The 115,343-nt window shown below is 36.8% G+C and carries 110 protein-coding genes, 1 tRNA gene, 1 other RNA gene and 1 pseudogene (1 of these 113 running past the window's edge); 32 read left to right on the forward strand and 81 right to left on the reverse strand.

Annotated elements, in window-relative coordinates; all coding sequences use genetic code 11:
- Positions 1–60 precede the first annotated feature (60 nt).
- The 6 genes from AC3G7N_RS08970 to AC3G7N_RS08995 all read right to left on the reverse strand — a co-directional run bounded on the left by AC3G7N_RS08970 (position 61) and on the right by AC3G7N_RS08995 (position 4,259).
- Positions 61–540 (reverse strand): thioredoxin family protein, encoded by a 480-nt coding sequence (locus tag AC3G7N_RS08970; protein ID WP_489421816.1) that lies wholly within the window; start codon positions 538–540, stop codon positions 61–63.
- 3 nt (positions 541–543) lie between these two features.
- The gene (locus AC3G7N_RS08975; protein ID WP_489421817.1) at positions 544–972 is read right to left on the reverse strand and encodes a disulfide oxidoreductase; all 429 of its coding nucleotides are present in this window, start codon (positions 970–972) and stop codon (positions 544–546) included.
- A 76-nt stretch (positions 973–1,048) separates the two neighbouring features.
- Positions 1,049–1,693, reverse strand: a complete 645-nt coding sequence (locus tag AC3G7N_RS08980; RefSeq protein ID WP_489421818.1) for a response regulator — start codon at positions 1,691–1,693, stop codon at positions 1,049–1,051.
- 15 nt (positions 1,694–1,708) lie between these two features.
- Complete coding sequence (locus tag AC3G7N_RS08985) at positions 1,709–2,527, reverse strand: sensor histidine kinase (protein WP_489421819.1); 819 nt, start codon at positions 2,525–2,527, stop codon at positions 1,709–1,711.
- A 234-nt stretch (positions 2,528–2,761) separates the two neighbouring features.
- A complete protein-coding gene (gene liaF, locus AC3G7N_RS08990) occupies positions 2,762–3,532 on the reverse strand; it encodes a cell wall-active antibiotics response protein LiaF (protein ID WP_489421820.1) in 771 nt (256 codons plus the stop codon).
- An 85-nt stretch (positions 3,533–3,617) separates the two neighbouring features.
- On the reverse strand, positions 3,618–4,259 hold the full coding sequence (locus AC3G7N_RS08995; RefSeq protein ID WP_489421821.1) for a phosphatase PAP2 family protein: 642 nt from the start codon (positions 4,257–4,259) through the stop codon (positions 3,618–3,620).
- A gap of 105 nt (positions 4,260–4,364) precedes the next feature.
- Between AC3G7N_RS08995 and AC3G7N_RS09000 the strand changes: the two genes are divergently transcribed.
- Together AC3G7N_RS09000 and AC3G7N_RS09005 are read left to right on the forward strand one after the other, a co-directional pair.
- The gene (locus tag AC3G7N_RS09000) at positions 4,365–4,799 is read left to right on the forward strand and encodes a ferritin-like domain-containing protein (protein ID WP_489421822.1); all 435 of its coding nucleotides are present in this window, start codon (positions 4,365–4,367) and stop codon (positions 4,797–4,799) included.
- A gap of 145 nt (positions 4,800–4,944) precedes the next feature.
- Positions 4,945–6,114 (forward strand): M20 family metallopeptidase, encoded by a 1,170-nt coding sequence (locus AC3G7N_RS09005; protein WP_489421823.1) that lies wholly within the window; start codon positions 4,945–4,947, stop codon positions 6,112–6,114.
- A 206-nt stretch (positions 6,115–6,320) separates the two neighbouring features.
- Here AC3G7N_RS09005 and AC3G7N_RS09010 read toward each other — a convergent pair whose 3' ends face one another.
- Together AC3G7N_RS09010 and AC3G7N_RS09015 are read right to left on the reverse strand one after the other, a co-directional pair.
- Complete coding sequence (locus AC3G7N_RS09010) at positions 6,321–7,526, reverse strand: ABC transporter permease (RefSeq protein ID WP_489421824.1); 1,206 nt, start codon at positions 7,524–7,526, stop codon at positions 6,321–6,323.
- Positions 7,519–8,265, reverse strand: a complete 747-nt coding sequence (locus AC3G7N_RS09015) for an ABC transporter ATP-binding protein (RefSeq protein WP_489421825.1) — start codon at positions 8,263–8,265, stop codon at positions 7,519–7,521. Before AC3G7N_RS09015 ends, AC3G7N_RS09010 begins: the two co-directional genes overlap by 8 nt.
- Before the next feature lie 1,040 nt (positions 8,266–9,305).
- On the opposite strand from AC3G7N_RS09015, the gene AC3G7N_RS09020 reads away from it, so the two are divergent.
- The 3 genes from AC3G7N_RS09020 to AC3G7N_RS09030 all read left to right on the forward strand — a co-directional run bounded on the left by AC3G7N_RS09020 (position 9,306) and on the right by AC3G7N_RS09030 (position 10,878).
- Positions 9,306–9,731 (forward strand): HIT family protein, encoded by a 426-nt coding sequence (locus AC3G7N_RS09020; RefSeq protein WP_489421826.1) that lies wholly within the window; start codon positions 9,306–9,308, stop codon positions 9,729–9,731.
- A 130-nt stretch (positions 9,732–9,861) separates the two neighbouring features.
- The gene (locus tag AC3G7N_RS09025; protein ID WP_489421827.1) at positions 9,862–10,389 is read left to right on the forward strand and encodes a tryptophan transporter; all 528 of its coding nucleotides are present in this window, start codon (positions 9,862–9,864) and stop codon (positions 10,387–10,389) included.
- A 129-nt stretch (positions 10,390–10,518) separates the two neighbouring features.
- Positions 10,519–10,878, forward strand: coding sequence for a YtxH domain-containing protein (locus AC3G7N_RS09030; protein ID WP_489421828.1), 360 nt, complete (start codon positions 10,519–10,521; stop codon positions 10,876–10,878).
- A gap of 335 nt (positions 10,879–11,213) precedes the next feature.
- On the opposite strand, the gene AC3G7N_RS09035 is transcribed toward AC3G7N_RS09030, so the two are convergent.
- From AC3G7N_RS09035 to AC3G7N_RS09055, 5 genes are all read right to left on the reverse strand, one after another.
- Positions 11,214–12,137, reverse strand: a complete 924-nt coding sequence (locus tag AC3G7N_RS09035) for a glycine betaine ABC transporter substrate-binding protein (protein ID WP_489421829.1) — start codon at positions 12,135–12,137, stop codon at positions 11,214–11,216.
- A gap of 40 nt (positions 12,138–12,177) precedes the next feature.
- A complete protein-coding gene (locus tag AC3G7N_RS09040; RefSeq protein ID WP_489421830.1) occupies positions 12,178–13,083 on the reverse strand; it encodes a glycine betaine ABC transporter substrate-binding protein in 906 nt (301 codons plus the stop codon).
- A 176-nt stretch (positions 13,084–13,259) separates the two neighbouring features.
- The gene (locus AC3G7N_RS09045) at positions 13,260–14,159 is read right to left on the reverse strand and encodes a glycine betaine ABC transporter substrate-binding protein (protein ID WP_489421831.1); all 900 of its coding nucleotides are present in this window, start codon (positions 14,157–14,159) and stop codon (positions 13,260–13,262) included.
- A gap of 75 nt (positions 14,160–14,234) precedes the next feature.
- Positions 14,235–15,095: an ABC transporter permease gene (locus AC3G7N_RS09050; protein WP_489421832.1), complete on the reverse strand. Its 861-nt coding sequence runs from the start codon at positions 15,093–15,095 to the stop codon at positions 14,235–14,237.
- Complete coding sequence (locus AC3G7N_RS09055) at positions 15,088–16,287, reverse strand: quaternary amine ABC transporter ATP-binding protein (protein WP_489421833.1); 1,200 nt, start codon at positions 16,285–16,287, stop codon at positions 15,088–15,090. The genes AC3G7N_RS09050 and AC3G7N_RS09055 overlap by 8 nt, the downstream gene beginning before the upstream one ends.
- 336 nt (positions 16,288–16,623) lie before the next feature.
- On the opposite strand from AC3G7N_RS09055, the gene AC3G7N_RS09060 reads away from it, so the two are divergent.
- Positions 16,624–17,094 carry a GbsR/MarR family transcriptional regulator gene (locus AC3G7N_RS09060; protein WP_489421834.1) on the forward strand — a complete coding sequence of 157 codons (471 nt, stop codon included), beginning with the start codon at positions 16,624–16,626 and terminating at the stop codon, positions 17,092–17,094.
- Between the two features lie 154 nt (positions 17,095–17,248).
- Here the strand turns inward: AC3G7N_RS09060 and AC3G7N_RS09065 are convergent, their stop codons facing one another.
- Positions 17,249–17,605 (reverse strand): DUF1878 family protein, encoded by a 357-nt coding sequence (locus tag AC3G7N_RS09065; protein ID WP_489421835.1) that lies wholly within the window; start codon positions 17,603–17,605, stop codon positions 17,249–17,251.
- Positions 17,606–17,806: 201 nt separating this feature from the next.
- On the opposite strand from AC3G7N_RS09065, the gene AC3G7N_RS09070 reads away from it, so the two are divergent.
- The 3 genes from AC3G7N_RS09070 to AC3G7N_RS09080 all read left to right on the forward strand — a co-directional run bounded on the left by AC3G7N_RS09070 (position 17,807) and on the right by AC3G7N_RS09080 (position 19,750).
- On the forward strand, positions 17,807–18,352 hold the full coding sequence (locus AC3G7N_RS09070) for a DUF3267 domain-containing protein (RefSeq protein ID WP_489421836.1): 546 nt from the start codon (positions 17,807–17,809) through the stop codon (positions 18,350–18,352).
- A 187-nt stretch (positions 18,353–18,539) separates the two neighbouring features.
- Positions 18,540–18,725, forward strand: a complete 186-nt coding sequence (locus tag AC3G7N_RS09075) for a hypothetical protein (RefSeq protein WP_489421837.1) — start codon at positions 18,540–18,542, stop codon at positions 18,723–18,725.
- Between the two features lie 113 nt (positions 18,726–18,838).
- Complete coding sequence (locus AC3G7N_RS09080; protein ID WP_489421838.1) at positions 18,839–19,750, forward strand: peptidylprolyl isomerase; 912 nt, start codon at positions 18,839–18,841, stop codon at positions 19,748–19,750.
- A gap of 96 nt (positions 19,751–19,846) precedes the next feature.
- On the opposite strand, the gene AC3G7N_RS09085 is transcribed toward AC3G7N_RS09080, so the two are convergent.
- From AC3G7N_RS09085 to AC3G7N_RS09115, 7 genes are all read right to left on the reverse strand, one after another.
- On the reverse strand, positions 19,847–20,041 hold the full coding sequence (locus AC3G7N_RS09085) for a sporulation YhaL family protein (protein WP_489421839.1): 195 nt from the start codon (positions 20,039–20,041) through the stop codon (positions 19,847–19,849).
- Between the two features lie 69 nt (positions 20,042–20,110).
- The gene (gene yhaM, locus AC3G7N_RS09090) at positions 20,111–21,058 is read right to left on the reverse strand and encodes a 3'-5' exoribonuclease YhaM (protein ID WP_489421840.1); all 948 of its coding nucleotides are present in this window, start codon (positions 21,056–21,058) and stop codon (positions 20,111–20,113) included.
- Positions 21,059–21,085: 27 nt separating this feature from the next.
- Positions 21,086–21,640 (reverse strand): GbsR/MarR family transcriptional regulator, encoded by a 555-nt coding sequence (locus AC3G7N_RS09095; RefSeq protein WP_489421841.1) that lies wholly within the window; start codon positions 21,638–21,640, stop codon positions 21,086–21,088.
- A 64-nt stretch (positions 21,641–21,704) separates the two neighbouring features.
- Positions 21,705–24,665 carry an ATP-binding protein gene (locus tag AC3G7N_RS09100; protein WP_489421842.1) on the reverse strand — a complete coding sequence of 987 codons (2,961 nt, stop codon included), beginning with the start codon at positions 24,663–24,665 and terminating at the stop codon, positions 21,705–21,707.
- A gap of 1 nt (position 24,666) precedes the next feature.
- The gene (locus AC3G7N_RS09105; protein ID WP_489421843.1) at positions 24,667–25,893 is read right to left on the reverse strand and encodes a metallophosphoesterase family protein; all 1,227 of its coding nucleotides are present in this window, start codon (positions 25,891–25,893) and stop codon (positions 24,667–24,669) included.
- Between the two features lie 144 nt (positions 25,894–26,037).
- Complete coding sequence (locus tag AC3G7N_RS09110; protein ID WP_489421844.1) at positions 26,038–27,288, reverse strand: ABC transporter permease; 1,251 nt, start codon at positions 27,286–27,288, stop codon at positions 26,038–26,040.
- Positions 27,281–28,180 carry an ABC transporter ATP-binding protein gene (locus AC3G7N_RS09115; protein WP_489421845.1) on the reverse strand — a complete coding sequence of 300 codons (900 nt, stop codon included), beginning with the start codon at positions 28,178–28,180 and terminating at the stop codon, positions 27,281–27,283. Before AC3G7N_RS09115 ends, AC3G7N_RS09110 begins: the two co-directional genes overlap by 8 nt.
- A gap of 165 nt (positions 28,181–28,345) precedes the next feature.
- Here AC3G7N_RS09115 and AC3G7N_RS09120 point away from each other — a divergent pair, with 165 nt between their 5' ends.
- Positions 28,346–28,531 carry a YhzD family protein gene (locus AC3G7N_RS09120; RefSeq protein WP_089533597.1) on the forward strand — a complete coding sequence of 62 codons (186 nt, stop codon included), beginning with the start codon at positions 28,346–28,348 and terminating at the stop codon, positions 28,529–28,531.
- Between the two features lie 223 nt (positions 28,532–28,754).
- Here AC3G7N_RS09120 and AC3G7N_RS09125 read toward each other — a convergent pair whose 3' ends face one another.
- Positions 28,755–29,525, reverse strand: a complete 771-nt coding sequence (locus AC3G7N_RS09125) for an enoyl-CoA hydratase (RefSeq protein ID WP_489421846.1) — start codon at positions 29,523–29,525, stop codon at positions 28,755–28,757.
- 121 nt (positions 29,526–29,646) lie between these two features.
- On the reverse strand, positions 29,647–30,015 hold the full coding sequence (locus AC3G7N_RS09130; RefSeq protein ID WP_489421847.1) for a YlbF/YmcA family competence regulator: 369 nt from the start codon (positions 30,013–30,015) through the stop codon (positions 29,647–29,649).
- 215 nt (positions 30,016–30,230) lie between these two features.
- Between AC3G7N_RS09130 and AC3G7N_RS09135 the strand changes: the two genes are divergently transcribed.
- Positions 30,231–31,118, forward strand: a complete 888-nt coding sequence (locus AC3G7N_RS09135) for a PucR family transcriptional regulator (RefSeq protein WP_489421848.1) — start codon at positions 30,231–30,233, stop codon at positions 31,116–31,118.
- A 157-nt stretch (positions 31,119–31,275) separates the two neighbouring features.
- On the forward strand, positions 31,276–32,373 hold the full coding sequence (locus AC3G7N_RS09140; RefSeq protein ID WP_489421849.1) for an ABC transporter ATP-binding protein: 1,098 nt from the start codon (positions 31,276–31,278) through the stop codon (positions 32,371–32,373).
- Between the two features lie 94 nt (positions 32,374–32,467).
- On the opposite strand, the gene AC3G7N_RS09145 is transcribed toward AC3G7N_RS09140, so the two are convergent.
- Together AC3G7N_RS09145 and fumC are read right to left on the reverse strand one after the other, a co-directional pair.
- On the reverse strand, positions 32,468–32,671 hold the full coding sequence (locus AC3G7N_RS09145; protein ID WP_089533602.1) for an alpha/beta-type small acid-soluble spore protein: 204 nt from the start codon (positions 32,669–32,671) through the stop codon (positions 32,468–32,470).
- Between the two features lie 146 nt (positions 32,672–32,817).
- Entirely contained in the window at positions 32,818–34,203 is a 1,386-nt protein-coding gene (gene fumC / locus AC3G7N_RS09150; RefSeq protein ID WP_489421850.1) for a class II fumarate hydratase, read from the reverse strand.
- 328 nt (positions 34,204–34,531) lie between these two features.
- On the opposite strand from fumC, the gene AC3G7N_RS09155 reads away from it, so the two are divergent.
- The gene (locus tag AC3G7N_RS09155; RefSeq protein WP_489421851.1) at positions 34,532–35,446 is read left to right on the forward strand and encodes a zinc dependent phospholipase C family protein; all 915 of its coding nucleotides are present in this window, start codon (positions 34,532–34,534) and stop codon (positions 35,444–35,446) included.
- 48 nt (positions 35,447–35,494) lie between these two features.
- On the opposite strand, the gene AC3G7N_RS09160 is transcribed toward AC3G7N_RS09155, so the two are convergent.
- The 3 genes from AC3G7N_RS09160 to AC3G7N_RS09170 form a co-directional block, all read right to left on the reverse strand.
- The gene (locus AC3G7N_RS09160; protein ID WP_489421852.1) at positions 35,495–36,793 is read right to left on the reverse strand and encodes an MFS transporter; all 1,299 of its coding nucleotides are present in this window, start codon (positions 36,791–36,793) and stop codon (positions 35,495–35,497) included.
- A 65-nt stretch (positions 36,794–36,858) separates the two neighbouring features.
- Positions 36,859–38,322, reverse strand: a complete 1,464-nt coding sequence (locus tag AC3G7N_RS09165; protein ID WP_489421853.1) for a methyl-accepting chemotaxis protein — start codon at positions 38,320–38,322, stop codon at positions 36,859–36,861.
- Between the two features lie 97 nt (positions 38,323–38,419).
- Positions 38,420–38,653, reverse strand: coding sequence for an IDEAL domain-containing protein (locus AC3G7N_RS09170; RefSeq protein WP_489421854.1), 234 nt, complete (start codon positions 38,651–38,653; stop codon positions 38,420–38,422).
- A 246-nt stretch (positions 38,654–38,899) separates the two neighbouring features.
- Between AC3G7N_RS09170 and AC3G7N_RS09175 the strand changes: the two genes are divergently transcribed.
- Positions 38,900–39,766: a cation diffusion facilitator family transporter gene (locus AC3G7N_RS09175; RefSeq protein WP_489421855.1), complete on the forward strand. Its 867-nt coding sequence runs from the start codon at positions 38,900–38,902 to the stop codon at positions 39,764–39,766.
- 24 nt (positions 39,767–39,790) lie between these two features.
- Here AC3G7N_RS09175 and AC3G7N_RS09180 read toward each other — a convergent pair whose 3' ends face one another.
- From AC3G7N_RS09180 to AC3G7N_RS09245, 14 genes are all read right to left on the reverse strand, one after another.
- A complete protein-coding gene (locus AC3G7N_RS09180) occupies positions 39,791–40,174 on the reverse strand; it encodes a GNAT family N-acetyltransferase (protein WP_489421856.1) in 384 nt (127 codons plus the stop codon).
- 15 nt (positions 40,175–40,189) lie between these two features.
- Positions 40,190–40,333 (reverse strand): hypothetical protein, encoded by a 144-nt coding sequence (locus AC3G7N_RS09185; RefSeq protein ID WP_489421857.1) that lies wholly within the window; start codon positions 40,331–40,333, stop codon positions 40,190–40,192.
- Positions 40,334–40,384: 51 nt separating this feature from the next.
- On the reverse strand, positions 40,385–40,678 hold the full coding sequence (locus AC3G7N_RS09190) for an AzlD domain-containing protein (RefSeq protein ID WP_489421858.1): 294 nt from the start codon (positions 40,676–40,678) through the stop codon (positions 40,385–40,387).
- Complete coding sequence (locus tag AC3G7N_RS09195; protein WP_489421859.1) at positions 40,675–41,403, reverse strand: AzlC family ABC transporter permease; 729 nt, start codon at positions 41,401–41,403, stop codon at positions 40,675–40,677. Before AC3G7N_RS09195 ends, AC3G7N_RS09190 begins: the two co-directional genes overlap by 4 nt.
- A 121-nt stretch (positions 41,404–41,524) precedes the next feature.
- Positions 41,525–42,289: a cobalamin-binding protein gene (locus AC3G7N_RS09200; RefSeq protein ID WP_489421860.1), complete on the reverse strand. Its 765-nt coding sequence runs from the start codon at positions 42,287–42,289 to the stop codon at positions 41,525–41,527.
- 36 nt (positions 42,290–42,325) lie between these two features.
- Positions 42,326–43,084 carry a type I methionyl aminopeptidase gene (map, locus tag AC3G7N_RS09205; protein WP_489421861.1) on the reverse strand — a complete coding sequence of 253 codons (759 nt, stop codon included), beginning with the start codon at positions 43,082–43,084 and terminating at the stop codon, positions 42,326–42,328.
- 337 nt (positions 43,085–43,421) lie between these two features.
- Positions 43,422–43,550, reverse strand: coding sequence for a YjcZ family sporulation protein (locus AC3G7N_RS09210; protein ID WP_489421862.1), 129 nt, complete (start codon positions 43,548–43,550; stop codon positions 43,422–43,424).
- A gap of 89 nt (positions 43,551–43,639) precedes the next feature.
- The gene (locus AC3G7N_RS09215) at positions 43,640–44,398 is read right to left on the reverse strand and encodes a (S)-benzoin forming benzil reductase (protein ID WP_489421863.1); all 759 of its coding nucleotides are present in this window, start codon (positions 44,396–44,398) and stop codon (positions 43,640–43,642) included.
- A gap of 106 nt (positions 44,399–44,504) precedes the next feature.
- A complete protein-coding gene (locus tag AC3G7N_RS09220; protein WP_489421864.1) occupies positions 44,505–45,872 on the reverse strand; it encodes a dipeptidase in 1,368 nt (455 codons plus the stop codon).
- A 240-nt stretch (positions 45,873–46,112) separates the two neighbouring features.
- Positions 46,113–47,249 carry a bifunctional cystathionine gamma-lyase/homocysteine desulfhydrase gene (locus AC3G7N_RS09225; RefSeq protein WP_489421865.1) on the reverse strand — a complete coding sequence of 379 codons (1,137 nt, stop codon included), beginning with the start codon at positions 47,247–47,249 and terminating at the stop codon, positions 46,113–46,115.
- A 21-nt stretch (positions 47,250–47,270) separates the two neighbouring features.
- Positions 47,271–48,194, reverse strand: a complete 924-nt coding sequence (locus AC3G7N_RS09230; protein ID WP_489421866.1) for a PLP-dependent cysteine synthase family protein — start codon at positions 48,192–48,194, stop codon at positions 47,271–47,273.
- Positions 48,195–48,206: 12 nt separating this feature from the next.
- Positions 48,207–48,674 (reverse strand): S-ribosylhomocysteine lyase, encoded by a 468-nt coding sequence (locus tag AC3G7N_RS09235; RefSeq protein ID WP_489421867.1) that lies wholly within the window; start codon positions 48,672–48,674, stop codon positions 48,207–48,209.
- A 16-nt stretch (positions 48,675–48,690) separates the two neighbouring features.
- Positions 48,691–49,329, reverse strand: coding sequence for a class I SAM-dependent DNA methyltransferase (locus AC3G7N_RS09240; RefSeq protein ID WP_489421868.1), 639 nt, complete (start codon positions 49,327–49,329; stop codon positions 48,691–48,693).
- 172 nt (positions 49,330–49,501) lie between these two features.
- Positions 49,502–50,140, reverse strand: coding sequence for a YhcN/YlaJ family sporulation lipoprotein (locus AC3G7N_RS09245; protein ID WP_489421869.1), 639 nt, complete (start codon positions 50,138–50,140; stop codon positions 49,502–49,504).
- A 170-nt stretch (positions 50,141–50,310) separates the two neighbouring features.
- Here AC3G7N_RS09245 and AC3G7N_RS09250 point away from each other — a divergent pair, with 170 nt between their 5' ends.
- A complete protein-coding gene (locus tag AC3G7N_RS09250; protein WP_489421870.1) occupies positions 50,311–50,547 on the forward strand; it encodes a YhdB family protein in 237 nt (78 codons plus the stop codon).
- A gap of 28 nt (positions 50,548–50,575) precedes the next feature.
- Here AC3G7N_RS09250 and AC3G7N_RS09255 read toward each other — a convergent pair whose 3' ends face one another.
- The 6 genes from AC3G7N_RS09255 to AC3G7N_RS09280 form a co-directional block, all read right to left on the reverse strand.
- Positions 50,576–51,739: an anti-sigma-I factor RsgI family protein gene (locus tag AC3G7N_RS09255; RefSeq protein ID WP_489421871.1), complete on the reverse strand. Its 1,164-nt coding sequence runs from the start codon at positions 51,737–51,739 to the stop codon at positions 50,576–50,578.
- Positions 51,736–52,467, reverse strand: coding sequence for an RNA polymerase sigma-I factor (gene sigI / locus AC3G7N_RS09260; protein WP_489421872.1), 732 nt, complete (start codon positions 52,465–52,467; stop codon positions 51,736–51,738). The genes AC3G7N_RS09255 and sigI overlap by 4 nt, the downstream gene beginning before the upstream one ends.
- Positions 52,468–52,772: 305 nt before the next feature.
- Positions 52,773–53,492, reverse strand: coding sequence for a PRC-barrel domain-containing protein (locus AC3G7N_RS09265; protein WP_489421873.1), 720 nt, complete (start codon positions 53,490–53,492; stop codon positions 52,773–52,775).
- A 97-nt stretch (positions 53,493–53,589) separates the two neighbouring features.
- Positions 53,590–54,408 carry a S1C family serine protease gene (locus AC3G7N_RS09270; protein ID WP_489421874.1) on the reverse strand — a complete coding sequence of 273 codons (819 nt, stop codon included), beginning with the start codon at positions 54,406–54,408 and terminating at the stop codon, positions 53,590–53,592.
- Positions 54,409–54,489: 81 nt separating this feature from the next.
- On the reverse strand, positions 54,490–56,520 hold the full coding sequence (locus AC3G7N_RS09275; protein WP_489421875.1) for an ABC transporter ATP-binding protein: 2,031 nt from the start codon (positions 56,518–56,520) through the stop codon (positions 54,490–54,492).
- Positions 56,521–56,526: 6 nt separating this feature from the next.
- Positions 56,527–58,269, reverse strand: coding sequence for an ABC transporter ATP-binding protein (locus AC3G7N_RS09280; RefSeq protein WP_489421876.1), 1,743 nt, complete (start codon positions 58,267–58,269; stop codon positions 56,527–56,529).
- A 460-nt stretch (positions 58,270–58,729) separates the two neighbouring features.
- Between AC3G7N_RS09280 and AC3G7N_RS09285 the strand changes: the two genes are divergently transcribed.
- Positions 58,730–59,698: a methyl-accepting chemotaxis protein gene (locus AC3G7N_RS09285; RefSeq protein WP_489421877.1), complete on the forward strand. Its 969-nt coding sequence runs from the start codon at positions 58,730–58,732 to the stop codon at positions 59,696–59,698.
- An 80-nt stretch (positions 59,699–59,778) separates the two neighbouring features.
- Here AC3G7N_RS09285 and AC3G7N_RS09290 read toward each other — a convergent pair whose 3' ends face one another.
- Positions 59,779–60,015, reverse strand: coding sequence for a hypothetical protein (locus AC3G7N_RS09290; RefSeq protein ID WP_489421878.1), 237 nt, complete (start codon positions 60,013–60,015; stop codon positions 59,779–59,781).
- Between the two features lie 215 nt (positions 60,016–60,230).
- Here AC3G7N_RS09290 and AC3G7N_RS09295 point away from each other — a divergent pair, with 215 nt between their 5' ends.
- The 4 genes from AC3G7N_RS09295 to AC3G7N_RS09310 all read left to right on the forward strand — a co-directional run bounded on the left by AC3G7N_RS09295 (position 60,231) and on the right by AC3G7N_RS09310 (position 65,170).
- Positions 60,231–61,289, forward strand: coding sequence for a TDT family transporter (locus AC3G7N_RS09295; RefSeq protein WP_489421879.1), 1,059 nt, complete (start codon positions 60,231–60,233; stop codon positions 61,287–61,289).
- Positions 61,290–61,397: 108 nt separating this feature from the next.
- The gene (locus AC3G7N_RS09300) at positions 61,398–62,906 is read left to right on the forward strand and encodes a spore germination protein (RefSeq protein WP_489421880.1); all 1,509 of its coding nucleotides are present in this window, start codon (positions 61,398–61,400) and stop codon (positions 62,904–62,906) included.
- 30 nt (positions 62,907–62,936) lie between these two features.
- Positions 62,937–64,028 carry a GerAB/ArcD/ProY family transporter gene (locus AC3G7N_RS09305; protein ID WP_489421881.1) on the forward strand — a complete coding sequence of 364 codons (1,092 nt, stop codon included), beginning with the start codon at positions 62,937–62,939 and terminating at the stop codon, positions 64,026–64,028.
- Positions 64,028–65,170 (forward strand): Ger(x)C family spore germination protein, encoded by a 1,143-nt coding sequence (locus AC3G7N_RS09310; protein ID WP_489421882.1) that lies wholly within the window; start codon positions 64,028–64,030, stop codon positions 65,168–65,170. Before AC3G7N_RS09305 ends, AC3G7N_RS09310 begins: the two co-directional genes overlap by 1 nt.
- A gap of 35 nt (positions 65,171–65,205) precedes the next feature.
- Here AC3G7N_RS09310 and AC3G7N_RS09315 read toward each other — a convergent pair whose 3' ends face one another.
- The 4 genes from AC3G7N_RS09315 to AC3G7N_RS09330 all read right to left on the reverse strand — a co-directional run bounded on the left by AC3G7N_RS09315 (position 65,206) and on the right by AC3G7N_RS09330 (position 69,323).
- Entirely contained in the window at positions 65,206–66,030 is an 825-nt protein-coding gene (locus AC3G7N_RS09315; RefSeq protein WP_489421883.1) for an aldo/keto reductase, read from the reverse strand.
- Between the two features lie 95 nt (positions 66,031–66,125).
- Complete coding sequence (locus tag AC3G7N_RS09320; RefSeq protein ID WP_489421884.1) at positions 66,126–67,334, reverse strand: quaternary amine ABC transporter ATP-binding protein; 1,209 nt, start codon at positions 67,332–67,334, stop codon at positions 66,126–66,128.
- Positions 67,331–68,191, reverse strand: a complete 861-nt coding sequence (locus AC3G7N_RS09325) for an ABC transporter permease (protein ID WP_489421885.1) — start codon at positions 68,189–68,191, stop codon at positions 67,331–67,333. The genes AC3G7N_RS09320 and AC3G7N_RS09325 overlap by 4 nt, the downstream gene beginning before the upstream one ends.
- Before the next feature lie 133 nt (positions 68,192–68,324).
- The gene (locus AC3G7N_RS09330; RefSeq protein ID WP_489421886.1) at positions 68,325–69,323 is read right to left on the reverse strand and encodes an ABC transporter substrate-binding protein; all 999 of its coding nucleotides are present in this window, start codon (positions 69,321–69,323) and stop codon (positions 68,325–68,327) included.
- A 523-nt stretch (positions 69,324–69,846) separates the two neighbouring features.
- Here AC3G7N_RS09330 and AC3G7N_RS09335 point away from each other — a divergent pair.
- Together AC3G7N_RS09335 and AC3G7N_RS09340 are read left to right on the forward strand one after the other, a co-directional pair.
- Positions 69,847–70,296, forward strand: coding sequence for a MarR family winged helix-turn-helix transcriptional regulator (locus tag AC3G7N_RS09335; protein ID WP_489421887.1), 450 nt, complete (start codon positions 69,847–69,849; stop codon positions 70,294–70,296).
- The gene (locus AC3G7N_RS09340) at positions 70,293–73,445 is read left to right on the forward strand and encodes an MMPL family transporter (RefSeq protein WP_489421888.1); all 3,153 of its coding nucleotides are present in this window, start codon (positions 70,293–70,295) and stop codon (positions 73,443–73,445) included. The genes AC3G7N_RS09335 and AC3G7N_RS09340 overlap by 4 nt, the downstream gene beginning before the upstream one ends.
- Positions 73,446–73,720: 275 nt before the next feature.
- Here AC3G7N_RS09340 and murG read toward each other — a convergent pair whose 3' ends face one another.
- Positions 73,721–74,791, reverse strand: coding sequence for an undecaprenyldiphospho-muramoylpentapeptide beta-N-acetylglucosaminyltransferase (gene murG, locus AC3G7N_RS09345; RefSeq protein WP_489421889.1), 1,071 nt, complete (start codon positions 74,789–74,791; stop codon positions 73,721–73,723).
- Positions 74,792–74,904: 113 nt separating this feature from the next.
- Between murG and AC3G7N_RS09350 the strand changes: the two genes are divergently transcribed.
- Positions 74,905–76,260, forward strand: coding sequence for an MATE family efflux transporter (locus AC3G7N_RS09350; RefSeq protein ID WP_489421890.1), 1,356 nt, complete (start codon positions 74,905–74,907; stop codon positions 76,258–76,260).
- Between the two features lie 30 nt (positions 76,261–76,290).
- Here the strand turns inward: AC3G7N_RS09350 and AC3G7N_RS09355 are convergent, their stop codons facing one another.
- The 14 genes from AC3G7N_RS09355 to AC3G7N_RS09420 form a co-directional block, all read right to left on the reverse strand.
- Entirely contained in the window at positions 76,291–77,715 is a 1,425-nt protein-coding gene (locus AC3G7N_RS09355; protein ID WP_489421891.1) for an aldehyde dehydrogenase family protein, read from the reverse strand.
- A 126-nt stretch (positions 77,716–77,841) separates the two neighbouring features.
- A complete protein-coding gene (locus AC3G7N_RS09360; RefSeq protein ID WP_489421892.1) occupies positions 77,842–78,333 on the reverse strand; it encodes a hypothetical protein in 492 nt (163 codons plus the stop codon).
- 319 nt (positions 78,334–78,652) lie between these two features.
- Complete coding sequence (locus tag AC3G7N_RS09365; protein WP_489421893.1) at positions 78,653–80,077, reverse strand: aldehyde dehydrogenase family protein; 1,425 nt, start codon at positions 80,075–80,077, stop codon at positions 78,653–78,655.
- Between the two features lie 134 nt (positions 80,078–80,211).
- Positions 80,212–81,396 carry a NupC/NupG family nucleoside CNT transporter gene (locus AC3G7N_RS09370; protein ID WP_489421894.1) on the reverse strand — a complete coding sequence of 395 codons (1,185 nt, stop codon included), beginning with the start codon at positions 81,394–81,396 and terminating at the stop codon, positions 80,212–80,214.
- Between the two features lie 223 nt (positions 81,397–81,619).
- Positions 81,620–82,909, reverse strand: a complete 1,290-nt coding sequence (locus AC3G7N_RS09375; RefSeq protein ID WP_489421895.1) for an NCS2 family permease — start codon at positions 82,907–82,909, stop codon at positions 81,620–81,622.
- Positions 82,910–83,099: 190 nt separating this feature from the next.
- The gene (gene odhB / locus AC3G7N_RS09380) at positions 83,100–84,362 is read right to left on the reverse strand and encodes a 2-oxoglutarate dehydrogenase complex dihydrolipoyllysine-residue succinyltransferase (protein ID WP_489421896.1); all 1,263 of its coding nucleotides are present in this window, start codon (positions 84,360–84,362) and stop codon (positions 83,100–83,102) included.
- Positions 84,349–87,213 carry a 2-oxoglutarate dehydrogenase E1 component gene (locus tag AC3G7N_RS09385; RefSeq protein WP_489421897.1) on the reverse strand — a complete coding sequence of 955 codons (2,865 nt, stop codon included), beginning with the start codon at positions 87,211–87,213 and terminating at the stop codon, positions 84,349–84,351. Before AC3G7N_RS09385 ends, odhB begins: the two co-directional genes overlap by 14 nt.
- Positions 87,214–88,080: 867 nt before the next feature.
- A complete protein-coding gene (gene trmL / locus AC3G7N_RS09390) occupies positions 88,081–88,554 on the reverse strand; it encodes a tRNA (uridine(34)/cytosine(34)/5-carboxymethylaminomethyluridine(34)-2'-O)-methyltransferase TrmL (RefSeq protein ID WP_489421898.1) in 474 nt (157 codons plus the stop codon).
- Positions 88,555–88,879: 325 nt separating this feature from the next.
- Complete coding sequence (locus AC3G7N_RS09395) at positions 88,880–89,725, reverse strand: amidase domain-containing protein (protein WP_489421899.1); 846 nt, start codon at positions 89,723–89,725, stop codon at positions 88,880–88,882.
- A gap of 41 nt (positions 89,726–89,766) precedes the next feature.
- Positions 89,767–90,054: a DUF5316 family protein gene (locus AC3G7N_RS09400; RefSeq protein ID WP_489421900.1), complete on the reverse strand. Its 288-nt coding sequence runs from the start codon at positions 90,052–90,054 to the stop codon at positions 89,767–89,769.
- A 50-nt stretch (positions 90,055–90,104) separates the two neighbouring features.
- Positions 90,105–90,635: a methylated-DNA--[protein]-cysteine S-methyltransferase gene (locus AC3G7N_RS09405; protein ID WP_489421901.1), complete on the reverse strand. Its 531-nt coding sequence runs from the start codon at positions 90,633–90,635 to the stop codon at positions 90,105–90,107.
- Positions 90,636–90,651: 16 nt separating this feature from the next.
- On the reverse strand, positions 90,652–91,797 hold the full coding sequence (queG, locus tag AC3G7N_RS09410; RefSeq protein ID WP_489421902.1) for a tRNA epoxyqueuosine(34) reductase QueG: 1,146 nt from the start codon (positions 91,795–91,797) through the stop codon (positions 90,652–90,654).
- 22 nt (positions 91,798–91,819) lie between these two features.
- A complete protein-coding gene (locus AC3G7N_RS09415) occupies positions 91,820–93,532 on the reverse strand; it encodes an ABC-ATPase domain-containing protein (RefSeq protein ID WP_489421903.1) in 1,713 nt (570 codons plus the stop codon).
- Positions 93,533–93,680: 148 nt separating this feature from the next.
- Positions 93,681–93,754 (reverse strand) — tRNA-Gly (locus AC3G7N_RS09420).
- Between the two features lie 153 nt (positions 93,755–93,907).
- Between AC3G7N_RS09420 and dat the strand changes: the two genes are divergently transcribed.
- Entirely contained in the window at positions 93,908–94,783 is an 876-nt protein-coding gene (gene dat / locus AC3G7N_RS09425) for a D-amino-acid transaminase (RefSeq protein ID WP_489421904.1), read from the forward strand.
- A gap of 159 nt (positions 94,784–94,942) precedes the next feature.
- A complete protein-coding gene (locus AC3G7N_RS09430) occupies positions 94,943–96,943 on the forward strand; it encodes a S9 family peptidase (protein ID WP_489421905.1) in 2,001 nt (666 codons plus the stop codon).
- Positions 96,944–97,321: 378 nt separating this feature from the next.
- Here AC3G7N_RS09430 and AC3G7N_RS09435 read toward each other — a convergent pair whose 3' ends face one another.
- Entirely contained in the window at positions 97,322–98,278 is a 957-nt protein-coding gene (locus tag AC3G7N_RS09435; protein WP_489421906.1) for an alpha/beta hydrolase, read from the reverse strand.
- Positions 98,279–98,407: 129 nt separating this feature from the next.
- Complete coding sequence (locus tag AC3G7N_RS09440; protein ID WP_489421907.1) at positions 98,408–98,896, reverse strand: DinB family protein; 489 nt, start codon at positions 98,894–98,896, stop codon at positions 98,408–98,410.
- Positions 98,897–99,052: 156 nt separating this feature from the next.
- Between AC3G7N_RS09440 and AC3G7N_RS09445 the strand changes: the two genes are divergently transcribed.
- Positions 99,053–99,727 carry a pentapeptide repeat-containing protein gene (locus AC3G7N_RS09445; protein ID WP_489421908.1) on the forward strand — a complete coding sequence of 225 codons (675 nt, stop codon included), beginning with the start codon at positions 99,053–99,055 and terminating at the stop codon, positions 99,725–99,727.
- A gap of 47 nt (positions 99,728–99,774) precedes the next feature.
- Here the strand turns inward: AC3G7N_RS09445 and AC3G7N_RS09450 are convergent, their stop codons facing one another.
- Positions 99,775–100,425, reverse strand: a complete 651-nt coding sequence (locus AC3G7N_RS09450) for an SIMPL domain-containing protein (RefSeq protein ID WP_489421909.1) — start codon at positions 100,423–100,425, stop codon at positions 99,775–99,777.
- Between the two features lie 171 nt (positions 100,426–100,596).
- On the opposite strand from AC3G7N_RS09450, the gene AC3G7N_RS09455 reads away from it, so the two are divergent.
- Positions 100,597–101,697 (forward strand): SDR family oxidoreductase, encoded by a 1,101-nt coding sequence (locus tag AC3G7N_RS09455; RefSeq protein ID WP_489421910.1) that lies wholly within the window; start codon positions 100,597–100,599, stop codon positions 101,695–101,697.
- 755 nt (positions 101,698–102,452) lie between these two features.
- The gene (locus AC3G7N_RS09460; protein WP_489421911.1) at positions 102,453–103,388 is read left to right on the forward strand and encodes an NADP-dependent oxidoreductase; all 936 of its coding nucleotides are present in this window, start codon (positions 102,453–102,455) and stop codon (positions 103,386–103,388) included.
- A gap of 86 nt (positions 103,389–103,474) precedes the next feature.
- On the opposite strand, the gene AC3G7N_RS09465 is transcribed toward AC3G7N_RS09460, so the two are convergent.
- Positions 103,475–103,981 carry a DNA-deoxyinosine glycosylase gene (locus AC3G7N_RS09465; RefSeq protein ID WP_489421912.1) on the reverse strand — a complete coding sequence of 169 codons (507 nt, stop codon included), beginning with the start codon at positions 103,979–103,981 and terminating at the stop codon, positions 103,475–103,477.
- Positions 103,982–104,097: 116 nt separating this feature from the next.
- Positions 104,098–104,250 (reverse strand): small acid-soluble spore protein P, encoded by a 153-nt coding sequence (locus AC3G7N_RS09470; protein WP_489421913.1) that lies wholly within the window; start codon positions 104,248–104,250, stop codon positions 104,098–104,100.
- A gap of 137 nt (positions 104,251–104,387) precedes the next feature.
- Between AC3G7N_RS09470 and AC3G7N_RS09475 the strand changes: the two genes are divergently transcribed.
- Complete coding sequence (locus AC3G7N_RS09475) at positions 104,388–105,335, forward strand: DMT family transporter (protein WP_489421914.1); 948 nt, start codon at positions 104,388–104,390, stop codon at positions 105,333–105,335.
- A gap of 157 nt (positions 105,336–105,492) precedes the next feature.
- Here AC3G7N_RS09475 and AC3G7N_RS09480 read toward each other — a convergent pair whose 3' ends face one another.
- Complete coding sequence (locus AC3G7N_RS09480) at positions 105,493–106,926, reverse strand: MDR family MFS transporter (RefSeq protein ID WP_489421915.1); 1,434 nt, start codon at positions 106,924–106,926, stop codon at positions 105,493–105,495.
- A gap of 120 nt (positions 106,927–107,046) precedes the next feature.
- Here AC3G7N_RS09480 and AC3G7N_RS09485 point away from each other — a divergent pair, with 120 nt between their 5' ends.
- The 3 genes and pseudogenes from AC3G7N_RS09485 (at position 107,047) to AC3G7N_RS09495 (ending at position 108,189) form a co-directional block, all read left to right on the forward strand.
- Positions 107,047–107,175, forward strand: a complete 129-nt coding sequence (locus AC3G7N_RS09485) for a hypothetical protein (RefSeq protein ID WP_489421916.1) — start codon at positions 107,047–107,049, stop codon at positions 107,173–107,175.
- A 63-nt stretch (positions 107,176–107,238) separates the two neighbouring features.
- Positions 107,239–107,493, forward strand: a pseudogene (locus tag AC3G7N_RS09490) (nucleotidyltransferase family protein).
- 81 nt (positions 107,494–107,574) lie between these two features.
- Positions 107,575–108,189 (forward strand): PH domain-containing protein, encoded by a 615-nt coding sequence (locus tag AC3G7N_RS09495; protein ID WP_489421917.1) that lies wholly within the window; start codon positions 107,575–107,577, stop codon positions 108,187–108,189.
- 72 nt (positions 108,190–108,261) lie between these two features.
- On the opposite strand, the gene AC3G7N_RS09500 is transcribed toward AC3G7N_RS09495, so the two are convergent.
- The 7 genes from AC3G7N_RS09500 to AC3G7N_RS09530 all read right to left on the reverse strand — a co-directional run.
- On the reverse strand, positions 108,262–108,633 hold the full coding sequence (locus tag AC3G7N_RS09500; RefSeq protein WP_489421918.1) for a VOC family protein: 372 nt from the start codon (positions 108,631–108,633) through the stop codon (positions 108,262–108,264).
- Positions 108,634–108,793: 160 nt separating this feature from the next.
- Positions 108,794–110,239 carry a S8 family serine peptidase gene (locus AC3G7N_RS09505; protein WP_489421919.1) on the reverse strand — a complete coding sequence of 482 codons (1,446 nt, stop codon included), beginning with the start codon at positions 110,237–110,239 and terminating at the stop codon, positions 108,794–108,796.
- Positions 110,240–110,455: 216 nt separating this feature from the next.
- Positions 110,456–111,124 (reverse strand): response regulator, encoded by a 669-nt coding sequence (locus tag AC3G7N_RS09510; protein WP_489421920.1) that lies wholly within the window; start codon positions 111,122–111,124, stop codon positions 110,456–110,458.
- A complete protein-coding gene (locus tag AC3G7N_RS09515; RefSeq protein ID WP_489421921.1) occupies positions 111,102–112,955 on the reverse strand; it encodes a GAF domain-containing sensor histidine kinase in 1,854 nt (617 codons plus the stop codon). The genes AC3G7N_RS09510 and AC3G7N_RS09515 overlap by 23 nt, the downstream gene beginning before the upstream one ends.
- Before the next feature lie 443 nt (positions 112,956–113,398).
- Positions 113,399–113,582, reverse strand: a non-coding RNA gene (gene ssrS, locus AC3G7N_RS09520) — 6S RNA.
- 69 nt (positions 113,583–113,651) lie between these two features.
- Entirely contained in the window at positions 113,652–113,792 is a 141-nt protein-coding gene (sspL, locus tag AC3G7N_RS09525) for a small, acid-soluble spore protein L (protein ID WP_489421922.1), read from the reverse strand.
- A 53-nt stretch (positions 113,793–113,845) separates the two neighbouring features.
- On the reverse strand, positions 113,846–115,343 hold the 3' portion of the coding sequence (locus AC3G7N_RS09530; RefSeq protein ID WP_489421923.1) for a fatty acyl-CoA synthetase. It continues 107 nt past the right edge of the window; 1,498 of the gene's 1,605 nt are visible here — the last part of the coding sequence; its start codon lies beyond the right edge, outside the window; it ends in the stop codon at positions 113,846–113,848.

Raw genomic sequence — 115,343 nt, forward strand, 5'->3', positions numbered from 1 at the left:
CGATGATCGGAACCATTTTTAAGTTATTTTTGGCTAGTTATGTCCCAGCCTCTTTCACTTTTATTCTACAGCATACTTTTCAAGAAATGTGCTCCATGCTTCTTCTGAACGTTCCCCGCTTAAACGCGCAACTTCTTTTCCATCTTCATAATGAATTAACGTTGGTGTTCCTTCAATCCCAAACGTATTCCAGCCATCTTCAAACTCCAATAAATTCAGTTTTTTCATATCAACGCCAAGTTCTTCTGTTAATGGAACCAGGACTGGTGTTGTTCGTTGACAATGCACACATGTTGGACTATAAAAATATACCGTTACCGGATCACCACTTTCAATTTGTGATTCCAGTTCATCAGGTAAAATTTGATTTTGATAGTTTGGGTCGTCTAACTGCTCAATTGTTGCTTGATTTAAATTGCTTTTTCCATATGGATTATTACTATCGTCAATTGCTTGATTATTTTTATATTGAATAACAAAATATAGTGCAGCAAACAGTACGACAAGAACTACTATAAAAATAAGCATCTTTTTTTTCATCGGTTACTTCCTCCTACGTTGTTTTAATAAAATAATATGAAGTACAAAAATAACTATAAAAGCTACCCCCGCTAAAAATGGAATTGTGATAAACCCAAAATAATTTATGTACGCGGTGTTACACGGAATTATTCCGCAAGATCCAGTTGCTTCATGAAAAACTGGTAGCTTCTGAATTAAATAATGATACATGGAAACAAACATTCCTATTCCACTTAAAAATAGACCAGGAAAAGCCATTGACATATCCTTTTTAATCATCGCCACACCATAAATAATTACGAGTGGATACATTAATATACGTTGATACCAGCATAATTCACAAGGAACATATCCCATTACCTCAGAAAAAAACAGACTTCCTAGTAATGCAATTAAGCTTAAAGCCCATATAAGAAATACAAGTGATTCCTCTTTTTTAGAATAGTTCATCCAGTTATTCTCCTTAGTTAAAGATTCATAAACATTATACAAGTCCTTTTTGAAAAAAACAAAAAAGAGGACTGTTTTACTCCTCTTTTTCAAATGTAATTAAGTTATTTCTGTGAACATAAACTGCTGCTTGGGTCCGATCATGCACGCCCAATTTCCCAAGAACATTACTTACATGCGTTTTTACCGTTTTAATGCCAATATATAATTGTTCGCTTATTTCCTGATTTGTCATCCCGTTGCCTATGCAAATCAGCACCTCTAATTCTCTTTCAGTTAATGCGTCATGTGCCTTATGGGAATTAGACCGAAATGTGGACATCATCTTCCCTGCCACCTTAGGCTCAATTACATTTTCACCTTCTGCAGCTTTTTTAATTGCGGATACAATTTCACTGGCGGACGAAGTTTTTAAAATATAACTGAATGCACCAGCTTCTATTGCAGGAAAAACCTGTTTATCATCATAAAAACTTGTAAGTATGATGACTTTTGTGTCGATTTTTTTAGTGGTAATAGTACGTGTAGCATCAATCCCACTGCCATCTTCCATCATTAAGTCCATTAGCACAACATCGGGGTTTTCTTTTATCACCAATGCTGCCCCGTCACTTCCGTTTGCAGCTTGCCCGATAACCTCAATCGTATCATCAGTTTGCAAATAGGAAACAATACCTTTTCGAACGACATCATGATCATCCACTACGACAACTCGTATCATTGCATTCCCTCCTTTTTAACACGGGATCCGTATATCAATATAAGTACCTTCCCCTGGAATCGAACGAATTGTAAATGTTCCACCTAATTCTTCGCTTCGTTCCTTCATGGTTTTCAGACCATAAGATGTTTTCCGGTTTGAATCTTCTCCAACATCAAATCCTCGCCCATTATCCGCTATATGTATAAATAATTCGTTTGATCGCATCAAAAGCTTAAGCTTCACTTCATTTGCTTCGGCATGTCGCAAGATATTCGATAATGATTCCTGGATTATCCGAAAAACATGTTCTTCTGTTGTTTCCGGTAGTTTAATAGCTTCGTCAATTTCCAATTTGAAAGTTAGTGCACTCTTCTGTTTAAGTTCTTCTATTAATTTTTTGAGACCAATTGGTAACGGGTCTCCAGATAAATGGACTGGACGTAGATGCAATAATAAAGCGCGCATTTCTGTTTGTGCTTGTAATGCACTAACTGCAACATCTTCAAGCTGCTCCTTGGCCATTGCAGGGTTTTTATCGATTTGCTTAAGTGAGGCTTCTGCCATCATAGTAACTCCAAACAATTGTTGACTGACAGAATCATGCAAATCCCTTGCTAGACGTTGCCTTTCTTCTATTACCGCTGCTTTATGTGCGGATTTTGCAAGGTCTGCTTTCGCGTCAGCCATACGTTGCAATGATTTTACTTGATCTTGCATTTTTTTTCCTAGTTCATTGAGTTCATTGCCAATCCTAGAAATTTCATCATCTTCATTAAAATATAAACGCGATTGATAGTTTCCGTTTGAAAACTGCGTGATTAATACAGAAAAGTAATCTAATCTTTCTTTCATATCTCCACTCGATTTGAATCCCACATATAAAGAGAGCACTAAAGCTAGCACCACATAGGTTATAATAAACAAAAAAATACTTTCAGCTGTTAGCCATAATGGTTTAAACAAAACGTATACAGATAATAGAAATGATAATAGAATAACTGTAGTCAGAAACAATCCATATAGATGAGAACGAATATAACTAAATCGTATACTATTCAGTCGCTTATATATGATTCATCACCTCCATTATACTTTATCTACGCGCACGGATCCTGCTTTTAATTTCAATGTAATCATTAACTTCCGTGTTGCTTCTTGATAATCATCTGTTTCATAATATACTTTTCTGTTTATGCCTTCTGACGTTTGTCCCATGACATTAATTTCACCAGCCTTAACAGAGGCGTCGATGCGACATGCAACGTTTTCTGGCATGAGAATTTGAATATCACCAGCCCAGCTGTTAATCATAATTGGGATTTCTTTTTCTGGAATAAATGCCTTGGAAAAATCAATGAAATAATCACCAGCTGCGTTGTATAAATCCATTGGCTCAACCTTCCAATTTGGATCTTTAAATTGATGATCACCCACTGAAAAGCGATTACCCTTCTTCTTTGTTTCGAATGAAAGATCTTTTTGGTCATCTGTATCGATTACAAATTTAAAATTTTTCTTGCGCTTTGGCTTTCCAATGATACTAAACCCAATGTAAATGATTAATAATGGCCATAATTTAAAGATGTCATCAAAGTTGAAATAAATGATTTGCAGCTCCCCTAAAACTAACAGGATACCAAAAACGAATAAAAATGAGCCGAATATCCAGCTACCACCAGAATTTCGCAAGTCATCCATAAACCACTTAAATCCAAAGATGATAAATAAAATAGAGTATGTGTATGGCCAAATTCCATTTATATCCATATCGATTACATCAAGGTTCTGTAAAACTAGTAATAAACCTATCACTATTATACTAATAGCGATTAATGAACGTATAAATCGATTATTCATTTTCATCGCCCCTTTTCTCAATATATCTAGCTTATCGCATGGAGTAATCTTTCATAACGACCTACAGAACGTTTCTGTCTCCGCCTTAAGACGGAGTTCGATGCTTTTGTACGTATTCAAAAACATATGACCATAATAAAATAAATAAAAAGCCAAATACAAACCCTGCCAATACATCAGTAAGGTAGTGTACGCTTATGATATAACGACTAAATCCAATTAAAAAGATTAAAATCGCTACACCTATTTGGGTAGTAAGTACAGCCTTTTTTGATTTAATTTTTTTACTTAAAAAATAGACGAGTAATCCATAACAAACCATCGAAATCATGGCATGGCCAGATGGGAAGCTAAATCCCTCTGCTTCTGCAGCAGCAAATATACGCGGTCGATCTCGTTCAACTAATATTTTAATTAAAACATTTATGCCATAACTAAATAATGTACCACCTGCAAACATGAGCCCAACAAACCAATCACGAAAAATGCACCATAAAACAAAACCCATGATGATAGTAAAGGGAGTTAAAAAGGTTCCGGATCCGAGTTCAGTTATCAAGCGGAATAGGAAGTATACATTCGAATCTGCCATTGCTTCTACAAACTCTCTTGTCCATTGATCCACTAAAGGAATAGTACCTTGCATGATCTTTATCGCCCATAATACAGAAGTGAATAAAACAAAGGCTAGTAGAAAAATATATAAATAAGAGCTTTTTTTTCTCACAGAATTTACCTCCCTGTAACAATAATACCCTAAAAAAAAGTTTAAAAAAACTTGTTTTGGGAAATAGTTATGTAGGCGTATACAAATGAAAGGCTGGGATATAACATGGAGAAAGAACTACAAGAATTAATTGATGGATTAAATGAAGATTTAGCAGGTGAATATGGTGCTGCAATTCAATACACGTACAGTGCGTCAGTAGTTTCTGGATTATACAGTTCCGCACTTAAACCCTTTTTTGAAGGTGAAATAACTGACGAATTGGGACATGCATTATACCTATCAGAAAAAATCAAAACATTGGGTGGAACACCTACTACAAAATCCGCAGACATACCGCAGCCCACTGAAGTTAAGGATTTATTAGCAGCATCATTACAATCAGAAAAAGATACGATTGATCGCTATGAAATACGTAAGAAGCAAGCAGAGAAATTGAACCTTACTGAGCTTGTCGTGAAAATTGAAGACATGATTGCAGATGAAACCCATCATAAGGAAGAAATAGAACGATTACTACAAGACCCTCGATTAACATAAACATATGTTTTAAAAGAGCATCCATCCCGATGCTCTTTTTTAGTTTAAATTTATTAGCATCAATTTCGAATTTTTAAACTTAATAGTAAAAACATGATAGACTTAAACAAATCAATTATCAAATTACTTTTTAGGAGGTTATTACATGCGTAAAGAGGTTCATCAGCAAATTGACCAGCTCTACCAAGAAATGGTTGATATACGAAGGTACTTACACCAACATCCAGAGCTTTCGTTTAAAGAAGAAAAAACAGCAAAATACATTGCTGATTTCTACGAGAACTTAGGTATTTCCTATCAGACAAAGGTAGGCGGAAATGGGGTGATTGCCACACTTAAAGGGGGTAAGCCAGGTAAAACTGTTGCATTACGTGCTGACTTTGATGCACTTCCGATCCAAGATGAAAAAGATGTTCCTTATAAATCAAAAGTTGATGGTGTGATGCATGCTTGTGGGCACGACGGCCACACAGCAACATTATTGTCACTCGCAAAAGCATTACTAGCTTTTCAAGATAAATTACCGGGAACAGTCATTTTCTTACATCAGCACGCAGAAGAATACGCCCCAGGTGGCGCAAAGCCTATTATTGAATCTGGCGCACTAGATCATGTTGATGCTGTTTTTGGAACACATTTATGGGCTACAACTCCGCTCGGTGTCATGCAGACGTCCAAAGACGTTTTTATGGCTGGAGCAGATCGATTTGACATAACCATTCAAGGCAAGGGTGGTCATGGTGGATACCCACACGAAACAAAAGATGCAATTGTTATCGGCGCCGAAGTAATCACACAACTGCAACAAATAATTAGCAGACGCATTGACCCGCTCCAAACAGCCGTATTGACCATTGGAATATTTGAAGCTGGTAATGCCTTTAACATTATTGCTGACAAAGCAAAATTAGTAGGAACAATGCGTTATCTCGATCCACGCATACAAGATCAAGTTATCGAAGAAATGGAACGAATTATCAAGGGTATTTGTGTAGCAAACGGCGCAACGTATACACTAAATTATATAAAAGGCTATCCACCGTTGGTAAATCACGCAGAAGAAGCTGAACTTGTATTGCTTGCAAGTAAACAAGTACCAGAAATAACAATACGAGAGGAAGTTGTTCCTGTAATGGGTGGCGAGGACTTTGGCTATTATTTACTAGAGAAACCCGGAACTTACTTTTTTACCGGCGCACAAAAGGAAGGGAACGACTATCCGCATCATCATCCAAAATTCGATATTGATGAACGCGCACTTCCTATCGCTGCCAAAACATTATTCGAAGCATATTTAGCCTATCAGGAAAAATAACAAAACGAAAACATCCCCACAGATTAATTCTGCAGGGATGTTTTCGTTTATAGAGGATGTTCAAAAAGTCACCAAATGATAAACGACGAATTTCTTCGTTGGCTTGTTTTTCCGGTTCTCATGTAGGAATAGCCTACATTCCGATCCTCAAAACTACGCCGCCTCGAACTTCTTGTTTCTAATTTGCCGACTTTTTGAACACACACTTATACTAATTTTTTCTTCACATAACCATTAATGAACAAGTAATTAAAAATAAATCCTCCAACTAATGTAATTCCTGCCCCTACGAATTCCTGCAATGGCAAAAATACGATAGCAAATAGTATGGTCTGAATCAAACCCAGTTGAAATAACCACTTGAGTACCGCATGTTTCCGCCATTTAGGGTCAACAGGATACAGATCTAGCCAAATAATAGTTCGGTGTTGATGATATAATGTCATCATCTGAAAACTGCTCATGTAAAGAAATAATAATCCAAATAGCACCTTCATCCAAACTTGAGGAACAAAATATATGAAAAGTCCACCAATAACGATTAAACGCACATACATACCTAGATAATCACCACTACGCACGAACGTAATTCGATATAAATAGTTAAACGTGTGTTTATTCTGAAATGGAACCCTGCTTACAATTGAAGTCAGCCATTCCCGTTTTTTCACTTTGCTTTTTAAATGTGGAACATCTGTCGCCATATTTGCAATCCGATAAAACGTCTGCATCCGATTACGGTCTTTTTGTACAAGTAAATCCCATACAACACCAGCTTCTTTCCGTGAAATAGTATAATCATACAAAAACACGGCAATGTATAAAGCTGTTGTAACTGCCGTTAAAATCAAGTCACCAAGAACTAGAAAATAGAATACGGCTATGGTTAAAAGTGTACGTGTTATCAGATCGGTTTGTCGAATACCTGGAGCCCTAAATTTTAACATCCACCAATTCGCTAATAAATTCCACACTTTAAAAACAAGCATTACAAGAACTGTCAATAAATAACTATCACGATCAGGATAAGCTGCCGAATACAACGGTGCTAATGCAGCTGCGACGATTAACAGCAAATATAATTGTATGACAAAGCTGTAAAGTAATGCATTGCGGAAATAAGCGTTCATTTTACTTTCTGCAGCTAATAAGAAAACCAAATCAGGTTCTTTCAATAGTGTTCGAACAGGACTATAGCTTGCTGCTAATCCAAAGGCTATCCCAACAACCCAATCTGTAGGAAAATCAGCAGGAAGATCAGCTATCCATTGTTGGTAATATACCGCTATAGCAGATATGAAAAAAAGCATCGCCACGGCTGTATGCCCATTAAAAATATAACGCAGGTAGCGGCTTGTCTCCTTTAAATGTTCAGAAAAACGATTTTTAAAAAATGCATGCGAATCAAACATGGCTATCTTCTTCCTTAGTCAGTTGTACATATAAGTCATCTAATGTAGCATTCGGCATACCAAAGTCTGCACGAAGCGCTTCAAGTGTCCCAATTGCTCTTACTTTTCCATCATGTAAAATCACAAAACGATCACAATAACGCTCAGCTGTAGCAAGAATATGTGTGGACATCAATACCCCTGAGCCATTTGACTTCATTTCGTTCATTAATTGCAGGTACGACTGAATTCCTAATGGGTCCAATCCCACAAATGGTTCATCCACTATATATAATGGTGGTTCAATTAAAAAGGCACACATAATCATTACCTTTTGGCGCATCCCTTTTGAAAAATGCACTGGAAACCACTTTAACTTTTTCTCCATGCGAAATTCCTTCAGCAAAGGTGGTAACCGTTTTTCAAAAACGTCTTCTTCAATATCATAGGCCATCGCTGTCAGCTTTAAGTGTTCATATAATGTAAGTTCATCGTATAAAATAGGCATTTCGGGTATGTAAGCCATCTGTTTCCGGTATGTTTCTGGATTTTCATTAAATGTCTTACCATTAATTGATACAGACCCTTTTTTAGCATGCATCAATCCGATAATATGCTTAATTGTTGTACTCTTACCAGCACCGTTCAAGCCAATTAAACCGACAATTTCTTTTGGCTTAACATCGAGCGAAATACCATGAAGTACATTTTTATGTGTGTATCCCCCGTGTAAATCTTTAATATGCAACAATGGATTCATCGAATTTCCTCCTATATTTCCTCACCTAAGAAAAACTTGGTTGTTACCAAGTCCTTCTCAAGAATAATAAGTATTTGCCGCAGAGGAAACAATACTCCATACTCGCTTTCCGCGGGCAATCCGCGAGGAGTCTCGCATCGTTTCCTCTGCTGGATAGTTTTTTCATCTTGTTTCAAAACCAAGTCATCCAATTCTTGTTTGATCAACAGTAGACAATAAACGACAGGTCGATCAATTTAAATTTCGTTAAGGGGGGAGGAGAAACTGCGAGACTCCTGCGGAAAAACGAGCGAACCGAGACCCCGCAGCGTGGGTTTGAAGTGACCCCCTTTTTCTGTTATAAGCGACTGGCGAAGTTTCTTATACTGGCGTTTCCTTATAACTTTATACTTTCCCTCGTCTAAATAAATTTTACCATTGATCACCTTTAAAACCAAAACAAACTATACTTTAAATTTCTACAAAATAATATGTATAGAATTATCGATTTTGTTCAAAATAACTCTTGTAGTCATGAGGATGGTCACTACAAAAAATTTCGTATCAAATACTAAATGAGGTGTATGTGATCGAACATTTAATGTAAACCCATTTTTATTCGATTAAATACTAAATGAGGTGTATGTGATCGCACATTCAATGTAATCCCATTTTGTTATTCGATTAAATAGTAAATGAGGTGTATGTGAAAGGACATCTAATGAAAACCCATTTTGTTATATGTAATTCGTGGTCAGAAATACAAACAAAACGGTTTTTGTAAGTTAGTTAACCTGAACGACCATCATGCTAACTAATTACAAAAGTCCCCAATTTAGATGAACACCCATCCTCAGGCTGCTTAAAAACAGGCTAGTCCAAAAGTACAGCGGTGTACTTGCGGGCTATGCCTGTTATTATTTTTCTCAGAAAAGATATAAGGTTTTAATCCAATTTTCCGGGAAAATAGGTGTAAAACAGTGTAAAGTTACGGTTTTGTCTTTACATTCATGTCCATTCCTTTATACAATAGATAAAAATACACGTAGGAGTGATAGTGGATGAGTCATGAAGATTGTATTTTCTGTAAAATTATCGATGGTGAGATTCCATCAGCCAAAGTTTATGAAGATGAGTATGTTTATGCCTTTTTAGACATAAGTCAGGTTACAAAAGGACACACACTGATTATCCCAAAAACACATACAAAAAATATATACGAAACATCTGAGGATATTGCACGTGAATTTTTTGCTCGGGTTCCAAAGGTCGCAAATGCAATAAAATCCACTTACAATCCAATCGGTATGAACCTATTAAATAACAATGAAAAACCAGCCGATCAATCCGTATTTCATTTACATATTCATCTTATACCAAGATACGGTGAAAATGATGGCTACTCTTCTAATTGGAAAACACATATAGATGACTATACTAGTGAGAAATTGAAGACAATCGCGGAAGAAATTAGTTCATCTATATAAACGGTATTTTAATGCTTTTTAATTCGCAAAGCATTTGTTATACTTGCATTACGTTTCTGCAGCTGACAACGAGTGTACAGGTGGGGAACTAAAATAAAAGTAGCTTAGCTGAGAAGAGGAGAGTTTAGAAATGAATACAAGAGTTCTTATTATTTTATCCTTACTTGTAGGGATAGGAGCAGTTCTACACACAGTAGTACCGGCAATATTATTCGGAATGAAACCAGATATGTTGTTGTCTATGATGTTCCTAGGAATTATGCTATTTCCAAAATTGAAATATGTTGTATTACTATCCATTGTAACTGCAATAATTTCAGCATTAACAACACTTGCTCCTGGGGGGCAAATTGCCAACCTTATTGACAAACCAATTACAGCACTACTATTTTTCGGACTGTTTTTGCTTGTTAAAGATAAGGTCAATGTCAAGATTAGTGCACCAACATTAACAGCTATAGGAACAATAATAAGTGGAAGCATATTTTTATTTTCAGCACTATATATTGTAGGTCTTATGGATGGTGTATTTACAGCATTATTCTTAACAATCGTACTGCCAACTGCTGCTGTAAACACGATTGTGATGATTGTTGTTTACCCTGTTGTACAAAAAATCATGCAACGATCTCAACCAATAACACTTTCAAATATATAAATAACAAAAATATCCACTGGCACATTACGTCAGTGGATATTTTTACACTCAAAGTATTCGAGAAATAGGTTTAATTGTAGTACAATAGAAGGAAAGATATAGTATGGATTTGAAAGGAGCGAACTTCATATGGTAAAAGGCAAATCATTATTATTCGGTTTTGTTATTGGTGGGGTTGTTACTGCAACAGCAACATTATTAAGCGCACCATCATCTGGAAGGGATCTGCGTTTCCGTGCAAAAGAACAAGGTGTAGAATGGAAAGATATGATTAGCAATTTAAAATTTGACGGAATGCGTTTAAAACAACAAATTACTGAAACCTCAAAAGAAGGTGCAGCATTAATTAAAGATTTAACACAAGAAATGAAAAAGTCTGTTCAAGATTGGCAACAAACTGTTGAGCCACATCAAGAAAACATCCATAAATACCTAGAGCAAATTGAATCAAGTTTGAAAGATCTAGAAGAGAAAGTTAAAAACCAATAATTTTAAAAATAAAGAAAGACTTCCTTAAATAAATTGTGCTGAGGAAGTCTTTCTTTATTTAAGGCTCTTCTCGTAGTTTTGTTGCTCGCTCTTTCGAAAAGCGGAGGCGCTAGGAGCCACAGCTAGACATAGCAAAGAATGTTCACTGTGGAGGTCTCATCGTCTTCGCTTTTACCGCTTGGGTCTACGTGTGTTTCCCTCGCTAGCATGGCGTTTGATTGAAGCGTTGCCCGCTGAAAGCAACTGCCCGAAGCAGAATCGGGCGTTGCCGCAATATTGTAGTTTATTGATTTCGTGGCAAAAACAACAATCTTGTAGAAATCGGCCTAAATTAATTACTCAGCCGATTTTAAATCTTCTATCGAGTCAATATCCATATATTTTGGTACAGCTAATCCAATCTTAGCACCCTTTAGGTTTTCACCCAAATCATCAAATTGATCTTCAAATTTATCATAAAACTCTTTATGTGTAACAGGCATCCAAGCAGCTAGTGTAGCATCTCCATCGCCTTCAGCAACAGCTTTAAAAACAACTGCGACATCAACAGGAGTAATTGTCACTTCAAAACCTTTTGATTTTAGAACTTCTGCAACTACATTTGCAGAGGAACGCTCGGAATCCCATGGTGTAGATACTAATTCAATATCAACACCATCCACATTTTCAACACCTTTTGTCCACTCTGAAACAACATCTGGGTGTTCATCAACCCAGTTTTTTGCTACGGTAGCAATGTCTTCGCCAGTTTTTGTAGATTCTAGCATGATACCTTCCATATCTTCTACTTCCCAGTGAAATTGGTCTAATAACTTATATGCATTAGGCTTATCTTCTTTTAACCCTTTTCGAGCTAGTGTTTTTATCAATTCTGTTTCACCATAAACACCTTTTGGATCTTTAAGATATTTTAAGTTTTCATATTTCGCGAACATCCAATGTGGATTCCAACCAGTTATAACGATTGGTTCTTCCTTTTGAATTGCTTCTTCAAGTCTTGTCATCATCGCTGCGGTTGAAGATTGTTCAAGAGACCAGCCTTTTAAACTTTCATATTCCTCAATCGCCTTTTCAGTTGTGACTGTGATTCCTGCTCCAGGTTCAATACCTGTAATCATGTGTTCGACTGCTTCACTATAGCCCTCTTCACTATCACTTTTCTTAGTTGTATTCCCTTCATCTGATCCACACCCTGCTACTATTAGAACTAACATTAGTCCTGCCAATAGGATGACATTTTTATAAAAGCTCTTTTTCATACACAAAACATCCTTTCTAATTCAACTGCTATTATCCTTTTTACTCAGCTGGTTTTAAATCTTCTATTGAGTCAATCTCCATATATTTTGGAACTACTAATCCGATTTTAGCACCTTCTAAGTTTGCACCTAAATCAACAAAGTTACCCTCATACTTATCATAAAAATCTTTCGTTGTAATTGGCATCCAGACCGCAACAGTAGCATCTGCATCTCCGTTTGCTACTGCTTTATACATTACAGCTACATCAACTGGTGTGATTGTAACTTCGAAGCCCTTTTGTGACATAACCTTAGCTACTGCATTTGTAGCAGAAAGTTCAGACCCCCATTGGGTGGTCACTAATTCAATTTCCACACCATCGACATCTTTAACGCCTTCTGTCCATTCTGAAGCAACATCGGGATGTTCTTCTACCCATTTTTTAGCAACAACGGCTATATCTTTCCCACTTTTCTTCGCTTCTAACATAATGCCTTCCATATCTTCTACTTCCCATTGGAATTGGTCTAATATTTTATATGCATTAGGTTTATCCTCTTTTAATCCTTTACGTGCCAATGTTTTAATTACTTCTGTTTCTCCATAGACACCTTTAGGATCCTTGAGGTATTTTAAGTTATCATATTTCGCAAACATCCAATGTGGGTTCCAACCAGTTACAATGATAGGTTCTTCCTTTTCAATTGCCTCATCAAGTTGTGTCATCATTGCTGGAGTAGACGATTGATCGAGCTTCCAACCTTCTAAACTATCATATTCTTCAACTGCCTTTTCAGTAGTGACTGTGATCCCTGCTCCAGGTTCTATTCCAGTTATAATATGCTCAACTGCCTCACTATAACTTTCCTCATTATTTGCATTTGAATCAGCTTTATCCGAACCACAACCTGCTACCGTTAACACTACCATAAGGCCTGTCAATAACAAAAAAATTTTTTTCATACGCAAACACTCCCTCCCTCAGGCATTCACCCTTCTCTTTAACGGCGAATACCGAAGATTATCTTATATTGAATTCTTTAGAAACATTAACTTTGTTCAAGTGAAAATAAAAGACTGACACATTTACTGTATCAGCCTCTTATTATAAATTGTATTATTTAATCGGTTATTAAATCTTATTCAATACCTTTAGTCCACTCAGCAACTTTATCTGGATTTTCTTCAACCCATGTAGCTGCAGCTTCTTCAGCATCTGCACCATCTTGGATTGCAAGCATTACACTTTCAATATCAGCTGGTTCCCACTGGAACTGGTCTAGTATCTTATAAGCTTTTGGCATATCTTCTTCTAGGCCTTTACGAACCATTGTTTTAATTTCTTCCGCTTCTCCAAAAACGCCTTTAGGATCTTCTAAATATTTTAAATCGTATTTCTGGAATTTCCAGTGCGGAGACCAACCAGTAACAACGATGTCTTCTTCTGCTTCAATGGCTTCCCCTAATGCAGTAGCCATTGCACCACTAGAAGATGTTTGCACTTCCCAGTCGCTAAGGTTTTCGTATTCTTCAACAGCAGATTCTGCCGCTGCTACTACACCTGCACCTGGTTCAATTCCAGTAATCGTGCTTTCTGCCTGTGCATCTAAGTCTGCTATTGAATTAACATCCATATATTCCGGTACTACTAATCCAATCGCTGCCCCTTCTAGATTTGCACCTAAGTCAACTAGCTGATCTTTATATTCAGAATAAAGATCTCCATGTGTACCTGGTAACCATGCAGCTACCATACCATCTGTTTCAGCAGTAGCTACCGATTCCCACATTACTGCATTATCAAGTGGTGTTACTGTAACATCAAATCCTTGTTCTTCTAAAACTGTAGCGATAACATTTGTTGACGCGACTTCAGTATCCCATTCAACATATGATAATTCAATTTCTTTTGACGCTTCTGCATTACCATCCGATGACCCCTCATCTGATGAACCTTCATCAGAACTACAACCTGCAGCTACTAATGATAATGAAAGTCCAGCAGCAATGCCGACTTTTTTCCAGTTAAGTTTAAACATAACTATAAATCTCCCCTTTTTCTAAAGTTTTATCTATATGGAAAACTTTTCATTATGAAAAGATGCCAATATTTATTAAGCTTTCTTACCTTTCGAATTCACGTTTTGTGTGAAACGATCGATAATAATCGCAAGTATTACTATCCCTACACCTGCTACGAAGCCAGTTCCGACTTGCGCACGCTGTAGTGCAGAAAGAACTTCCCTGCCAAGGCCTGGTGCACCAATCATAGATGCAATAACAACCATGGATAGAGCAAGCATAACCGTTTGATTAATTCCAGCCATAATCGTCGCTTTAGCCATCGGTAGTTCCACCTTAAACAACTTTTGTGAACCCGTGCTACCAAATGCCTCTGAAGCTTCGACAAGTTCTTTAGAAACCTGTCTAATCCCCAAGTTAGTGAAGCGAACTGTTGGCGGTGTCGCGAAAATTAACGATGCAAATACACCTGGTACCATACCGATTCCAAAGAATGCTACTGCTGGGATCAAATAAACAAAGGCAGGCATCGTTTGCATAAAATCAAGTATCGGAGTAATGATTGCCTCTGCTGTTTTACTTTTGGACATCAATATACCAAATGGAACTCCAATAATGACGGATAAGATACTAGATATCAGAACTAATGTAAAAGTATTCATCAAATGTTCCCATAATCCTTGATTATAAATTAACCAAAGGCCTACTAGTGAAAATGCTGCCAAACCAAATTTTTTACCAGTTATAAAGAATGCTAATAATGCAACGATAATCATAATAATGACCGGCGGTATAGCATATAAAGATTCAGAAACAAATTCCATAAATATATCAAAATTATCTTCTATTGGAGTAAATATAAATGAAAACGTTTCTGTCAACCATTCAGTAAATAAGGCAGTCCAGTCCGCAATTGGTATTTCTGGAGCAAAATCTATCATTTTATCAAGCATGATCTAAATTCACCTCACCATCACCAGCAAGGGCCGCGATTAAGGCACCACGCACAATAATTCCAACTAACTTTTCCCCATCTATTACTGCTACGGGAATTGGCGAATCATGAATAATGTTGAAAATATCATTTAATGCTGTATCTTTTTCTACTTTAGGTATATCCGTACGTAAAATTTCCTTGATATCACGTACATCCTTTTGTCTAGCCTCTGAAGCATCATCCGCCGTAACATAACCTTGTAGATTACGTTTACCATCCACAACAATAATGCTGGACAATCCTTCTTCTCGCATTCTTTCAAGTGCAACACGCGGCCCATGCTTTTCTACATTTATTGTCTCAGGTCGTTTCATAATCTGTTGCGCAGTTAATACCTTCGAACGATCGACATCTTCCACAAATCGTTCTACATAATCGTTTGCTGGATTAACTAAAATTTCTTCTGGTGTACCAATTTGCACAATCGATCCATCTTTCATTAAGGCAATTCTATCTCCTAATCGTAAGGCCTCATCTAAATCATGCGTAATAAATATAATAGTCTTCTTCATGCTAGCTTGAAGATCTACCAATTCATCCTGCATTTCCTTACGAATTAATGGGTCAAGAGCTGAAAAGGCTTCATCCATTAGTAACACTTCTGGATTATTTGCGAGTGCCCGTGCTAACCCGACACGTTGCTGCATACCACCAGATAATTGATCTGGAGTTTGATGAATGTAACCACCAAGACCAACCATTTCTAATGATTCCTGTGCCTTTTTCTTTCTTTCTTCTTTGGGCATCTTTTGAATTTCTAAACCATACTCTGTGTTTTCTAGGATTGTTCGATGAGGGAATAATGCAAATCGCTGGAAAACCATGCTCATTTTTTCTCTACGAGTATTTCGCAGTTCTTTTTTATTCATGGTAGAAAGATCATCTCCATCAATCAGAACACTACCTTCTGTTGGTTCAATCAAACGGTTTAACAAACGTACTAGTGTTGATTTCCCACTTCCTGACAATCCCATTATGACAAATATTTCTCCGGCTTCAACTGAAAATGTTGCACGGTTTACCCCAACCGTATTTCCAGTTTCTTTTAAAATATCATCCTTAGATGTTCCCTTATCCAGCAGGTTTAGTGCCTGCTTAGGGTTTTTGCCGAACACTTTTGACAAATCATTTACTTCAATGACCGGCACACCGTTCACCTCTACTTTTCTTTGTTCCTTTTACGCTAGCGTCTAAGTATTTAGTCGTAATGCTTTAGAATTAGAAATAAAGCAAATAAACAGACGTTAACTCCGAACAGCTTTTTTTCCACTTCCCCACTATATAACGTAAAGCCCATACATTTCAAACATTATATACTAACAGTTTTGTATAAAATGTTTGTACAGATTGAACTGTACACAATTGACGAGAGTGTATCTCCTATTTACTTATGAATGCTTTCATTTCCTATTGTACTTATGATTTTCAAAAAAAAACCTTTTGTTGTAACCTTTATTTAGAAAGCCTTTTAGGAGGATTTTACGATGGAACAAACAAACGACCAACTTACAAATAAAATTGTAGCTGAATTTGCAAAAACGATTAAACTATTCGATTTAACTCCGCTGGAGGCGAGACTATTTGCCTACTTATACTTAATAGATAATCCGATGACACTAGATGAAATGAGTGAAGCAATCGGTAAAAGCAAAACATCAATGAGTACGAGTATTAGGAGCTTACTAGAATTAAATCTCGTTACACGGGTATGGAAGAAAGGCGTTCGTAAAGACTTATATGAGGCCAACTCACAGTTGTTTAAAACATTTATGAATTCTTATATTAATAAATGGATCGATGCAGCTAACCATCAAAGAGGCACTTTAGCGGAGATTCAAAAAAGTTTAGATACATCAACTGATGGCGATCTCCTGTTCATTTATCGTCGTCTAGCAACTATTATGGAGTTCCACAAAAATATAGAGACCTTTTTTCGTGACATGAAACAAGAATGATTAAAAACAAGGAAAGAAAGTATAAGTTCTGGCGTTTATCTGTCTAGCGCAAGCGCCTAGCCCCTAGAGGTTTTAAGACGAATCCCTTAGTGATATATACATACACTAAGGGATTCGTCTTAAACTTGTCGAGTCTGACCCAGGCGCTTGCTTTTTAGTTACCTTTTATCGCAATACCCCGTCTTAACAACGTTATAAATTCCTTTGTTAATTGAGGAAAATAGCCCTCTCGCTCTAATGCATAAATGGTTTCGTTTGGCTCCAGTTTTTCGTTCAACATTCCTGCAAAATGAATCAATAAAGATGTAAAATCTAAAAATCCTTCCCCCTTTTGCAATTGGTATTTACTTTCCAACATTTGCAGCAGCTGAAATAGCTCGCTATATTCTTCTTCTGTTATATTTTTTTCTATGACTAACTTGACTAACGGGTATTGATTAACGTCAATTAGCCTTGATAGTAATTGAACGTGAAAGGACATCATTGTATTTTTATCACCATTATGATTCAAGCCTATCCCCTCCTTATTTCCCACTAAAAAAATTCACCGATAAACATTCTCTGAAGGCCGTTGTATCAACCTTTCAACACAAATAATAATTATTTAATAAAATTTATCAAAAAAACTATTGCATTTTCATTTGAAACGTACTATCATTCTTTAAGAATTGACCGACCAATACGACTAGAATTATACAAAGGAGGGTCAAAAATGAACTGCTGGAAATCCATAAATTTCACAAAAGAATTCGGTGCAAACAGATTGTGCTTTCTTTCATTTTTGATAGGGCTACTGTCATTCGTATTTCTTTTTGTACCCTTTTCTAGTGTTCATGGTACGACACACGTAAATGAGTTTGGTATAGTGCCTTTCCTCGGCCTAGTTATCTTAATGCCAACGATTCATTCATTTATGCATATTTTACCATTAATTATGATGAATAAACGAACTAAAATATATTTTAACCTAAAAAAAAGTATCATTCCTACTTGTAAGTATCATGCAAAAACATTTTTATCAAAGCCCATATCTTTAATGGTAGCATCGGCACCAACATTATTCATTACAATTCCAAGTATTTTTGCATCGCTGGTATTTGCTGATTATTATGTATATATTCTATTGTTTACAGCGATTCATATCGGAGCCTCGCTTACCGATTTTCTTTATATCCTTCATATTATAAAAGCTCCCAGACGTGCTTTTATTGAAAGTGAAGATGAAGGTTTCGCCATATTAGTAAAAGCAAAAAATTAAGCATAAATGAATCACCTGCGTATTGATTGTTCAATACGCAGGTGATTTTTATTTATTAAACTACTTTAACCCTATCCATACGTATAAAAATTTGGTAAAGTAAGAATTGTGGTGTTTTCGAAAGTTCCGTATTTTTTTCAAAAAATAAATAAGAATACATCTCCAATAGTATTTAAGGAGGTTTTTTATGGTTATATTATATGTATTTTATGCGTTGTTTGTTCTATTAATTTTTAATTCACTGACACATCAATTTTGCTTAAAAATGGAAATGAATCAAAAAAAACAATCATCTGTTTTTAGAGTTATCAATCTGATGATCATGGTCTTACTTGTATCATCCTATATTAAGGTGTTAAATGTAACTACGTAAAGATGAGTAAAAACTGTGTAAAATGAAATAAGTATATTTATTTTGATCCATACTATGGTATATTAATCATTAGTTTTTAAAGTTTAAATCATTAGATTAGGAGTGTTTAATAAATGAAAAAGCTAGCAATTGCACTAACATTATCAGCAGGAGTACTAAGTTTAACAGCTTGTAGCTCAGACGCAGAAGCAGACAAAGAGGCCGTTGTAGAAACGGAAGCAGGTAATATCACAAAAGATGAATTTTATAATGAGTTAAAAAGCAGTTTCGGTGATCAAGTACTTAGAGAGATGGTAACTGTTGAAGTACTTGAAGATAAGTATGATGTATCTAAAGAAGCAGTGGATGCGGAAGTTCAGAAACTTAAGGATCAATATGGTGAACAATTTGAAATGGCACTCCAAAAAAGTGGCTATAAAGATGAAGCTGCATTTCGTGATGTATTAAAGATTAGCTTACTTCAGGAAGCTGCCGCATCAGAGGATGTTAAAATTAAAGATGAAGAAATTAAAACACAATACGAGCGTATGAAAACAGAGATTCAAGCTTCCCATATTTTAGTCACTGATGAAAAAACCGCTAAAGAAGTAAAACAGAAGCTTGCTGATGGAGAAGATTTCGGTAAGTTGGCAGAAGAATATTCCACCGATAAAGCAAGTGGTGCTAAAGGTGGTAAATTAGGATTCTTCTCTGTTGGTACAATGGTACCCGCATTTACAGATGCTGCTTATAACTTAGAAGTTGGTGAAGTTAGTGAGCCAGTTAAGACTCAACATGGTTTCCACATTATTAAAGTGACGGACGAGCGTAAGACGGAAACAGAAATCGGTTCGTTTGAAGAAGAAAAAGAAGCTATTCGTCGTCAATTAGTTAGTGAGAAAGTTGATCCAACAAAAGCGCAAGCAAAAATTAATAAGCTATTAAAAGATGCTAAGATTGATGTAAAAATTGAGGAATATCAAGACTTATTCAAGGTAGAAGAACCTAAACAAGAAGGTACTGCTGCTAAAGAAGAATCTAAATAAAGGATAATTAAAAAGATGCAGATCCGAATTCGGATTTGCATCTTTTTTCTGTTTAGCAAAAGCGTTTTTTATCGAGACGCTTTCGCTTTTCTTTATTTATTGTGACATAGACTCTCGTTGATCTTTTGTTTCTCGTTCTTTTTCCATCCGATCAATAAAGACTCTTCCTTCACGTTCAATAAATTGTTGTTCAAGTCTACGCTCTGCCCTCATTGCTCGATAGGCCATATATCCACTTAAAAAAATAAATAAGATCATCATAATAACCCACCAAGGTACTCCAATAATCATTATATTGCCCCCTTGTCCACCTTTTCTTTAACAAGTATATGAGGACAACTTTAAAATAATGACTATCATTTATTCTTCCTCAAATAAAGGCTTATAAAATGACCTATTATCCAGTGCGAAAATTCTTTCTGTAAACTCGCCAGGCTTCACTTTATCCAACGATCGATTCAGCATATTCATTTTGGCATCAATTAAATCAATCAAGTGTAAGAGTTCAGCTTCTCGAACTAAAGGTGGTTTTGGACTGCCCCATTCTGCTTTACCATGATGGCTTAAAACTAAATGTTGTAATATGAGAACTTCTTCCCCTTCAATTTGCAACTCACGTGCGATATGGCCAATTTCTTCTACCATCATCGGAATATGCCCAAGCAATTTCCCCTCTATTGTATAGGAGGTCGTAAGCACGCCAGATAATTCTTTTAACTTACCTAAGTCATGAAGGATAACACCGGCGTATAATAAATCCTTATTTAGTTGTGGATAAAGCCTATGTAATTCTTTCGCTATTGCAATCATACTTACAATATGATGTGCCAATCCTGATACATATTCATGATGATTTTTCGTTGCAGCAGGATAGGTCAATAGTGCATCCTGATATTTCTTAATAAAGGATCGCACAATCCTTTGCATAGCTGGATTTTTCATCTCAAAAATAGCTTCAGTCAGCTTTTCCATTAACTCTTCTTTTTCCACTGGAGCCTTTTCTACAAAATCTGTTACATGTACATCATCAGTTAGCTGCGCTGGTCTTAATGATAAGATTTTAAGCTGTGATTTGCCTCTAAACTGATTGATTTCTCCCGTTAAATTAACAATTTGCTCGGCGACAAATAGTGCCTCATCCTCTTTTGTGATATCCCATAGCTTAGCATCAATTTCTCCGGTAGAATCCCTGAGAATCAAAGTCAAGAATGGCTTCCCGTTACTCGCCACACCACGATTTGCTTCTTTAATGAGTACGAATCCATCAAAAGCATCACCAATGTTTATATAACCCAATCCTTTTTTCATACCCTATTCCCCCTATGGTACAAATGATTATCGATCCTCATTTTTTGGTATAAGATCAAAAATTTCCCCAGATTCAACAACTTGGATAAACTTCATCAGCCATTTATAGTAATTTTGAGCATAGCGAAGCCGTTCGATATCATTGTTAATTCTTTCTTTTAAGTCTTCATTTCCTGTCGATTCCTGAATCTTTTGCAGTTCTTCAATCGCCTCGTCAGCTTCTTCAATATTTGTTTCTGTGTGATGGCGCCAGCGATTACCAAACAGAGAAGTAAATGATTTATACCAATCCTCTTCCGATTTATATAAATCTTTTCGTATGCCTTTTTTAAATGTTGATTCAACCATTTTCATATCTGTTAAAGAACGTACTCCTGTTGACATGCTCGTTTTACTCATTTCCAGTGCATCCCGCATATCATCTAACGTCATAGGCTCATTTTCAAAGTAAAGGACACCATACAATCGTCCAACTGAAGAAGTGATCCCATACAGATTCATATTTTTAGCAATTACTTGGATGAATTTTTCTTTTGTTTCTTCATATTGTTCCCAATTGCTTGTATCATCTAGTTCAGACAATGGATGTCCCTCCGTTTTTCATCTTATTTACAGCTTTTTCTATAAAAAATTTTATCATTAAATGTCACATTTTGCGAATGGATTCTGGCAAAACAGTAATATTACTAGTAATACTATCTTTTGTAAGTGCCCTTTTACATGTAAATAGGAGTACTTGTCTCTTTTTTGAAATACTAGCTATAAGATCTATCACGTATTCCACACGGATATCATCAAAATGTACAAATGCATCATCTATAATAAATGGCATATGATGGGTATCACTCATCACTTCACTAATTGCCAATCTTAGAGCTATATATAACTGATCTCTCGTCCCTTGTGATAATTCATTTACCGTATACCTTAGATGTTCTGCTGTTTCAACCTGAAATGGCTGGTTTTTCGTTGGTGCATAGACAGTAGTATACGTATGGTTAGTAAGAATTACAAAGTAATCCGATGTCTGATCAATTATACGAGACAAGTATTTATCACGGTAGTTATTTTTCGTTTCGACTAACATTTCCTTTGCGCTTTTCAAAATAGCCCATTTTTCTACAAGCTTATTCAATTCAGCACGTTCAATAGAAAAACGGTGCATGGTTTGGGAATGTTCATCTGAACGTTCCATGTATGCTAATTCGGCGTCAATTGTTGCTAATTGCCCACGCTTTTTCTCCAATTCTTGTTCAGCTAGTTCAAGCTTATTATGATATTCTTTTTGTTTTTCTTCTATATCCATTACTTCCATCCTAGTGTTAGAAGCAAATTGAACGATTTTATCTTCCGGATAAACCATACCAAGTTGTTTCTTTAAATCTTCTATTTTCATCTTTATTTGCTTCTTGTCTTCAAGCAATGTGTTTTTCCGATAAAATTGCTCTTCTGTTTCGACCTTAGCCACTTTCATCAGGTTCAATTGTTCGCGCTCGAAAACCTCGAGCTTTTGTTTCATCGAATTAACTTGTTCGCTTGCAGTCTTAGTCCAGGTTTCATATTGTTCGATTAGACGAAGCGTACTGTCATGTTCTTCTACTTTTTCATGAAGGAAAGCAAAACAAGTACCGATTGATTTATATCTCAATTCCCAATTCTCAGCTATAAAAAACTTCTTGATTACTTGACGATGGTTTGACTCTGCTTCCTTTACATCAGCTAACTGATGCTTATTACTCTCCCACTCAAGATTCTGCTGTATTAAAGATTTAAAGACGTGATAAAAAGAAGGCCAGTTGCTTATATCTATTGTCTCCAAAATTGGATAAAGTTTGCGCTGATTCATGACCTTTTCATCCACCAGATTTGCTTTTTGAACTACTATCTCATGACGTTCTTGTCTTTTTATCTGTTCAATTTTATTAGCTTCAAGTTTTTCGTGAATAGTTGCTACTTGCCGCATACTTTCATCATGGCTAGCAAGTAGTTGTGACGCCTCCTCTTTTTCTTCTAAAGTAACCATTACATTATCAAATTGACTAGCATTATTGGTAATTAATTGTTTCATGGTTTCCGTCGAACGCTTACCAACTATCCATTGACCAATTCCAAAACCAATACTTGCAAGCATGCCCCCATAACTCCACGTATACTCTTGGAAGTATCCTAATAGCCCAAAAAGAATTCCTATGATGACACTTCCAACAAAAAGATTCAAGGATGTTCTATGTCTTTTAGTTTTGATAGCTTCAAAATTAGCTTTCTGTTTGGTTTCATTTCCCTGGTAATGATAGTTATTGTAATCATGAATCCGATGAGAAAGCTCATCCACTTGTTTTGAAGTTAACCTGGAACCTTTAAACTTGTCTAAGCTTTTTTCTAATTCTACCTTTTGTTTATTCTGAATCGCTTCTTCATGAATTAATTTTTCTTTCTCCATTCGGAGTTGCTGACTTTCCTCATATAGTTGAATCCACAAGGTTTCAGTTTGATATGTAAGGGATAGATCATTCAGATCTACAGGTTTAAGATTCGTATCAGTAGTTAGTAATTCGTTTTTTAATCCAATTTCTTTCTCTTTTATCATATTTTCCAAGCGTTTTATTTCTTTTACATGTTCATTGTATGTGGCCTGAGTCTCTAGAAGTTGTTTTACCTCATCATACGTACTAGAATTCATCAGTGATTCCTTTAATTCTGAATGCTGTTTCTTATAGGAAGTAGCATTATTTTGTAATACCGAAAGTTCACTTTGGAGTGGTAAGACTTTTTCCTTTAAGGCTGCCCATCGTTTTATCCCGTTTTCCGGAAATGGGATGACTTTTGGATAGCTATCTAATTGATGCTCATATGTAGATAGTTTTTGTAAATTGGGAAGTGCTTGTCGCATTTTTTCACTTTCTGAAACATTCTTCTTTTCCACCCGGATCGTATGCTGAAGTTCCTCTATCTGACTACTAATATCAGCTAGATTATTCTTTTTTTCGCTATACATTTTTTCCTGACTTTTAAGTGTTTGTACTTTTTCATTTAAATCATCAAGGTAATCAAGCTGTTGATTAATGATTGGCTTTTTACCAAACGGTTTAAACAACTCACTTATTTTCGTATCAAGACGTTTCTCAACGGCATAAATATCAGTTGATCCTGTCAAACCAATCCCTAATAAGATTTCCCCAAGATCTTCCTCATTCATTGTTTTTAAAGATGTTAGATCTAGTGCATCAAATGAAAAAATCGACTGGTATGTCTGGCGGGTGACACCGTGTAAACGATTCTTCAGCCATTCTTCATCTGCTTCTTCCCCATTTGGTAATAGACATTTTGCAGCACCATTATTTACTTCATCTACACGCTCAATCGTGTATTCTCCTATTCCTTCTTCAGCTACCGTTAGCATACCACCCATTTTGCCACTTGTCTTGGAGCGGAAAAAAGCACGCTTTTTTGGCGGCAGCCCAAATAACATAAAAAGAACAAATTGTTGAAGACTTGATTTTCCTGATTCATTTTCACCATAAATAATCTGAAGCTCGTTAGGATGAAAATCTATTTGGAAATCATGCCATTTTGCAAAACCATATACTGTAGCACGTATAAACTTCATATTAACCCTCGCCCTTCAGCAATTCATCTACTAACAATTGCTTCGCCTGTTGTCGAACATCATTGGTCTTCGTAATTGGTCCCAAATACTTTCGCGCTTGTTTATGACGATACAGTTCTTCCGTATATGTATGAATAGGTGCATCCTCACTGTGACGTAGTAACTCTCCGAGGAAATGATCGCCCTTTATTAATTCGTTTTCATTGTAGGATAGATCAATCTTAACGTTATACCGAAAAATAAAATCCCATCTACTCTTCGTTGCCAATGAATCATTTAATAATTCTATCGTATCCTCAATAAAACCATCCCGTACCCATAAGCTTAATGCTGGATTTGCTCCCTTTAATTCCACGGACAACAATTGCGGTACCTTATATTTTTGTTGTTGGATCGAAGCCTGGATTACTTCCTCTAATGCATGCGGTTCTTTGCAGCGAGAGACATCCACTATCAGTGTGTTAAATTCGATTGCTTGCAGAGGGATGAAGCTTACATCAGGTTGACTCTTATTTAGGACAACATGATAACATCCTTTAGCACCTGTTTCTTTACGATTTCGACCTTGGGTGTTACCTGAGTAAATTACAGGTGGATGTTGTTTTAAAATTTCACGTTGATGGATATGCCCTAGAGCCCAGTAATCAAAGTCCTTATCCGAAAGTTCATTCAAGTAGAACGGCGCATATGTATCATGTTCCGAATTACTACTTAAACTTCCGTGAAGCATAGCGATGTGAAATGGCACTTCTCGGTTGCGGATTGTGAACTCAGCAGTTTTGTTTTGTATGATAGATTGATTTTGATAGCTAAATCCATAGATGTTAGCTAATGGTTTACCATATTTGGTGAATGTAAAATGGCTTACCTTTTCATCGTTAAAAACATGTACATTGTCGGGATATGTAACAGGGTACGTATTACCGCTCACAAAATCATGATTACCATAAGATACATAAACCTTTATCTTATGACGATTTAGTTCTTCAAAAGCTTTTTTTAGTTTAATTTGCGCCTTTAAGCTTTGACGTTCATTATCAAATAAGTCTCCTACTAATAAGATAAAATCTACTTTTTTTGAAATAGCTGTTGTAACTAGATTATCTAAAGCATCAAATGTACTTGATTGAATTTGTTTAAACATATCTTCCGGTACGCTAGCCAAACCTTGAAAAGGACTATCCAGATGTAAGTCTGCAGCATGAATAAATGATAGTTGTTCCGTCATCGTTACCTATCCCCTAACTTTATCCTGTTATTAATCTATTTTACCAAAAGATAAATACGAATGCACGTTCTATACCATGGAATTATCTATTATAAAGAAACAGTCCCCATTTATTAAACTATATGGGGACCTTTCTATGCTAATCTATTCTTTTTTAGAAAGAGCTAACGCCTTTTTGAGATCCTTTAGCGAACTAGATTTACCATACATCAATACGCCACCTTTATAAACCCGGGCACCAATTACAGCTAACAAAATAATTGATCCAACTAAAATTCCTAATGACAGTGCTACCTCCCAGAACGGTATATCCAACATTCCTACACGCAAAAACATCAACATTGGTGCAAAGAAGGGAATATACGAGCTAATTACCACAAGGCTCGAGTCGGGAGCACTCAATCCATACATCGCAATGAAAAAGGCAATCATAATGAGAAAAATCATTGGCATTATTAACTGTTGCACATCTTCTGTCCTACTTACTAGTGAACCTAGCATGGCGGCTAACGTTGCATATAGAAGATAACCTAGTATGAAGAAGAGAAGTGCATAGATAAATAGTGAAGGTGATGCGCCTTGAATACCAAAGTATTGAAAGACACCCCCACTAAGCTCATCCTGTTTTAATACTATTAGTGCATACCCAAGCCCTAAAAGTAAACCAACCTGTGTTAATCCTAGTAGCGCGATACCAATAATTTTTGCAAACATCTGTGTGACAGGCGACACACTGGAAACCAAAAGTTCCATTACACGTGATGACTTTTCAGTTGCCACATCTGTCGCAATCATATTACCGTAAGTGATTACAGATAGGTATAGAACGAACAGCATCACATAAACAATCCCACGTGCTTGATTAAGTTCCTCAGATGATTTAGCACTCTCGTCAAGTGCAACTGTATCAAACGTTACCGGGGAATAGATCTCCGTGATGGTTTCTTGATCCACACCCGCTTGCTTTGTTGCCGCTGCAACTTTCAATTGCTGTAATTGTTGTTGAATCACCATTTGTTCACTGGAATCGGCAATATTACTTGCATAATATGTCGCTTCTGGAAGTTGATTTGCATTCATTGTTAACGTAATCAGAGCGTCAAATTTTTCGTCTTCAACAGCACTTTTACCCGCTTCTTCCGACTTGTCATATGCGACAAGATTTATATCTCCATTAGCATTTTCCACACTTTTCTCTAACGGTTTGAAAAAATCATCCGATTCATCAAGTACTGCTATTTCTGTTTTTCCATCGTCCGAAAATGAATCAAATATAGCTTGATAATTTGCTAGACCGACTACAAATAAGAGCGTAATAATTGTACTAATTAAAAATGACTTCGTTTTAAATCGTGTCATATAAGTATGGGACATAACAATCCAAAATTTATTCATAGGAGTCACCTACCTTTTCAATAAAGATGTCATTTAATGTCGGTTCCTCTAGGTCAAACTTCCGGATAAATCCTTGGTCCTGTAGGCTTGCAAAAATAGACTGAGATACCTGTTCATTTTCTATTTGCAACTCGCATCCACCTGTAACCGCCTTATATTTTGTTACACCGCCAAAACTACGTAAATAGGTAAGATCCATTTCTCCATGGACTATTAGATTCTTCTTACCATAAGCACTTTTTATATCCCGCAATGATCCATGAACAATCTGCTTTCCTTTTTGCAAAATACATAAATGCTCACATAGTTCTTCCACATGATCCATTTGATGAGATGAGAAGATGATTGATGTACCACGTTCTTTTAAACCAACAACAGCTTCTTTTAACATTTCAACATTTATCGGATCAAGTCCTGAGAATGGTTCATCCATAATTAAAAGCTTTGGTTTATGTATGACAGCTGATATGAATTGAATTTTTTGCTGATTCCCTTTTGAAAGTTCTTCTACCTTTTTATCGATATACTCAGGGACCTTAAATCGTTCTAGCCATGCTTCAAGCTCCAGAATGATATCGCTTTTTTTCATGCCACGTAACTTTCCTAGGTAAACAATTTGATCTCGGACCTTTAATTTTGGATATAACCCACGTTCCTCGGGTAGATAGCCAATAAGATGACTCTTGTCATAGCTAATGGATTCGCCATTCCAGGAAATCTCTCCACCTGAAACGTCCAATAATCCTAAAATCATACGAAATGTTGTGGTTTTGCCCGCACCATTTCCACCAAGAAAGCCAAACATTTGTTTTTCCGGTATTTCTAACGAAAGATCATTAACGGCAATATCTTTGCCAAATCGTTTTGTTACATTTTTTATTACTAACGTCATTTCTTTTCTCCCCTTCCACTACTGCTTGTTACGATTTTCGTACAAAATGGTTTCAATTTTTTTGTTTAAAACGTAAGTACTTGTTTCATTTTCACCTCATGCTTTTTTTACTGTTCAAAAATGTATATACTATAGTATATAAAGATTTTACGAGGAGGAATCATTATGCGCACATACGCTTTAACTGTTTTTAAACAAACTGGGGAAAAATTGTTGGACGAGTCATTTACCGCTGAAAATGACAATGAGGCAAAAAAGGTTGGAAATGCGCGACTAGCTGAGGAAGGATATTCCGAACATACACACCGTTGTGTATCGCCTGAAGCCAAGCTAGTTTTATTCCATAGGTAAAATGACCATTTAGATAGGGAAACAAAAATAAATTATCTTTCCAACAAAGTCGGCGCTACAAATTTTGTAGCGCCGTTTTTGTTATAAAATTTGGCGATTATCTGTCTAGCTCCAGCGCCTAGACACTCGAGACATAAGCAGTTCGCTTCCGTGTGAGCAAAGCACCCACACTGCACCGCTCTGCTTATGCTTGTCGTGTCTTTCAAGGCGTCCTGTGCTTTTCTTATTCACCTATAAACGTTGGTTTACGTTTTTCAATGAAAGCACTTACCCCTTCTTGATGGTCTTTCGTTTGTCTTAATTCCCACTGGGTTTTCTTTTCTTCAGATAGGTAATGCTGTAAATTACTCTTATTATCGTTATGATACATGAGTTTTGTTTTGACCATGGATGCTAATGGCTGTAGTTTTAGGTTTTTAGCAAGCGATGTTGCATGGGTCAGTACCGGTTCATCACTAACCTGATCAACCAAATTCATAGAATAAGCTGTGGTTCCATCTACTTGTTTCATGCTCCAAATAAATTGTTTCGCACCATGTACGCCTAAACGCTCCTTCAACCAAAAATGTCCGCCTCCATCAGGGGCTAAGCCAACTCCCAGAAACAACATACCAAGTTTTGCATCATTTTGAGCAACAACGTAATCAGCAGTTAACGCAAGACTAAGACCCAGACCTGCTGCTGACCCTTTAATAGCAGAAATGACAATTTTCGGCATCAAATATAATTTCATTGTAATTTTTTCAATCGTATCCATCACTTCATGATAAAAATCATGGTTCGCCCAATCAGTCATCATGGAGACGTCCCCACCTGCACAAAAGGCCTTACCTTTTCCACTAATGATAACGATACGATCATCACTTTGTTCGACCTGTATAATAACCTCAAGCAGTTCATTCAGCATTTCTTTATTTAATGCATTGTAACGCTCTGGTCGATTCAAATAAATATATCCTATTTGATCAATACTTTCGTATAAAACAGTTTCCATTTTGAACACCACCTCTATACAAATTTCTACCTCTTTCATTAATTCTCTACTTATTATGAAAGTCCTGCTGGAGCCAAAAAAAATACAACCCGTAGTTACATCACTACAGGTTGTACATCACTTATTCAGCTGATTCTTCAGCCGATCCAGGTTCTCCGTACAGTTCTTCTAATGGTTTGGTAATAATACGACTTACATCATTAATTACCATGTTTAAACGTTGCTCTTGTTCCATTAGTTTAGAAATATCTTCATGTTGTTGAACTAACTCTACAACCTGACGAGCTTTCTCTACTTCTTCCTCGCTAATTTCTTGTCCTTGCATTTGTTTTTCTTGTAATTCCATTTGGGTATCACGGAAGTTTTCAAACATTTGCTTAGCAGCTTCATCACTCATTACTGTTTCGTATGCGCTTTGTAAACTTTTAAATTCTTCACTTTCACGAATTGATTTTTCTAAACTGTATGCACTATCATAAATATTAGACACTGTAATCCTCCTTGAATTTCATTCTAAAATAACTATACCAAACAAGATGTTTCCTGTATACCAATTCGATAATCATAACCAATAAACGAAGAACTTTTTTAGAATTGAAACTATTGTTATAATAAAGATAACGTGAAATTCATCAGTCTCGCGTATTTTGCTTTCCTTCAAACAGCGATAAACATAGACAAATGCTAAGTAAAAGAGGTCATGTTATGATAACCGAATTAAAAAAAGTGTTCCCTTCTTTAATTACATATGATTCAAATTCAGAACAATCACCTGCAGGCTACAAGTGGTATGTGACAAAAGATGACGAGATCCTGGGTATTGCTACATATGAAATCTCTACTAAAGATGAAGCCTTGTTATCTACTTTCTTGTCACCCTATACCGATGTAGAGTCTCCATTAACGATAAAGGAAAAGTTTTGGCAAGATATTCTCCATGATGAACAAACCATAACCGGAGACGAACGCGTAAGTCCTTATCGGTTTGTTCACTTTTCATTCCAACAATATAAAGTAGAACCAAACCTTTTCAAGGAAGCTATCCAAAGCATCTTTTCAAAGCCGCTTCCAATTCTATGGTTAACGAGTCACCAGGGCATATTAATTGAAGAACAAACAGAAACCTTTGAAGAACCGATCGCTTACAATGAAATTATTGATATTTTAATGAGTGACTTATATGTAAAAATCCGATTCTTTGTTGGTCCATTTATGATTACGTTGAAGGATGCAAAACAATTTTATGCAAGGCTTGTAGAAGGTGCAACTACAGTTTTCAACTATACAGATAAACAAGTCATTTCATATGAGGAAGCTATACCATATTTATTTGCAGATCAGGTAAATGCTTCTTTTCGTGACGATACGAAACATTTATTATTACATGAAGTGCTGAATGATACGGAACTCATTCATACGATTGAAACCTTTTTCGCATGTAATTTAAATATAACTGTTACTGCTAAAAAATTGTACATGCATCGCAATAGTTTACAATATCGAATTGATAAGTTTATTGATAAGACTGGGATAGATATTCGTCAGTTCCATCAAGCAGCAACCGTTTACCTTGCTTTGATTTCAAAAAAATAAATGGAAGTGACTGCACATATTAGCACGTACTGGAGCCGGATAATTCCAAATTACAAAAACATGCACAAAGAATCAATTTTTCTTTGTGCATGTTTTACGTATACATCGCTACGGGAATTTTATAAGCTTAATGTAATTATTAATTGGGGGTTTTGACATGGCAGAATTACGTTTAGAACATATTCAAAAGTCTTACGATAAAAAAGTGATAGCGGTAGATGATTTCAACTTACATATTCATGACAAAGAATTTATTGTATTTGTTGGACCATCTGGGTGTGGAAAATCCACTACTTTACGCATGATTGCAGGGTTAGAGGAAATCTCAAATGGTGAATTATTAATTGATGATAAAAAGATGAACGACGTGGCTCCAAAAGACCGTGATATAGCAATGGTATTCCAGAACTATGCATTATATCCACATATGAACGTATACGATAATATGGCATTTGGGTTAAAGCTTCGTAAATTCAAAAAAGACGAGATTGATAAACGCGTACAAAATGCTGCCAAAATTTTAGGTCTTGAATCTTATTTAGATCGTAAACCAAAGGCATTATCCGGTGGCCAACGTCAACGTGTCGCATTAGGGCGTGCTATTGTACGTGATGCTAAAGTATTCCTTATGGATGAACCTTTATCTAACCTTGATGCCAAATTACGTGTTCAAATGCGTGCTGAAATCCAAAAGCTACATAAACGCTTACAAACAACTACCATTTATGTAACGCATGATCAAACAGAGGCTATGACAATGGCAACCAGACTTGTTGTTATGAAGGACGGTATCATTCAACAGGTCGGTGCACCAAAAGAAGTTTACGATAAACCTGAAAATATATTTGTCGGTGGATTTATTGGTTCTCCATCCATGAACTTCTTAAACGGAACGTTAAAAGATGGTTACTTCGCTATAGATGATATTAAAATCAAAGTTCCAGAAGGTAAAATGAAAACGCTTCGTGAACAAAATTTTGTTGATAAAGAGATTATTCTTGGAATACGTCCGGAAGACATTCACGATGAGCCATTATTCATTGAATCTACAAAAGATACAAAAATTACTGCTACAATTGATGTTGCTGAACTAATGGGAGCAGAAACATACCTTTATTCTAAAGTTAACGAGCAAGATTTTATTGCACGGATTGATTCACGTTCAGACATAGATGGTGGTGAACAATTAGATGTTGCTTTTGACATGAACAAAGCACATTTTTTCAATCCGGAAGACGAACAACGTATACGCTAATAACTATGTTTGTGCATATAGTAAGAGGGACGTCATTACGACGTCCCTCTTTTATCTGGTTTAGCTAAGGGGATACCTAAGCTTTTTGCCATGATTATTTAGGTTGTTGTCCGTTAAGTTGTTGTTGAGCAGTTTGAACTAGACGCTTTGTGATTTCACCACCTACAGAACCGTTAGCACGTGAAGCAGTGTCTGCACCTAAGTTAACACCAAATTCTTGAGCAATTTCATACTTCATTTGATCAAGAGCTTGTTGTACGCCAGGTACTACTAATTGATTTGAATTGTTACTTGCCATGTTATATCACCTCCTGTAATTATATTGTGTACATTCATTTAAAATTTATCACTGATAATTGTTGGAAATTGTGGAAGAATTGTTGACTATTTTTTTCATTAATAAAGCCCATTACAATTGAGTAATGGGCTTTATTAATTATTATCTTATTTTGGTTCTGTCATTTCTTTTGGATTTACATATTTTTCAAATTCTTCTTCGGTTAAAAGTTCTAATTTGGCTGCCGTTTCTTTTAATGTCGCATTATCTGCAAAAGCTGTTTTAGCAATTTTAGCTGCATTTTCATAACCGATATGTGGATTTAATGCAGTAACAAGCATTAATGAATCATTTAAATACGTTTCAATTTGTTCATGATTTGGCTCAATTCCTTGAACACAACGCTCATCAAACGAAAGCATACTATCCGCTAATAATTGACATGACTGAAGGAAGTTGTATGCAATTACTGGTTTAAATACATTTAGCTCAAAGTTACCTTGGCTAGCTGCAAATCCAATTGTTGCATCGTTTCCCATAACCTGTGCAGCAACCATTGTTACAGCTTCACTTTGTGTTGGATTAACTTTTCCCGGCATAATAGAACTTCCTGGTTCGTTAGCTGGTATAATTATTTCCCCAATTCCGCAGCGTGGCCCACTTGCTAACCAACGAACATCATTTGCAATTTTCATAAGATCTGCTGCTAATCCTTTTAACGCTCCATGTGCATAAACTGTTTCGTCATGACTTGTTAATGCATGGAATTTATTTGACGCTGAGATAAAGCTATTACCTGTATATTCATTAATTGCCGCGCAAACTTTTTCAGAAAAATCAGGGTGAGCATTCAGTCCAGTACCAACTGCTGTTCCACCGATTGCAAGTTCTTTTAAGTGGTGTAAGCTTTCATTGATCATCGTTTCTGATTTTTCAAGCATACGATGCCATCCACTGATCTCTTGTCCGAGTGTTAATGGTGTTGCATCTTGTAAATGTGTACGCCCAATTTTTACAATATCCTGAAAAGCGTCCATTTTAACTTTTAACGAATCCTTTAATGTACGAACCGCCGGTAAAACGGAATCTTCTAGCTTTAAAACTGCCGCTATATGCATACCAGTTGGATACGTATCATTGGAGCTTTGCGATTTATTCACATCATCATTTGGATGTAATTTCACATCACTTTCTTTATTTGTTAACCATTCATTTCCTACATATGCTATTACTTCGTTCACGTTCATATTGGATTGTGTCCCACTGCCCGTTTGCCATACCACTAGTGGAAAATGTCCTGTTAGCTTATCATCTATGATTTGATCTGCTGCATATTCAATTGCTTCATATTTTTTCTTATCCATTAAGCCAAGTTCCGTATTTGCTTTAGCAGCACTTTTTTTCAGTATAGCAAATGCCTTAATTACTTCTCGTGGCATTTTTTCATTACCGATAGGAAAATTTTGTTTACTACGCTCCGTTTGTGCTCCCCAGAATTTATTTGCAGGTACTCGTACCTCTCCAAGTGTATCTTTTTCAATACGATAATCCATTAATGTTGCCTCCCTATGTAAATGCTTACTTTAGCTCCATTTACTATTGTAACAAATTTTGTGGAGAATTAGAAAACCTTGGCTTGTCCAAAAAGAACCAATTGTTACAAAAAAAGCACATATCAAGCGATAGGATAATTTAAATGATTGTTACCACTTCATGTTGTATACAAATTATTTTATACTAATACAAGAACATGCAATAAAATTCATCTTGGAAGGCAAATTGAGTTATACTTAATTTCAGATAGTATGTCACACTTATTCTTGCAGAGGTCTTCGATGTCTTGTTCAATGTTTTAGTTGTTAGTTTAAGGAGGATTTCATCATGCCGAATATATGGACACATATGCTTTTTTGCGAGGAGGTTATGGATACGATCAATAATCCGACGCCATTTTTTCAACATGAAGCATATATGAAATTAGGTGCGCAAGGCCCTGACCCATTTTTTTATTATAACTTTTGGCCATGGAATAAGGATGAATCGGTAAGTAGTATTGGTATGGCATTACACACAAAAAATTGCGGAGAATTCCTGATGGATTTGATCGGTTCCGCAGCGAATATGGAATCACAAGTTAAAGCGTATGTATTCGGTTTTGTAACACATCACATCCTAGATCGAAATGCACATCCATACATTCACTACAGAGCTGGTTATGAAGGGAACAAACATCAGGAATTAGAAGTTTTAATTGACACAATCATGATGGATCGATTTCATAATATGAAGACGTGGAGAGCTCATGTATACAAAGAAATAGATGTAGGATATACACTCGACAAAAATATAACCCAATTGCTACATTCAAAAATAAAAAAACATTACCCAGATGTAAGTAAAAAATCAGAATCATATATTCAGAAATCATATCGGGATATGAAATTGGCTTTAAAGGTATTGTCTGATCCTTATGGATGGAAAAATGTAGTGTTAAAATCACTTATCTCTTCATTTTCACATCAACCAGTAAAGAGTACAACTGATTACTTGAATGAGAATGAAAAAACTTGGCATCATCCAGCTACAAATGAACCTTCTTCTCAAACTTTTCTAGACCTTTATGAAATTGGTCGCGCTGAAGGGATTGAGATTCTAAGCGAAGTTTTAACATATTGGAATAATCCAACAGAAGAAAAGGAGAAACATCTACAAGGTTTAATTGGAAATGTTTCATATGATACTGGGAAGCCATTAAACCTTAACCTAGAAAACAAATATAGCGATCCTATTGTATAAACAAACAAAAGCGCAAACGCCTTGTTTAGGGCGCTTGCGTTTTTCTGTTTATTTCGGCTTAACTTCAACTTTATCCCCGCTAATCGTATGTTGTTTTGCTTCAATCATACCTTTTTCAACATTTACAAATCGTAATAATACGATACCAATAACAAAAAATACAATCAATGAGACAATTCCAAGCCTACTGGATCCAGTCAACTGGCCAACTAACGCGAAGAGGAACGGTCCGAAAATGGCAGCAAATTTTGACGAAATCCCATAAAAACCAAAGAACTCCCCATGTTTATCGTCAGGTACCATGCGACCAAAAATAGATCTACTTAATGACTGGGCACCGCCTTGAACAACACCTACGCAAACCGCTAGTAAATAAAAGTGTAGTGCTGTTGTCATAAAGTAGCCCAATATAACTATTCCGATGTAAACATATAATGTTATGAATAATGCTTTTTTAGCCGTAATTTTTGTAGCAATCCAGCCGAATAAAAATGTAAATGGAATCCCGACAAACTGTGTTATTAATAAGGCAGCGATTAGTGAATTCGAGTCTATACCAATATCCCGCCCATAAATAGTAGCCATTTTAATGATTGTAGAAATCCCATCGTTGTACATCCAAAATGCTAAAAGAAAGATCAATAATTGCTTATATTGTTTTATTTCTTTGAAAGTTGTTGTCACTCTTGTAAAACCAATCGATAAATAAGATTTTTCTCGTTTAATTGGTCTTTTCTTTTCTTCCTTAACATTTTTAAGAAGCGGTATCGAAAAGATAAACCACCAAATACCAACTGAAACAAAGGATAATTGGCTCGCCACAGTCGCGTTTGGTATCCCAAACCACTGGTATTTCAAGATCATTAGAAGGTTTATTGCGAGTAATACTCCTCCACCTATATAGCCAAATGCAAATCCACTGGAAGAAATTTTATCGATATCTTCTTCATCAGCAATCTCAGGTAAGAATGCATCGTAAAATATGTTTGCACTTGAAAATCCGATCGTTCCAATTATCAGTATGAGTGATGCAAATATATAATCTCCTTCACCGACAAATCCAAGTAACACACTGGCTATCATACCCATAAAAGCAAAAAAACGTAGAAATTTTTTCTTTGCGGCGGAATAATCACTTATTGCCCCAAGGAATGGCGCAAGAATGGCAACAATTAGCACCGCAATGGACTGTGAATATCCCCAGTAGCTTGTAGCCAACGACTCATCTAAACCTACTGCTGCAACATCATAGTAGAATACCGGCAAAACAGCTGCCATTATAGTCGTTGAAAACGCTGAATTACCAAAATCATATAGCATCCAACTACGAACTGTTTTCTTTTTCATGTTGGGACACTCCTTTTCTAACCTTTTCTAAATTCAACATACCAAAAATGGAACATCAAAATGAACTAGATTCTTTCTAAGGATGCTGCAGTTTGATTCGTATTTTCTATTGCACTTGATAAATTAGCCATTCGCTCTACCTGCTGGTCCAGTACAGCCTCTAATTGTTGAATGGTAGCAGTAGTTTCCTCAATAACACCTGCCAAGTCATCGACGGATTGATCAATTGTTTCAGAAGATAATTCTATTTCTTTTGCCTGCTTTGCCAAATACCCCAAATATTTTATAAAGTTAATGAGTTGATTGGTTATTTTTTCAAAATCAGCTTTTGTTTGGTATACATTTTGGGTACTTATGTGAAGCTGATCCTTGTTTTCATTAACCTGTACTTGTGCTTGCAATGCATCTGCCTCTATTATTGTTAGATTTTCTCTGATTTGCTTAGCTGTGGATTGAGAAACTTCTGCCAGCTTACGAACTTCGCCAGCAACGACCGCGAAACCCTTTCCGGAATCTCCAGCCCTTGCTGCCTCTATGCTTGCATTTAATGCTAATAAATTAGTCTGCTCAGCTATCTCTTGAATTTTTGTTGTAAAAATGCTATTTTCATGCATCTTTTTAACTAAATTTTCCATGTTAAGATTTAACCCTTCAAACGAATGATAAAAACCATCCATTGCATGTGCCAAAGTATCCATTGATTGCTGACCTGTCATAGATAATTCTTTCAATTCTTCACCGTCAGCAGTGCTTTTAATAAAGGAATTAGTCATATTTTCAAGTAAATTTTTTGTTTTCTCGGTTGTGATTGTAATATCAGATGCACTTTCTGCTTGGGAATGGCTTGTAATAGCAATTTCTTGAAATGCAATTCGCATTTCCCGCATTGATTCTGAATTAAAATTACTTTCTTTTTCAAGAATGGACATTTGAGATTTCACATTTTCAGCACCAGCTTGGACAGTGTTTGCTACCCTCACCTGTTCTTCTTCTCGTTTTCCACTTTCTGTTAGAGCTTGTTGTGCATTTGTTAACAGCCTTCTGGCTACACGAACTTGGATAAATAATACAGCAAAGACAAGTACGAAAAATACAATCGTAATTGATGTCGCGCGTGCATCAAAACCAATAACTTCTCCTTTTTCTATGACGAAAAAGATAAGTAATGCAAGACCCAAAAAGCCACCAGTTACTAAAACTGTTAGCGATAAAGAAATCGCTGCAACTGCTAGAACGTAAAATGTAAATAACATATTTGTCACATAATCGGAACTTAGAATAATAACAAATGCAACACTTGCCAAACTGATGATTGCTATGTATGGGATGACTGATGTGAAAATCCGTTTGTATTGAAATAAGCAAATGATTGCTAAACAAACTGCTCCCCCACCACCTAGCGCAATCAGGTTTATAACTGGTGCTCCTACAATAATTTCTGCCCCAACACCTAATAAAATGGAAAAAGTTAATATGTAAATAAGTACCCGATTTTGTTTTTGCATAGTAGAACAACTGCTCTCTTCCATGCGCTTCCCCCTTTTTATCTTTCATACTGTATAATAGACCAGTAAAAATGCCTTGCCCATTAGAGGCAAGGCAATTCATAGTTACTGTTTCACCAGATTATTCCCAAATAAAATGTCTATAAGCTTCACTTAATTGTAGAAACCTCTCTTTATCCCCTTTATCTATGGAGCTATTGATGGCTTCTTCAAGCTTCTGTTTATTGAATACGAAACAAAGCTCATCAAGCAACAGCTTGGATGCAAGTCTAAATTCAAACGAAATTTCACGCTTCGCTTTTAATGGTTTCCCATCATACCGATAATAACGATAAAATATCTTTTGCTTTTTCATGGAACTTGCCCCCTTGTTCCTTTTTTCTATTATCCTAAATTTTTGGAATAATTGCAACAAAAATAAATAATTTTTATACTGTAATTTCTATGTTTTGGACGTGTGAAACTTAATTAGTTAGTCACAATAGATATAACCTCATCCTTGAATGTTTCTCTAGACTTACCTTACACTGCTTTGGTAGACTGTTATAGCTATTATAATTGGACTTTAATGGACTTAGAACATAAAATGGAGGATCTTTCCTTGACACATTCGGAGAACTTAAAAAAAGGTGAGAAAGGTGCTTGGATTAGCATATTTGCTTACCTGATTCTATCTATAAGTAAGCTGATTGTCGCTCATTTTGGTAACTCAGCGGCATTACGAGCAGATGGTTTAAACAATATAACTGACGTTATCGCATCTATAGCGGTATTAATTGGCCTTAAAATTTCTAGAAAGCCAGCCGATAATGATCATCATTATGGTCATTATCGTGCAGAAACAGTTGCATCTTTATTTGCGGCATTCATAATGGTATCAGTTGGCATTCAGGTAATATACGATACAATCCGTAAATTATGGCATGGAGAAGTCTCACAACCGGATATGTTAACAGCTTGGACCGCACTAGCCGCGGCTGCTGTTATGTTCTTCGTGTACAGGTATAATGTGAATTTAGCAAAAAAAGTGGGGAGCCCTGCTTTACATGCTGCAGCACAAGATAATAAGTCAGATGCATTTGTTAGTTTGGGAGCCTTTGTTGGTATTATAGGAGCCCAACTGGGTTTATATTGGTTTGATCCTGTTGCCGGATTAATTGTAGGATTTATTATATGTAAAACAGCCTGGGATATATTTAAAGATTCCACCCATGCACTTACAGATGGTTTTGATGAAAGGTTTTTACTAAAAATAAAAAAGAGTATTGCTAAAGTGGATGATGTGAAAAAAGTGAAAGATGTTAAAGGACGGGTTCATGGTAATCAATCATTTATCGATATCGTCATTCTTGTTGATTCTGACTTATCTGTCAAGGAAAGCCATGATATAACGATTCATATTGAAAAGCTATTGGAAGAAAAACATAATATATATTATGCACATATTCATATTGAACCTTTTCTATAATAGAAGCTAAAAGGCTGCAGCCTTTTAGCTTCTATTTTTCTTTATTAAACTTAATAATTCATCAATGCTTTTCCAACCGTAAGCAGTCTCCTGATAAGTACCTTCCCCAATGGTCGTTTCTTCCTCGCCAACTGGTTCTGCTTTGTATCTCTCGTAAAACTTACTTGATGGATTCTGTTTTAAGACCCATACAAGAATAGATTTATTTCCTTTCAATTTCATATCCTCTGCAAATACCTCTAATAAATCAGCTCCTAATCCTAACCGTTGATATTCATCAAGCAAATAAATCGTATAGATTTCACTGTCATGATTAAAACGCCTTGTTCGTTCAGGACCACCATTTACAAAGCCAACGATTTTTTCCTCATTATGAATTACAAATGTACATTGATCTTCCTTTTGCATTTTTAATATTGTTTCTCACAATGCCAAACGATTTTCATATGTTATATTTGAAATATCTTTTTCATTTAATAATTCATTATAGGTGCTCTTCCAGCTATTGATATGTATATTAGCTATCGATTCCGCATCATCATACACTGCTTTTCTCGTTCGGAACATTTTTCAACCCCCAAGATATTCTCTTTTATGTTTTAATTTTCAAATAAATGATTATAGAGTCATTACATAAACTGCCGCAATAGCCCCAATAACTACCAAAATAACATTCAACCCTATATATGCCAAGATAATAGCAACCAGACCTCCTAGTATACCTACATGGGGTTGTTCAGGTCGTATTGTTATTATCCCTGGAAATATTAGCGCGCCGAGTGCAGCATATGGAATAGCGTTTAACCACCGGTTCAACCAGTCTGGAAAATGAATGCGATCCACTATATATGCTGGGATAATTCTAGGAATCATCGTAGCCAAGGACATTCCAATTATAATAGCAACTATCATTTTGGATCCTCCTTAAGCAAGAAAATTCCACCAGCAGCACCAATTACAGTTCCACAAACAATTGCCCAGCCCACGCTCGTATATTGGCTAAATAAAACATTAATTAACATCGCAAAAATGGCGATTAAGCCAACCCGTTTTTCTTTTTTCACAGAGGGAATTAATAACCCAACAAACATCGCATACAAGGCAATTCCCATACTTTGACTTAATCGAGCGGGAATAACTTCACCTAATACGCCACCTAAAAAAGATCCCATTATCCAGGAAAAATATGCAGTTAGTATTAGTGCCGTGTAAAAAAGTGCGCCTTTATCCTTCTCAGCCTCATCAGGATGTAAAGAGGACATTGCAAACGTTTCATCGGTTAAACCCAATGATAAAGGAACTTTCCATTTTAGTCCAATGCCTCGTAAACGATTCATAAAGGACAGACTCATAACAAAGTGACGAAAGTTTAATACCAAAGTAGCAATTATTATTTCTGCAATGCCAGCACTTGCCGCAATCATATTAACGGCCATAAACTGACTTGCACCTGCAAAAACAAAAATACTCATTCCTGTTAATTCTGTTAAGCTCATGCCAGCTTGCTTGGCTAACACACCGTATGTTATAGCAATTGGTAAATATCCAAGCATAATTGGCAAACCAACAACTATACCTTTTTTTATCATTTGAAGTGAAGGGGATATTTGTCTTTTACTGATTGGATTTGTTGCCATTTTTCTATCCCCCTTCAAAAATGAAAATTTAGATAAGTATACAATATTATTTCTTTTTTACAAAGAATATTGTTTACCCACTAAAAAATCAGCCCAAGTAACGACTTTAGGCTGATTTTTACTAATGGATAATCTTTTCTAATTTCCGTAAACCTTCTAGTAATCTTGGTGACGGTCTACAATACAATGATTCTTCTAACACGTGAATATTTCCTGCCTTTATTGCCTTCATTTGACCCCACTTGGGTCTTTTTATAACAAGCTCAGGGCGCATTTTTTCTTCTTTCACACCGACCCAAACCATACATATATGATCAGGGTCTCGTGCTTTCACTGCTTCCCAGTCAGTTTTAACATTTGCAATAGGTTCGTCCTCAAAAATGTTTTTCGCTCCAGCGAGTGTGCTTATTTCCGTGAGCCAATTTACACCACCGGGCGTAAAAACAGGCTTTGGCCACCATTCCCAGTAAAGTGTAGGTCGATCTATTCGATTTTCTGCCTTTAAACGAAATTGTGCTATCTCATCATGAAAGAACTGAGCCTTTTCGACTCCTAATTCGGAGAGATTTAATGCTTTTCCAACTTCTCTGATATCAGATTCAATTTCATCTAAGGAATTTGGGTTTAAGATAATATATGGCAGACCCTTTTCTTCAAGGGCCACAATGTTTTTTTCCATTCCTGGAACACTCAAGGAAGCCAAAACTAAGTCAGGTTCAAGAGAAGCGACTTTTTCCATATCAATGGAAAGATCTGGTCCAACACGTGGTAGTTGGTTAATCTCGTCAGGCCAATCAGAAAAGTTATCCACTCCGACCAGTAATTCAGTTTTACCTAAGTAAGCGACAATCTCAGTATTGCTTGGGCAAATAGATACTATTCGCAATGTGCAACCTCCTTATGAAAAGGCACTAAATTTCCCCTATTTTTCTTCCCCTTGGTCAGTTATAAGTAATGGACCATCCTTTGTAATGACAATGGTATGTTCATATTGTGCAGAACGTCCTCCATCAACAGTACGTGCAGTCCAGTTGTTGGAATCCATTTTACTCTTCCATGTACCTTCATTGATCATCGGTTCAATCGTAACAACCATACCCTCTTTTAAACGTACCCCTTTATTTGGTAGTCCAAAATGAGGAATGTGTGGCTCCTCATGAATGGTTGGACCAATTCCATGTCCAGTAAAATCACGGACAACTGAAAAACCTTCCCCTTCAGCATAGGTTTGGATCGCATGCCCAATATCCCCAATACGACTCCCTGCTTGAGCTTTCTCAATACCTTTATGGAGCGCCTTTTTAGTTACATCCATCAACCTTTTACCAACTTGATCTACATTCCCAACTGTGTAAGTCCAAGCAGAATCAGCCAATCCACCATTTAAGTTAACAACCATATCAATTGTTACGATATCACCGTCAGCAAGCTTCTCGTCTCTTGGAAAGCCGTGACAGATCTCGTCGTTAATCGATGCACAGATTGCATAAGGGTACCCACTAAAGCCTTTTTGTTCTGGGGTTGCCCCATGACCAGCCAAAAACTTCTCTACAAACGTATCGATCTCCAAAGTTGTTATACCAGGTTTAATCATTTTTGCAATTTCTTTATGTGTTTTAATAAGCAATTTTCCAGCCTCTTGCATCATTTCAACTTCGCGTTTACTTTTTCGTGTTATCATTCTATTCTTCCTTTCAATCTTAAGTATATCTATTTATAGAGGATAATCAAAAAATCACCAAATGATAAATGGCGAATCTCTTCGTTGAAAGAGGAACTTCTACTAAGTGCATACACGACCCCTGGACAGCGCGCAAGTCCGGTCCTCAAAACTTTCGTGCCTCGACCTTCTTATTTCTAATTCGGTGACTTTTTAAACACATTTATATAAAAACATTGTCAATATATTTATGCACCAACTAGTTTATCATATTATCACATAAAAATAAGTGTTTATGAATTTTACCCATTTTAAAAAGCATGCAAAGGGAATCATCCCCTGCATGCTTTTACTATACTTAGTATCCGTATCCTCCGTAGCCTTTATCGCCACCTGTATAAGCAGTTCCAATGATTATTAGCAAAATAAACAATACGACTAGCAATGCGAAGTTCATGCCGTGACCGCCGCCTTCTTCATATCCCATTAAATTCCCCTCCTTATTTTAAGCATACGTTAACTTATGCGGAGGTTCCGAATTGGGAAGGGCGAATCTCACGATAATTAAATTTAAACCTAGAAATAATCGTTCGCATTATAAATTTTCCCGTTTTCAATACTGCCCTCATCAGTAAGTATATCAACCAATATACCTGCTACAGTATCAGTCTTATTCAGCAAATTATTTTTTTTATAATCTTTAAAGGTATTCACATCTATAAATGATTGTGGTGATGAAGAACGAATCTTTTCCTGCATCCCGGTGTCCATAACACCAGGGCTGAAAGCTATTATTTTGATACCTGTTTTTAGTTCATCCTGTTCAAGTGCAACAGTTTCTGTGTACCTATTTATACTTGCCTTTGAGCTACAATAGGCACTCCAACCATAAATTGGCCGTTCGGCAGCTCCTGATGTTACTGTTACCCCAACCATAGAAATATCTTTTTCTATTGCCTCCTTCAAAAATAAATTTGTTAGTACCATTGGTGCTAAGGTATTTACTTGCATATGGTATGCGAGGTCTTTACTCTTTAAGTTCATGGATGGATTGATTGGATCTAATACAGCTGCATTATTAACGAGATAGATAGCTGTTAAACTTTTTGTAAAAACTTCTTCGCTTATCTTTTTATAAGTAGTTTCTATTTCAGTAACATTACTTAAATCACATGCAAAATGCGTAAATGTTACATGATTAAATTCTGCGTGCTTCTGTAATTTCGTAGAGCCCGCGCGGGAAATACCTAAAACATGAATTCCTGATTCCAAAAAATATTGAGCAACTGATTCACCTAGCCCTCTTGATATCCCTGTTACGACTGCATATTTCATGTTAAATCCTCCTCAGGTGTCATTTATTATTAATACCCTTATTTTGATAAAATAAAAACCAGAAATAATTATCCCCGTGCGATTTACACGGGGACTGTAGTAGAGTCTATTTTTTTATTTCACTCCAGTAATGAACCAGTGTTTCCATTCCTTTATCAAAGCTATCTAACGGAAAGCTTTCATTTGGCGAATGTAATCGGTCATCTGGTGTGCCGAAACCTAGAAGTACAATCGGAATGTCATAGATTGCTTCAATCCATTCAACGACAGGAATTGATCCACCCATTCGCACATAAACCGTCTCCTTACCAAATGCTTTTGCGTAGCTTTTCGCGGCTTTTTGGATTAACGGATTGTTCGGTTCTACCTTATATGCTTTTGCAGATAGCTTTTCTTTTATTACCTCTACCATAACACCAGAAGGCGCAACCTTTTTCACGTGATCTTCTAGCAGTTGTTGAACTTTTTGAGGGTCTTGTCCTGGTACAAGACGGCAGGTGATTTTTGCAGTTGCTGACGCGGGAATAATTGTTTTAGTTCCCTCACCTTGATAGCCACCATACATTCCATTAATTTCGAATGTTGGGCGTGCCATTGTATGTTCTTTAGCTGTATATCCTTTTTCAGATGCGGTTTCTTTTATCCCCACTGCCTCTTGATAATTTTCACCTTGCACCTGATCAATTAGTTCTCGTTCTTCATCTGTCAATGGTTCGACATCATCATAAAATCCGTCTACAGTGATAACTTCCTCGACATTTTTCATCGATGCCAAAATATGATTCAATGCCATAATCGGATTTCGAATAGCACCACCATACATACCTGAATGTAAATCATGATCAGGTCCTGTAACGTTAATTTCTATTCCAGTAAATCCTTTTAACCCATATAAAATAGTTGGTTGATTCTTTGCAATCATTCCGGAATCAGAGATCACTGCAAAGTCTGCTGAAAATTTATCGCTTTCCTCATGGAGAATACGATATAAATTTTCACTCCCAATCTCTTCTTCCCCTTCAATGCATACTTTTACATTGACTGGTATCCTTCCTTCCGTTTTCATGTAGGCTTCAAATACCGCTAGATGCATAAAAACTTGTCCTTTATCATCACTTGAACCACGAGCATACAAACGACCATTACGTACCTCTGGCTTAAACGGTTCACTATCCCATAAATTAATAGGATCAACTGGTTGCACATCATAATGGCCGTAAAATAAAACAGTTGGCGCGTTTGATCCAGCACCATTATACTCCGCATAAACTAAGGGATGTCCACCTGTGTCCATTTGCTCTACCTTTTCAAACTGAATATGGTTTAAATAATTTTCAACAAAGTCAGCTGCTTGGTTAATATCTTTCTTATGTACACTTTCCGCGCTAACACTTGGAATAGATAAAAATTGATTAAGTCTTTCTAATAAATCTTTACGATTGTTAGTTAGATACGATAATACCTTTTCACTCATAAGTTCATTCCTCCAACTTGATTTTACTTTTATTTTAGCATACTCCAAAGAGAATTCGTTGCAAGAACGATGAGAGATCTTAATCATGGGATTTTTGTCAATTTCAGAATTTATTATCTGCTAATTATTAAATTTTAACCCCGAACGAAAGATTAACCATCAACCTCAATTAAAATACCACAGAATAACTTCTACAGTAAAAAAAGACCCGAGAGTTTTTCTCGAATCTTTTCAAAATATCTAACCTTGTAATGCCTTTTCTAAATCCTCAATTAAATCTTCACTATCTTCAATGCCAACAGAGATTCGCACCAATCCATCTGTTATGCCAAGCTCTAGGCGTCGTTTGCGTGGGATGGAGGCATGTGTCATTTGAGCTGGCAGTGAAATAAGACTTTCCACCGCGCCAAGACTTTCTGCTAAAGTGAAGTACTTAACGCTTTCTAAAACCTTTTCAGCTTGTTCTCCACTTCCTACATCAAATGAAACCATGCCACCATAGCCTGATGCCTGTTCTGAAGTTATATCATACCCTCTATGACTTTCGATTCCAGGGTAATAAATGGTTGATACTTTATCGTGTTGTTGTAAGAACGAGACGATTTTTTTCGTGTTTAACTCGATTGCTTCCATGCGTAATGCTAATGTTTTAATCCCGCGCATTAATAACCAAGAATCCTGTGGGCCCAATACACCACCAACTGAATTTTGGATGAAATGGAGGTCTTCAGCTAATTGATTGGAATTAACAACAACTAACCCAGCTACAACATCACTGTGTCCACCAATGTATTTAGTAGCGCTGTGCAATACAATATCAGCACCAAGGTCAATCGGTTGCTGCCAATATGGTGTAGCAAACGTATTATCTACAATAAGCTTTAAATCATGCTTCTTCGCTATATCTGCCATTGCTTTGATATCTGTAATTTTCAATAGTGGATTTGTTGGTGTTTCGACATAAATCGCTTTGGTTTTGTCTGTAATCGCCGCTTCTACTTTTTCTGGATAGCTCGTATCTACGTACGTGTGGTCTAGCTTGAAACGATTTAATACACTTGTCATTAAGCGGTATGTGCCACCATAAACGTCATCAGTCATAATTACGTGATCATCCGAATTAAACAGCATCATAATTGATGTAATAGCAGCCATTCCTGAACCGAAAGCAAAGCCTGCTTTTCCATTTTCCAAGTCACTAATAACTGTTTCAAGCGCATGTCTGGTTGGGTTTCCTGTACGTGAGTATTCGTATCCACGATGTTTACCAACTTGATCCTGTTTATACGTACTTACTTGATAAATCGGTACCGATACCGCCCCAGTTTGCTCATCGTTCGTAATTCCACCGTGTATCATTTTTGTTTTTGCTCGCATATTCTTTCTCCTCCATGTCAGTCATTTTTCTGATCCATATATACTTTTACTCAGGTATCGATCACTAGCATCTGGAAAAACCGTTACAATGGTTGATCCAGGTTTCGCAATTTTGGCTTCTTCAAGCGCAGCATACATCGCAGCACCTGATGAACTACCAACTAACAACCCTTCTTTTGCTGCTAGAGCTTTAACTAACTTGAATGCATCTTTATCCGATACAGTGTGAATCGCATCCATATAATCACGGTTCATATAATCAGGTAAAAACTCCATGCCAATACCTTCTGTTTCATGTGGACCCGGGTCCCCACCTGCAATAATAGACCCTTCTGGTTCTACAATAACTGTCTTTATCGAAGCGTTTTGTTCTTTTAAATAGTTGGCCGATCCCATAAACGTGCCACCAGACCCTGCACCAGCTACAAACACATCAAGATTACCATCTAAATCGTTCATGATTTCTGGCGCAAGCGTTTCATAATAGGTTTCCGGATTAGCTGGGTTCTTAAATTGTTGTGGTGAAAAGCTATTCGGGATAGTAGTCAACAGTTCCTTCGTTTTATCAATAGCTCCAAGCATTCCTTTTTCCTTCGGGGTATGAACAATTTCAGCGCCCAACGCCTTCATAATCATTTGTTTTTCTTGACTGAAATGCTCTGGTATGCAAAACATAACCTTAATATTTTTATTTAGAACCGCTAATGCTAAACCTATTCCAGTGTTACCTGCAGTAGGCTCAATAATCATGCCACCCTCTTTTAAGTCGCCATTTTTTAATGCTTCCTCTACAAGCTTTTGGCCTAACCGATCCTTTATACTGCCACCCGGATTATAATATTCTAGCTTTGCATACAAACGAATCCCCTCTGGAAGGGGGAAGTTTGTTAACTGTAATAATGGTGTATGCCCAATAAGTTCTTTTACTGAATTATAAATAGTCATGGTAATCGTCTCTTATTGTTCAAAAACTTGATGCCACTCATCGCGTTTATCTAACATATCTCGCGCGATTGTTTTTGCACCGTCCAAACTGTGATTTGCTGCCCATCCACATTGGACTTCATTACATGCAGGTACCGAGTCGGCATTTAATACATCGTGTAACGTTTTTTCAAGCGTATCCAGTACTTCCTCATAGTTGTCATTATTTAAGATGGCCAAATAAAATCCTGTTTGACAGCCCATTGGGCCTATGTCTAGTACATTATCCATATGATTACGTATATTTTCAGCCATTAAATGCTCAATAGAGTGTAATCCAGGCATATCCATGTGTTCTTTGTTTGGTTGTTTAAAGCGAATATCATATTTATATACATCATCACCATTGGAACCTGTTGTAACACCTACTAATCGAACATATGGTGCTTTCACTTTTGTGTGATCTAGATTAAAGCTCTCTACATTCATTTTCTTAGTCATCGTTCAGTCACTCCTCTTATTTTTTCTCGGCTATCGCTAGCCAAACAAATTCATTCATTTTCTCAAACGTTACGTGAAATTGATTTTTCTCAAAAAGATCTCGTAAGGTACTGATTGTTGGGTAGTATTCACGATTTAAATCTTCTATTAAATTTGTATATCCTTTTTTATCTGCATCTTTAATTATATCTTCCTTTGCAGTGGATGATTCAAACATGGTATCTGCAAAAACGACCTTCCCAGTTTTGGTAAGCAAATTGGCGAATTCGGCAATTGCTATGTCTTTTTCTGCATCAGTTAAATGATGAAATGCATAAGAACTTACAATTGTATCAACTGAATCGTCAAAACTTGGGTATGTTAAAAAGTCTCCTTCATAAAGGGATAGTTCTGGAAGCTTTTCTGCTGCGATTTTTCGCATAGCTTCTGACGGCTCTATCCCAATGACCTTATGACCATTCCCTATTAGTTTCTGGGTTAAATTACCAGTACCTACCCCAAACTCTAATACATTGCCTGATGCATATTTTGAAACTTCATTTAGTATTAGATCATAATGTAGAAATACTGCCGCATACTGAGGATCTTTCCCGGTTACGCTATCATCATAAGAGTCTGCCCACTCTTCAAATAAACCAATAAATTCTCGCCCCATTTATTTCAACTCCACTTTTTATATTAAACCATAGTAATTCACTATGAATAGTATGAATTTCTATGTTTAAGAATATCATATGTTTAGTTTTGTTTCAAAGTTAGGGTTTTTTATGTACAAACAAAAAAAGAGTACTACAAATTTTATTGTAGCACTCTTCATTTAGCTGTATTTAATTTTTATCTTGTGGAAAAACGCGCTCAATCATATTTCCCATTTGATCAAATAATCCTTCGATCGGTTCACCATTCTCAGCTTGATCGGCATATTTCGATACTAAATCACCAAAGTCTGGATTCGTGGAAACATAAACATTATCGATATCTTTATCCACTGATTTTACAATATCAGATACCTTTTGTTTTACTTCATCGGTAAGTTTATCACCATTTCCTTCAGCATTACCGGTATTGCCATTACCATCTTTATTACCAGTATTGTTAGCTGTATTTTTGTTACCATTATTATTTGTATCAAGTTCCGCTGCTACATATGCATTATTTTCAGTAGTAACAACGTTTGCACTTTCAATTTCTTTAACTTGACTGGAAATTTTTTCTGCAGCCTCTTCAGACATATCATATTTATTTCCGTTATTATTACCACTATTTTCATTATCGCCCGCGTTCATGTCGAAATCCTGACGATTTTCCCGGTCATTGGTAGTATTTCCAGCACCAGCATCGCCAGCGTTAAATCTTGTTTGTTCAACATTGTTATCATTATTTGGTTCCGTGTCATTGTTTCCATCTTGACATCCTACAAGCGCTGCAGTAGCCATCAGTGCAACTCCTATTGTTTTTATCTTCATTGGTTTAATTACCTCCTAACATATTTGCGTTTAGTATGTAACAATAAATAAATTTTATTCTTATTGTCTGGAGGTCCTTTTTATGGAAAATACACCAATTATGTTTTCGAAAATATATTTATTATAGGGCAAACTACATGTAATCCTTTAAATTTGAGGAGGGGAAGTCAGTGGATATACCGGATTACGACAAAGCACTTTATTACACACTATGGGGACAATGGGATGATTTACTTGTGTTGATGGTCCGAACAAACGATGATTTATTGTCTAAGCGGATCCAACTTTTTTTACACTCCTACTATTATTCACCTGATCAAGATAATGTTGTAAAAAGCCATGATCAATTGCTTTATTATATTGACCATGCAATGAAATACACACCAACAGAAATAATGGAAGTATAAAAAAACTGGTTGAATTTGTTTAACAAATTCAACCAGTTTTTTCTTGATGCTTATCCTGTTTCTTCGGATGTTTCTTTGAGTGTTTTTCTTTTAGCTTTGTATCTTTCTTTTCTTTTTTTTCCTGCTTTATTACTTTCTTTGCTTCCTTTTCTTCGTGCTTTACTTTTTTCTTCACCTGTTTTGTTTCTTTTTTATCATGACTTTTTTGCTTATGTTGTTTTTCTTGCTCTTTCTTTTTTTCAATTCCATTATTATCGTTTTTCTTAGTCTTATCGAACTGATTGTGCTTGTTCTTTCCATTTGAATGAATCTCACCATTCTTTTTCTTTAATTCACTTGGGGGTTGATCTATCTTTTTCTTTTCTGGTTTTGGCATTACTGTCGGATGATTGGTTTCTTGATCAACAGAAATCGTTTCTTCTTCTCCGGATTCTTGATGATTTGAACTAGATTTGGTATAAAATGAATGAATAAGTGCTTTTTCATCATCGTTAACGCGGGGCTGAAGAATCATTTTCTCTGGATTCGAATCCATATCATGCATTGTATCTGCCACTATTTTATTCATTGAGATATTCTCTTTTAAAGCACGTTTCCGAACTTCTTTTGGAACCTGAAAAGTCGCCATATCCCACGACGTATTATGAGTTGAAAAATAATTATCAACTGTGTCGAGAACCGATATAGCTTGATCATTTACATAACTTACACCTACCAACACATTTTTACCATTCTTTGTTAAGCCAAGTGCATCACTTTTGTTCATGATGATTTCAATAACCTGCTCTATATTTTTATCTTCGTAATTGGGTAATTGCTTTATCAATTTCCGAGCATCGTCGTTTAACGGAGAGATATAAACTACATGTAGATCACCATCTATCTCAATTTCTAAACTAGGATTAATGTCTAAATTAACATATGCATATGTTTTGTTTTGCCCACTTAAAAGATAAAATGGCATAATAAATAAGAGCATCATACTAGCAATCGCTATATACTTCACGGGCATACTTCGACCTTTACTTGATTGAAAAAACAACAAACCACCTTTTTTTGAAGTTAAAACCTCATATGAAACTTCAGCACCGATATCCGCTTTTTTCACAGGTCTAACCTTGTGAAAACTACCATCCCTTGTCATGACAATGGTAAATTTACGATGCTTTTCCATCACTATCCCTTTACTCACTGAGCCACCCCTTTAAGATAATCCCTGAGATACAGATAATCTTCACTTAACACAATAAATATCGCTAAAATATATTTTCTGTTTCGTTCCAACGTTTTTTTGCTAACGTCCACTCTTTTTACTAAATCCTTAATAGGAAGCTTTTTCTTATACTGTACGTACTCTCTTAATGCTACATCATTATATAAGATTTTTGCAGTGCGAATGGCTGATTCACGTGCATCCCTATGTTTAGGCGAGGCCTCTGTTAGTTCTGCTAAGGTCAATTTATATCCCCATAGCTTGTCTTTAAAATCTAAAATTTCCTCTCTACGATACCAAGCCTCTTGTTCCTCCTGGTATAATTCTTTCACAGCAACAATTTCTGCTGGATTCTCCATCTTTACCTCGTCATAGCTTTCGTCTAATGAAGCGGTAGCTGGTGTTTTTTGAACAAATCGAATGTAATCAATTACTTTACGCTTCACGACAAGCTTGGCAAATGACAGAAAGGAACTACCTTTTTCAGCTGAATAGGTTTGAATTGCTTCATTAAAGGCGAAAAGCCCGACACTAAATTCATCATCCCGCTTAGGATCAATGTAACGTTTACAAACTTCTGAAACACATTTTGCGATATAAGGCTGATACATCTTTAAAAGATCGTTTTGTACTTCTTTATCCCCTTGTTTGGCTGAGGTAATCATTTCTTCAAGGGGGCTTTCTTTTAAGGACTGGTTACTAATCAACCTAGAGCACCTCCAGCCGTTATAAAGTTCGTTATTTTCTTATTTTTTTTGGGTGTAGCCTCTATATATTTAAAGTTTACTTTTATAGTCATATTTACTAATTTATACGTCATGATGAAAACCACCATCTTTTATATTTTTAGGTATTATTTTCTATTTCAATATGACTAATTTTAACCCATCATCATTCCAGTTACTATCACAGACTATTTACAGTTCTATTAAAAATTAGTTACCATTACATGTTTTGCGCAAATAAAAAAGCGTTCATATCGACATTCTCGACATAAACGCATGAATTTCTATTACAGACTAGCTAAAGACTCTTCTTTTGTGTCAAAACTTATTTCCGCTTCTAAATAATCAGCTTTTAAATCTACATATACATCTTTTTCTGACCATTCAACAGAAGTAATATGCTCTGGCTTTATTAAATAAAACCTTTCTGCAGGCACTTTCACATACTTCACAACAAGATAATCAATTTTCCAATTGTCATCATCGAAAATTAAATCTGATATTTCTCCCATTTTCCCATCGTGACCATGTACCTTTATCCCGATTGTTTCTGATTCATTTAATAATACATATTTCGTATTCTCATTCATATCCATTTCATTTCGTTTTGCGGTATTATCATCATTTTGAACGGGGACCTCTGGAACAAACGGTCTATCAACTGCACCCCAAAGGTTTTGTCCTCTCCAGTAGCGATTCCAACCGTAATATTCTGTTAGACTTTCTTCATTTGCTGTTGAAAGTTCTGTATCAGCAGGTATTGTAGGACTATTTTTAACCTTTTCTTTCGTGTGATTAACTTCTAAGAGCTCTTTATCCCTATCCACTCCTGTGAAAGAGGTTGGTGATAAGTAAACATTTCTTGCTGGCAACCATTTATGTGTATCCACCTGTGCATATCGAATTGCCCAGCTATGATCATCAAAATAAATATCTTTTACTTTACCCATTTCACCATCTGTTGCATGAATATTGTATGACTTTAATGTTGATGTTAAATAAAGCATTCAGAAACCTCCTTTAACTCTTATGAAGATAAGATACCCGCATTTTAGTCTTATCAAACTAAGTAAAGGTAAGCACCTGGAAAAAAGAGATATTATTTTATCGATGAGAGGAATAAAAGTAAGGAATAGGAATGTAAAGTCCCACCTTACCATTCTCCTCACTATCCAGGGTAGCAAAAACCACACCAATAACCTTTCCATTCTTGTTAATAACTGGACTTCCACTGTTCCCATGGTAAACTGGGGCGTCTATCATGACTACTGGTTTATTCCAGTCAGGTAATAAGGTTTCTTCTATAATTGTGCCCTTATTAGCAATTCCCTGAAATCGTAGTGGGTTCCCGATAAAGTAAATAGGATCACCTTTTTTGACAACTGGATCTTCTGCTAAATCCAGAGATGGGAAGTTTCTCCCTTCTGCTTCCAAAACAGCTAAGTCAACGGATGGATATGTCGCTATAACCTCTGCATTCTGAAGCCCTTCATCCGGAAATGCTACAGTCACATTTTCCTCTCCTTCAATCACATGATGATTTGTTATAATTGTTCCATCTCCACTGATCGAGAACCCTGTGCCTCTAGAATCCTCTGTTTCTATAACTACAACAGCTTTTTTATATGTGCGAATGTCATCTTGTAATGAAAGCTTTGAAGATGTAATCAAAAATTCAATTGCTGGTACAGATACTACTTTCGGAAAAAATGCAAAAACGTTTAGCAACATCATAATGACAATTAGCCAAAACGCCCATTTGGGAAAAGGACGTTTTGGCTCCTTGCGTACACTATTTTCATGTGCCCGCTTTATTGCCTCTTTTCGTTCGGCTTCGACTAATTCGACAAGTTCTTCTTCATCGATTTCTTCATATAAATCTTCATCAATTACATCGTGATCCTTCTTGCTATTCTTATCCATAAGTCACCCCAATTAAGAAAAGCGTAAGCGCCTGGTTACGGCGTACAAATAGATAGGACTTTGAGACGTAAGCGCCTAATCTTAAACCGCTTTTTTCGTATTACCCTGCTGCATCTGATACATTTGATAATACATTCCTTTCACATGTATCAGTTGCTCATGATTTCCTTGCTCCTTTATCATACCATGGTCAAGCACAAAAATTGTGTCCGCTTGTTGAATGGTTGATAAACGGTGGGCTATTACTAGTGTCGTGCGCCCCTCTTTTAGAACTGCAAGTGCACGTTGGATAACTGCTTCGGTTTCCGTATCAACATTTGCGGTGGCTTCATCCAATATGAGAATAGCAGGATCGAAGGCTAATGCTCGTGCAAAAGACACTAACTGTCTTTCCCCTAATGAAAATGTACTTCCGCCTTCTGTAACAGGATCTTCATATTTTTTAGGTAGTTTTTCAATAAATCGATTTGCGCCTACCGCTTTTAATGCTGCGATGGCCTGATCGTTTGTGATGGTTGGATCACCCATTGTCACATTTGAAAGGATTGTACCCGAAAAAAGAAACGGATCCTGAAGGACGATGCCCATGTGGCTTCGAACCTGTTGGCGTGACCACTCTTTTGTAGGGTTTCCATCAATCGTAATGGTTCCGTGCTGTGGGTCATAAAAACGGAATAACAAATTCATAATGGAACTTTTCCCCGAGCCCGTATGCCCTACAAATGCTGCTGTTTGACCAGACTCGACCTGGAAGGAAATATTGTTTAACACAAAATCTTTGTCGTTATAAGCAAATGATACATGGTTAAATTCTACTTTTCCACGATACTTATCTACATGATCTGTTACGACCTGTTCTCCGTCTTGATCCATAAGCTCAAATACTCGGTTACCTGCTACCCGTGCTTGCTCTATAAGTGGTAACTGGTGAACGATGTCTGTTACTGGTTCAAATAAGCGGTTTAGGTAATCAACAAAGGCATATAACAGACCGATTGATATCACAGCCGTAGCATCAAACGAGATAAACCCAAAGTACCATATAAATCCAACAAACGCTAGATTTCGAATAACTGTTACTAAATTATAAGAAGTCAGAGCACTAAGTTTCACTAACTTACGTTCAAACGTGTAATGACGATCATTTAGTACTTCAAAATCTTTCTTGGTTCTTTTTTCATGGAGAAATGCTTGAATTATCGGCATTCCTTGGATTGCTTCATTAATACTTCCATTTATATCACTTATTGTAGTTCTAATTACGGTATTATATTTTGTACCGAAATATTTATAGGCTTTCATCCAAACCAGGATCAGTGGAATGATTAACAAACACATGGCAGCCAATTTTGCGTCTAATATAAAGAGAGCGATGAAGATTCCTGCCATATAAATAACACTTGTTATTACAATGGATAAAACCCGTTCATACAAGTCTCTGATTGCTTCTGTATCGTTCGTAATTCTTGCCACAACTTTCCCTGCGGGTTGATCGACGTAATAGTTAATGGGAATTCGCTGTGTATGCTGAAAAATATCATTTCGCATTCTTTTGACAATTTGATTGGACGCTTTTTGTAATAGAAACGTCTTAAAAAATTGGAAAAAGGCAGCAATTACTAATAAAAACATATATAGACCTAATAAAAATAAAATTGGACCTTTTTCAGGTTGGAAAAACGGATATATTTCAGAAAAAGAAAGCTGTTCCCCTGTAAAGGATTGATCCCCCTCATTAGTGTTAACGACAATTTCATCACCTGCAATACTTCGCTTACCACTTAACGGAACGTCCGTGTTCACAAGATAATAATCTTGTTCCACCTGAAAGATGGTTACAAGGTCTTGTGGTTGGTCCTGATCCGTTAGTCGATCTGAACGTTTGTAATAAATTCCATCATGCTCGACCGTGTAGTCATCATTGTTATTTTCGACCTGTTGCCAGTTTCCCTCGATTCCTAATATATGTTCATCAATAATTCGTTTTGCTATTAAAGGTCCTGCTAACTCAAGAGCTACAGCAATTACTAAGCAAATTAGTCCGATAATGATACTTTTTTTATAATGTAACGCATAGTTAAATAACCGTTTTTCAGTTGATGCCTTTTTCATTAGGAACTATACCTCCTCATTTTCCAGCTGCTGTTGATTGTATTGTTCTTTATACCAACCACTACTTGCAACTAGTTCATTATGTGTTCCTTGCTCAATTATTTTTCCGTCTTCTAAAACAATAATGTGATCTGCGTGAGTTACTGCAGATAGACGATGGGCAGCAATAAATGTTGTTTTATTCTGACGTTCCTTACGTAAGTGCTCAATAATTTTGGATTCAGTTTTCCCATCTACTGCTGATAATGAATCATCCAATATTAAAATTTCTGGATCTTTGATAAATGCACGTGCTAATGCTACACGTTGCTTTTGTCCACCTGATAACGTGACACCACTTTCGCCTACCTGTGTATCCAAACCTTGTGGTAATTGTTTCATATCGGTTAAAAAATAAGCGAGATCCATCACACGATAAATTTCCTGATCTGTTGCATCCGCTTTACCAAATTGAATATTTTCACGAATGCTTTTTGAAAACATCATTTGATCTTGTGGTACATAACCAATCCATGATCTGATGTGTTCTAAATTAATATCAGTTAAATCTACCCCGGAAATTTTTATTTTCCCTTGTACTCCAGGATATTGGCGTAATAATAATTTAAATAATGTTGTTTTTCCTGCACCGGTTTTCCCAACAATTCCAATGGTTTGGCCTTGTTTAACGTTCAAGTAAATATCGTCTAGTCGTTTTACTTCCGTTGCTGGATAAGTAAACGATATATGATCATATTCAATCGATTCTAACTGATTCACGTATTTTGGTGACGTAGGATTTTTAACGTCTGCTCCATAATCAAGTGTTTCATTCACACGATCTAGTGAGGCGTTACCACGCTGCATAATATTAATCAATTCTCCAACTGCGAACATCGGCCAGATTAACATTCCTAAATAGACATTAAATGTGACAAGGTCGCCTAACGTAATCCTGTTTTCAAACACAAGTAACGCCCCATACCCAAGACCAGTGGTATAAGACAACCCAACAAGAATCTTCATCGTAGGTTCAAATAACGCATCAATTTTAGCAACTTCGATGTTTTTTTGGTATACATCATTTGTCATTTTCGCGAAACGTTTTTCGTCCTGCCTCTCCTGAACAAACGCACGAATAACACGTACTCCACGAATAGATTCCAGAACCTCATTATTCATGTCACCAAATGCGGTCTGTGCTTCCATAAAACGCTTATGAATGGTACCCCCATACTTGTTCATAACAACTGCCATAATCGGTAATGGTATTAAAGCGGCTAAAGTCAAAGGCCAACTTATCGTAAATCCCATAACAGCAATAATCATAATCATAAATATACTCGAGTCAACCAATGTTAAAACCCCAAAGCCTGCTGTTAGCTGGATAGACCTTAGATCGTTGGTACTCCTGGCCATTAAATCACCTGTTCTGAACTTGCCAAAAAATGTTGGCGTCATGGTTAAAAAGTGGTCCATTAGCCGACTTCTGGACAAACGTTCTAATTTTGCGGCTCCACTGAATAATGTATAATCCCATAAAAATGATATCGCATAATGCACAACGATTAATACAAGATAACCAGCAATAAGCGTTACTAAAAGTTTCATTGTTAATGTTTCAAACTGAATTTTATCAATTGCAAAACCCACCAATTTAGGGGGAATTAATCCAATTGCACTCGCAATAATTAAAGCAACAATTGCAAACACGTAACTTTTCCAATACCGTTTAAAAAACCAATCTAATTTTTTAAAAACCTGAAACATGTATTACTCACCTTCTTTTTCTTTTTTCATGTGTACCAATTTCTTTCTCATCAAATCTTCCACTTTTGACCTTTTTAAAAACTAAAAAAAACATACGTCTATGACGCATGTTTTCATAAAAGTATGGGAAATCAGGAAATCACCCATAAAAATATAAAAAGGCCACAGTGAGTGTGACCTTCTAGAGACAATAAAAAACAATATGTATTACTATGCTTTTCCGCCCAGAAGGTCACTAATTTGTATGAAGTTTACTTGATTACGTTGAATGATATTTTCCATCTTAATGACCTCCTTTCGATTTGATTCTCAATAATTATAGTATTTTGAAAAATAATAGTCAATACATTTTTTATTTATTTTTAAATTTTCTTTAAAATAATTAAGATTATGCCGAAAGTAATACTATACATACTTGAAATACAGATAAAGTATGTCTTGTAATAGAGGGGGAACAATCTTGTTTAGTAAAAAGAACAGCCGTAAAAATTTGCAGCAACAATTAGATCACGCGAATGCGCAAATCGTGAAAGTTAACCAAGAAAAAGAAAAAATTTATAAAGAAAATAGAGCATTTCTTTCTACGTTTGAAAAAGACTTATTACATACTATTGATCAACATGAACATGTAAATTCACAGCATCACGATTTAGAGGATTTAGTCATTCAAATTAAACAACGATTTGAAGAAATTCAAGTCCTTGGACAAGCTTCAAGTGAGCATTCTATTCACTTAGTCGAAAAGGGAAACGGACTTGTTCATTCTTCAGATTCATTAGCTAAGCAATCAGAAGATTATCAGCAAATAATGACAAAAAATAAGCATCTTATGGATAGTCTAGAAACACAAATGACGAAAACTGCAGGTAGTATGAAAGAACTTGGAGAACATTCCAATACAATTAAAGAAATAGTTCAGGTTATTAGTGAGATAGCCAACCAAACGAATTTATTAGCATTAAATGCTTCCATTGAAGCAGCACGCGCTGGTGAACATGGAAAAGGCTTCGCAGTGGTAGCGGCTGAAGTACGAAAGCTTGCTGAAAATACGGCTGAAAGCACACATCATATCGATGAAGTAACTACTACGATCCAACATAAAATACAGGAAGCCGAACAAGATACGTATGAAAATCAAAAGACCTTACAAGCATCTACTGAAATAAATAATAAAACAGTTGATATGCTAAAAGAAATGGCTTCCATCGTTCAGACTGTAAAATCGAATACACAGGATGTATTAACAAATATGAATAGTCAAAATCAATTAACGGTTGAAATGGTAAGCTACATTGATGAAACCAATGACTCGTTTGATACAATTAAACAAGCTATTATGCAGCATATCGAGGATGCGACAATAGTAGATAAACAATTAGCAACAGGTGTGGAAGGAATTCAAGGACTCTCCCCTGTTAGAAAATCATAATTGTCTAACCTTAAAAAAGAGAATTGCCAAGTTGGCAATTCTCTTTTGATGTTTATTCTTTTGTTCTCTAATCTTTAAAATTAATACACTTGAGATTCTATTGTGTCTTTTTCACTTAACCCAAGCTTGACCATCAATTCTACTTTGTTATATGGTACTTCCGTTTGCTTTGAAATTTTCTCGATTGAGACATGTGGATGTTTGATGACATAACTCTGTACTCGATTACTTTCCATTAAGCAAGTATTGCACATGGTGAACGGGCTAGATTCCATTGGCTTTTTACATAATCGACAATTACGGACTATTTCTCCCATATACTCACCCCTTATGCGTGATTATTACATATTATACAACGTTTGATAAAATGCAACAATATAATGTATACACTATGTTGAAAAACAGTGCTTTTGACACTGGTGGTCTACTACTATTTATCTATCTGTTACCATTAGCTCATCTGTTCACCTTTACATCAAACAATGGTATAATGCATGATGTGAAGTTTTAGTGAACGAATGGAAGTGGAACTATGCAACAAAAGAGTAACTACAAGAAAATAGAACCCGCGTCAGGTGCTATTATTATGGCAATTGGAATTTTTTTAATTGGTACAGTAAATGCTTTTCCCGTATTGGATATAAAGTTAGGGAAATATCTAGCCATCCTGGTTATGATCGCGTGGGTTGTTATTTATAAATCATTATCAATTCAATTTTTCCAAAAGGATTTCTTGATTCCATTTATTAAACATCCCGTAAAATCTTTTACAATTGGAACCTGGATTGCTGGGGTCTCCGTTTTATGTAACGTGTTTATCAAGTATTTTCCTGATATTATCCTTATTACACAAGCAATGGCAATATTAAACACATTTTTATGGTTGTTTTTCATAGTGACCTGCTTTTATAATTTTCGCAAGCTTTTTTTTGAAAATCAACAATACCAAGTCCATGGTGTCATACTGTTATCAACAGTCGGTACACAATCTATTATCTTACTTTTGAATAACGTATTTTTTCAATTTCCAACGTATTTTTCAGAAGCCATTATCATTCTTGGCTTTATGTTCTATTTAGCAGGAATTGTTCTTATAAGTAAACGATATATGCAACAAAAAAATTGGTCTCTAGCAAACGATTGGTCTAATACAAATTGCATTATTCATGGTGCATTATCGATTACAGGCTTAGCAATTGTTACAACCAATACCTTTACCCCGGCATTTATTGCTGTTTTTTGGGTAGTCGTATTTATGCTGCTCGTTGTCATTGAAGCAATAGAAGTAATGCGTGCGATCATTCGGATTCAGAATTATGGGTGGAATAAAGGTTTATTCGAATACAATGTTAGTCAATGGTCAAGAAATTTTACCTTTGGCATGTTTTATACATTTTCTTTAGTCATGCAATTTAACCCCTTCTATCCGATACCGGATATCCTTTTTAATTTCCAGACCAGTTTCATGGCTTTTTGGGCATGGATTGTCTTAAGTGCATTGATCATTCAAATTGGTATCTTTGTTAAATCGCATATCGAAACGTATAACCACACAAAGAACAAAAAGCTTTCTCATTATAATGCTAGTTAGCCTTTCTAAATTAAGCACTACAGAAGAATTTCTGTAGTGTTTTTGTTTTGTAATAAATTTGGTTGTTTCTCGCATACTAACTCTACAAGCTTTTTTCAGGAGGTTTCTATGCGAAAAAGTCGACATAAAAATAAAATCAGATCCTCCATTTTTCCGATTAAAGTGGATGAACTAAAAGGTTTATTAGAGAGTAAGTTTGAGAATAATCCTGACTTGATCTTCTCAACCTATCAACATCAACAAAAAAATATTGCTATATTTTTTATTGCCTACCAGGTGCATTCTGATAAATTGGAAGAGTTTTTATTACAACCTTTATTAAATAAAAACGAGGAATGGACAAATAAATCATTATTAAACGAAATCCCTTTAAGCACTGGTTCCACTAAAGATAACCTGGAAGATATACTTGAAAAGCTATTAATAGGAGAAGTCTTTGTATATGCTGAAGGTGAGAAAGAAACCGTATCCTTTTTACTTTTAAAAAAGGAAAAACGACAATTGGCAAGAGCTGAAACTGAATCACTTGTTTTAGGTCCGAAAGTAGCTTTCACAGAATCGTTGGTAACCAATTTAAATCTTATCAGGTGGAGAATAAGATCTACTGATTTGGTATTGGAAGAGATTAAAGTTGGAAAATTAGCCCCTCGAGAAGTTCGGTTGGTCTATATGAAATCAATCACCAATGAATCTGATGTGAATACGATGCGACAACGTATACAAGATCTGGATACTGATACTATTGAAGATAATACTGTATTAATGCAGTATATTGAGGATTCACAAATTACCATTTTCCCACAATTCTATTCAACTGAATTACCTGATCGTTTTTGTTACACAGTAACAAGTGGAAAAGTGGGCGTATTGATGGAAGGTAGTCCTAATGGGTTCATTGGACCAACGACTTTATTTAGTTTTTTTGAATCAACAGAAGACATATATATGCGCTGGAATGCTGGTTCTTTCTTCCGTGTTTTGCGTTTTGTCGCCATGGTTATGTCCGTGTTACTTACACCATTATATGTAGCTGCTGTTACCTATCATTATGAATTAATTCCAACGCCTGAATTAATTACACTCGGTCAATCACGAGCAGCAGTTCCTTTTCCTCCATTACTCGAAGCCTTAATTTTGGAGTTCATGATTGAATTACTTCGGGAGGCAGGGGCAAGACTTCCTACAAAAGTGGGACAAACAATGGGTATTGTTGGTGGTATTGTTATTGGTCAAGCAGCAGTTGAAGCCGGTCTAACGAGTAGCATCTTAATTATCGTAATTGGAATTAGTGCACTCGCATCCTTTACCTCCCCTAGTTATTTAATGGGCACTACTGTCAGGGTGATACGATTTCCCATGATTATATTAGCGGGCCTTTTTGGAATTATTGGCATCATGATAGGTATTTGCTTTTTAATCATTCATTTATTACGCATCACATCCCTTGGCAGACCATATTTAACACCGTTATACCCATTTAAATGGAAGGATTTTAATAAAGTACTGTTTCGTTTACCACTGAATTTTCAATCTCATCGTGCATCTTTATTACGAACAAAAGATGCTATTCGATATAAGGAAAAGGTTTCAACAAAGAAGAAAGACATTGATGAATAGGCTGGTGAAATAATGGATGTTAATGTGAAAATGAAGGGAAATTTGCAGATACGTGCGTTTTATCTCTTTTTCATCATAACCTCTATTCAAACTGGGGCTGGAATAATGGGGGCGCCAAAGTATATATTTCTTGAAGCCAATCGTGATTCCTGGTTAGCTATTTTGATTGCATTTATTTACATACTTTTCGTCGTTTTAGCCATGTATGTTATTTTGAATCAATATGAAAATGCGGATATTATTGGGATTCAAGTCGATATATTTGGCGTTTGGATTGGAAAACTTCTGGGAAGTATATTTATCATTCATTTAGCAGCAAGTCTGTTCTCTGTTTTAATCACCTACATCGAGGTCATTCAGATTTTTATTTTTCCAACTTTTCCTACTTATGCACTGTCAGTTATTTTTCTATGCTTAATCATATACAGTGTACTTGGAGGTATTAGAGTAATCGTAGGGATTGTTTTCATTTTCTTTATTTTAATTCAATTTTTAATGGTCCTATTAATTGTCCCTGCTTTGCGGATAGATATCACGCATTTTTTACCTATGTTTCAATCATCCTTTGTGGAATTACTGCAGGGGGCTAAAGCTACCTCCTATAGTTTTCTTGGATTTGAAATACTATTATTGTTATATCCCTTCATACAAAATAAAAAAAACATGAAACTCCCCATCTTTTTTGGTATAACTTGGACAGTGTTCACGCTATTCCTCGTAACAGTTATTGCAATAGGTTATTACAGCCCTCAGCAATTGGAAACATTAGATTGGTCTGTGCTAGGTATGTTTAAAATTGTTTCCTTTTCCTTTATGGAACGTTTTGACTATATCGTTGTAGCAAGCTGGCTGATGGTTATTCTGCCAAACATGATCCTACTAATGTGGGGAATTACTTATGGAGTAAAGCGATTGTACAAAGTTTCACAAAAAAAGTCACTTTATATTACTTCTGGTTTATTATTAGTTATTAGTATCTTAATGGAAGACAGTCAGACCATTACCAAATTCATTTCTACTGTGGGTCAAGTTGGCTTTTGGATTGTATATGTCTATCCATTTGCATTGTTACCGCTAGTCTTATTAAAAAAGAAATGGCGTAAAAATAAGGGTGAGGTATAGTGATCAATAAAAAAATGCTGATTCCACTATTAATTTCTATTACAATGCTAAACGCATGTCTACCGTCAAAGGAAATTGAGAGTCTTGGAATTATTAATACAAGAGGAGTAGATATTCTCGAAGATGGAGACTTAGAAACAACTATTGTATTCTTTCAATTCGATTCCCAAACACAAAACATAACTCAAATTGTAACTGGCTATGGAGAAACAGTAAAAGGAGCAAGAGCAAATGCTAATTTTAAAACCAACTTCGAACTAACTCCAGGTCAAATACGATTGGAAATGTATGGGATGAAGGCTGCTGAGAATGGCATATTACCTTACCTGGATACGTTGGTTCGTGATGCTAAAGTTGCTGACACCATGTATCTTGCCGTCAGCAAAAAAAGTGCCAAAGATATTATAACCATGGGTCAAGAGGATGCGTCCATCAATGTTGGGCATTACTTGTATCGTTTAATTGAACAAACTGAAAATGATGATGTCATCCCACGAATGACCCTGCAGGATTTCATACATGTCTATTATGACGTGGGCAAAGACCCTATATTGCCCATGATAAAAATTCAAAAAGGAAAACCTTTTTTATATGCTGTGGCAGTTTTCAAAGGCGATAAACTTGTTGGCAAGATACCTACAAATAATGCATTTTTACTTAATATGTTGGAGAAAACAGTTAAAACAACCATGTTAGAATTGGAACTCCCACTTAAACCATTCAAAAAACACCTAGCAAAGCCGGGCGATAAAAAAAGTGATGAAAAGAAATTAAGTGCCTTACTGAGTGTCTTGAACGGGAAAGGAAAAACCGAGCTAACTGATATGGAAAATCTAACATTTGAAACACATGTAGAAATAGAGTTTCGTTTACTTGAGCTAACAAAGGAGATCAAGCTGCAAAATCCAAAGGTTGAGGCATTATTAGAAAAAGAGATTGAAAAAAACATGGAGCAGCAATATGAAGAACTTTTAGCTCAAATGCAAGAGCTTAATGCTGATCCCTTTGGATATGGTGCCATTTATCGAAGTAACAAAAAAAGTGGAGAATTAACAGATAAAGACTGGAGAAATAAATTCCCCAATATAAAGGTGAAATTTCGTGTAGACGCCAAAATTAACCGCCACGGTATTACTCAATAGTAACGCGCCCGTATAAGAAGACCGGGCGTGTTTACTTATAATAATTTCATATCGTTCGGATGAGATCCTATTCGAAAGTCCACGTTCATCTGATTCATTTGTTCCATGTCTTCCATTGAAATTTTAAAATCAAATACATCTGCGTTTTCCTTTTGCCGTGCAACATTTGTGGATTTCGGAATTACCACAAAATCATTTTCCAAATGCCACCTTATGATTAATTGCGCTACTGACTTCTGGTATTTGCCTGCCAATTTCCCTAAAACTGGATCATCCAAGTACATCGCTCTTCCAAGGGGTGACCATGATTCAACAGCAATACCATGCTCACGACAATACTCAACCGTACTTTTTTGCAGTAATCTAGGATGTAATTCTATTTGGTCAACTACAGGTGTTTCGCTAGCTGTTTTTGACAACTCCTCCAAATGATGATCAAGGAAATTACTTACACCTATTGCTCTAACGCCATTAGTCCTGTTAATCTCTTCCAAGGCCTTCCATGTTTCAGGGAAAACTTTTGGAATTGGCCAGTGAATTAAAAACAGATCCAAATAATCAAAACCTAACTTTTCCATACTACGGTCAAAAGCCCTCAAGGTATTATGGTAACCTTGATCATCATTCCATACCTTACTTGTTACAAAAATTTCTTCCCGTGGAATGCCAAAATTACGTACAGCTTTACCTACTCCTTCTTCATTTCCGTAAAAGCTTGCTGTATCAATATGGCGGTAACCTAAATCCAAAGCATTTGATACTGTATCATATACTTGATCTACTGGAACCTTGTATACACCAAGACCTAACCTTGGGATAGAAATACCATTCGACAGTTTTTTAAAATTAGAACTATCCACTTTGCATCTCACCTTTCTTATAACATACATTACCTATTACCCTTACTTTAACAAAGAAAAACTGACCATCTGCTGACAGTCAGTTCTTTGTATGATTAACCGTGGTATTCTGCACTTTCATTAATATCGTTTGATACAAGTCCAGACAATACATGTACCCGAAGTATGAAGCCAATTAGTTTATCTTCATTGTTAACAACTGCTAACGGAAATTTAGATTCTAATGTTTTTGGAATTAGTTCACTTACATACTCATCCTGCTGAACAATGGAAATGTTTGTTCGTAATACATCAACTAGTTCTTTGTTTTCCTTTATTCCTTTAATCGCATCATCAATCGTTACAATGCCTTTCACATGTCGCTTTCGATCTACAACGAAAACACTTGATATATTATTTTCCTTCATTTCTTTAACAGCTACATTTAGTCCATCTTTTGTCGAAACTAGTGCGTTTGGTTTGATCATAACATGTTCAGCTTGAAAAACCTTTGAACGATCGATATCCTTAATAAAATCCGAGATATAATCATTAGCAGGCTGTTCTATTATTTCCTCAGGAGTTCCTATCTGAACGACTTTACCATCCTTCATTACCGCAACACGATCACCTAATTTAAAAGCCTCATTTACATCGTGTGTGATGAAAATAATTGTTTTTTGCAGGCGATCTTGAATATCCAATAATTCCAATTGCATTTCTCTCCGAATAAGCGGATCGAGTGCACTGAAAGGTTCATCCATTAAAAGAATATCCGGATCATTTGCAAGCGCACGAGCTAATCCGACACGCTGCTGCATACCACCAGACAACTGATCAGGATATTTTTCCTCCCATCCCTTTAATCCAACCACTTCCAGATTTTTCCGTGCAATATTTTCACGTTCTTCTTTTTTAACCTTTTTAATTTCTAAACCGTACTCCACATTGCCTTGCACGGTTCGATGATTAAATAGACCGAAATGCTGAAAAACCATAGCAATTTTTTCTTGGCGCACTTTTTTAAGTTTTGCACCACTATACTTTGCAATATCTTCACCATCGATAAAAATGGATCCGTCTGTTGGTTTATTGAGTAAATTAAAACAACGGATTAAAGTAGATTTCCCACTACCAGACAAGCCCATGATTACGAAAATTTCACCTTGGTTGATTTCCATTGATGCATTATAAACACCAACCGTGTGCCCTGTATCAGCAAGGATTTCATCTTTACTCATCCCCTCTTTAATTTGAGGAATAACTGATTTTGGTTTAGGACCAAATATTTTTGATACATTTTCTAACTTTATTTTTGCCGTCATTCGTTAACCCTCCTATGCTTCTGGAGTTTATCCGCTACTCCACCTGTAACGCGGTCAATAATAATTGCTAAAAAGACAATACTAATACCCGCTTCAAATCCTAGTGAAATATCTATCCGGTTAATGGAAACCAGCACTTGTTCTCCTAATCCCTGGGCCCCGACCATTGATGCAATAACTACCATAGCAAGTGCCATCATTGTCGTTTGATTCACACCTGCCATAATTGTAGGTAATGCCTGAGGTAATTGGATTTTACGAAGCATTTGCCATCTAGATGATCCAAATGACTGAGCTGATTCAATTACTTCTTTATCTACCCCACGAATTGCGAGCTCTGTTAATCGAATAACAGGCGGTACTGCATATATTAAAGTAGCAAAAATGGCGGATACGTTTCCTAAACCAAAGAAGAATATTGCTGGAATTAGGTAAACGAAACTTGGCATTGTTTGCATAGCGTCTAAAATAGGTCGCATAACTGCAGAAAAACCATTGCTAAATGAATTCAATACCCCGAGTGGAATTCCTATTCCTAACGATACAATTACTGCTGTAAGCACTACAGCAATCGTAGTCATCATATCTTCCCATAATCCAAAAGTACCTATTAAAAAAATAAAAACACCGTATAGTATACCTGACACAATAGATTTAAAATACCATCCTAATAGCACAATTAATAGGATAAATAGCCACCATGGCAGCCATAATAATAATGCTTCAATTCCATTAATAATATCTGATGAAAATAAATAAATGAAATCAAATAGAGGTTTAAACGTTGTATCTAAAAATCCAACAAATTCTTCTACATAATCCCCAAGTTTTGTTGTTATATCTGGAAAAATCCCCATAGGCAGACTGTATAGCTACAGTCCTCTCACCTCGCTTTTTAGATTATAACGGCAGCCAACCATAGCGGCCAGCTGCCAATTTTTGTACGACTAGATTTATATGCCGATAGCTGTGTCCTTGCGCTTTTGTTTACTACTTCATGGATTCTTTGACTTTCTTGGCCACATCTTCAGGAACCCAACTTGTCCAAATATCTTCATGTTCGTTCATCCACCAAATTGCTGCTTCCTCAGTCGATGCCTGGTTTTCTTCCATATAACTTAATGCTTCTTCTGTTAAAGCTGAACTTGTTTCATAATTATTTAAGAAGTCTACTACCTCTGGTGCTTGTTCAGGCATATCTTTGTGAACGGCAACCACAACATCGTTTGGTGGGAATTCTGTTCCTTTTGATTCTGCCCAAACTGCTTGATCAAATTCTGGCTCTTGCAATAACGTGAGATCGTATTTGGCTGTTACAGCTGTAGGAGACCAATAATAACCTACCCATGCTTCGCCAGCCTTAATTGCATCTGTCATGGATGCAACAATTGCTGCGTCAGAACCTGGCATAAAGTTTACAAACGTATCATTTAAACCATAGGCATCCATTTTTTGAGTAATAGCCTCGGCAACTGCCCAACCACTCGGTGCATTTATCAAACGACCTTTTTCAGGTTCTGCAGGATCTGCAAACAATTCAGGATACTTTTTTAAATCCTCAACCGTTTTCAAATCAGGTGCCATTGGCTCAATTCCTCTTTCTTCGTCCCCTTCTATTACGTATGTAGGGACATATAATCCTTGTACATTATCATCAAAGTTTACTGATACCTTTTCAATTTCTCCTGCGTCAATAGCTTCGTTGTATATTTCTTTGATATTATCTGTCCATACTTCCATGTAAACATTGATATCACCTTCCGTTAATCCTTGGAAAGTTGCTGCAGTTGATCCAGGAGTTACCTCTGTTTCATATCCATAACCCTCTTCAACTATTTTTTGTGCAATGCTATTGTGGACACGAATACTATCCCATCCAGCATCAGCAAATACGATTTTATCCAATTTCCCACTAGATTCAGATCCTCCGCTACAGGCTGAAAGTACTACTAGTATGATAGTCGATAACACCATTAATAACTTTTTCATCTTCATTTCCCCTTTTTTAGTTTTTGTAATAATGGAAAGACACAGGTGATACACAACCATAAATGGTTGTGCTATACGAAATGACTTTTTACGCAAAGGATGGTTATAGGGTAGAAACTTATTGCTGAGGAAGAGCTAGGTCTACTGTGTGGAATACAGTTTTATGCGAACAACATTATTAATGATATAGGAAAACACTCCTATTAATCAAATGGCTTTAAGCGTGTTATAACCGTATAAAGCCCGTTGAGCTAGTTTCAGAGATGTTATATCTACACATTCTTCCAACATTGCCACAAATACTTTAAATAACGCTACTTTTATACATAAAAACAATTGTTTCGCAGACTTTAATCCTATTTACTATACCCGCCTTTTTAGATCATGAAACGAAAGATGTCTATTTTGTGACACACTTAATTATCGATTGATTATCCATACTAATCTTGTTATTATAAAGTAGTTCACTTGTTAAACTATTCACCAATTGAACCTTTTACACATTTGGAGGTGTTCTATAATCATGGATATATATTTACTTATTAGCCGTTATCAAACTGCAATGAATACCATTTACCGTGGTGTTAATAGTATTCTGAAGGAAAAAATTCATTCGAATATTACGACAGACCAATTTTCTACTCTGCAATATATTAGAAATAACGAAAAATGCACGAGCACAGATATCGCTAATGCATTTGGGGTTGGTAAGAGTGCCGTCACCGCACAAATTAACCGTTTATTTGATAAAGATCTCATCGAACGAAACCGGGATCAATCAGACCGCAGAAATGTTTACTTACACGTAACACCTAAAGGATTAGATCTAGTCAATTTTACTGAAAAAGAAGTTTATGCAGTAATCGGGGAACAGCTTTCCCATTTTGATAAAGAGGAAATTACAATGTTTATCCAATCTCTTGAAAAATTAGCAAACGTAATGGAAAGTGACAAGGGAGGATTAAACCAATGAAACAGATTATACGATTTCGTTGGCTAATTGCTATTTTATGGGTGACTATTGCAGTTGGTTTATTCATTTTTGCTCCAAACCTTCAAGAACTTGTAAGGGAGAAGGGACAAATTTCTGTACCTGAAGACTTTCCATCGCGAGAAGCAAGTGCACTAATTGAGCAGATGTCTACTGATAATGGCAAGGATACAGCAAGTGCTGTTCTTGTTTTTCATGATGATAACGGAATTGATGAAACTGAAAAACAAGAAGTCTCAAATGCTATTGGTCAATTAAAAGAAAATAAAGGGAAGCTGGGCCTCTCTAACATTCTGGCTTTTTCAGAGGATCCTGCAATTGCAGAGCAGACCATATCACAGGATGGTACAACTATTCTGGTACCATTTGATCTCTCATTAGCAAAACAGGAAATCGGAGAATCCCGCGATAAAGTTTATGGTACTGTTGACAATATCGATGTAGAACACTACTTAACTGGTGAAGAATACATTCAACTTGATATAACGAAAAACTCGGAGGAAGGTTTAAAACGAACTGAATTCATCACAGTTGGATTAATTTTAATCATCCTGTTTATCGTTTTCAAATCTCTAGTTGCACCATTTATCCCATTACTAACAGTAGGTATTAGTTACCTTGCAGCACAAGGAGTAGTCTCCATCCTTGCTGCTAGTGTTGGATTTCCATTATCAACATTCACCCAAATTTTCATGGTCGCCGTGATGTTTGGAATTGGAACGGACTATTGTATTTTATTAATTAGTAGATTTAAAGAAGAAATAGCGCATCATGATTCCATTAAGGATGCCGTATTAGCAACTTATAAATCAGCTGGTAAAACAATCTTTTTCGCTGGATTAGCAGTATTAGTTGGCTTCTCTGCAATTGGATTATCAACTTTTTCACTCTATCAATCTGCCGTAGCAGTTGCAGTGGGTGTAGCAGTTGTTTTAATTGCTCTAGCTACACTTGTACCATTTTTCCTAGTAGTTTTAGGGAAAAAACTCTTTTGGCCATTTGATAAAAATGTATCTCATAAAGAAAGTAAACTATGGAAATCTGCCGGATTATTTGCATGGGGACGACCTATAATTGCATTACTTATCGTCGCAATAATCACGCTACCATTTTTACTTACCTTTGATGGAGACAAATCATACAATTCCCTAGAAGAAATCGGTGATGAATATGGTTCTGTAAAAGCCTTTAATTGGATTGCTGACAGTTTTGGGCCAGGCCAAACCATGCCAACAACTGTTGTTCTGGAAACAGATGAACCTATTGATTCTGTAAAGGAATATCAGGATATCGCAACATTATCACAAGAAATTTCCCAAATGGATGGTGTTGACCAGGTTAGGAGTGCAACTAGACCTGCTGGTGAAATCATTGAAGACTTTTTGGTCAAAAATCAAACCGGACAATTAGCTGGTGGTATTAGTCAAAGCACAGAAGGAATAAAAGAGATTCAAGAGGGTCTAGCAAAAGCTGCTGAAGAGTTGGAAAGTGCAACACCTAAACTTGAGGAAGCACAAAACGGTGTTGACCAGCTAATGGAAGGCACACAAGCAACAAATAACGGTATTGGAGACATCAGTACCGCACTAGCAAAAATCCAAAACGGTATTCAATCTGGATCTCAAGGTGCTTTAGAAATTAAAAATAACCTGCAGACAATTAAACGTAACTTGGATCAAACGATTGCAGGAAACCGACAGCTGTTGGATGGCTATCAACAGCTTGCTGATGGACTCGGCGATTTCGGTAACACACAAAGTGCCGATGCACAGCAACTTGGGAAACTAACAGATGCTTTACAGGGTGCAAAACAAAGCAGCGTAAACGCAAAAAACATTGCAGTTGAATCGAATCCAGACCTTGGTAACAAAGGGTCTGAGTATATGAAACAATACAATGCATCAATTGCTCAAATAGATGGAACAATTGATGGGATTAATCAATTAAAAGAACAACTTGGAAAGCTTGCAGGTGCACAAACACAGATTGAGGACAATGTTATTGCACCTCTTAATGAATTGAACGCTGGGTTTAATGATTCTATCGCAGGGCAGGAGAAACTATCACAGGGAATTGGTCAGCTAATTGGCGGTATTAATCAATTACAATCAGGCTTAAATCAAGCAGCGATTGGTCAGGGTCAAGTAATAAATAAGATTCCAAGCCTGCAAGATGGTCTATCTCAACTATATGGTGGCCAGGAAGGATTGAAAACGGCATTTGCTGACATGCAAGATCAGCTCGGACAATTATCAACAGGGCTTGAAGAAAGCTCTGACGGACTGCAACAAATTTATGGAGGCCTTTCAGAGGTAGAACGTTACCTTGGTGACTTCAATACTGAGGGAAGTAATCCTACGATTGTCATACCAGAACAAGTATTGGAAAGCGAAGCATTTATGGAAGGAACCAAACCGTATATTTCAGATGATAAAACCATCACGAAATTTGACGTAGTGTTAAAGGATAACCCATATTCAACTGAAGCAGTCAACATGGTCGATAAAATTGAGGATACAGTTAATGATACAATAGATGGTACCGTATTTGCGGATAGCAATCCCAAGCTTGGTGGTATAAGCAGTACAAATAATGATCTTCAAAATATCTCAGATGCTGATTATTCTCGAACGGTAACACTTATGATTATCGGTCTATTCATCGTACTTGTGATCATGTTACGTTCGATTATTATTCCAGTTTACTTGATTGGATCACTTGTTTTAACGTATTTCACATCCCTTGGTGTTGCAGAAGTTATTTTTGTAAACATCCTTGGATATGATGGATTATCGTGGGCAATCCCGTTCTTCGGATTTGTTATGTTAATGGCGCTTGGAATTGATTACAGTATATTCTTAATGGATCGATTCAAGGAATACAAAGAAATTCCAATTAAAGATGCATTAATTAACTCTATGAAAAACATGGGAACCGTTATTATTTCAGCAGCAGTTATTTTAGGTGGTACATTTGGAGCGATGCTTCCATCAGGCGTGTTATCACTCTTGCAAATCGCCACAGTGGTTTTAACAGGGTTATTCCTTTATGCCTTTGTCATGCTACCATTATTCGTACCGGTCATGGTCCGACTTTTCGGCAATATAAACTGGTGGCCTTTTAGAAGATAGAAAGTGAAAAAGCGCACGTGCAATAACACATTGAATTCGTGCGTTAACCTGAAAGAATGGCGCGACATTACACTGAAATCGTGCATCAATCGTGTAATTGCGCGATTTTGGAGAGTTGTTGCACGATAAAACCATTTAATGCACGATTTGCATGATATACCCACGCGATTTAACTATTCGCTATCCAACATTAAAAACTCCCTTATTACTGGAACTAGTAATAAGGGAGTTTTATTATTTACTTGATTCGGCTCCTAGAAGCCACCTTCGCTTTTCTACCTACTACTACTTTTTATTATTTCAATAACTCTGTCTTTTGCTTTCGCACTTTGATAGGATTCCATATTGGTTTTCATTATTAACTCGTGTTCCTTCAATTGAAGCAATTCCTGTTCAAGTGTTGCTTCAGTCAATTTTTCTTCTTCCATCACACGTGCATATCTTTTCTCGGCAAAGGATTTTGCATTTATAATTTGGTCTCCTCTGCTTGATCCTTTAGATAATGGGATTAATAGCATCGGGATTTTTAAAGACAAAAACTCAAATATGGCGTTTGAACCAGCTCGTGACAAGACAAAATCAGCAGCTGCAAAAAGATCCTTCAGCTCTTCGTTTACATATTCAAATTGGATATAGCCAGGACGATTAACTTCAGATTCTGTTTTCCCGATACCACAGACATGAATAATTTGAAATTCGGCTAACAATTTATCCAGACTCGCCCGCACACTATCATTAATTTTTTTCGAGCCACCGCTACCACCCATAATAAGTAATACAGGCTTCTTGTTCGTGAAACCACAAAATGTTAATCCTTTCTCTTTACTACCCTGAAAAAGTTCATCTCGGACAACTGCACCAACATATTCTGCTTTTTGTTCAGGGAGGTATTCCATGGTTTCTGGGAATGTTGCCAGTACCTTTTTAACAAATGGTATGGCAATTTTATTAGCAAGACCAGGGGTGAAATCAGATTCATGGATGACAGCTGGTACCCGCCGTACTTTTGCTGCCAATACAACCGGAACTGATACAAATCCACCTTTTGAGAAAATAATCGATGGTTTACTTTTACCAATGATTCGCCACGCCTGCATAGTGCCTTTTAATACCTTAAATGGGTCTTTTAGATTTTCCTTAGACATATAGCGCCGAAGCTTTCCAGTAGAAATCGGATGATACGATACACCATCTAACTGTTCAATTAGCTTTCGTTCTATTCCATCTTTTGATCCGATATAATTAATTTCCCATCCATCACGAAGGAAGATGGGAATAACCGCCAAATTTACAATAACATGACCAGCTGTTCCGCCACCTGTAAACAGAATACTTTTTTTATTCATTAATTGTACGTCCCTTCTTTCGCAATACGAAGTAAAACGGTATAATTGCAGTTATTATTCATTACAATCACTTCTTTATACTAGTAGAAAATTATAGAAAAAGGAAGACATTTATGTATGAAACTTCGACAATAAAAGAAAAATTAAAGCTGTTTACAATCATTCTAATACCAATCCTAGTTACGCAAGTCAGCATGTATTTGATGAACTTTTTTGATACGGTAATGTCTGGTCAAGCTGGTGCAAAAGATCTTGCAGGCGTGGCAATTGGCTCAAGTCTTTGGGTTCCCATTTTCACTGGAATTAATGGTGTTCTACTTGCCATCACACCCATCATCGCACATTTAATTGGTGCGAAAGCTAATCATAATATTGCGAAAAAAGTTCAACAAGGTGTTTATTTGGCTACGGCGCTTGCAATCTTTGTTGTTATTATAGGAGCTTTTATATTAAATCCTATTTTACAGGCAATGGACCTGGAAACGGAAGTAAGACATACTGCTAAATATTATATTATTTGGCTAGTAACCGGAATTGTGCCTTTGTTCATTTTTAATACATTACGCTGTTTTATTGATGCACTCGGGCAAACACGTATTTCTATGATTATTATTTTGGTCGCTTTACCGATAAATATATTCTTTAACTACATATTTATCTTTGGTAAATTTGGTGTTCCAGCATTTGGTGGTGTTGGTTCTGGAATTGCCACTGCGCTAACTTATTGGTTGGTTAGCTTTCTTGCATTTGGCATCCTTTATAAGATGCATCCATTTCAAGGGTACAATCTTTTTAAAAACTGGGTAAAACCTTCATTAGCTGATTGGTGGGAGCAGTTAAGAATCGGAATTCCAATCGGATTTTCCATCTTTTTTGAGACAAGTATTTTTTCAGCTGTCACTCTATTCATGAGCGTGTACAGCACCTATACAATAGCTGCACATCAAGCTGCAATTAACTTTGCTTCTTTATTATATATGATTCCATTAAGTGTTGGCATTGCACTTACGATTGCGGTGGGCTATGAAATCGGCGGTAAACGGCTTGCGGATGCTAGGATATATGGGTACATTGGAATTAGTGGAGGTTTGTTTATTGCCATTTTTGCTGGTCTTGTTTTATATGTGTTTAATGATATGGTAGCAAATCTTTATACGGATAATGCAGAGGTTGTAGAACTAACAAAACAGTTTATCTATTATGCAATCTTTTTCCAACTAGCGGATGCGTTTGGCGCTCCCATTCAAGGGGCATTACGGGGATATAAGGATGTAAATGTAACACTTATTACTTCGTTTGTTTCTTATTGGATTATTGGATTACCTAGCGGATGGTTGTTAGCGAACTACACTCCACTTGAACCATTCGGCTATTGGGTTGGCATTATTATTGGATTAAGCTGTGGTGCAGTTGCACTGCTTTGGCGGTTATTGTATCTGCAAAAAAACACAAAAATACAACGAGCTTAAATTAAGCCCGTTGTATTTTTTCTTGTTAAGCTATGATGAAAGACCTAAAATTGCTTTCGTTTCCAGGTATTCTTCAATACCGAAATCGCCCCATTCTCTTCCGATACCAGATTGCTTATAGCCACCAAATGGTGCAGAGAAGTCTGCCCCAGCATTATTGACCGTAATCCGACCAGCTTTTATACTTGTCGCTACTTTACGTAATGTTTCCTTATGATTTCCAATCACATAACCAGCTAATCCGTACACGGTGTCGTTGGCAATCTTAATTGCTTCGTCAACCGTCTCATACGTGATAATCGACATTACCGGCCCAAAGATTTCTTCCTGTGCGATGACCATACTATTTTTTACATCGGTAAAAACAGTTGGTCGAGCGTAGTATCCTTTTTCAATACCTTCTGGCTTGCCAGTCCCACCGGCAATTAGAGTTGCACCTTCACTAATTCCTTTTTCGATGTAAGATTGAACAGTATCCCATTGTTTTTCAGCCACCAGTGGACCTATGAATGATTTTTCACGAGGGTCACCAACAGGGAATTTTGGAAGTACTTTTTTGACTGCTTCTTCAAACTCTTTTTTAATAGAAGCAGGCACAATAATGCGCGTCGCTGCGGAACAAACTTGACCTGTGTTCATTGCAATATGATTAACAGCCGCCTTTGCTGCTTGTTCTATATCTGCATCCTCTAGTACAACGAGAGGTGATTTCCCTCCTAGTTCAAGTGCAAAATTCTTAATTGTTTTAGCTGCATTTTCCATAATCTTTTGTCCGGTGCCAACAGAGCCTGTGAAGGAAACAAAGTCAATGTCAGGATGAGAACTAATACCATCCCCAATCACGGAACCTGAACCGTTAACAAGATTAAAGGCGCCTTTTGGAACGCCAGCAGCATCAAAAATCTCTGCTAAAATAATCGCGGCAAATGGTGTCAATTCAGATGGTTTTAGGACAACTGGACTTCCCGCTGCAAATGCGCTGGCAATTTTGGTTGACGTTTGATTTGTTGGAAAGTTCCATGGTGTAATAAGGCCACTAACACCTACTGTATCTTTTACAATTGTATGGTCACCACGATCCTCAGTGAATGAAAATTCTTTAAGGGATTTCGCAGCTTGTGAGAAATGCGCATAGCCCATCTGATAGTGAACTTTTTCTGAAATTTTAAGAGGTGACCCAAGTTCATCTGTGATTGTTTCAATAAGGTCCTCTTTACGTTTTTCATATTCAGTTGTAATCTTTTCAAGCATTTCTATTCGCTCTTCTTTAGTTGTTTTGGAAAAGGAAGGAAGTGCTGCTTGTGCAGCTTCCACCGCCTTATCCAAATCTTCTTTAGTACCTAAGCTGATTTTGCCTATTACTTCTTCCGTTGCTGGATTAATGACTTCCTCTGTATCAGTACCGGTTGATTCCACCCATTCGCCATTAATGTAATGTTTCAATTGGATACGCATAGTATACATTCTCCTTTTATTTAAACAGTTTGCTAGTTTGTGCTTAGATTCTTAGTTTGTCTATAGTGACTATATTACCGTAATTAACTCATTTAAAACATAGCAACCAGCTAAAGACTGACTGAATTAATCTATAATTTCCTTTACAGTAGATAAAACCTCTTTCAGTTCGGCAGCTTTTCCAGATTGATCCAATGTAAACCATGATATACCAGGAATAAATAAAACAAAACATCCTATTACCATAGCTATTGTCCATTTTGGGAAGGCAGAAGGGTCCTTTATCATAACTCCAAGAACCAACGAAATTACCGCGGTGAAGACACCTATAATAAAAGGTGAAGGAAAGCTAATTTTATTTATGTCGTCCAGATAAGTGATTAGAGAGTTGACTTTAACTTTTAATAGCCTTTTTTCTTGTATACTCAATTCATCTAATTTTCTATCCAGCAATGGTAAATTTCTAAAAAAAGTCAAACTGTACTTCTTATTATTCCGTCTCTGGTTCTCGTTAGTAGACTTAATCAGATGGCTTTGTAACTTAAGAAGAAACTTTTCCGTTTCGGATTCTTTTAAAATATCTCTCAATTCTTTACTAATCCCACTATTAGGTTCCAAATTAAACAACTCCAAAATAGATTTCGCATGCAGAATAACCTACATTATCTATTCTATTAAGGGTAAAACTAGTTTATAACCAAAATGCCGATAACTATAGCGGTTTGATATTTTATTGTTCCATTGTTCTTCCTGAATTTGAATTATACTGTCTCCTTCGTATATTCATTTATTATTTTGCTCCTAAAAAAAGAGCGGAGTCACGAATCCCCGCTCTCACCAAATTCTATTCTTCTTAGAAAACCTGGATTATCGCCAATCTTTAATGACGAAAGCCTTAGTTGCACTTATACTGATATCCACTAAAAGTTTATACTTATCAATGCAAGTTTAGTACAATCAATCGTTCTTCAGTCATTTCTTCTATTGAATATTTCGGACCTTCTTTTCCCCATCCGCTGTCTTTAACTCCACCATAAGGCATTAAATCAACACGATATTGTGAGGAATCGTTGATCATCATGCCACCAACTTGCACCCGTTTTGCTGCATAAAATGCGGTATCAAGATTTTTGGTGAAAATCCCACCCTGTAATCCATATGGAGATTCATTTACATCTTCAATACATGCATCTAAATCATTGTATGGGATTATACACAACACCGGCGCGAATATTTCATCGCTAACTACTCGCATATCTTTTTTCACATTCCTTAGAACAGTTGGATAATAGAGTGCTCCCTCTCGCTTTCCGCCAATAACGACTTCCGCCCCATTCTCTTCCGCTGCGTTAACCCAGTCCTCCGCCCGTTTTGCTTCGTCCTCAGAGATCATTGGTCCTACATCTGTATCACTATCGTTTGGATTACCGATATTCAAGTCCTTCATTGCTAAAAGTAGTTTTTCCTGAAAAGTCTGTTGTATCGATTCATGGACATAGACACGCTGGACGGATATACAAACCTGACCAGCAAAAGCAAAACTTTTTTGTGCTATATTTGCTGCTGCTTTGTCTGTATCTGCCTCTTTGTCCACGATAACCGGTGAGTTATTACCTAACTCCAGGATTAGTTTATTCAATCCTGTGTTTTGCTTTAATTTTAAACCAACTTCGGCACTGCCGGTAAACGTGTAAACGGAAATACGCTTATCTTGCTGCATTTGTTTACCTATCACAGAACCCGAACCAACGACAACATTTAACATTCCTGCTGGTAGACCTGCTTCTTCAAATAAAAGAGCCATACGCAATGCGGTTGTTGGTGTAGCACTTGCTGGCTTCAATACAACCGCATTTCCTGCAGCAATCGCCGGTCCAATTTTATGTGCAACTAAGTTTAGCGGAAAATTAAATGGGCTAATTGCACCAACTACTCCAACAGGGACACGAATCGTAAATGCCATGCGATTTTCTGATCCTGGCGCCGCTTCTACCGGAACGCCATGACCGCTAATTCTTTTTGCTTCCTCAGCAGAAATTTCAAATGTTTGCGTCGCACGGTCTACCTCTGTTCGGGCTTGTTTTAAAGGCTTTCCTGCTTCCATTACAATAGACTTTGCAAATTCGTCTTTATTCTCCTGCAGTAATTCAGATACTCGTTTTAATAGTTTATAACGATCATATGCACTTAACTGATTCGATTTAAAAGCTTTTTGCGCGCTTCCAATTGCTTGGTCAACTTCCTTTTCACCCGCTTTAGAAACCGTTGCAAATAAACCTTGTGTATATTTATTTAGTACATCTACCGTTTCATTTGTGGATACCCATCTTCCATTAATAAATAAATTGAATTGCTCACTCACACTATCGCTCTCCTAAAATTTAGTCTACTATATATCTTTCCTTATCTTTTTCTAAATAAACATCAATGAAAAAATCCGGGCAAAAATTCCAATGCAAAAAAAACCGCCTAATCTAAGACGGTTTTTTTTCATTTCTATAAGAACAATCCAACCACTGTTGCAGATAGAATAGATGCAAGTGTAGCACCAATCAACAACTTCATACCGAAACCGGACACCTGAATTGCTTTTTTGTTATCAATAGCTTGTACAGTTCCAGCGATAATTCCAATCGATGAAAAGTTAGCGAAACTAGTTAGAAATACAGTTACAATACCGATTGTTTTTTCTGACATGCCATCGAGGATTTGTTGGAATTCAAGCATTGCTACGAATTCATTGGTTACAATTTTCGTACCCATGATTCCGCCAGCTTCAATTACTTCACTTGGTGCAATACCCATTAATAATCCTAATGGAGCTAGTATATAGCCAAGAATTTCCTGCAATGTAAGGCCAGAAAATGCAATTATCCAGTTCACAAGCTCGAGGGACGCAATAAACGCAACAAGCATTGCAGCAACAATTAGTGCAATTTTACCACCATCAAGCGCTCCATTACCCATCGCCTCAAAAATACTTTTATCGTTTGTGACATTTTTTATGTCAACATGATCTTCCTCTTTCGGTACTTTAACAGGCGCAATTACGGAAGAAATCATTAACGCACTAAACATGTTTAAAGGTAATGCTATTAGAACATATTGCTCAGGTAAAATTTGTAAATACGCACCAACAATCGAAGCAGACACAGAGCCCATTGCTGACGCACTTACAATATACAAGCGATTCTTATCTAAATGATGAAACTGCGACTTAATTGCCAGTAGCGCTTCAGATTGTCCAAAGAAAATACTGTTAACTGCATTGAATGATTCAACCTTTGGTAAACCAGTAATTTTTGAGATAAATCCGCCCAAATATTTAATAATCGGTGGCAGGATTTTTAAATACGTAAGAACTGATAAAATAGTTGAGAAAAAGATAATGAGTAATAGCACATCAAAAAAGAATATGCTTCCACCCTCTACAGTTGCCACTCCACCTAATATAAAGTTAACCCCTACTGTACCAAACTCAATTAGTTTATTAAAAGCTGCTGAGATCCCATTTATGATGGTCTGTCCAATTTCAGTGGTAAACATGAACCATGTTGTCAATATCTGTGCAACTAACATTACAGCGATGCCTCGGTAGTTAATGCTTTTCTTATCATTTGACATTAAAAATGCTAGTCCAAGAACAACAATGATTGCTAAAATCCCAAGAAGAATATCCAAGTGATGTAGCCTCCCTTTACATATAATCAATAAAATTGTAAATGCTTACAATTAGTTTTTCCACTAGTGATTTTACCAGGTTGTCAGACGTCATGCAAGTTAAATATGCTTCCAATTTCTCTCGTTACTTAGTACTACCCGCTTTTCACGGATTTAATTAGCATAAAAAATGGGCATCAGCAAGTTGTGATTGCTGATACCCAATTTTTATATTCTACTGCCCTTAGTGTGCTGGGAAAAAGATCATTTGTAGAACGAAGATGATTCCGAACAAATACAAAATCCAATGCACATCTTTCCCTTTGCCACTGATCAATTTTAATAAAGGATACGTGATAAATCCAATTGAAATTCCTGTTGCTATACTAGAAGTTAACGGCATGGTTAGAATAATTGCAAATGCTGGAAATGCTTCGTCAAAGGATTTCCAATTTATGCGTGCCAATCCTTCCATCATAAAACTTCCGACAATTATTAATACAGGTGCTGTCATTGCTGGCAAATCAGCAATAGCTCCAATTAATGGTGAAAAGAATATGGAAAGTGCAAATAATATAGCCACTATAAGTGATGTTAGTCCAGTACGTCCCCCAGCAGTTACCCCTGCGGTAGACTCAATATAGGCAGTAGATGGGCTTGTCCCAAACATAGAACCAACTGTAGTAGCTGTTGCGTCAGCCATCAATGCAGATTTAGCACGTGGTAATTTTCCATCCTTCATAAAACCAGCCTGCTCAGCTACTCCGATCATAGTTCCGGTTGTATCAAATATTGTCACAAGCAAAAATGCAAAAATAATCGTGTAAAGACTGTTCGCAAATACTCCACCTATATCCATGTCAAAAAATACTGGAGTAGGTGGTACTGAAGTAAAGCCATTAAAATCAAGCTGACCAGTAAAAAATCCAATAATACCAGTTATAATCATTCCAATAAAGAGGGCACCTTTTATGTTCCTTGCCATTAACATTAGCGTAATGAACAATCCTGCTAGCGTTAACAGTGTAACTGGTTGATGCAAGTCACCAAATCCAACCATGGTTGCTTCATTCGGTACTACAATTCCAGACATTTTCAAACCAAGAAAAGCAATAAATAAACCGATACCAGATGTAATTCCGAATTTTAAAGAAGGAGGAATTGCTTCAATTAAAGTTTCGCGTAGCTGTGTTAAGCTTAATAACATAAAAATGATACCAGCGATGAACACTGTACCTAAGACAATCTGATACGAGTATCCTTGTGAGGCAACAACACTCGCAAAATATGCATTCATCCCCATTCCAGGTGCAATCGCAATTGGATAGTTCGAGAAAAATGCCATAAATAATGTTCCTACAACTGCTGATATTACTGTGGCCATAAACACCTGTTCAAACGGTATACCAGCACTAGAGAGAATTGCCGGGTTAACAACCACTATGTAAACCATTGTGAGGAAAGTGGTAAAACCTGCGACAACTTCTGTTCGGATATTTGTACTATTTTGTTTTAATTTAAAGAGTTTATTCATTGGGTACACCTTACTTTCCGAATAAAATAATGAGCATATACTATAATATTCGTTTTTAGCTGTTTTCGCAATAGATTTGATAGAATTTTTATTAGAATTATAGTGAAGATTTTATTCACCTGGTTTTTAGTAGCATAATCAAAAAAACTCGTTGTGGCACAATGCCACAACGAGTTTTTTTATTACTTATTTATCCTTCTAACAATAAATCATATGGATCTTCAAGCAATTGCTTAATACGCACTAAAAATTGTACTGCTTCTTTTCCGTCAACAACACGGTGGTCATAAGATAGCGCTAGATACATCATTGGACGAACTTCTATGGAATCATCTGGCATTACCATTGCCCGTTTGATGATATTATGCATTCCAAGAATACCAACCTGTGGTGCATTTAAGATTGGTGTTGATAACATAGAACCAAATGTTCCGCCATTTGTGATAGTGAATGTTCCACCTTGTAAATCGTTCATTTGTAATTCTTTATTCTGCGCTTTTTTACCTAAGTTTCCAATTTCACGTTCAACCCCAGCAAAGTCAAGTCGATCTGCATCACGAACTACTGGAACTACTAGTCCATCATCCGTTGAAACAGCGATACCAATGTCATAGAATTTTTTTAATACTAATTCATTCCCTTGAATTTCCGCGTTGATTAATGGGAATTCCTTCAATGCGCCAACTACTGCCTTTGTGAAAAACGACATAAATCCTAGTTTCACATCATGTTTCTTTAAGAAGTTATCTTTACGTTTACTCCGTAAATTCATAACAGCTGTCATATCTACTTCGTTAAAGGTAGTTAACATTGCTGATTCATGTTGAACCTCTACAAGACGTTTGGCAATCGTTTGACGACGACGAGACATTTTAATGCGTTCAACTGGCTTGTCAAACTCTGTTTTCTCAGAACTTTTAGCTGGTTCTTTCTCCGACTTCTTTTGATCTTTTTTATCGTTGCTACCTTTAGCAGCTGCATCAACATCCTCAGGACGAATGCGACCTAACGGATCACGTGCATTAATTGAGCTTAAATCAATATTAAGTTCACGTGCGCGTTTTCTCGCTGCAGGAGATGCAATAACGTCTTGCTTATTATTATCGTCGGTTTTTTCTTCCTTTTTCGGAGTTTCTTTTGATTGCTTTTCTTTAGGTTCTTCTTCTTTTTTCTCTTCTTTCGGTTTTTCTTCTTCAGAAGCTTCTCCACCAGCTTCACCATTTTCATCTAACTTAGCGATGATATCCCCAACTTCAACATCTTCGCCTTCTTCACTTACGATTTCTACAAGAACACCTGCGAAATCCGAGTTGACTTCCACGTTTACCTTATCTGTTTCTAATTCAACAACTGGATCGCCTTTTTCAATTTTATCGCCTTTTTTAACTAACCATTCGGCAATAGTTCCTTCTGTAATAGATTCTGCAAGCTCAGGTATCTTAATTTCTTTCACTGGAATCTCCTCCTTCTAACGGTTGTATCGCTTTTTGTACGAGTTGGCTTTGTTCTGTTTTATGCACGTTTGGCATGCCGCCAGCTGGAGATGAACGTCTCGGACGGCCAACATAACGCAATGATTGACCTTCTTGCAATAAATCTCTTAGGAAATCATCAACGAACTCCCATGCCCCCATATTTCTCGGTTCTTCTTGCACCCAAACAATTTCTTCTAAACTAGGTAGCTCTTTTAATGCTTTTTCTAGTTCCTTTACAGGGAAAGGATAAATTTGCTCAAGCCGTAAGGCCCTTAGCCAATCAAAGTTTTCTTCCGAATTTTCGATAGCTTCTTCGATATCAACCATTACTTTACCGCTACCAATTAATAAACGCGTTGCGTTTTTCTTACTTACCTTCAAGTTAGGCTGGCTGCGTAAAGGTTTAAATTTTCCTTCTGAGAATTCCTTTGCCTCTGATGCCACTCGTTGGTTACGTAACAAACTTTTTGGTGTCATTAAAATTAAAGGTCTTGCTTCCTCACGACCACGCATCGCCGCTTGACGACGAATTAGATGGAAGAACTGTGCAGATGATGTCACATTCGCAACAATCCAGTTATTCTCTGCTCCAAGCTGCAAAAAACGCTCCAATCGTGCACTTGAGTGTTCTGGTCCTTGACCTTCATATCCATGAGGGAGAAGCATAATCATGTTTGATTTTTCGCCCCATTTTGCACGACTAGCTGAAACGAATTGGTCAAAAATAACCTGACCAGCATTCGCGAAATCGCCAAACTGCGCTTCCCAAAGTACTAACGTATTAGGTGAATGTACGCTGTATCCATACTCAAAACCTAATACTCCAGCCTCAGATAATGGGCTATTACGAACATCAAACGAAGCATTTACTCCTTCAAGTCCATGCATCAGGCAATATTTTTCATTCGTTTTAATGTCGTGTACAACGACGTGACGATGTGCAAATGTACCGCGCTCGGTATCCTGCCCAGCAAGACGAATTGGAATACCATCATTTAAGATAGATGCATAAGCCAGCGCTTCCCCTGCGCCCCAGTCAGCTTTGTTTCCTTCTTCTAAAACATTTTCACGACGCTTCAAGATTTTTTCAAGCTTTTTAAAACCGTTAAACCCTTCTGGGCGATTTAACAGATCCTTGTTTAGTACTTTTAATGTATCCAATGGAACGGCTGTTTCAAATTGATCGAGTCCATTCTTTAATACACTCGGCATACTTTGTGCTTCAGCAGAACCAGTTTCATTTTCTTTCATGCTGTCATAAATACCACGTAAGCTTTCCTCGACTTGATCCGTTATCTTCTTGAATCCTTCTTCATCAATCGTACCCTTTTCTTCCAACACTTTGGCAAAAACATTTGCTGCTGTAGGATGTTCATCAATATCCTGATAAAGAAGTGGTTGCGTTGTTCTTGGCTCATCCATTTCGTTATGGCCGTAACGACGATAGCCAACCAAATCGATTAAGAAATCTTTATGGAACTTTTGACGATACTCATAGGCAATCTTAATCGCTGAAATACATGCGATTGGATCATCCGCGTTTACATGAATGATTGGAATTTCAAATCCTTTTGCCAAATCACTAGCATAGCGGGTTGAACGCCCATCTTCCTGATTGGTTGTGTACCCAACAAGGTTGTTTGCAATGATATGAAGTGTTCCACCAGTTTGATATCCAGGGAGACCACTCAAGTTTAATGATTCAGCAACGACACCTTCACCAATAAAAGCTGCATCACCATGAATAACTACTGGGAATGCCTTGTTCATATCCTGTTTCGGATAACCAGAGGCAGAACGGTCATCCTGTGCAGCACGTGCAAATCCTTCTACAACAGGATTTACAAACTCCAAATGGGATGGGTTATGTGCCAGGGTAATACTTGTGGTTGTATCATCACCATCTTTGACATCTTTTGTTGCGCCAAAGTGGTATTTTACGTCACCAGTCCAGCCATAGTTAATACCAGTCGATCCTTCTGACGGAACTAACTCTTTATCTGGTGAATGATGGAATTCAGAAAAAATCTTGTCATACGGTTTTCCTAATACATGCGCAAGCACACTTAAACGACCACGGTGCGCCATTCCCATCATAATGTGTTCTATTTTGTCGCTTGTCGCATACTTCACAATCCGGTCTAACATGGGAACCATTGATTCCAGGCCTTCAATTGAAAAGCGCTTTTGCCCAACAAATGTTTTTTGCAAGAATCCCTCAAAACCTTCAACATGTGCAAGGCGCTCAAGCAATTGTGTCTTTTCATCATCAGAAAGAGACATGCGAGCATTTCCCGCTTCTATTAATTCCAATAACCATTTACGTTCCGCGTCATTGTTCACATGATCAAATTCAAATGTAATCGTTCCTGAATAGTATTTCTTCAGTTTCGTTACTACATCATAGCCATTGTCAACGCCATTCGGGGCATCTTCCCATAACCATGTTGCAGGAATATTTTTTAGGTCATTTTCATCTAATCCATATGCTTTTGGATTAACTAATTCGGTTTCACGATCTTTTGTAAGTCCTACCGGGTATATATCTGCCTCCAAATGCCCGTAACGACGAATAGCCTCAACAAGTTTCATAGCTGAGGTTAGTTTCTTTACATCATTTATAGAGGAAGATGTTTGTGTTGCTTGAGCTACACCATTAGTTGGATGCATCCACTCAGGGGCTCCATGCTGTTCAAAAACTTCTTTCAAAGATGGATCAACCGATTCCGGATCCTCTTTAAACAGGTCATATTGCTCTTCCACATACCCTATGTTCGGACCGTAAAATTTATCCCAGAATCTACCACTCGATTCTTCATTCTGTGCCACGTTTTATACCCCCATTAGAAGTTAACTTTCTCCGTTCACTTAACGGCTTTATACATTCAGTATTCATTATAGAACTGTCATACGACTTCATCAACTAATATACCCTATTTTTTGTCGATAAACAACAAGAAAAGCGGAGGCGACTGGTTAGAAGCAGACGCATAAGCAAGGAACCTATGGATACAAGGGCTTAAGTGTTCAGAGTGTTCCTTGCTTATGACGGCAGCTTCTAGGAGCCGTAGCTGGAACAAGAAAAGCGGAGTGGGCTTGGTCAGCGGTGAGATGCGTAAGTAAAAGACCGGTGAGCACACGCTCTTTGTGCTTGGCGTGTCTATTGCTTACGTCACGAACCGCTAGCCCGCGAAGCTGGAACAAGAAAAGCGGAGGCGACTGGTTAGGGCATATGCATACATTGTGACACTTTAGCTAAAATTACATACCAATGGTTCACATTTTTAAATGAATAAGCTATAATAAAGACATTCAAATTGAAATTAAGCTTACATATAAAATAAAGGAGGCAACAAGCATGACAATGGACTTAGCCTTATTATTAGGAGTAAGTATTACATTTATTATTTCTTGCTTTACTGCAGGTTATGATGCAAAACCAGGAATATCTAGAAAAAATCAATAATGAAAAGCGAAAGCACCCGTTTATTGCCATATGCCCTGAACGGCTTCGTATGAGATAAAGGAAAGACGAAGAGCGTACACAATTAAGGACGTTCGACTAATGTCGAACTGTTATCGTAAGGAGTTGCCGGAAAGGCAATGGGCGCTGGAGTTAGCCAATAAAAAAAACCGTCATGCGCGCATGACGGTTTTTTATTGATTAACACTGCCCATTGATTAATACAACCTGATTTAAGTCAAACCAGCAAACCCTTGCTGTCTAAGCGCCTCATAAATAATAATTGCAGAAGTATTAGACAAATTCAACGACCTTACTTTATCATTCATATGAATACGAAGGCACTTATCCTCTTTTCCTTCCAATAAATGCTTTGGAATCCCATCCGTTTCTCGTCCAAATACGAAAAACAAGTCTTCATCACTATCACTATAGTCATAGTCGGTATAATGCTTTGTTCCAAAGTTTTCAATGTAATAATAATTGCCATTTGGATACGTATGATAAAATTGTTCAATCGATTCATACTCACGAATATCGACGTGTTTCCAATAGTCTAGACCTGCTCGTTTCAGCATTTTGTCTTCCGTTGAAAAGCCTAATGGATGGATTAAATGTAAGGTTGTGTCTGTTGCCAAGCAGGTTCTAGCTATATTGCCTGTGTTAGCAGGAATTTCTGGTTGAAAAAGTACTACATGTAAACTCACAACTCATTCTCCTTATAGTGCATGTTCAAAAAGTCGCCGAATTAGAAATAAGAAGGTTGAGGCACGAGAGTTTTGAGGATCCGGACTTGCACATGATGTGCTGACTTCTACGTTGTCCACAGAACGTGGACGGTTTTAGTAGAAGTTCCTCTATGCCCTTAATACGTGAGGACCAGACTTACGCGCGTGTGCTGACTTCTATGTTGCCCACTGGACGTGGACCGCACTTAGTAGAAGTTCCTCTTTCGACGAAGAGATTCGCCACTTATCTTTTGGTGACTTTTTGAACATCCTCTTATTCATTAATAACTTTATAAGTATACCATCACTCACCAATTCGGAAAAACTTATATGCTATATTGGGTGTGTATGCAGTAGAATCCTCATAAGACCAATAGCGATTCCGGCTGTTAGATGTGTGTGCATTTACGAGTGGTTCACCGTTCCCATCCTTCCCCACGACTATCGTGTTATGGTCAAATCTACCATTACCTTGAAAATCATAGCAAATGACATCACCTGGAATTAGATCAGTTGCAGCTTCCATTTCCTTCCCTTTTAGCCCAGATGTTGAACCACTTAAATACCATCTGAGGGAATGGGCAACCGCCCAGCTAAAACTCCAGCTAGCAGAGTTGTACCACCATCCCTTGCTACGATCTTGGGCTCCTGTCATCGGTGCTCCTCCAGCATGTAGACATTGGGATACATAGTTGGTACAGTCCACATCAAACTTTCGATACGTAGGATTATAGCTATTCCACCAATGGTTTGCATACTTTACAGCCGCAAGCCGGTCATAAACGAATCGACTATCATCCAACATTCGCTCCAACATTTCTGACTTCACAGGTGACGCAACTGGCTCCGAATCTGCTCGCAGTTCTTTATGATTGCTAATGGCATTATTCTCTAATTGAAATTGATATGGAATATACTGTTCTTCAAAATAAAAATTATCCGCTTGCTTCATTAACATTTTTAAATGTAGAACATAATCGATTTGCTGTGTATTTCTATAACGTAGCTTTTGATACAAATGGCCTTCACCTTGAATACGTACAATCGAAACATTTCTTCTTTGGCAAAGCATCTTTTTTCTTGTCCACCAATTTTCTCCATGTTGCTCCCTTTGAAAAAAATCCTCCCAAAAATTCACCAATATGTCCATAAAAAACCCCTCCCTTTAGTAGTTTATGAGGGAGGGCTTGTTTAAATTGATAAAAGAATTCCACCAGCTATAAAAAGAGGAATAGCAATGATACCTGTATTGAACAAGACGCGACGATTCCTTTGCCGATCTTCTTTCGATTCCGTATTATAGTTTGCACGTATTTGGTCACCACTGACAAATGCCCCACTAACAAAACCTCCGACCCCGATAAAAATAATGGCAATCCCAAGCGAAATCGAACCAACTTCTCGGGTATAATCGGTAAAAATTCCTACTATAAAAAAAATAACCGCCAAACCGAAACCAAATACAAATGATTTTTTCATTTGATAGCTCCTTTGAAAGTTTTTTCTATAGTAATTATACGTAAGAACCATTAAAAAGTTCCAACTACTTGCTTTTCATGTGCAAGTAAATATTCCTTCTTATCAAGACCACCATTGTATCCGACCATTTTCCCGCTCGCCCCAATTACTCTGTGGCATGGCACAATAATAGAGAAAGGATTCTTATTTACCGCCCCACCTACCGCTCGTACTGCTTTCGGATTACCAATTGCGACAGCTATATCCTTATATGATTTTGTTTCGCCATATGGAATGGTTTCAACTAACGCTTGCCACACCTGTTGTTGAAAAGGTGTTCCATGAAATTCAAATTCAAGGGAAAAGTCTCGGTGTTGTTCATCAAAATATGCTCGCAGTTCCTTTTTTGCAAGTACTATTTTTTCAGGAGAATGAACAAAAGTAACGTCGCCAAAATAACTGGCGGTCCACTTGTTCATCTGATCGCTTCTTTTATCCATTTCGCCATATTCAATTCGAACAAGTTTTTCCCCATTGCTTATAAGAGAAAGAGTTCCGATTGGAGAATCCATTTCATCGTAATATAGTTGTACACCAGCCATCATTTTCCCTCCCCATTTACCTAGCAGAAACCTCATGTTTAAAGTCTAACCCTTTTTGCATTTCATACCTTACTTGTTCATCTTTCTCTATTTCTAAAGCACGCTCAATCGCAGCAAAGGCATCAGCTGTTCCGATTTTCCCAAGTGACCATGCAGCAGTCCCCCTTATTACCGGACGTACATCATGTTGCATAACCTGGATTATTTCATCTACTGCGGACGCGTCCTTATAGTGTGCAAGACCAATTAATGCATTTCGTTGGAGCGGCTTCTTCCCACGCCACGAACCAGAAATATGACCGAACGTTTCCTTAAATTCTCGATTTGAAATACGAAGCATCGGCTGTAGCTTAGGTTTCGCAACTTCAGGGTCAGGCTCTGTTTCTGGATGTATATGAAAATCAATCTTTTTATTTTTTGGACAAACCACCTGACATGTATCACAGCCATACACACGGTTTCCTATTTTGGTCCTGAATTCATCAGGTAAATAATCCTTTGTTTGCGTAAGGAATGCGATACATCTTTGAGCATTCAGCTGCCCACCTTGAATGAGCGCACCTGTCGGACAGGCATCCAGGCACTTTGTACATTCCCCACAACTATCGTCAACAGGAACATCTGGAATAAACGGGATATTTGTGACTAATTCTCCGAGGTACACATACGAGCCAAATTCAGGCGTTATAATGGATGTATTTTTCCCACTGAACCCAATTCCAGCCCGTTCTGCTACCGCACGGTCAGAGAGTTCACCCGTATCTACCATCAGTTTATCTTTTACTTCCGGAGCTTTTTCTTGAATAAAGGCAGAAAGTTTTTCCAACCGATCACGTAAAATCACATGATAATCCGTTCCCCAAGATGCGCGACAAAAGATGCCCCGTCTCTCTTCTTTCGTGCTTTTCGGTGCATTTTCCATTCGTGACGGATATGCTATTGCGATTGAAATAATTGACTGCGCTTCTGGCAACAACCGTTCAGGCTCTGTACGTTCTTCTACTGAACCTTTTTCAAACCCTGAATAATAAGCTAGATCTTGTTGCCGTTTGAGACGTTCTTTTAACTCACTAAAAACATCGGCAGAGGCAAAACCGATTTTATCGATGCCAATTTTTTTACTATAATCGATAATTTCTTGCTTTAATTTTTCAAAATTCATGATTGGTGCCTCCTCACTTCTGTTAAGTTCGTCGTTGTATGACCCTTAAAGTACGCACGCGGTTAAGTACAGCTGCGATCTCAAAAACACGTGGACGAGCAAGGTCACCTGGATGTTGATCAGGGTAAGCTGTAAATGATGCTAATCCTTTACGGTTTATTTGTTCGTTAATTTTTACCAGTAATGCTTGTAATGTTTGTTGCTTATTAAGTTCATTCGTCTTATCTAAGAACATGATTATCTCAGCAATCATTCGTGTTTGGGAAGAATCCACCAATTGTTCGGTTTGTCCAAAGGTTATTTCTGTTTTGCCCATAAGTATTTTTGTTAATCCTTTTGCTTGGACCTTTGCTCGTTTTCCTTGAGTTGTCTGCAAACTGGATTGTTCAATTTGACGGTGTATAATCTCACCAAATTTTATGCCTTCTGTTACAGCTCGCTCAGCAGGGTATTGCCTTGTAATTTCCCTAGCCTTTTCCGTAACGTTCTTTGGAATATATTCTTCCATCATTATAACATCATCTGCTACATCAAAATAGTCACCAGAGCCACCCATCACGATAATGGTTGAGACAGATAATTGATCATGTAACTGCTTTACTTTATCTATAAATGGTGTGATTGGTTCCTGTTCCCTTTTGACAAGTTGCTGCATTCGATGATCACGAATCATGAAATTGGTTGCACTTGTATCTTCATCAATTAGCAGCGTCATTGCACCAACCTCTAAAGCTTCCATTACGTTCGCAGCTTGGGATGTGCTACCACTGGCATTCTCCGTTGTGAAAAATTCAGTCTTCTGTTTATGCGGTAAATTGGTAATAAACGGTGAAATGTTGACACCAGTTACCTGCCGACCATCCTCAGCACGAATTTTCACCGCACCCGGATCTGTTAAAACATACTCTCGTCCATCAGCTTTGGTATGATTATAAACACCACGTTCAATTGCTTCTAACAACGTACTTTTCCCATGATAACCGCCACCAACGATAAGTGTGATCCCTCGTTTGACTGCCATTCCTTTTAATGATTCCTCTTGGTGTGGAATTTGGATTTCAACTTCATTTTCATCAGGACTTGTAAAAGGGATTGCCTGATTAAGTGGCTGATCACTCACCCCACTAGATCGTGGCAAAATAGCTCCGTTTGCAATAAACGCTATCCAATTATTTTCCCTCATCTTTTCCCTAATTGCCTGCTGCTGATCTGCAAGCACTGTCACTTGTTCGATCTCATAATCCGTAATCGTGAAGATAGATTTATTTATAAGGATTGGGATTGCTTCTTTGAATAACTTTTCCGCTTCCTTACCATTAATCCGTCTCCCATTTGCAGGCAAACCAATAGAAAGGCATATTGTAATAGACTTTTCATCTATCGAAACAGCACTTCGTTCAATGACCTCCTGGTGAGGTGCATCAAATTGGATGAGCCCACTCTTCCCAGATCCCTTAATAAATAAAGGGTTCTGTTTAACCGCTTTTCCAATAGACCTTGCGATGCGGTCTTCCGTCGCTACCTTCCGTTGATAGTTTGCCAACCAATTTTCGTTTACCATCCGCTTCTCTACAGGTACAACAATCCGAACTTTTGAAGGAGTAGCAAATGGGTCACCTTGTACATAATCTATATATAAATCGAAGTTGTTAAAATTATAATGACCTTGAATACTCTTATAACCCTTATATCCTTTTCCATCGATTGATTGAAGGTGTTGTATTAGTTTTTCCATGATACACATCCTTTCTATTTAGCATACTTGGATAGAAAGTCTAGTTCAAGTAGTATGGTAGGCGACTTCTATTCTTAGCCAATTTCACAAAATAAAAACGCAACGCTTCGTAAGGTAGATTACGAAACACTGCGTTAAGACATATGTATGGAGCGGGTAGGGGGAATCGAACCCCCATCATCAGCTTGGAAGGCTGAGGTTTTACCACTAAACTATACCCGCAAAATTCGACAACTTTTTTATAGCACGTTTATTATTATAGCAAGTTTAACTCTATCAATCAAGGGGAATTTTTCGATCATGGAAAAAAACGCCCATTTACAACGCTTCATGTTAGCGATAAGATAGACGTATGCTTGACGGGGAGGCGATAAAATGTCTGTATATCCAATCATGTTGTCACAGACAAAATTCACACATCGAGATAATTTAAATTATCCTTTTGAAGAACGTGCCTTGCAATTTGGCGATGGAGTATATGAGGTCGTTCGTATCTACAATGGTACTTATTATTTAATTACTGAACATATCGATCGATTATTTCGATCAGCGGAAGCCGTAAAAATTAAACTGCCATTTACGAAAGAAGAACTTAGCAATTTATTAAACAACCTATTACTAAAAAATTCTGTTTCACATGATGCGAAACTTTATTTGCAAGTGTCGCGGGGCTCAGCGCCACGAGATCATATTTTTCCGATTAATATAGAAGCAAATGTATATGGTTATATACAAGATCAAGCACGAAATGTAGTTGGACTACAAGATGGCGTTAAAGCCATTACACAACGCGATATTCGCTGGGAATATTGCTTCGTAAAAAGTTTAAATCTACTACCAAATGTTTTAGCAAAACAAACCGCAAATGAACAAGGTGCTTATGAAGCGATTCTCCACAAGGATGGTGTGGTAACCGAATGTAGTTCCGCAAATGTTTATTTGGTAAAGAACGGTACAATTTATACGTATCCTACCACAAAAAGGATATTACATGGATGTGTTCGGATGCGAATTGAAAAGTTTGTGCAGGATTTGAACATTCCATTAAATGAAGATGGTTTTTCTGTTGAAGACATCAGACTTGCTGATGAAATGTTTTTAACAAGTAGCACCTCTGAAGTGCTTCCAATTGTCACTGTGGATGATAGACAAATCGGCACTGGCAAACCTGGTTCAATAACTCGAAAACTACAAAAAGCATATGAAGAAGATGCGAATATAGTAACTAACAGAATGGAACAACCGAATTAATTGATAAATTCCCTTATTAAAAATGATAAGGGAATTTTTTTATAAAAGTTGAAACGTTAAATTTTCATAAAATTCTACCATTCTATTTGATTCGTGGTACGAAATAGTTTAGACTAGATGAAACTTTTCAAAACGTTTCAATAATAGGGGGGCTTTCTCATGACAACTAGCAAGCGTGCAGTAACAGCTAAAGATCTAATGAGGTTGGATGTTTATAGTGATCCACAGCACACACCAAACGGTAATACATATGCATTTGTTTCAACAACAGTAAATCAGAATAATAACTATCAATCCCAACTCTTCACACAAAAAGTGACAGAAGCTCAACCAAGGCAGTGGACATTTGGTGATTCTAAAAATAATAATCCACGCTTTTCTCCAGACGGTCAAAAGTTTGTTTTTCAGTCGACGAGAAGTGGACTACCACAACTATGGCTAGCACATACCGATGGTGGTGAGGCACAACAGCTTACAACTTTCAGAAATGGTGCTGTTAACCCAGCTTGGTCAAAAGATGGCAAACAAATCTTTTTCAGTACCGAAATTGATAAAGATGAAGATGTTCAAAATCAGAAAGAACAATCTGAAGAAGAGCGACAGAAGGAAAAAGAAGACAAAGCAAAAGAACCAACTGTGATAACTCGCTTGAAACACAAATCTGACAGCAACGGATTTCACGATGAGAAACGAACTCAGATCATCCAGTATGATGTAACTAATCAAACGTTCACTCAACTTACTCAGGATGATGCTGATCATGGCTATGAGGATATTTCACCTGATGGAAAGCAAGTGCTTTTTTCAGCAAATCTTGATGAGACCCAAGATTATTCATTAACAAACGATCTTTTTCTATTAGATTTAACATCTAAAGAAATTGTAAAGTTAACCGATGGAAAAGGTTCTTACAGCAATGCATCCTTCTCCCCTAGCGGTGATAAAATCGCCTGTTTTGGCAGTGAATTTTCCTATGCCGGCGCTACTCTAAACGAACTTTTCATTTTTGATATTGAAACAAAAGAAAGAACATGTTTGAGTAAATCTATCGACATGCAATTAGATGACCTCATGATTGGCGACACACGCATGGGACAATCAACAACAGGTCCTGTATGGTCAAAAAATGGTGCGCAACTATTTTTTATTGGGACTGACTATGGAGCAACAGGGCTATACCAAGCAGATCTAAATGGAAAAATTGAAGCCCTTTACAAAGATAATAATCATGTGTTTGGATTTTCCTATAATGCTAAATCAGAATCCTTTATCTTAGGCATTGGTACTCCAACAAACCCATGTAATTTTTATCAGCTACATGAAGGTGAACTATCACGCTTAACAAACGCTAATGCAGAATTTTTAGACGAGGTTTCACTATCTGAACCAGAAACAATAACGGTGGAGGCTGAAGATGGATGGGAAATTCAAGGCTGGATTTTACATCCCTATGGATTTCAGGAGAGTGAAAAATATCCGTTCGTACTTGAAATCCACGGTGGACCACACGCCATGTATGGACAAACCTATTTCCATGAACTACAACTTCTTGCTGCGAAAGGATATGTTGTCTTGTACACCAACCCACGTGGCAGCCATGGCTATGGGCAAGCGTTCGTTAATGCATGTCGCGAGGACTACGGTGGAAAAGATTATACCGATTTAATGAGCGCAGTTGACTATGCGTTGGAAAACTACGATTTTATCGATGAAAACCGGATTGGTGTAACTGGTGGAAGCTATGGTGGTTTTATGACCAACTGGATTGTAGGACATACAAATCGCTTCAAAGCTGCAGTAACCCAACGCTCAATCTCTAACTGGCTTAGCTTCTATGGTGTTAGTGATATCGGATATTTTTTCACTGAGTGGGAACTTGGTAAAAACCTGTTAGATGATCCGAAGAAACTCTGGGATTTTTCTCCATTGAAGTATGCGGAAGAAGTAGAAACGCCGCTATTAATTGTACATGGAGAACAGGATTTGCGTTGTCCAATTGAACAAGGGGAACAACTATTTGTCACACTCAAGCACCTAAAAAAAGAAGTTGAATTCGTTCGCTTCCCTGGTGCAAGTCACGAATTAAGTCGAAGCGGAGAACCTTTAATGCGAATTGAACGATTGAATCAAATTTGTCGCTGGTTTGAGAAACATCTATAATTTTGGAAATGGCTGACACTTTAAAGATGTCAGTCATTTTTTTAGGAAAAATCCATGCAACATTTAGTCATAATCGCGCAGTCAAGGTATCAATTCGCGCGATAACATCTCAGAATCGTGCGTCATAACATCGAAATCGTGCGTTGGCTGTGTTGATGCGCGATTCTGAGTGGTTACTGCGCGATTTCAGGGTTCTGACGCGCTATTTCGGATAGGCACACGCGATTCGGGTGTGGACTAATTTACCAACATGTTAGAAAAACTCGGCATTCGCCTCGTCCTTAATAGCGAATGCCAAAGTTTTGCTTATACCGGCGTTTCCTAAAAACTTTTTATACTTTCCAACGTGTAAAAAAATAAGCAACCTTTTCAGGCTGCTTATTCAACATACTCATCCAAAAACTTATTTAGTTTTTGCACATATGCTTCTTTTTCGACCACAAATCCTTCTCCATGACCTGCGTTATCAATTGTCATAATTTCAGCGGGACTTGCGGTATTTTCAACTAGTTCATGCGCCATTTCGGTTGGCACAAAAGTATCAGCATTACCATGGTAATATAAAATCGGAATGTCTGTTTTTTTGACCTGCTTCAATGCTGAAGCCTCACTGAAGTCATATCCTGCCTTTATATCTGTGACTAAACTAGTACTTGTTAGGAATGGAAATTTCGGCAAATGATACATCCGCTTCATCTGATAGGCAAATAAATCTTCAACACTAGTATATGCACTATCTGCAACAATAGCTTTTACATTGTCAGGTAGATCTTCCCCACTTGTCATTAATACGGTTGCTGCCCCCATGGAGACACCATGAAGCACAATATCCGAATCTTTCCCAAGGTTTTCTTTAACAAGATCGATCCATTTAACGTAATCCAGTCGATCGTGCCAGCCAAAACCAATATAATCGCCTTCACTCTCTCCATGACCACGTGCATCAGGCATTAATATATTATAGCCAAGTTCTTCATAATAATATTGTCCGTAAAGTCCCATATCAAGACCAGCTCCAAGGTAACCATGTGCTAAAATGACCGTTTTATTAGTTGGTTCCTTAGCAGGTAGAAAATAACCATTCAACTGCAGTTCATCAAACGAGGTAATCTCCCATCGTTCGAAGTCCTGTTTAGCTACCCAATCGTGCCAGTCACCGCCTGTGAACACTTCCATGGCTTCAGCGGAAACCTCTAAATCGTCATTTCCTTGTAAAAAATCTTTTGTATTTCGTTCAATTGCTAGATTATAAAAATAAAAACTAGCAATAATAGTTGTAATTACTAGAACACTAAGTATTCCAATTAATAGTTTTAACCATCTTTTATTCTTCACAAAGATCCCCCTTCTTCATGATGCTGCTTTTCATTATACAGGAAAACTGCTCTCATTTCTGCCTATCTAGACTGGTATTTGTTGACACCAAAAACGAGCAGTACCAGTCTGCTCGTTTTCACGTTATTTCTATAATCCTAAGCTTTCCTTCACTTCTTTAATTTGTAATGTATGTCTTTTTTCGTGATACGCAACAAATGGGATCCACTGTTTCAAACTTATTTGTCCAAATATCGGATGTGGAAAACCTTTGGATTCCAATTCTTTAACATCCGCAGTTTCCTCCACTTTAATTAACCCTTGATGTGTAGCAGTTAACTTTAGCTTTAATTCATCCAATGTAGCATAATCATCATTTGGTGTTGCGTAATCTGGTGCATCTACTTTTGTTCCTCGATTTGTTGTAGCTTCAATTGGTTTTGAGTCAGCATTTACCACATCACCATTTTCCAATTGATTAATGATTGCTTTCGTAATTGCACCTTCCATCAAAAATAAATGCTCCATAATCTGTTTGACGGACCATTGATCATCCGCAGGCTTCTTATTTAGTTCATCATCAGACAGTCCGTTTACTTCATTATATAATTCCGCGCGTGCTTCCTCATTAATTTGCATACTACCTCTCCTTAATAATCAACTATTCTACTATTTTATCAATTTAGGAATGTTTAATAAAACAAAAGACCTCATGTGATACTTTCCATAACAAATGCCTTCTCTCCATTTGATCAATACTGATGCCCTAGTCACTTTTATAATATGGTAAACTTAATGATATTAAACGAATTACTAAGTAAGGATGATTGCATGGCCAATAAGATTAAAATAGAGCAACCAAAAATCCCATCAAGTTTATCCCAAGCACGAATTGAGGATATGGATGGGAACTATTTAAGCATAAGTATTATAAGTGACTGCACCATTGATATAGAAAATATGGATAAAGTATGTTTTGAACAAGTCGTTTTTAAAAATGTGACATTCATCGGTGTCACATTTAGAAATATTGAGCTAGTTGATGTTACGTTCGAAAAATGTGATTTATCAAATACCGATTTCAGGAACGCCAGTATTCATAGGGTGGAATTTAAGAATTCAAAACTATTGGGTGTTAACCTTTCAGAGGCTACACTCCGAAACGTTTTATTTGATAATTGCAATGCAAATCTAAGCTCATTTGGATTTGCAAATTTAAAGCAAGTGATGTTTGAATCCTGTTCACTTTGCAATGTTGATTACTATGAATGCAAATTCATAAAGGTAGGCTTTACTAATTGTGACCTGGATGAAGCAAGCTTTGCTGGGACACCGCTTAATGGAGTTGATTTAAGTAATAGTAGTTTCAGTCATCTAAATGTTACGTTAGATGACTTAAAGGGTTGCGAAGTTTCTCCAGATCAGGCAATTGGATTTGCTGCAATGATCGGATTAAATATTAAAGAATAAACCGATGCACTTTTCTTGTGTCTGAAACTTTGCTATTAAACAGATTTTCAATACTGAAATTGTGTTTTAACCGTTGCACTGACAATAATTTGGCCAGGCTCTATTGGTGTAGATATACCGCTATCCATTGTAGAAAAGGTTTTATAGATAGGTGGGTTCTCGTTTGTTTCTTCAACTATTTTAATAGGTATTGGATCAAAATATATATTTAATGTCTCAGCAATTATTTGTGCTTCAGCAACCGCGTTCTTTAGTGCAGCACTAAGAACCTGTTGGTAGGCTGATTGTTTATCCTCAATGGAAAACTGGATATTTGACACCTGATTGACACCGTTTTGAACGGCTATATCAATTATTTTTCCGGCTTGGTCAATAGTTTCAATCTCAACCGTGATTGTGTTTGAAACTTGATATTCCCTGAATTCCTGCCTTCCTTCAATGTAATCGTAAATAGGATTAATGTTATATGCAATGGTTTGAATATTTTCTTCAGGTATCCCTAGTTGTAAAAGTGATTGTAAAACCTGACTCATTTTTCGTGCATTCTCCTGTTGGGCTTGACTAAGGAACTCGTTTTTTGTAATGACTTCTAACTGAATACTAACTTTATCTGGTTTAAATGGGAGACTTGCATTTCCTGTTACCGTCATCACACGCATATGATCTTGCCTGTATTGATTCATGGTTGGATTATACATCATCATTCCGCCCTTTCATTTTCATAGGTCATTAGGCTATCTTATGCGATATGATTAGATGTGTTTATGTTAGCACCAAAAAACGTTTACTACTCAAATTAATTAACTATTAAATCTCCTGTCTTTCCATTATAATAACAACAAATGGTTTTACAATTAGGAGGCATTTGTATGAAAAATACTTATTTCATGACAGGATATCCAGGCTTTCTAGCGACAAGTTTAATTCGTCAACTTATCCACGATCACCAACAGAACATCGAACACATCTATTTATTCGTACTACCCAATCAGGAATGTAAAGCGAACGAGAAAATTAAAAGTTTCGCCCAGAAAAATTCTATACCTGAGAACTTTTTCTCCATTGTTGTAGGAGATATCACCAAACAAGGACTGGCGATCTCTGAAACTGCTAATCAATCCTTACAGAATTCTGTCACCCATGTCTTTCATCTAGCAGCCATTTATGATCTAGCAGTACCTAAAGATATTGCATTTGATGTCAATGTAAATGGAACACAGAACGTAAATAATTGGGTGAAAACTTTAGACAAGCTCTCACGCTATATTTACTTTAGTACTGCGTATGTTTCTGGAGCCCGTGAAGGAAAAATTTATGAACATGAACTTATAGAGGGACAATCGTTTAAAAATCATTATGAACAGACCAAATACGAAGCAGAATTATTAGTGAATGATTTGAAGAATTCCATTCCAACCACCATTATCAGACCTGGCATTGTAAAAGGAAATTCTGAAACTGGAGAGACAATCAAATTTGATGGAATATATTTTATGCTTAACTTTCTTGAACACCTCCGTTATCTGCCAGTCATGACATATCTGGGTGATGGGGAACCGGAGGGGAACTTTGTCTCGTCAGATTATGTACTGAAAGCCGTTAGTTATTTAGCTATAATGCCTATTGGACAGGGAAAGACCTATCATTTAACAGATCCGAACCCATATAAAATGAAAGATATACACAAATTGCTTTCTGAACACTATTTAGGCAAAACACCAGTCGGGCAAGTACCGCTTACTATAGCCAAAAAAGCGTTGTCCATTGCACCTATCCGAAAATGGCTACAAGTAGAAAAAGAAGCGCTTGATTATTTCGAGTTCAAATCTTCCTATGATTGCTCTCAAGCTGTAGCCGATTTACAAGGTTCTGGAATTGTCTGCCCAGATTTAAAAGATACGATTGAGCCAATGCTTAACTTTTATCGAAAATATAAGCATGATCGTAGTAAACATATTAAAATCAGATAATATGACGAAAGTTTTCTGCACTTGCAGAAAACTTTTCAGGTTAAAATAAACTTTTTTAAAAAGACAGACTTCTGTGAACATTGTACCATTTTTTAACAATTACAACATTTCTTAATTCTAATATTGTATAATGGAATGTACAGGTTATGCAGGTGAGCTTCGAAAATGGCTGTAAGGGAACCATCTCTTACATTGGCGGCTTAACCCCTTAAAAGAAAGGGGGATGAAGCGCGTGATACCAATTGACAAGGTCCTAGAGTTGATGCTAATGTTCTCGACGCTTGTGTTGTTAATTGTGAACAGCCGTGAAAAAAAGTAAGTACCCCATAGATACTGGATGATTACTTTTTTCAATCCCAAAGTATGAAGCCGTCGCACCTTGCAGTAATCTGTTCAGGGTCGTAAGTTGCAGCTTACGACTCCTTTTTCCGGCTCACCTTTTTATTCTATTCATTCATTTTGAAAAAACAACTAAATAATTAAAATGCCTTATCTATCTTGATATTAAGATAATTGCTACGTAACATCCCTATTACATGCAAGCTTTCATTTAATTATACATTAACCTTCCTTAATTTCCACCAATTTTCGACATCATCTAAATACCCATTGTTACCAATGATTAGAAAAGCAATATATTGGGAAAGTAAATATATTGGGAAAGTAAAAATAGTTGGTTTATCATAACTTATATAGGTAATTACTAAACCCTACCCTATTTACAGCTTTTATACACAGAAAGAAGGTTTCATTAAATGAAAGCAATTATTATTGAAGCATATGGTTCCTCCGATCAGTTAATTGAAAAAGAAGTTCCCATGCCTACTATAGATGAAAATCAAGTATTACTGGAACTGCATGCAACATCTATTAATCCAATCGATTGGAAGTTACGCGAAGGCTATTTACAAGAAAAACTTCCATTTGAATTTCCGATAATTTTAGGATGGGATGCCGCAGGAGTCATTAAAGAAGTTGGAGCGAACGTCACAAACTTCCAAATTGGCGATCGTGTGTTTGCTAGGCCTGAGACAACAGCTGGTGGCACGTATGCTGAATTTACATCAGTGGATGAAACGCTTTTAGCAAAAATGCCTGAAAACCTTTCTTTTTCAGAAGCAGCATCCGTCCCTTTAGCAGGACTTACTGCTTGGCAATGTCTCGTTGACTTCTCCAATATAAAATCAGATGACAAAGTGTTAATTCATGCTGGTTCAGGTGGTGTCGGAAGCTTTGCTGTTCAAATTGCCAAAAGTTTTGGGGCGTACGTAGCTTCTACTGCCAGCGGAAAAAATGAAGCGTTTTTAAAGGAACTTGGAGTGGATGAGTTTATTAACTATAAGAAAGAAAACTTTGAAGATGTGATTAAAGACTTTGACATCGTCTTAGATACCATGGGTGGTGTGATTCAGGAGAAAAGCTTTGACGTATTAAAAAAAGGTGGAAAATTAGTATCAATTGTTCAGCCACCAGACGAAAAAGTAGCTGAATCAAAAGGTATCACTGCAGGATTTCATTGGTTAGAACCAGATGGCAAGCAACTTGCAGAAATTGGCAATCTAATTAAAAGAGAAGAAGTGCAAACTAATGTTGGCCACACGTTCTCTTTTAGTCAAGAGGGCTTACAAGAGGCACATACGTTAAGTGAATCCCATCACGCAAAAGGAAAAATCGTGATTAAAATAAAATAGTTACTAAAATGCTTGGAATATTTCTATGTCCAAGCATTTTATTTTGGTTTTTTTTAACAGTAATTTTCTAAGGTCAAAGAAAAACCTCACCTTAGATACTCCAAAATTTGCTTCCATTCTTCCACTTTTCCAGCAAGGGGTTTCGTATACCTTCCAGGGATTGGGCTTGTTGATGGTAATTTGATAACATCCACATGACCTAGCTTTTCCAGATTACTATTTCTCTTCAACGTTTGAAAAGACTTTGTCCCATTGCAGGCAATGAGTCGGATGGTCGGATGCCTCTCAAGTAACCCGGGAATATCATTTGGCTCTTCTTCTATAATGTTGCTATCCAGGCTGCCTTCGCGATAGCACGCACCAATTACATCCCATAATGCAAGATGATTTTGTTTTACAAATGTGATTCTTTCTTGATAATTTGTAAAAGCTTTTTGATTAAACAACAGAAATAAAATATCCCAGAAGTGATTGCGCGGATTTCCGTAATATTGTTGATTTTCCAAAGATATAACACTAGGCATGGAACCAACGATTAATACTGCCGGGTCATCTGAAATTATTGGATCAAGACCAATGAGTTTGGTTGACATTATATCCCCACCCTTCTTATTTCAATATTTATTATCTCGCATTATATGGTTTGTTTTCAATACTCATAGTATATCCCACTATAAAAAGGCAGCCATCAGACTGCCTTTACTATTTTTTACATATCATGTGATGCGTTATTTTTCTGCCTCGAATGATTCTTGTTTTTCACTTTATGCGAGCCACTTAGCGGTTCGCCATATGGTTGCTTGGGACTTTTCGGTAAATTCGGTTCTTCCTGTTGCTTTGGACCTTTTGGATTTTTTGACATACTTATTCTCTCCTTTCCTTTTATACAGTTAGTTTTTCGAAAAGACTAACGATTTATGCATGAAAACATCTATCCGAAAGAAGTGATAATTTGATATGATTACATGAGTAAAGTTCAAATGAATTTGAGGTGACATAATGAAGGCAACGTTAATTGGAATTCTTTCTGCTTTATTTTTCTCTGTTACATTTGTATTAAACCGTGCAATGGAACTTGATGGTGGGAGTTGGGTATGGAGCGCTACGTTACGCTTTTTCTTCATGCTTCCCCTGTTGCTCATAATAGTTGGTTATAAACGAAATGTCAGACCTGTGTTTACACATATTAAAAACCAACCACTTCCATGGATCATATGGAGTACAGTTGGATTTGGATTGTTTTATGCACCACTTACATTTGCAACTATTTATGGACCAGGCTGGCTTGTCGCAGCAACTTTTCAAATTACGATTATTGCGGGTTCCCTGCTCGTACCATTTTTAAATAAGAAAAGGAAACAGCGAATACCAATGCAAAGTATACTTATATCGTTGGTAATACTTACTGGTGTCTTTCTCATGCAGTCAGAACACGCGTCATCAGTACCCATCATTAATGTTATATTATGTGTAATTCCTATTATTATTTCTGCATTTGCCTTTCCACTTGGAAATCGTAAAATGATGCAGGTTGTGAATGGTCAATTAAACACGTTCCAACGTATTTTGGGGATGACAATTGCAAGCATGCCATTTTGGATTTTCTTATCTATCTATGGAATGGCAACACAGGGTGTGCCTAGTTCAAGTCAAGTTTTACAAACATTTATAGTGGCCGTTTCATCCGGTGTTATTGCAACCGTATTATTTTTCTACGCTACTGAACTTGTCAATCATGATAATCACAAGCTTGCAGCAATTGAAGCAACTCAGTCTGGGGAAGTTATCTTTGCCCTATTTGGCGAGCTACTACTGTTGAGTGCACCGTTACCAAGTGGTATTTCATTCATTGGGATGGGATTAGTTGTGGCAGGAATGATCTTACATAGTGTAGTATCATCACTTGGGAATCGAAAACAATTACTTATTTATAAAAAGGTTTCTTGAGAATAAGAAAAGCTCAGAGCGCTTTGAAAGACACGACAAGCATAAGCAGAGCGTGCAGTGTGGGTGCTTTGCTCGCGCGGAAGCGAACTGCTTATGTCTCGAGCGTTTTTCAAGGCGCTGGAGCTAGACCGATAATCGCTAAAATTTTATACTTTTTTTATGCGTTCCTTTCTTCCCGTGCCATTGCTTCTCGTTCCTGAGCCGGTGTCGTTCCTTTTATAAAGAAAGATAAAATTAGCCCAATAAAGGTTAGGGCTGTCACCACATAAAAAGCAATATTAACTCCATGGATAAGTCCACTTGGGTCTCCCGAGCTAAGTGCTGAGGCTGTCATAATCGTAATCAGAACGGCTGTACCAATTGATGCAGCTACTTGACGCATTGTGTTGTTCATCGCTGTACCATGTGGTATAAGCCTGTTTGGTAACTGGTTAAGTCCAGCAGTCGTCGCAGGCATCATCACCATGGAAATACCAAACATCCGAATAGCAAAAACAACGGTTAAATAGGTCAATGACGTGTTAGCTGTTAGATCAGTAAACAAAAAGGAAGTCACTGTTACAATCGTCAAACCGGTAATGACTAGCCAACGGGCACCAATTTTGTCAAATATTCTTCCTGTTACTGGTGACATGAATCCCATCAACAATGCTCCGGGCATAATCATAATTCCAGATTCAATCGCTGTAAAGCCAGCCATATTTTGCATATATATTGGAAGCATTGTTTCTGCGCCAATGAGCCCAATAAATGCAATCATTCCAATCACAGTCGTAATGGTAAACACTTTGTACTTAAATACACGAAACTCTAAAATCGGTTGTTTCAACTTAAACTGTCTGGTTATAAAAGCGGTAAGTGAAATTGCACCAATTAAAAGTGATAACATCACATAAAAACTTGTCCATCCGTAATTACCTGCACTACTAACCCCATATAATAAACCACCGAAACCAAGTGTAGATAACACAATAGATAAATAATCTACCTTAGGAAAGGTTCTTGTTGTGACATTTTTCATCACAAAATATGCGATAATTATATCAATAATTGCAAATGGCAAAATAATATAAAACAAATATCTCCATGGATAATGCTGAACAATCCACCCAGATAATGTTGGTCCAATTGCAGGAGCAAACGAAATAACCAGTCCTACCATTCCCATCGCGGACCCACGTTTTTCAATAGGGAAAATCAATAAAAATATTGTCATCATTAATGGCAACATAATTCCGGCCCCGGAGGCTTGGATAATCCTTCCTATCATTAAGACAGCAAAATTTGGAGAGAGTGCACAAACGAGTGTACCCACTGCAAAAATGATCATTGCCGTTAAAAATAACTTACGTGTTGTAAATGTCTCAATCAAAAAAGCTGTAATAGGTATCATGATGCCATTCACTAACATAAAAATGGTCGTTACCCATTGAGCTGTATTTTCCGTTAGGTTCAAATCTTCCATAATATGTGGAATTGCCGTAGCTAATAATAATTGATTTAGAATAGCAATAAAAGCGCCAGAGAGTAACACTGCAACGATTGGAAACTTATTTATATTTTTTAAATCCCCTGAATAATCCTTTTTCAAGACTTTCCCCTCCTCTTCATGTGCGCTTTTTTCAGTTGTAGATTAATCTGCATGATAAGAATTATATGGAAGTTGTGACCGTACTGTCAATGATAGGGGCTTAGTTTTTTTCTAAACAGGGTGATATACTATTACGATAAATCATGCATTAAAAAAGAGGAGATACACGATAAAATTGAAAGTGAAGCTGATATTATTCGAAGCATTTACAAGGATGAATGGATGATGGATGTCTTAGAAGCAGCATAATCATCAGACTTACCAGATTGGTGGATTTGCGCAGGATTTGTTCGGTCCAAAACTTGGGATGTTATCCATGGATTTGATGAAAGGACTCCCACCCGACGATGTTGACGTTGATTATTTTGGTAAAAAATCCATAGATGAAACCGAAGAAAAACGTCTAGAAATACTCGGATGCACAGTATAAATAACATGGAACCTTATTCAAGTACGGAGGATGCTATCGCGAAGCTTCCAGGAACGGTGACATCCATAGGTGTAAAGCTAGTCGTGACTTTGCCACATGGTGCTGAAGATATTCTGAATATGGTTACAATTAAGTAAATTGTAACATTACTAAAAATAAAAAGTTTGTATGATACAATAATCATGTATTCATAACTTTTCGATGAGGGGACTGGTAAAATGTTTGGAAAAGTGGCGTCAGATGTACTTGGTATTAGTGATGTTGGAAAAGTAATCAAACCGGTAGATTTCGATAAGGTTGACTCAGATGATTACGTCATGCATGAAGATGACGAAAAAATATTCTTTTTGATTAAATCGCGTTCAGATGAATATTGTTTCACAAACAAAGCATTAATTCATGTGGATGGAACAAGTGCGGCAAGCAAAAAACGCACGCTTCGTCGTTTTGATTACCGTTACAATATCATCTCAGAGGTTACTTTAGAAACAGCCGGGACGTTGGATAGGGATGTCGAAATCCAGTTCAAAATGGGCCAAAACATTCACAGCATTGATGTTCATAAGGATCACCTAGACGAACTTAAGGATTTATACAAAGCACTCATCACGATTACAGAAACGATTAAGAATAATGAAACATACATTAACTACTCTAGACAAAGCCTTGATTTTGCTTCCTCTACTTTAAGTAACAGTAGAAGCAATGAAAGTAAATTGTCTGATGAGTTTAAAGAAATCAATGAAGCTGTTTTTGATTGGCTTGTTGAGAATAAGGATAAGTACAGTGTGAAAGATTTTGGCTACGTTTTTGAACGTTATATAAACAATTAATAAATAAGGCAACCCGTCAACGGTGGCGTGTTGTCTTATTTATTGGGGATGGGCTCTCACAAGTTAAAACTATTAATTCATCCACTCCAAAAATTCGAGGCGATTTCCAAAAGGATCATCTAAGTAAAATCTATTTGCACCAGGAAGCCTGTCGTCAACTAAAAAAGATACATTATTTTCATTCAGATGCTCCTTTAATGCTTCAATATTTTTAACATGAAACGCTGGATGGGCTTTTTTCGCAGGAGTAAAATTCTCTTCCATTCCAATATGGAGCTGAATCATTCCTCCCCTGAACCAAACCCCACCATTCTTTTGTAGTATCTTTGGCTTTTCTATTTCCCTAAAGCCTAACAAATCCTTAAAAAACGCCCTCGCCTTGTTTTCCTTATTTACCGGTGCTGCAAGCTGTACATGGTCAATCACTTCGTATTGATAAGTCATATTATCTTCCTCCTTCACTTTATATGATAGCTTATCAGCGCTATTAAAAATAATACTGAATTGCAATCAACTATGTAAGGTTTTGATTATACCCCACAATACAAAAAGATCAGTCTCAATTAAGAAACTGATCTTTCTTGGATTGCTATCACGTATAGCGTTATTTCTCTAAGGGATGACGCTTATTAACGTTACTATTTTGATCCCCATTAAAAACCTGATCTACTGCTTCATAAGCATTCACATAACCAGCTCCTGCTTCCCATTCCTCATAACCTGGCATGTCAGTTGCTGTTAGTTGTATTATCTCTTTTATCTCAGCAGGAGATAATACTGGATTTGCTTCCAGCATTAACGCGACGATTCCTGCCACGTGCGGTGTCGCCATAGAAGTTCCACTCATTGTTGTGTAGAAAGGTAAATATGCAGGGGCAATCAATTCTGCATCTTTTGCCGCGCCCAATGATGAAACAGGTGCTACTGTTCTTGTTGAAATAATATCAACACCTGGTGCGGTTATGGTCGGGCTGTCTTCCCACGTCCATGTTTCCCCGTCAATTTCAAATGTGCCACCTTTACCTTCCGTCCCACGTGAAGAAAAATCAGCTAGTGTACTACCATCCTTCTCACCTGCCGCAACCGAAATAACCCACGGTGCTTTTGCGTATGGATTATGCGTATTTTCCTCTGGTCCAGCATTTCCGGCGGCGAACAAAACGGTAATTCCACGATCGTATGCTTTCTTACTTGCTATATTTACAGGATCATTCGGATCAAACTCCCCCGTTGACCCCCATGAATTTGTAATCACGCGAATATTATATTCAGACTGGTGTGTAACGGCATAATCAAAACCACCGATAGCATCTAAAATAAATAATGCTGCACCTGAACCATAACCAATTAAATCAGCACCAGGAGCAACCCCTTCATACAATCCACCAGACATTTCACCTGTTCCTCCAACAGTACCAGCAACATGTGTACCATGACCTGAATTCGTATCTGTATTTGGCACATTCTCAACATAGGTTATTGGCAATAGGTCTGGTGCCAAACTGTTTAAATTTGCATTTGCCATAACATTTTCCACTAGATGTGTGCCATATTCAAGATCTTGATGAGTGCCATCTACACCACTATCATTTATAACAACCCCAATTCCCTTTCCACTTACAGGAAGGCCACCGTTTTGTTTTCTCATTTGCTCATCGGTTCGAACTTTATCAACCCCTGTAAGATCGGTCGAATCCGAATTATAATAGGAAAGTTTACGATTAAGATAAATGGAACGGATAGTGTCATTACTTTTCAAGGAATCAATCTGCTTTTTTGTAATAACTGTTGCTATCATTGGTAAAGATCTTAAGGTTATTCCTTTTGTAACTCCATTTTTTTCTAAGATGTTTAAATTTTCAATTGTAGGTTTGTCATCCCCGTAAAAGGTAATGATAACCTCAAATTGACTCTCACCATCTTCTATAGCCTGCTGTAATAGTGGATCAATTGTTACTGTCTCTGACGTGGCATTAACTTTATTCAATCCACTAAATAAAAGTGGGAACACTAAGCCTACTATTAAGATTAAATGAATAAATTTCTTCAATTGCTTCTCCTCCTGATTTTAATTAAATTTTCTATCACTTTAATTATGAATTAGGAAGGCAAATTTTTCTATTGAGCAAAGGTTATAAAAACAATTAGTAAAGGAACTATTTCTTGCTCATACAAAAGTATTAGTAGATTAGTACTTTAGAAGAAAAGTTATCAACTTGAACGCCAAAATCTTTAAATTTCTATTACATGTAATCAGTTTACGCACTTAATTATTCTTTTTGTCTTTTAATGATGGAATTGGAACTAGTTGATTCTGCACTGCATGAATAATTACTTGCGAACGGCTTTTTACATTCAATTTTTTAAATATCTTACTCACGTGTATTTTAACAGTCTTATCACTTATAAAGAGTTTTCCGGCAATTTCCTTATTACTTAAACCTTCTAGCAAGCACATTAGCACCTCTTTTTCACGTTCACTTAGTTCACCTGATTTTTCATCCTCCATTCCACTTTTTTGTTGGTGAAAGGATAACAACTTTTTTGTCATAGAAGGATGAATAACAGACTCTCCATTTGCAACTGTTCTTATTGCTTCTATAACCTGTTCGGAAGGAGCATCTTTTAATATATATCCATCCGCACCTTCACGAATGGCTGCCATAAAATATTCTTCATGACTATGCATCGTTAATATACAAACTTTTATGGCAGGAAATTCTTCTTTTAAAATTCGAGTAACTTCAATTCCGTTTCGATTAGGTAAATTAATATCCATTAAAACAATATCAGGTTTAATGTGGCCAATCTTAATTAAAGCATCATCGCCTGAAACCGCTTCTCCTACAACTTTAATATCATTTTCCAGTTCAATAATGTTTTTCAAACCGTCCCTTAGTACAGCATGATCATCAACTAACATAACCTTTATCATCCTTCACCCCCCCTTCTAAATCCATTTTTGGAATAATAACGGAAATTTCTGTGCCCTCTTCAACCTTACTATTTATTTGCAAGGTACCATTAATTTTTTCAACGACTTCATTCATATTTAATATTCCAAAATGAGAATTTTCCGCAGCCTTAATCATTTCATGAAAAAGAGAGAATCCCACACCATAATCCTTCATTCGCAGGAATATTTGTTGTGGTTGATAGCTTAACAGAATATCAATACTTTCCGTTTTACTATGTTTCAAACTATTCGTTATGCTTTCCTGAAAAATATCAAATAACACCTTTTCAGCCATTGAGCTTAAGGAACATTCTATTCCACGAACTTCAAAACTCACCTTAACATTGTATTCTGGATTTATATTTTCTATCTTCTTTGTTATTGCTGGAATTAATCCAACACGTTCTGTCGGATAAGGCCTAAGCGCATAAATAGATTCACGTACCTCTTTTAAGCTGTTCCTTAGCTTAGAAATACTTCCAGAAATTAGTTTTAATGTCTCATCAGGCTTCGCTTGAAATTTACGTTCTGCTGTTTCTAGACTCATTATCGCACCTGCAAGTGACTGGGCAACACCATCATGAATTTCTCTAGCAATACGATTTCTTTCCTCAAGAATAAGTCTCTTTTCTTGTTCTTTAATCAATGTTCTTGTTTTTATTATAATAGCCAATTGATTAGCAAATGTAGCAATTGAACTTATGTCGTCCTCACCAAAACTTTTTGTACGACTACGACCAACAATTAAAATACCTACAATCTCATTGTCTATCATTAGAGGGGCATACACAAATGACTTAATATGTACATCAAAGTAAGCTGTACCTATGCCAATATCGATTTTACGATTCTCAAAAGCAATTGTTTTTTTCATGCCTTCAACAATTTCAATCTCTGCGTCAGTTAGTTCAAAGTCTTTTTTGATTCCCCCTTCTGCGTACCTTTTAATCCACTTTTCATTCTTCCTCACCCATAAGCCACTTGCATCTACATCCACAAAAGCATGGAATCTTGATTTCATACTATCCAGCCAATCCTCTGTTGGAACCATCGTATTTAATTCTGATGTTATGGAAAATAAAGCTTTTAATCTGTTTTTCTCCTTTTTGAGTCGGAAAATAACTGCACTAAGTAATGAGAGCCCAACAAGGGGTGAAAAGAAAAAGAAAAAAGAGAAAAAGTCAACATTTCCTCTATTTTGGCTTCCAAGTAAAAATAACGTAAACCCATAAATTAATGAGATAAATGCACTGTTTAATTCTGATATTGATTTTTGTTTCCATGCTTGAAAAGGATAGATTTGAGGACGTAAGGCTAAAATAATATCAACCATTAAATTGTTCAAAATATGAAAAGAAAGTAGGAGTAAGCCATATTTTAAAACTTCATCAATAAATGCGGTATTATAAAAAATGTAAGGCTCAACTATTTTTATTAACTTAACAGCAATGTAAAAACTCAACACCAATTGGGCTGTATTAAAAAGGATAATACGTAAAGGCCGTTTACTAATTAGATTCACTACAAATAATGTAATTGCATAAATGATCAGGGTATAAGCGAGACCGTATGTAAGATAAAGTGTAAAGACTATAGGGAAATTAATTGTAGTATTGCCCTTCCAAACAGGGATGGGATAGTACTCACAAATTGCTATAAATACAGCAAATAACACTAGAATGATAGGTTCTTTAGGAGTATGTAACTGGAATGAATAAAAGAGGACAATCCCAGCCCCAATAATTGATATAATGGTCATAAGTATTTTTGCGTTTGATTCTTTCTGTTGTATGAGATGTTGTCGATTCATCTTAGCACCCTATTTCAAAATATAAGTTACTATAAATTCTATACGAAGTTAATGATTATGCCAAATATTATTAATAATATAAAAAGTCTAGACTAGTCTAATGAAGAGACACTGACCAATCTAGACCCAAACCCAATAAGTTTGTATGATGATTTTCTCAAAAGTAGAGAGACATTACTATTCACTAAATGGGTTAGTTAATTAGTACAAAAGTACTATATATTAAAAAAAGCGCAAGCTCCTTGAGAGACACGACAAGCATAAGCAGAGCGGTGTAGTTTGGGTGCTTTGCTCGTGCGGAAGCGAACTGCTTGTGTGTTTAGGTGCTGGAGCTAGACATATAATCGCCAAAATTTATGCTTTCTTTGCTACTAAAAAACCTATCCAATAAACGCAAAAAGACCAGCTCCCAAAAGGAAACTGGTCTTCATTAATTTTAAAAGTTATAAGCCACAATTGCCGTATTTCAAATAAAAAGTTTTAAACCACCACTCCTCAAAGTGGGTGTTTGCAAAAACCTTCCTGTCTTCCTCTCATTGAAGGCCCGACATTTCAGTTCTTATATAAAACTCCCTATTATAATGTTAGAGGTTAAAACTTAAATTAATACGAACAATGTAGCTTATTTATATCTTACACCTTACCACTCAAAATGACAATAGAAATTTTACCCATTTATTGCATTTATCTTTTTGGTTATCTTTTTGTATTCGTTTTTTTAGCTCTGTCTTCTAACTCTGAATGTGGTCTTTGATTTGCCACATCCTCTGTATTACCTTGTGGGTTCACACTTGAATTTACTTTTCGCTTATTATAGTTGTCATTTTTTTCACTCACTTGAAACACCTCCATTTGGTAGTGTTTCAATTTCTGTATTCATTTATGCAATCCTATTTTTCACCAAGATCCTCATACTCATCACGCAGGGCTCTCTTTAAAACCTTCCCACTTGGATTCTTAGGCAATGTTTCTGCAAAATCCACATATTTTGGCACCTTAAATGTAGATAATTTGGATTTACAAAAATTAATAACATCATCTTTTGTAATACTTGCATCTTTTTTCGGTACAATAATTGCGGTGACGGCCTCAATCCAATATGCATCAGGAATACTAACCACTGCTGCTTCGGACACGCCGTCCAGCTGATAAATTGTTTCTTCTACTTCTCTGCTGGAAACATTCACACCACCCGTATTGATCATGTCTTTTTTCCGATCGACAATCGTGACATAACCTTCATCATCCATCACACCTAAATCCCCACTGTGGAACCATCCACCTCGAAAAGCTTCCGCTGTCTTTTCAGGATCATATAAATATCCTTTCATTATATGTGGTGTACGATGGACAATCTCCCCGATCTCATTGCGTGGGACTTCATTATCCTCATCATCAACTATTTTCGTCTGTACATTTAATGAGGCTTTTCCGGCTGAACCTAATTTCCGGAGCTGATCCTCCGGTTGCAGCGCTGTAGCAAGTGGGGACACTTCTGTTTGTCCATAAAAGTTCCAAAACTTTGCGTTTGGCAGGCGTTCAGCTAATTCTTTTAAGATTTCCCTTGGCATAATAGCAGCGCCATAATAGCATTTCTCCAATGTGGAGAGATCTTTTTTATCGAAATCCGGATGACGCAATAATGCTATCCAAACTGTAGGTGGACAAAATAACTGTGTCGCTCCTTCTTCTTCAATTGTTTTTAATATCGCTTCAGGACTAGCAGCACCAAGAACTATCCCACTTGAACCAATATAAACACTCGGCCCTAAAAATACATGTAATTGAGCGCTATGATAAAGCGGTAATGCGTGAATTGCAACGTCTCGCGCCTCCATCTTCCCATCAACAATACAACTTACATACTCACTTACTAAGCTTTTATGTGTGAGCATAACCCCTTTTGGTCGTGACTCTGTGCCACTTGTATATAAAACATGAGCAAGGTCATCATCGGCAAGGTCAGCGTCAACAAAATCAGTAGGCTGACTTCTCTTCAGAACTGACAATAACTCCCAATCAGACACTATTCCCTCTTTTTCAAAATTTGCTGGAACATCCATTAAGTATCGGTGTTTAATTTCAAGTGTTTCTGACGATTTATCCAAAACTGGAGCGAATTCTTCTGACGCTATAAAACCACTAACTTTCGCATGCTCTAAAATATACTGAACATCTTCTACTGAAAGCATATAATTGATAGGAATCATTACAGCTCCTATACGCGCTAAGGCAAAATTAACTACTACGAAATCCAAGCTATTTTTAGACATAACTGTAATCATTTCGCCTTTTTGCATTCCTCTTTCCAAAAAAGCGTGTGCTGTCTGATTCACCAAATCATCCAAATCGGCATAGGAAAGACGATGTTCTTGATAGGTAATAGCG

Source organism: Virgibacillus carmonensis (genome assembly GCF_057836705.1).

Excerpts from the sequence above, each read along its gene's own strand:
- AC3G7N_RS08970 (WP_489421816.1), bottom strand. The coding sequence starts at position 540 with ATGAAAAAAAAGATGCTTATTTTTATAGTAGTTCTTGTCGTACTGTTT.
- AC3G7N_RS08975 (WP_489421817.1), bottom strand. The coding sequence starts at position 972 with ATGAACTATTCTAAAAAAGAGGAATCACTTGTATTTCTTATATGGGCT.
- AC3G7N_RS08980 (WP_489421818.1), bottom strand. The coding sequence starts at position 1,693 with ATGATACGAGTTGTCGTAGTGGATGATCATGATGTCGTTCGAAAAGGT.
- AC3G7N_RS08985 (WP_489421819.1), bottom strand. The coding sequence starts at position 2,527 with ATGAAAGAAAGATTAGATTACTTTTCTGTATTAATCACGCAGTTTTCA.
- liaF (WP_489421820.1), bottom strand. The coding sequence starts at position 3,532 with ATGAATAATCGATTTATACGTTCATTAATCGCTATTAGTATAATAGTG.
- AC3G7N_RS09000 (WP_489421822.1), top strand. The coding sequence starts at position 4,365 with ATGGAGAAAGAACTACAAGAATTAATTGATGGATTAAATGAAGATTTA.
- AC3G7N_RS09005 (WP_489421823.1), top strand. The coding sequence starts at position 4,945 with ATGCGTAAAGAGGTTCATCAGCAAATTGACCAGCTCTACCAAGAAATG.
- AC3G7N_RS09010 (WP_489421824.1), bottom strand. The coding sequence starts at position 7,526 with ATGTTTGATTCGCATGCATTTTTTAAAAATCGTTTTTCTGAACATTTA.
- AC3G7N_RS09015 (WP_489421825.1), bottom strand. The coding sequence starts at position 8,265 with ATGAATCCATTGTTGCATATTAAAGATTTACACGGGGGATACACACAT.
- AC3G7N_RS09020 (WP_489421826.1), top strand. The coding sequence starts at position 9,306 with ATGAGTCATGAAGATTGTATTTTCTGTAAAATTATCGATGGTGAGATT.
- AC3G7N_RS09025 (WP_489421827.1), top strand. The coding sequence starts at position 9,862 with ATGAATACAAGAGTTCTTATTATTTTATCCTTACTTGTAGGGATAGGA.
- AC3G7N_RS09030 (WP_489421828.1), top strand. The coding sequence starts at position 10,519 with ATGGTAAAAGGCAAATCATTATTATTCGGTTTTGTTATTGGTGGGGTT.
- AC3G7N_RS09035 (WP_489421829.1), bottom strand. The coding sequence starts at position 12,137 with ATGAAAAAGAGCTTTTATAAAAATGTCATCCTATTGGCAGGACTAATG.
- AC3G7N_RS09040 (WP_489421830.1), bottom strand. The coding sequence starts at position 13,083 with ATGAAAAAAATTTTTTTGTTATTGACAGGCCTTATGGTAGTGTTAACG.
- AC3G7N_RS09045 (WP_489421831.1), bottom strand. The coding sequence starts at position 14,159 with ATGTTTAAACTTAACTGGAAAAAAGTCGGCATTGCTGCTGGACTTTCA.
- AC3G7N_RS09050 (WP_489421832.1), bottom strand. The coding sequence starts at position 15,095 with ATGCTTGATAAAATGATAGATTTTGCTCCAGAAATACCAATTGCGGAC.
- AC3G7N_RS09060 (WP_489421834.1), top strand. The coding sequence starts at position 16,624 with ATGGAACAAACAAACGACCAACTTACAAATAAAATTGTAGCTGAATTT.
- AC3G7N_RS09070 (WP_489421836.1), top strand. The coding sequence starts at position 17,807 with ATGAACTGCTGGAAATCCATAAATTTCACAAAAGAATTCGGTGCAAAC.
- AC3G7N_RS09075 (WP_489421837.1), top strand. The coding sequence starts at position 18,540 with ATGGTTATATTATATGTATTTTATGCGTTGTTTGTTCTATTAATTTTT.
- AC3G7N_RS09080 (WP_489421838.1), top strand. The coding sequence starts at position 18,839 with ATGAAAAAGCTAGCAATTGCACTAACATTATCAGCAGGAGTACTAAGT.
- AC3G7N_RS09085 (WP_489421839.1), bottom strand. The coding sequence starts at position 20,041 with ATGATTATTGGAGTACCTTGGTGGGTTATTATGATGATCTTATTTATT.
- yhaM (WP_489421840.1), bottom strand. The coding sequence starts at position 21,058 with ATGAAAAAAGGATTGGGTTATATAAACATTGGTGATGCTTTTGATGGA.
- AC3G7N_RS09100 (WP_489421842.1), bottom strand. The coding sequence starts at position 24,665 with ATGAAGTTTATACGTGCTACAGTATATGGTTTTGCAAAATGGCATGAT.
- AC3G7N_RS09105 (WP_489421843.1), bottom strand. The coding sequence starts at position 25,893 with ATGACGGAACAACTATCATTTATTCATGCTGCAGACTTACATCTGGAT.
- AC3G7N_RS09110 (WP_489421844.1), bottom strand. The coding sequence starts at position 27,288 with ATGAATAAATTTTGGATTGTTATGTCCCATACTTATATGACACGATTT.
- AC3G7N_RS09115 (WP_489421845.1), bottom strand. The coding sequence starts at position 28,180 with ATGACGTTAGTAATAAAAAATGTAACAAAACGATTTGGCAAAGATATT.
- AC3G7N_RS09120 (WP_089533597.1), top strand. The coding sequence starts at position 28,346 with ATGCGCACATACGCTTTAACTGTTTTTAAACAAACTGGGGAAAAATTG.
- AC3G7N_RS09125 (WP_489421846.1), bottom strand. The coding sequence starts at position 29,525 with ATGGAAACTGTTTTATACGAAAGTATTGATCAAATAGGATATATTTAT.
- AC3G7N_RS09135 (WP_489421848.1), top strand. The coding sequence starts at position 30,231 with ATGATAACCGAATTAAAAAAAGTGTTCCCTTCTTTAATTACATATGAT.
- AC3G7N_RS09140 (WP_489421849.1), top strand. The coding sequence starts at position 31,276 with ATGGCAGAATTACGTTTAGAACATATTCAAAAGTCTTACGATAAAAAA.
- AC3G7N_RS09145 (WP_089533602.1), bottom strand. The coding sequence starts at position 32,671 with ATGGCAAGTAACAATTCAAATCAATTAGTAGTACCTGGCGTACAACAA.
- fumC (WP_489421850.1), bottom strand. The coding sequence starts at position 34,203 with ATGGATTATCGTATTGAAAAAGATACACTTGGAGAGGTACGAGTACCT.
- AC3G7N_RS09155 (WP_489421851.1), top strand. The coding sequence starts at position 34,532 with ATGCCGAATATATGGACACATATGCTTTTTTGCGAGGAGGTTATGGAT.
- AC3G7N_RS09160 (WP_489421852.1), bottom strand. The coding sequence starts at position 36,793 with ATGAAAAAGAAAACAGTTCGTAGTTGGATGCTATATGATTTTGGTAAT.
- AC3G7N_RS09165 (WP_489421853.1), bottom strand. The coding sequence starts at position 38,322 with ATGGAAGAGAGCAGTTGTTCTACTATGCAAAAACAAAATCGGGTACTT.
- AC3G7N_RS09170 (WP_489421854.1), bottom strand. The coding sequence starts at position 38,653 with ATGAAAAAGCAAAAGATATTTTATCGTTATTATCGGTATGATGGGAAA.
- AC3G7N_RS09180 (WP_489421856.1), bottom strand. The coding sequence starts at position 40,174 with ATGCAAAAGGAAGATCAATGTACATTTGTAATTCATAATGAGGAAAAA.
- AC3G7N_RS09185 (WP_489421857.1), bottom strand. The coding sequence starts at position 40,333 with ATGTTCCGAACGAGAAAAGCAGTGTATGATGATGCGGAATCGATAGCT.
- AC3G7N_RS09190 (WP_489421858.1), bottom strand. The coding sequence starts at position 40,678 with ATGATAGTTGCTATTATAATTGGAATGTCCTTGGCTACGATGATTCCT.
- AC3G7N_RS09195 (WP_489421859.1), bottom strand. The coding sequence starts at position 41,403 with ATGGCAACAAATCCAATCAGTAAAAGACAAATATCCCCTTCACTTCAA.
- map (WP_489421861.1), bottom strand. The coding sequence starts at position 43,084 with ATGATAACACGAAAAAGTAAACGCGAAGTTGAAATGATGCAAGAGGCT.
- AC3G7N_RS09210 (WP_489421862.1), bottom strand. The coding sequence starts at position 43,550 with ATGGGATATGAAGAAGGCGGCGGTCACGGCATGAACTTCGCATTGCTA.
- AC3G7N_RS09215 (WP_489421863.1), bottom strand. The coding sequence starts at position 44,398 with ATGAAATATGCAGTCGTAACAGGGATATCAAGAGGGCTAGGTGAATCA.
- AC3G7N_RS09220 (WP_489421864.1), bottom strand. The coding sequence starts at position 45,872 with ATGAGTGAAAAGGTATTATCGTATCTAACTAACAATCGTAAAGATTTA.
- AC3G7N_RS09225 (WP_489421865.1), bottom strand. The coding sequence starts at position 47,249 with ATGCGAGCAAAAACAAAAATGATACACGGTGGAATTACGAACGATGAG.
- AC3G7N_RS09230 (WP_489421866.1), bottom strand. The coding sequence starts at position 48,194 with ATGACTATTTATAATTCAGTAAAAGAACTTATTGGGCATACACCATTA.
- AC3G7N_RS09235 (WP_489421867.1), bottom strand. The coding sequence starts at position 48,674 with ATGACTAAGAAAATGAATGTAGAGAGCTTTAATCTAGATCACACAAAA.
- AC3G7N_RS09240 (WP_489421868.1), bottom strand. The coding sequence starts at position 49,329 with ATGGGGCGAGAATTTATTGGTTTATTTGAAGAGTGGGCAGACTCTTAT.
- AC3G7N_RS09245 (WP_489421869.1), bottom strand. The coding sequence starts at position 50,140 with ATGAAGATAAAAACAATAGGAGTTGCACTGATGGCTACTGCAGCGCTT.
- AC3G7N_RS09265 (WP_489421873.1), bottom strand. The coding sequence starts at position 53,492 with ATGCTTTATTTAACATCAACATTAAAGTCATACAATATTCATGCAACA.
- AC3G7N_RS09270 (WP_489421874.1), bottom strand. The coding sequence starts at position 54,408 with ATGGATAAGAATAGCAAGAAGGATCACGATGTAATTGATGAAGATTTA.
- AC3G7N_RS09275 (WP_489421875.1), bottom strand. The coding sequence starts at position 56,520 with ATGAAAAAGGCATCAACTGAAAAACGGTTATTTAACTATGCGTTACAT.
- AC3G7N_RS09280 (WP_489421876.1), bottom strand. The coding sequence starts at position 58,269 with ATGTTTCAGGTTTTTAAAAAATTAGATTGGTTTTTTAAACGGTATTGG.
- AC3G7N_RS09290 (WP_489421878.1), bottom strand. The coding sequence starts at position 60,015 with ATGGGAGAAATAGTCCGTAATTGTCGATTATGTAAAAAGCCAATGGAA.
- AC3G7N_RS09295 (WP_489421879.1), top strand. The coding sequence starts at position 60,231 with ATGCAACAAAAGAGTAACTACAAGAAAATAGAACCCGCGTCAGGTGCT.
- AC3G7N_RS09300 (WP_489421880.1), top strand. The coding sequence starts at position 61,398 with ATGCGAAAAAGTCGACATAAAAATAAAATCAGATCCTCCATTTTTCCG.
- AC3G7N_RS09305 (WP_489421881.1), top strand. The coding sequence starts at position 62,937 with ATGAAGGGAAATTTGCAGATACGTGCGTTTTATCTCTTTTTCATCATA.
- AC3G7N_RS09320 (WP_489421884.1), bottom strand. The coding sequence starts at position 67,334 with ATGACGGCAAAAATAAAGTTAGAAAATGTATCAAAAATATTTGGTCCT.
- AC3G7N_RS09325 (WP_489421885.1), bottom strand. The coding sequence starts at position 68,191 with ATGGGGATTTTTCCAGATATAACAACAAAACTTGGGGATTATGTAGAA.
- AC3G7N_RS09330 (WP_489421886.1), bottom strand. The coding sequence starts at position 69,323 with ATGAAAAAGTTATTAATGGTGTTATCGACTATCATACTAGTAGTACTT.
- AC3G7N_RS09335 (WP_489421887.1), top strand. The coding sequence starts at position 69,847 with ATGGATATATATTTACTTATTAGCCGTTATCAAACTGCAATGAATACC.
- AC3G7N_RS09340 (WP_489421888.1), top strand. The coding sequence starts at position 70,293 with ATGAAACAGATTATACGATTTCGTTGGCTAATTGCTATTTTATGGGTG.
- murG (WP_489421889.1), bottom strand. The coding sequence starts at position 74,791 with ATGAATAAAAAAAGTATTCTGTTTACAGGTGGCGGAACAGCTGGTCAT.
- AC3G7N_RS09350 (WP_489421890.1), top strand. The coding sequence starts at position 74,905 with ATGTATGAAACTTCGACAATAAAAGAAAAATTAAAGCTGTTTACAATC.
- AC3G7N_RS09355 (WP_489421891.1), bottom strand. The coding sequence starts at position 77,715 with ATGCGTATCCAATTGAAACATTACATTAATGGCGAATGGGTGGAATCA.
- AC3G7N_RS09375 (WP_489421895.1), bottom strand. The coding sequence starts at position 82,909 with ATGAATAAACTCTTTAAATTAAAACAAAATAGTACAAATATCCGAACA.
- AC3G7N_RS09395 (WP_489421899.1), bottom strand. The coding sequence starts at position 89,725 with ATGGACATATTGGTGAATTTTTGGGAGGATTTTTTTCAAAGGGAGCAA.
- AC3G7N_RS09400 (WP_489421900.1), bottom strand. The coding sequence starts at position 90,054 with ATGAAAAAATCATTTGTATTTGGTTTCGGTTTGGCGGTTATTTTTTTT.
- AC3G7N_RS09405 (WP_489421901.1), bottom strand. The coding sequence starts at position 90,635 with ATGGCTGGTGTACAACTATATTACGATGAAATGGATTCTCCAATCGGA.
- queG (WP_489421902.1), bottom strand. The coding sequence starts at position 91,797 with ATGAATTTTGAAAAATTAAAGCAAGAAATTATCGATTATAGTAAAAAA.
- AC3G7N_RS09415 (WP_489421903.1), bottom strand. The coding sequence starts at position 93,532 with ATGGAAAAACTAATACAACACCTTCAATCAATCGATGGAAAAGGATAT.
- dat (WP_489421904.1), top strand. The coding sequence starts at position 93,908 with ATGTCTGTATATCCAATCATGTTGTCACAGACAAAATTCACACATCGA.
- AC3G7N_RS09430 (WP_489421905.1), top strand. The coding sequence starts at position 94,943 with ATGACAACTAGCAAGCGTGCAGTAACAGCTAAAGATCTAATGAGGTTG.
- AC3G7N_RS09440 (WP_489421907.1), bottom strand. The coding sequence starts at position 98,896 with ATGCAAATTAATGAGGAAGCACGCGCGGAATTATATAATGAAGTAAAC.
- AC3G7N_RS09445 (WP_489421908.1), top strand. The coding sequence starts at position 99,053 with ATGATATTAAACGAATTACTAAGTAAGGATGATTGCATGGCCAATAAG.
- AC3G7N_RS09450 (WP_489421909.1), bottom strand. The coding sequence starts at position 100,425 with ATGTATAATCCAACCATGAATCAATACAGGCAAGATCATATGCGTGTG.
- AC3G7N_RS09455 (WP_489421910.1), top strand. The coding sequence starts at position 100,597 with ATGAAAAATACTTATTTCATGACAGGATATCCAGGCTTTCTAGCGACA.
- AC3G7N_RS09460 (WP_489421911.1), top strand. The coding sequence starts at position 102,453 with ATGAAAGCAATTATTATTGAAGCATATGGTTCCTCCGATCAGTTAATT.
- AC3G7N_RS09465 (WP_489421912.1), bottom strand. The coding sequence starts at position 103,981 with ATGTCAACCAAACTCATTGGTCTTGATCCAATAATTTCAGATGACCCG.
- AC3G7N_RS09470 (WP_489421913.1), bottom strand. The coding sequence starts at position 104,250 with ATGTCAAAAAATCCAAAAGGTCCAAAGCAACAGGAAGAACCGAATTTA.
- AC3G7N_RS09475 (WP_489421914.1), top strand. The coding sequence starts at position 104,388 with ATGAAGGCAACGTTAATTGGAATTCTTTCTGCTTTATTTTTCTCTGTT.
- AC3G7N_RS09495 (WP_489421917.1), top strand. The coding sequence starts at position 107,575 with ATGTTTGGAAAAGTGGCGTCAGATGTACTTGGTATTAGTGATGTTGGA.
- AC3G7N_RS09500 (WP_489421918.1), bottom strand. The coding sequence starts at position 108,633 with ATGACTTATCAATACGAAGTGATTGACCATGTACAGCTTGCAGCACCG.
- AC3G7N_RS09510 (WP_489421920.1), bottom strand. The coding sequence starts at position 111,124 with ATGATAAAGGTTATGTTAGTTGATGATCATGCTGTACTAAGGGACGGT.
- AC3G7N_RS09515 (WP_489421921.1), bottom strand. The coding sequence starts at position 112,955 with ATGAATCGACAACATCTCATACAACAGAAAGAATCAAACGCAAAAATA.